Annotated in this window: 92 protein-coding genes and 3 pseudogenes (1 of these 95 running past the window's edge); 32 read left to right on the forward strand and 63 right to left on the reverse strand. The window is 36.8% G+C overall.

Annotation, left to right across the window (positions count from 1 at the left end; all coding sequences use genetic code 11):
* Nucleotides 1–235: 235 nt before the first annotated feature.
* The 9 genes and pseudogenes from BD809_RS11840 to BD809_RS11880 all read left to right on the forward strand — a co-directional run bounded on the left by BD809_RS11840 (nt 236) and on the right by BD809_RS11880 (nt 12,192).
* On the forward strand, nt 236–952 hold the full coding sequence (locus tag BD809_RS11840; RefSeq protein ID WP_148783196.1) for a membrane or secreted protein: 717 nt from the start codon (nt 236–238) through the stop codon (nt 950–952).
* Nucleotides 953–1,519: 567 nt separating this feature from the next.
* Nucleotides 1,520–2,113, forward strand: a complete 594-nt coding sequence (locus tag BD809_RS11845) for a Crp/Fnr family transcriptional regulator (protein ID WP_148783197.1) — start codon at nt 1,520–1,522, stop codon at nt 2,111–2,113.
* 66 nt (nt 2,114–2,179) lie between these two features.
* On the forward strand, nt 2,180–3,058 hold the full coding sequence (locus BD809_RS11850) for a pirin family protein (RefSeq protein ID WP_148783198.1): 879 nt from the start codon (nt 2,180–2,182) through the stop codon (nt 3,056–3,058).
* 27 nt (nt 3,059–3,085) lie between these two features.
* Nucleotides 3,086–4,015 carry a DUF5996 family protein gene (locus tag BD809_RS11855; protein ID WP_148783199.1) on the forward strand — a complete coding sequence of 310 codons (930 nt, stop codon included), beginning with the start codon at nt 3,086–3,088 and terminating at the stop codon, nt 4,013–4,015.
* Nucleotides 4,016–4,099: 84 nt separating this feature from the next.
* Nucleotides 4,100–4,465 (forward strand): TMEM175 family protein, encoded by a 366-nt coding sequence (locus BD809_RS11860; RefSeq protein ID WP_317130873.1) that lies wholly within the window; start codon nt 4,100–4,102, stop codon nt 4,463–4,465.
* Nucleotides 4,466–4,605: 140 nt separating this feature from the next.
* Nucleotides 4,606–4,806: pseudogene (locus BD809_RS11865) on the forward strand ((4Fe-4S)-binding protein); the annotation flags it as partial.
* A gap of 93 nt (nt 4,807–4,899) precedes the next feature.
* Entirely contained in the window at nt 4,900–5,073 is a 174-nt protein-coding gene (locus tag BD809_RS15875; protein WP_246131531.1) for a GNAT family N-acetyltransferase, read from the forward strand.
* Nucleotides 5,074–5,475: 402 nt separating this feature from the next.
* Nucleotides 5,476–8,760: a S41 family peptidase gene (locus tag BD809_RS11875; protein WP_148783200.1), complete on the forward strand. Its 3,285-nt coding sequence runs from the start codon at nt 5,476–5,478 to the stop codon at nt 8,758–8,760.
* 1,470 nt (nt 8,761–10,230) lie between these two features.
* Nucleotides 10,231–12,192 (forward strand): S9 family peptidase, encoded by a 1,962-nt coding sequence (locus tag BD809_RS11880; protein ID WP_148783201.1) that lies wholly within the window; start codon nt 10,231–10,233, stop codon nt 12,190–12,192.
* A 16-nt stretch (nt 12,193–12,208) separates the two neighbouring features.
* Here the strand turns inward: BD809_RS11880 and BD809_RS11885 are convergent, their stop codons facing one another.
* Complete coding sequence (locus BD809_RS11885; RefSeq protein ID WP_148783202.1) at nt 12,209–12,886, reverse strand: class I SAM-dependent methyltransferase; 678 nt, start codon at nt 12,884–12,886, stop codon at nt 12,209–12,211.
* A 237-nt stretch (nt 12,887–13,123) separates the two neighbouring features.
* A complete protein-coding gene (locus tag BD809_RS11890; RefSeq protein ID WP_148783203.1) occupies nt 13,124–13,546 on the reverse strand; it encodes a DoxX family protein in 423 nt (140 codons plus the stop codon).
* A 342-nt stretch (nt 13,547–13,888) separates the two neighbouring features.
* Here BD809_RS11890 and BD809_RS15880 point away from each other — a divergent pair.
* Nucleotides 13,889–15,349: pseudogene (locus BD809_RS15880) on the forward strand (serine hydrolase).
* A 944-nt stretch (nt 15,350–16,293) separates the two neighbouring features.
* Here the strand turns inward: BD809_RS15880 and BD809_RS11905 are convergent.
* Nucleotides 16,294–17,448, reverse strand: coding sequence for a N(5)-(carboxyethyl)ornithine synthase (locus BD809_RS11905; protein ID WP_148783206.1), 1,155 nt, complete (start codon nt 17,446–17,448; stop codon nt 16,294–16,296).
* Between the two features lie 827 nt (nt 17,449–18,275).
* Between BD809_RS11905 and BD809_RS11910 the strand changes: the two genes are divergently transcribed.
* The 4 genes from BD809_RS11910 (at nt 18,276) to BD809_RS11925 (ending at nt 21,495) form a co-directional block, all read left to right on the forward strand.
* Complete coding sequence (locus BD809_RS11910; RefSeq protein WP_148783207.1) at nt 18,276–19,001, forward strand: TlpA family protein disulfide reductase; 726 nt, start codon at nt 18,276–18,278, stop codon at nt 18,999–19,001.
* 255 nt (nt 19,002–19,256) lie between these two features.
* The gene (locus BD809_RS11915) at nt 19,257–19,808 is read left to right on the forward strand and encodes a GNAT family N-acetyltransferase (protein WP_148783208.1); all 552 of its coding nucleotides are present in this window, start codon (nt 19,257–19,259) and stop codon (nt 19,806–19,808) included.
* Between the two features lie 234 nt (nt 19,809–20,042).
* Complete coding sequence (locus BD809_RS11920; RefSeq protein WP_148783209.1) at nt 20,043–20,255, forward strand: hypothetical protein; 213 nt, start codon at nt 20,043–20,045, stop codon at nt 20,253–20,255.
* Nucleotides 20,256–20,616: 361 nt separating this feature from the next.
* On the forward strand, nt 20,617–21,495 hold the full coding sequence (locus BD809_RS11925; RefSeq protein WP_148783210.1) for an aldose 1-epimerase family protein: 879 nt from the start codon (nt 20,617–20,619) through the stop codon (nt 21,493–21,495).
* A 52-nt stretch (nt 21,496–21,547) separates the two neighbouring features.
* Here BD809_RS11925 and BD809_RS11930 read toward each other — a convergent pair whose 3' ends face one another.
* A complete protein-coding gene (locus BD809_RS11930) occupies nt 21,548–22,165 on the reverse strand; it encodes a LysE family transporter (RefSeq protein WP_148783211.1) in 618 nt (205 codons plus the stop codon).
* A gap of 277 nt (nt 22,166–22,442) precedes the next feature.
* Between BD809_RS11930 and BD809_RS11935 the strand changes: the two genes are divergently transcribed.
* Entirely contained in the window at nt 22,443–24,287 is a 1,845-nt protein-coding gene (locus BD809_RS11935; protein WP_148783212.1) for a PLP-dependent aminotransferase family protein, read from the forward strand.
* Nucleotides 24,288–25,048: 761 nt separating this feature from the next.
* Here the strand turns inward: BD809_RS11935 and BD809_RS11940 are convergent.
* Nucleotides 25,049–25,804: a hypothetical protein gene (locus BD809_RS11940; RefSeq protein WP_148783213.1), complete on the reverse strand. Its 756-nt coding sequence runs from the start codon at nt 25,802–25,804 to the stop codon at nt 25,049–25,051.
* A 334-nt stretch (nt 25,805–26,138) separates the two neighbouring features.
* On the opposite strand from BD809_RS11940, the gene BD809_RS11945 reads away from it, so the two are divergent.
* Both BD809_RS11945 and BD809_RS11950 read left to right on the forward strand, forming a co-directional pair.
* Complete coding sequence (locus BD809_RS11945; protein WP_148783214.1) at nt 26,139–26,714, forward strand: pyridoxine/pyridoxamine 5'-phosphate oxidase; 576 nt, start codon at nt 26,139–26,141, stop codon at nt 26,712–26,714.
* 9 nt (nt 26,715–26,723) lie between these two features.
* Nucleotides 26,724–27,443, forward strand: coding sequence for a metallophosphoesterase family protein (locus BD809_RS11950; protein WP_148783215.1), 720 nt, complete (start codon nt 26,724–26,726; stop codon nt 27,441–27,443).
* A 106-nt stretch (nt 27,444–27,549) separates the two neighbouring features.
* On the opposite strand, the gene BD809_RS11955 is transcribed toward BD809_RS11950, so the two are convergent.
* Nucleotides 27,550–28,095, reverse strand: coding sequence for a DUF4494 domain-containing protein (locus tag BD809_RS11955; protein ID WP_148783216.1), 546 nt, complete (start codon nt 28,093–28,095; stop codon nt 27,550–27,552).
* A 183-nt stretch (nt 28,096–28,278) separates the two neighbouring features.
* Here BD809_RS11955 and BD809_RS11960 point away from each other — a divergent pair, with 183 nt between their 5' ends.
* The 4 genes from BD809_RS11960 (at nt 28,279) to BD809_RS11975 (ending at nt 32,335) form a co-directional block, all read left to right on the forward strand.
* On the forward strand, nt 28,279–28,707 hold the full coding sequence (locus BD809_RS11960; RefSeq protein WP_148783217.1) for a DUF1801 domain-containing protein: 429 nt from the start codon (nt 28,279–28,281) through the stop codon (nt 28,705–28,707).
* Nucleotides 28,708–28,945: 238 nt separating this feature from the next.
* Complete coding sequence (locus BD809_RS11965) at nt 28,946–29,743, forward strand: alpha/beta fold hydrolase (protein ID WP_148783218.1); 798 nt, start codon at nt 28,946–28,948, stop codon at nt 29,741–29,743.
* Nucleotides 29,744–29,752: 9 nt separating this feature from the next.
* Entirely contained in the window at nt 29,753–31,738 is a 1,986-nt protein-coding gene (locus BD809_RS11970) for a PAS domain-containing hybrid sensor histidine kinase/response regulator (RefSeq protein ID WP_148783219.1), read from the forward strand.
* A 129-nt stretch (nt 31,739–31,867) separates the two neighbouring features.
* Nucleotides 31,868–32,335 (forward strand): GNAT family N-acetyltransferase, encoded by a 468-nt coding sequence (locus BD809_RS11975; protein WP_148783220.1) that lies wholly within the window; start codon nt 31,868–31,870, stop codon nt 32,333–32,335.
* Nucleotides 32,336–32,371: 36 nt separating this feature from the next.
* Here the strand turns inward: BD809_RS11975 and BD809_RS11980 are convergent, their stop codons facing one another.
* Nucleotides 32,372–32,959, reverse strand: a complete 588-nt coding sequence (locus tag BD809_RS11980; RefSeq protein WP_148783221.1) for a fasciclin domain-containing protein — start codon at nt 32,957–32,959, stop codon at nt 32,372–32,374.
* Between the two features lie 286 nt (nt 32,960–33,245).
* Between BD809_RS11980 and BD809_RS11985 the strand changes: the two genes are divergently transcribed.
* Nucleotides 33,246–34,001 carry an MBL fold metallo-hydrolase gene (locus BD809_RS11985; RefSeq protein ID WP_148783222.1) on the forward strand — a complete coding sequence of 252 codons (756 nt, stop codon included), beginning with the start codon at nt 33,246–33,248 and terminating at the stop codon, nt 33,999–34,001.
* Between the two features lie 142 nt (nt 34,002–34,143).
* Here BD809_RS11985 and BD809_RS11990 read toward each other — a convergent pair whose 3' ends face one another.
* From BD809_RS11990 to BD809_RS12005, 4 genes are all read right to left on the reverse strand, one after another.
* Complete coding sequence (locus BD809_RS11990; RefSeq protein ID WP_148783223.1) at nt 34,144–36,084, reverse strand: S9 family peptidase; 1,941 nt, start codon at nt 36,082–36,084, stop codon at nt 34,144–34,146.
* A gap of 7 nt (nt 36,085–36,091) precedes the next feature.
* A complete protein-coding gene (locus BD809_RS11995) occupies nt 36,092–39,304 on the reverse strand; it encodes a VPS10 domain-containing protein (RefSeq protein ID WP_148783224.1) in 3,213 nt (1,070 codons plus the stop codon).
* Nucleotides 39,305–39,568: 264 nt separating this feature from the next.
* A complete protein-coding gene (locus tag BD809_RS12000) occupies nt 39,569–39,919 on the reverse strand; it encodes a hypothetical protein (protein ID WP_148783225.1) in 351 nt (116 codons plus the stop codon).
* A gap of 195 nt (nt 39,920–40,114) precedes the next feature.
* Entirely contained in the window at nt 40,115–41,581 is a 1,467-nt protein-coding gene (locus BD809_RS12005; RefSeq protein ID WP_148783226.1) for a M28 family peptidase, read from the reverse strand.
* Between the two features lie 189 nt (nt 41,582–41,770).
* Here BD809_RS12005 and BD809_RS12010 point away from each other — a divergent pair, with 189 nt between their 5' ends.
* Together BD809_RS12010 and BD809_RS12015 are read left to right on the forward strand one after the other, a co-directional pair.
* A complete protein-coding gene (locus BD809_RS12010) occupies nt 41,771–42,901 on the forward strand; it encodes a vWA domain-containing protein (RefSeq protein ID WP_148783227.1) in 1,131 nt (376 codons plus the stop codon).
* A gap of 66 nt (nt 42,902–42,967) precedes the next feature.
* Entirely contained in the window at nt 42,968–44,431 is a 1,464-nt protein-coding gene (locus tag BD809_RS12015) for a magnesium chelatase (RefSeq protein ID WP_148783313.1), read from the forward strand.
* A 26-nt stretch (nt 44,432–44,457) separates the two neighbouring features.
* On the opposite strand, the gene BD809_RS12020 is transcribed toward BD809_RS12015, so the two are convergent.
* From BD809_RS12020 to BD809_RS12035, 4 genes are read right to left on the reverse strand one after another with little or no spacing between them, the layout of a single operon-like run.
* The gene (locus tag BD809_RS12020) at nt 44,458–45,285 is read right to left on the reverse strand and encodes a DUF1853 family protein (RefSeq protein ID WP_211356719.1); all 828 of its coding nucleotides are present in this window, start codon (nt 45,283–45,285) and stop codon (nt 44,458–44,460) included.
* A gap of 3 nt (nt 45,286–45,288) precedes the next feature.
* Nucleotides 45,289–46,305 carry a pirin family protein gene (locus tag BD809_RS12025; protein WP_148783229.1) on the reverse strand — a complete coding sequence of 339 codons (1,017 nt, stop codon included), beginning with the start codon at nt 46,303–46,305 and terminating at the stop codon, nt 45,289–45,291.
* Nucleotides 46,306–46,309: 4 nt separating this feature from the next.
* A complete protein-coding gene (locus BD809_RS12030) occupies nt 46,310–47,812 on the reverse strand; it encodes a S10 family peptidase (protein WP_148783230.1) in 1,503 nt (500 codons plus the stop codon).
* Between the two features lie 15 nt (nt 47,813–47,827).
* Nucleotides 47,828–48,172, reverse strand: a complete 345-nt coding sequence (locus BD809_RS12035) for a 5-carboxymethyl-2-hydroxymuconate Delta-isomerase (protein ID WP_148783231.1) — start codon at nt 48,170–48,172, stop codon at nt 47,828–47,830.
* A gap of 324 nt (nt 48,173–48,496) precedes the next feature.
* Between BD809_RS12035 and BD809_RS12040 the strand changes: the two genes are divergently transcribed.
* A complete protein-coding gene (locus tag BD809_RS12040; RefSeq protein ID WP_148783232.1) occupies nt 48,497–48,691 on the forward strand; it encodes a hypothetical protein in 195 nt (64 codons plus the stop codon).
* 36 nt (nt 48,692–48,727) lie between these two features.
* Here the strand turns inward: BD809_RS12040 and BD809_RS12045 are convergent, their stop codons facing one another.
* From BD809_RS12045 to BD809_RS12100, 12 genes are all read right to left on the reverse strand, one after another.
* On the reverse strand, nt 48,728–49,144 hold the full coding sequence (locus BD809_RS12045) for a response regulator (protein ID WP_148783233.1): 417 nt from the start codon (nt 49,142–49,144) through the stop codon (nt 48,728–48,730).
* A gap of 19 nt (nt 49,145–49,163) precedes the next feature.
* Entirely contained in the window at nt 49,164–50,591 is a 1,428-nt protein-coding gene (locus tag BD809_RS12050; protein ID WP_148783234.1) for a sensor histidine kinase, read from the reverse strand.
* On the reverse strand, nt 50,575–51,141 hold the full coding sequence (locus BD809_RS12055) for a response regulator (RefSeq protein ID WP_148783235.1): 567 nt from the start codon (nt 51,139–51,141) through the stop codon (nt 50,575–50,577). The genes BD809_RS12050 and BD809_RS12055 overlap by 17 nt, the downstream gene beginning before the upstream one ends.
* A gap of 449 nt (nt 51,142–51,590) precedes the next feature.
* Nucleotides 51,591–52,322 (reverse strand): SIMPL domain-containing protein, encoded by a 732-nt coding sequence (locus tag BD809_RS12060; protein ID WP_148783236.1) that lies wholly within the window; start codon nt 52,320–52,322, stop codon nt 51,591–51,593.
* A gap of 97 nt (nt 52,323–52,419) precedes the next feature.
* Nucleotides 52,420–53,208 (reverse strand): SDR family oxidoreductase, encoded by a 789-nt coding sequence (locus BD809_RS12065; RefSeq protein WP_317130876.1) that lies wholly within the window; start codon nt 53,206–53,208, stop codon nt 52,420–52,422.
* Nucleotides 53,209–53,383: 175 nt separating this feature from the next.
* Entirely contained in the window at nt 53,384–53,941 is a 558-nt protein-coding gene (locus BD809_RS12070) for a GNAT family N-acetyltransferase (protein WP_317130874.1), read from the reverse strand.
* Nucleotides 53,942–54,007: 66 nt separating this feature from the next.
* Nucleotides 54,008–54,421, reverse strand: a complete 414-nt coding sequence (locus BD809_RS12075) for a hypothetical protein (protein WP_148783238.1) — start codon at nt 54,419–54,421, stop codon at nt 54,008–54,010.
* An 11-nt stretch (nt 54,422–54,432) separates the two neighbouring features.
* A complete protein-coding gene (locus BD809_RS12080; protein WP_148783239.1) occupies nt 54,433–55,149 on the reverse strand; it encodes an aspartate/glutamate racemase family protein in 717 nt (238 codons plus the stop codon).
* Nucleotides 55,150–55,700: 551 nt separating this feature from the next.
* The gene (locus tag BD809_RS12085) at nt 55,701–56,159 is read right to left on the reverse strand and encodes a hypothetical protein (RefSeq protein ID WP_148783240.1); all 459 of its coding nucleotides are present in this window, start codon (nt 56,157–56,159) and stop codon (nt 55,701–55,703) included.
* A 399-nt stretch (nt 56,160–56,558) separates the two neighbouring features.
* On the reverse strand, nt 56,559–57,092 hold the full coding sequence (locus BD809_RS12090; RefSeq protein WP_148783241.1) for a hypothetical protein: 534 nt from the start codon (nt 57,090–57,092) through the stop codon (nt 56,559–56,561).
* A gap of 284 nt (nt 57,093–57,376) precedes the next feature.
* Complete coding sequence (locus tag BD809_RS12095; RefSeq protein WP_148783242.1) at nt 57,377–57,748, reverse strand: helix-turn-helix domain-containing protein; 372 nt, start codon at nt 57,746–57,748, stop codon at nt 57,377–57,379.
* Nucleotides 57,749–57,757: 9 nt separating this feature from the next.
* Nucleotides 57,758–58,054, reverse strand: a complete 297-nt coding sequence (locus BD809_RS12100) for a type II toxin-antitoxin system HigB family toxin (RefSeq protein ID WP_148783243.1) — start codon at nt 58,052–58,054, stop codon at nt 57,758–57,760.
* 577 nt (nt 58,055–58,631) lie between these two features.
* Here BD809_RS12100 and BD809_RS12105 point away from each other — a divergent pair.
* Entirely contained in the window at nt 58,632–64,898 is a 6,267-nt protein-coding gene (locus BD809_RS12105) for a polymorphic toxin-type HINT domain-containing protein (RefSeq protein ID WP_170251877.1), read from the forward strand.
* A 354-nt stretch (nt 64,899–65,252) separates the two neighbouring features.
* Here BD809_RS12105 and BD809_RS12110 read toward each other — a convergent pair whose 3' ends face one another.
* The 6 genes and pseudogenes from BD809_RS12110 to BD809_RS12130 all read right to left on the reverse strand — a co-directional run.
* Nucleotides 65,253–65,813 carry a hypothetical protein gene (locus tag BD809_RS12110; RefSeq protein WP_148783245.1) on the reverse strand — a complete coding sequence of 187 codons (561 nt, stop codon included), beginning with the start codon at nt 65,811–65,813 and terminating at the stop codon, nt 65,253–65,255.
* Nucleotides 65,814–66,192: 379 nt separating this feature from the next.
* Entirely contained in the window at nt 66,193–66,720 is a 528-nt protein-coding gene (locus tag BD809_RS12115; RefSeq protein ID WP_148783246.1) for a DUF6933 domain-containing protein, read from the reverse strand.
* A gap of 503 nt (nt 66,721–67,223) precedes the next feature.
* Nucleotides 67,224–67,361, reverse strand: a complete 138-nt coding sequence (locus BD809_RS15635; RefSeq protein ID WP_170251879.1) for a hypothetical protein — start codon at nt 67,359–67,361, stop codon at nt 67,224–67,226.
* Between the two features lie 97 nt (nt 67,362–67,458).
* Nucleotides 67,459–68,058 carry a hypothetical protein gene (locus BD809_RS12120; protein ID WP_148783247.1) on the reverse strand — a complete coding sequence of 200 codons (600 nt, stop codon included), beginning with the start codon at nt 68,056–68,058 and terminating at the stop codon, nt 67,459–67,461.
* Between the two features lie 5 nt (nt 68,059–68,063).
* Complete coding sequence (locus tag BD809_RS12125) at nt 68,064–68,549, reverse strand: RNA polymerase sigma factor (protein WP_148783248.1); 486 nt, start codon at nt 68,547–68,549, stop codon at nt 68,064–68,066.
* Nucleotides 68,550–68,734: 185 nt separating this feature from the next.
* Nucleotides 68,735–69,022 (reverse strand): annotated as a pseudogene (locus BD809_RS12130) (nitroreductase family protein); the annotation flags it as partial.
* Nucleotides 69,023–69,263: 241 nt separating this feature from the next.
* Between BD809_RS12130 and BD809_RS12135 the strand changes: the two are divergent.
* Nucleotides 69,264–70,007 (forward strand): slipin family protein, encoded by a 744-nt coding sequence (locus tag BD809_RS12135; RefSeq protein WP_148783249.1) that lies wholly within the window; start codon nt 69,264–69,266, stop codon nt 70,005–70,007.
* A 418-nt stretch (nt 70,008–70,425) separates the two neighbouring features.
* Here BD809_RS12135 and BD809_RS12140 read toward each other — a convergent pair whose 3' ends face one another.
* The 13 genes from BD809_RS12140 to BD809_RS12200 all read right to left on the reverse strand — a co-directional run bounded on the left by BD809_RS12140 (nt 70,426) and on the right by BD809_RS12200 (nt 85,571).
* The gene (locus tag BD809_RS12140) at nt 70,426–70,977 is read right to left on the reverse strand and encodes a DUF1697 domain-containing protein (protein ID WP_148783250.1); all 552 of its coding nucleotides are present in this window, start codon (nt 70,975–70,977) and stop codon (nt 70,426–70,428) included.
* 9 nt (nt 70,978–70,986) lie between these two features.
* On the reverse strand, nt 70,987–71,529 hold the full coding sequence (locus BD809_RS12145) for a DUF4287 domain-containing protein (protein ID WP_148783251.1): 543 nt from the start codon (nt 71,527–71,529) through the stop codon (nt 70,987–70,989).
* Between the two features lie 126 nt (nt 71,530–71,655).
* Nucleotides 71,656–72,090, reverse strand: a complete 435-nt coding sequence (locus BD809_RS12150; RefSeq protein WP_148783252.1) for an SRPBCC family protein — start codon at nt 72,088–72,090, stop codon at nt 71,656–71,658.
* Nucleotides 72,091–72,105: 15 nt separating this feature from the next.
* Entirely contained in the window at nt 72,106–72,738 is a 633-nt protein-coding gene (locus BD809_RS12155; RefSeq protein WP_148783253.1) for a MarC family protein, read from the reverse strand.
* 196 nt (nt 72,739–72,934) lie between these two features.
* The gene (locus BD809_RS12160; protein ID WP_148783254.1) at nt 72,935–73,360 is read right to left on the reverse strand and encodes a hypothetical protein; all 426 of its coding nucleotides are present in this window, start codon (nt 73,358–73,360) and stop codon (nt 72,935–72,937) included.
* A gap of 119 nt (nt 73,361–73,479) precedes the next feature.
* Nucleotides 73,480–75,984 (reverse strand): zinc-dependent metalloprotease, encoded by a 2,505-nt coding sequence (locus BD809_RS12165; protein ID WP_148783255.1) that lies wholly within the window; start codon nt 75,982–75,984, stop codon nt 73,480–73,482.
* Nucleotides 75,985–76,478: 494 nt separating this feature from the next.
* Nucleotides 76,479–77,462, reverse strand: coding sequence for a D-cysteine desulfhydrase family protein (locus tag BD809_RS12170; protein ID WP_148783256.1), 984 nt, complete (start codon nt 77,460–77,462; stop codon nt 76,479–76,481).
* Between the two features lie 140 nt (nt 77,463–77,602).
* The gene (locus tag BD809_RS12175; protein ID WP_148783257.1) at nt 77,603–78,082 is read right to left on the reverse strand and encodes a hypothetical protein; all 480 of its coding nucleotides are present in this window, start codon (nt 78,080–78,082) and stop codon (nt 77,603–77,605) included.
* A gap of 9 nt (nt 78,083–78,091) precedes the next feature.
* Nucleotides 78,092–79,711 carry a M1 family metallopeptidase gene (locus BD809_RS12180; RefSeq protein ID WP_148783258.1) on the reverse strand — a complete coding sequence of 540 codons (1,620 nt, stop codon included), beginning with the start codon at nt 79,709–79,711 and terminating at the stop codon, nt 78,092–78,094.
* 13 nt (nt 79,712–79,724) lie between these two features.
* Nucleotides 79,725–80,654, reverse strand: coding sequence for an alpha/beta hydrolase (locus tag BD809_RS12185; protein ID WP_148783259.1), 930 nt, complete (start codon nt 80,652–80,654; stop codon nt 79,725–79,727).
* Between the two features lie 8 nt (nt 80,655–80,662).
* Nucleotides 80,663–82,024 carry a M28 family peptidase gene (locus tag BD809_RS12190; protein ID WP_148783260.1) on the reverse strand — a complete coding sequence of 454 codons (1,362 nt, stop codon included), beginning with the start codon at nt 82,022–82,024 and terminating at the stop codon, nt 80,663–80,665.
* Nucleotides 82,025–82,187: 163 nt separating this feature from the next.
* Entirely contained in the window at nt 82,188–83,360 is a 1,173-nt protein-coding gene (locus BD809_RS12195; protein ID WP_317130877.1) for an MFS transporter, read from the reverse strand.
* Nucleotides 83,361–85,571 (reverse strand): bifunctional alpha,alpha-trehalose-phosphate synthase (UDP-forming)/trehalose-phosphatase, encoded by a 2,211-nt coding sequence (locus tag BD809_RS12200; RefSeq protein ID WP_148783262.1) that lies wholly within the window; start codon nt 85,569–85,571, stop codon nt 83,361–83,363. It abuts the gene before it with no gap.
* A 95-nt stretch (nt 85,572–85,666) separates the two neighbouring features.
* On the opposite strand from BD809_RS12200, the gene BD809_RS12205 reads away from it, so the two are divergent.
* Nucleotides 85,667–87,478 carry a glycoside hydrolase family 15 protein gene (locus BD809_RS12205; protein ID WP_148783263.1) on the forward strand — a complete coding sequence of 604 codons (1,812 nt, stop codon included), beginning with the start codon at nt 85,667–85,669 and terminating at the stop codon, nt 87,476–87,478.
* On the opposite strand, the gene BD809_RS12210 is transcribed toward BD809_RS12205, so the two are convergent.
* The 9 genes from BD809_RS12210 to BD809_RS12250 all read right to left on the reverse strand — a co-directional run bounded on the left by BD809_RS12210 (nt 87,459) and on the right by BD809_RS12250 (nt 102,488).
* Nucleotides 87,459–88,508 (reverse strand): mechanosensitive ion channel family protein, encoded by a 1,050-nt coding sequence (locus tag BD809_RS12210; RefSeq protein WP_148783264.1) that lies wholly within the window; start codon nt 88,506–88,508, stop codon nt 87,459–87,461. The genes BD809_RS12205 and BD809_RS12210 overlap by 20 nt on opposite strands.
* 194 nt (nt 88,509–88,702) lie before the next feature.
* Nucleotides 88,703–90,514: an acyl-CoA dehydrogenase family protein gene (locus tag BD809_RS12215; protein WP_148783265.1), complete on the reverse strand. Its 1,812-nt coding sequence runs from the start codon at nt 90,512–90,514 to the stop codon at nt 88,703–88,705.
* A 48-nt stretch (nt 90,515–90,562) separates the two neighbouring features.
* A complete protein-coding gene (locus BD809_RS12220; RefSeq protein ID WP_246131529.1) occupies nt 90,563–90,895 on the reverse strand; it encodes a four helix bundle protein in 333 nt (110 codons plus the stop codon).
* Between the two features lie 73 nt (nt 90,896–90,968).
* Nucleotides 90,969–92,159 (reverse strand): acetyl-CoA C-acyltransferase, encoded by a 1,191-nt coding sequence (locus tag BD809_RS12225; RefSeq protein WP_148783267.1) that lies wholly within the window; start codon nt 92,157–92,159, stop codon nt 90,969–90,971.
* Between the two features lie 77 nt (nt 92,160–92,236).
* The gene (locus BD809_RS12230) at nt 92,237–94,642 is read right to left on the reverse strand and encodes a 3-hydroxyacyl-CoA dehydrogenase/enoyl-CoA hydratase family protein (RefSeq protein ID WP_148783268.1); all 2,406 of its coding nucleotides are present in this window, start codon (nt 94,640–94,642) and stop codon (nt 92,237–92,239) included.
* A 13-nt stretch (nt 94,643–94,655) separates the two neighbouring features.
* Nucleotides 94,656–95,114: a MarR family winged helix-turn-helix transcriptional regulator gene (locus BD809_RS12235; RefSeq protein WP_148783269.1), complete on the reverse strand. Its 459-nt coding sequence runs from the start codon at nt 95,112–95,114 to the stop codon at nt 94,656–94,658.
* Nucleotides 95,115–95,307: 193 nt separating this feature from the next.
* Nucleotides 95,308–97,080, reverse strand: a complete 1,773-nt coding sequence (locus tag BD809_RS12240; RefSeq protein WP_148783270.1) for an AMP-dependent synthetase/ligase — start codon at nt 97,078–97,080, stop codon at nt 95,308–95,310.
* 377 nt (nt 97,081–97,457) lie between these two features.
* Complete coding sequence (gene purL / locus BD809_RS12245) at nt 97,458–101,123, reverse strand: phosphoribosylformylglycinamidine synthase (RefSeq protein ID WP_148783271.1); 3,666 nt, start codon at nt 101,121–101,123, stop codon at nt 97,458–97,460.
* Between the two features lie 153 nt (nt 101,124–101,276).
* A complete protein-coding gene (locus BD809_RS12250) occupies nt 101,277–102,488 on the reverse strand; it encodes an RsmB/NOP family class I SAM-dependent RNA methyltransferase (RefSeq protein WP_148783272.1) in 1,212 nt (403 codons plus the stop codon).
* A 73-nt stretch (nt 102,489–102,561) separates the two neighbouring features.
* Here BD809_RS12250 and BD809_RS12255 point away from each other — a divergent pair, with 73 nt between their 5' ends.
* On the forward strand, nt 102,562–103,632 hold the full coding sequence (locus BD809_RS12255) for a WD40/YVTN/BNR-like repeat-containing protein (protein ID WP_148783273.1): 1,071 nt from the start codon (nt 102,562–102,564) through the stop codon (nt 103,630–103,632).
* 16 nt (nt 103,633–103,648) lie between these two features.
* Here BD809_RS12255 and BD809_RS12260 read toward each other — a convergent pair whose 3' ends face one another.
* The 7 genes from BD809_RS12260 to BD809_RS12290 all read right to left on the reverse strand — a co-directional run bounded on the left by BD809_RS12260 (nt 103,649) and on the right by BD809_RS12290 (nt 111,403).
* Entirely contained in the window at nt 103,649–104,086 is a 438-nt protein-coding gene (locus BD809_RS12260; protein ID WP_148783274.1) for a hypothetical protein, read from the reverse strand.
* Nucleotides 104,087–104,091: 5 nt separating this feature from the next.
* Nucleotides 104,092–104,610 carry a hypothetical protein gene (locus tag BD809_RS12265; RefSeq protein WP_148783275.1) on the reverse strand — a complete coding sequence of 173 codons (519 nt, stop codon included), beginning with the start codon at nt 104,608–104,610 and terminating at the stop codon, nt 104,092–104,094.
* Nucleotides 104,611–104,617: 7 nt separating this feature from the next.
* On the reverse strand, nt 104,618–105,178 hold the full coding sequence (locus BD809_RS12270; protein WP_246131530.1) for an RNA polymerase sigma factor: 561 nt from the start codon (nt 105,176–105,178) through the stop codon (nt 104,618–104,620).
* Nucleotides 105,179–106,169: 991 nt separating this feature from the next.
* Entirely contained in the window at nt 106,170–107,999 is a 1,830-nt protein-coding gene (locus BD809_RS12275) for an ABC transporter ATP-binding protein (protein WP_148783276.1), read from the reverse strand.
* A 27-nt stretch (nt 108,000–108,026) separates the two neighbouring features.
* Nucleotides 108,027–109,754 carry a phospho-sugar mutase gene (locus tag BD809_RS12280; RefSeq protein ID WP_148783277.1) on the reverse strand — a complete coding sequence of 576 codons (1,728 nt, stop codon included), beginning with the start codon at nt 109,752–109,754 and terminating at the stop codon, nt 108,027–108,029.
* 60 nt (nt 109,755–109,814) lie between these two features.
* Nucleotides 109,815–110,762: a glycosyltransferase family 2 protein gene (locus BD809_RS12285; RefSeq protein ID WP_148783278.1), complete on the reverse strand. Its 948-nt coding sequence runs from the start codon at nt 110,760–110,762 to the stop codon at nt 109,815–109,817.
* Nucleotides 110,763–110,875: 113 nt separating this feature from the next.
* On the reverse strand, nt 110,876–111,403 hold the full coding sequence (locus tag BD809_RS12290) for a DUF4199 domain-containing protein (RefSeq protein ID WP_148783279.1): 528 nt from the start codon (nt 111,401–111,403) through the stop codon (nt 110,876–110,878).
* A gap of 172 nt (nt 111,404–111,575) precedes the next feature.
* Here BD809_RS12290 and BD809_RS12295 point away from each other — a divergent pair, with 172 nt between their 5' ends.
* Together BD809_RS12295 and BD809_RS12300 are read left to right on the forward strand one after the other, a co-directional pair.
* On the forward strand, nt 111,576–111,827 hold the full coding sequence (locus BD809_RS12295) for a type B 50S ribosomal protein L31 (RefSeq protein ID WP_027411739.1): 252 nt from the start codon (nt 111,576–111,578) through the stop codon (nt 111,825–111,827).
* Between the two features lie 112 nt (nt 111,828–111,939).
* Nucleotides 111,940–113,121 (forward strand): GlmU family protein, encoded by a 1,182-nt coding sequence (locus BD809_RS12300; protein ID WP_148783280.1) that lies wholly within the window; start codon nt 111,940–111,942, stop codon nt 113,119–113,121.
* A gap of 4 nt (nt 113,122–113,125) precedes the next feature.
* On the opposite strand, the gene BD809_RS12305 is transcribed toward BD809_RS12300, so the two are convergent.
* Complete coding sequence (locus tag BD809_RS12305; protein WP_394348850.1) at nt 113,126–114,754, reverse strand: ABC transporter substrate-binding protein; 1,629 nt, start codon at nt 114,752–114,754, stop codon at nt 113,126–113,128.
* Nucleotides 114,755–114,932: 178 nt separating this feature from the next.
* On the opposite strand from BD809_RS12305, the gene mtaB reads away from it, so the two are divergent.
* A protein-coding gene (gene mtaB / locus BD809_RS12310) for a tRNA (N(6)-L-threonylcarbamoyladenosine(37)-C(2))-methylthiotransferase MtaB (protein WP_148783281.1) crosses the window boundary here: on the forward strand, nt 114,933–115,343 show its 5' end (the start). Its footprint extends 912 nt past the window's final position; 411 of the gene's 1,323 nt are visible here — the first part of the coding sequence; the start codon lies at nt 114,933–114,935; the stop codon falls past the right edge of the window.

Below are 115,343 nucleotides of genomic sequence, written 5' to 3' on the forward strand. Positions count from 1 at the left end.
TTCATACAGTTTGGACACCTGCGATGTTGTATGGGATGTTTATTTTTTATTGCTGGTTTTTCTGTTAATAGACCTTTAAGTATGGGTAGCACTTTTGTCTTAAGACAACTACTGATCCTTAAACGATAACGTAATTTCCGTTTATATTCACTAAATTAGATACGTTAAACTTACAACTAGTTGCCTGTAAAATTATTAGCCTTTATTTTGGCTATTACCTATAAAATATAAAGTCATGAAAAAAATACTTGTATTGCTTATTTGCACTTGCGTGTCCTACGGAGTTACAGCGCAGGAAAAGGAAATTATTGGTGCCTGGGAAACCTTTACAACAGCTGAGAACGGAGAAAAACTTAGGAACGTAGCTATTTTTGCAGAGGATTATCAAGTGTCAACCACGTATGATGCAACTACAGGAAAATCTATACACTCTAATGGGGGTACATGGAAATTAGAAGGGGATACGATGATCAAAAAAGTAGAATTCGACTCAGATCACCCTGAGCAAGTAGGAACTGAAGTACGTTTAGGAGTGGTCATTGCTGATAATGAAATCGAAATTAAAGGCAGTGACATACAATGGAACAGAATAGATCATGGGGAGCCGGGAAAGTTACAAGGAGCCTGGTTAATGTCCGGAAGAATTAGAGAAGGAAAAACTCAAGTACGCGATACGAGTAGTCCAAGAAAAACTATGAAAATTTTATCAGGAACCCGATTTCAATGGATCGCTTACAATACGGAAACCAAGCAATTCATGGGATCTGGTGGAGGAACATATACTACTGTAAATGGTGAATACACAGAGAACATCGAATTCTTTTCAAGAGACGACTCCAAAGCAGGACTGAGCTTAAAATTTAACTATGAGCTTATTAATGGTCAATGGCACCACTCAGGATTGTCAAGTAAAGGTGATCCAATTCTTGAAATATGGAGTGTCCGAAAGTAATTAAAGCATCTTCAAAGAAAAAACGAAAAGCTAATAATACACTAATTAATATAACAGCTTGTAAAGGAGATAGCGTACTTATGCATGGTGAGCGATAAAATATTTCTTATATATGGATTCCTTCCAAAAAGAATATAAACGATATAGGATGTCTTTCTCTTGGCAGGGAACGATAATCAAGCAAATCGAGGTCGGAAAGGGTAGAAAGCGAATAAAGAATTTTGAATATCGAATGTAGAAATTAAAACTTTGAATGTAAAATTCTATAAGTATTCTGTTGCCTGCCATCCTGTTTCTTGCCTCCCTTCTATAAACTTTTATCTTCTGGCTAGTGGCTATTAATCAGTGCCTATCAAAATTCGCTTATCTAAAATAAAATATGTAGTTTAGAGACAGTAAAAACCAAATCCCCACCCCGCTTGGTAACTTTTATAGTTTCTTTGATGAGAGACATCTTAGAAATAAACAATCAACAAGGTTAGAGACTAATTTAGTGTAAAATCTAATCTTTAACTTGTGTAAACGATTTCCCTTAACGAACGTTAAAAAAAAACACCCGAACTAAAAATGAATAGTTTTAATCTGACAACATATTTGACTTCAAATCTTAATATAGATGAAAAAGAAATTTCATCAATAGTTGAAAACTGTAAAATAAAAAAGGTTAAAAAAGAGCAATTTCTCTTACGTGAAGACCAACATTGCAATCACACATTTTTTGTAGAAAAAGGGTTGTTAAGACAATTTTCGATTGATGAAAAAGGAAAAGAACATATCCTATCCTTTGCACCCGAAAATTGGTTTGTAACTGACAGGCAAAGTGCATATTTCGATAAACCATCTGCATATTATATCCAAGCGTTAGAAGACAGTCAAGTTGTTATAATAGATGAGAATTTTGTGCAATTACTTTCAAAGAAAATCCCCGCCTTCTCTGACTTTAATAATAAATTATTACATAATCATATTCGGCATTTACAGAACAGGATTAATCTGTTATTAAGTGCTGTGGCAGAAGACAGGTATTTACAATTTATTAAAATGTATCCAGACATACTTTTGAGAGTTCCACAAACAATGGTCGCTTCATATTTAGGAATCACACCAGAAAGTTTAAGTCGTGTCCGTAAGGAATTAGCACAAAAAAACTTTAAAAGTTAGGTTCTTATCATACATCAATGCAGAGGTGCGTTTGCCTATATTAATTTGGGTACAAAATCAAGAGATATGAAAACAAGAACAGTAGAATTAATAGCAAGTCCAAGAGAACCTCATTTCGTTGGCGACGGTTTTAGAGTGCATAATTTTATCCCAAGCGGTTTTAGACTTGATATGCAACGAATGACGCCATTCATCTTATTGGATTACAATTCAACCTATAATTTTCCACCTTCAGAAAAACCTAAAGGTGTCGGAGTTCATCCACACAGAGGTTTCGAAACTGTTACGATAGCCTATAAAGGTAAAGTCGCACACCACGATAGTAGTGGTGGTGGTGGAACTATTGGAGAAGGTGACATACAATGGATGACCGCAGCAAGCGGAGTTCTTCACAAAGAATACCACGAAGAAGAATGGAGTAAAAAGGGTGGCGATTTTCAAATGGTACAATTGTGGGTAAACCTCCCCAAAAAGGACAAAATGAGTACACCAAAATATCAAGCTATTAAATATAACGATATCAACCGTGTCGAATTAAAAAACAATGCAGGACACATAGAAATAATAGCAGGCGAATACAAAGAAACGAAAGGAGTGGCTTCAACCTTTACGCCAATACATATGTTGAATGCAAAACTGAACGAAGGTGGAAAAGCTAAATTTCAATTTCCCGCCAATTACAATACTGCACTACTTGTATTAGAAGGGAACATTATAATCAATGGCGAAGAGGAGGCAACAACAGATCATCTAGCACTTATGGCAAACGATGGGGAAACCTTTGAAATCGAAGCAATAGATAATGCCGTTGTTTTAATATTAAGTGGCGAACCTATTAACGAACCCATTGAGGCACACGGTCCTTTTGTAATGAACACCAAAGAAGAACTGAAAGAGGCTTTTAACGATTTCAACAATGGCAAGTTTGGTTATTTAGAAGATTAAACTAACAACATTAAAAACAATTTTCTTATGGATAATTCAATAGCATTACCACTTATACAGTATAAAGGGTATGAACAGAAAAAAATGACCTTGCATCTGTTTTTACAAATTGTGGGTAAAATTCGTTTAGAGTTGTCACCTCGAAAAAATCATTGGTGGTACGTAACGGAATATATTTCCACTAAAGGATTTACTACTGGATCTATACCCTACAAAAAAGGTATGCATACATTTGATATTACAATAAACGTACATCAGCACCAACTCGAAGTCAATACAAGTAAAGGCCAATCAGCAAAATTTTCTTTACTCAATAAATTAACGGTTGCAGAATTCTATCAGAATTTGTGGTCTATTCTCGAGCAATTTAATATTCCAATTTCTATTTTGGCAAGACCTTACGATTTAGAAATTGATAAACCTTTTAAGGAAATTACCGAGTATTATCACTACGAAAAAACTTATACAAAAGATCTTTGGCAAATCCTACTTTGGGTAGATGGAGTTTTTAAAGAGTTTAGCGGACGTTTTTATGGAAAAACCTGTCCTGTTCACCTGTATTGGCACTCTATGGATTTGGCGGTAACACGGTTCTCTGGTAAAGAAGCGCCTGCCTTGAGTGATGATGCAAGAATATCAGACAAGGATGCCTATACGCACGAGTGCATCAGTTTCGGTTTTTGGGCAGGAGATAAGAATATTCCAGAACCTGCATTCTATTCGTACACCTATCCTTCACCCGAAGGGTTAGATAGTGAAACATTGGAGCCTTCAACGGCTAAATGGATTGACAGCAATGGAAGCCCAATGGCTATTTTAACATATAACCATCTGTTAGAAGCAGATGACCCACGTTCGACACTTCTTGATTTTTTGGAATCTGCCTATACAGTGGGAGCTAAAAAAGCCAATTGGGATATTGAGAAATTAAAAGTACCAGAACTTGCTGACTTATAAAACTTTGTTATTACGGAAACAGGAAGATTAGAAGCCTTTAGTGATGGTGTATTAGCCATAATTATAACAATAATGGTATTGGAAATGAAAGTTCCAGAAGGTTCAAATTTTGAAGCATTAAAACCAGTCCTTCCAGTTTTTCTTACATATGTCTTGAGTTTTATCTATTTAGCGATTTATTGGAATAATCATCACCATTTTTTGCAAGCTGTGAATCGAGTGAACGGAAAAATTTTATGGGCAAATCTCAATTTATTGTTTTGGCTTTCACTTTTTCCTTTCGTTACTGGCTGGATGGGCGACAACCATTTTGAGATTGTCCCAATTGGCCTGTATGGTGTAATATTATTCATGGCTGCATTGGCATTTAAGATTTTAGTTTATTTTGCAATAAAAACGAGGGAAAAAATTCGAAAGTCGGCAAAGTTTACAGTATCGATAAACGATTGAACGTTTCGCTTTTGCTTTATTTAGTAGGTATTGCCATATCCTTATTTCAGCCTATAATCAGCCTTCTGGTATATTTGGGCGTTGCTATTATTTGGATCAGACCTGACCCAAGAATCGAAAAAACTTTAAAAGATTAAGCTATGTTGAAAAAAGAATATACGAACGGAGAAATAACCATTCTATGGAGGCCCGAAAAATGCATTCATTCAGGTATTTGTGTAAAAACATTGCCTAAAGTTTATAATCCAAAAGAAAGACCTTGGATAAAACCTAAAAATGCCACAACCAAAGAATTGATAAAACAAGTAGCTAAATGTCCATCGGGAGCATTACGTATTAAACAGGACAAGAAATCTATGACAAAAATTGGAAGAGAAGACAACGGGAAAAAGGGACGCTTTATAATTTATGAAAATGATAAATTTGCTGGAGAAATGACTTATACGTGGGCAGGAAAATCAAAATTCATTATCAACCATACAGGAGTCGAAGAACAGTTTAGCGGAAAAGGATTCGGAAAGAAATTGGTAATGAAATCAGTAGAATTCGCACGTAATAATGATTTGAAAATCTTACCACTTTGTCCTTTCGCAAAAAAAAGTATTTGACAAAGATGATAGTATTGAAGATGTTCGTGCATAAGCATTACTGTAAGCTTCCCTTAAAACCGAACTGTTTATAAGTAAGAATAAAATTTTTAATTTGAAACAGATATGGTATGGGACTAAGATCTCAAACGAGTAGAGAGGTTTTAAATGACAATGTATATTGGAACTCTTAATATGAAACACTTTCTATGATATTCGGATACTCTATATTTTAATGTTAACACGACAATAGGGTATTCTATCCAAAGCCTATTTTACCGTAGGTTCAAGTTGATAGGTTCTGCCTACTGGCGTATTTTAATTCCAATTTATATTCACTACATTAGATCTCTTAAAACCATTCATCTACCCCAAAGACGCACAATTACAAGAAATAGATCACACGAATAAACCTTTTACACGATGAAAAATAATTTTCGACTGCTCCCGCTGTATGTATTACTAACATTTTATATACAAGTCAACGCTCAAAACGTCACCGATACCAGACTCTTACATTCTCCTGCAGTCAGTGCAGAACATATTGCTTTTATCTATGCTGAAGATTTGTGGATCGCAGCTAAGGATGGCTCGAGTCCTCGCAGATTGACCATTGACGAAGGTATTGAGTCCAATCCGGTGTTTTCTCCAGACGGATCCCATATCGCATTTAGTGCGCAGTATGATGGGAATACAGATGTATTTGTGATTCCGTCAAGCGGAGGTATTCCTAAACGACTTACCTGGCACCCTTCACCGGATTTTGTTCGAGATTTTACACCCGATGGTTCCAAAGTACTTTTCAATTCGCGTAGGTCAAACTATACTACACGTCATGCAAAATTATATACAGTAGCCATTACAGGCGGACAACCTATGGCACTCCCGATTCCAACTGCATTTAGTGCGTCATTATCTCCGGACGGACAGTATGTAGCGTATAATCCGATCTATGAGGTATTTGGTCAGTGGAAAAATTATCGTGGAGGTACCCAAGCAAGAATTTGGATCTATGATAACAATACACAAGAAGTGGTCGAAGTACCTAAACCCAAAGCAGGCGGTAATGATGCAAGTCCACAATGGCTCCAAGACAAGGTATATTTTAGGAGTGATCGCAATGGTGAGTTCAATCTGTATGTCTACGACCCGGCTACAAAGGAGGTACGTCAATTGACCAGTTATACCGATTTTCCGGTACTCAATCTGTCTGCCAACGGTTCCAGCTTGATCTATGAACAGGCAGGATATCTTCATTTGTTCGATACCGGATCCAATAAAAGTACAAAATTAACCATTGGTATCGCCACTGATTTACTCGAAATGCGAAGTCGCTATGTCTCGGGAGCTGATTATATTCGAAGTGCCGGTATTTCACCTTCGGGAGCCAGAGCTGTTTTTGATTTTAGAGGAGAGATTATAACCGTTCCCGCCGAAAAAGGGGATGTGAATAATCTCACCAATACGCCGGGAGTCCATGAAAAATATCCAACTTGGTCTCCTGATGCAAAACATATAGCATACTTTTCGGATGCGAGTGGAGAATATGCATTGCATTTAAAATCTACAGCGAATGGAAACGTGATAAATCTTCCGCTTAGTGGAACCGGATTTTATGCTTATTTACACTGGTCTCCCGATAGTAAAAAACTGTGTTTTGTCGATAACGGACGAAATTTATACGTTACTGACGTTGCTTCCAAAAAGGTGACTAAAATAGCCACCGATGTATTGTATCAGCCAGGCGCTTTTAGAGACTTATTTGGATCCTGGTCGCATGACTCCAACTGGGTGTCGTATACGATTGTTACCGAAACCAATTTTGAGCAAGCCTTTGCATATTCGGTTGATCAAAATAAATCCTATGCTATTTCTGACGGACTTTCTAATGTATCAGAGCCTGTCTTTGACCCGAGTGGTAAATATTTGTACATGACCGCTTCAACGGATGCCGGACCGGTGGTTAACTGGTTTGATCAATCCAATCAGGACATGGAACTGAGCAATGCAATCTATGTAGTCACCTTGCAGAAAGATTTGATCTCCCCCTTGATAAAAGAAAATGATGTAGAAGAAGTAAAAGCAATTGCAGAAGAAGAAGAAGAAAAAGACGAAGCGAACAAAAAAGATAAAAAGAAAGACAAAAAGAAGACGGAAATCAAACCCTTACGTATTGATTGGGAAGGGATTCAGAATCGTATTATCAACCTTCCAATTCCGACAGGTATCTATAGCAACCTAACAAGTGTTGAAGAAGGAAAACTCATGTACTTATCTCAAAAAGCACACAGTAGTTTTAGAGATCCTCAATCTTTAATGCGCTTTGATTTTGAAGAAAGAAAAGCAGAAGAAGTAATGGAAGCAGATAGCTTCGAGATTTCGGCAGATGGAAAGAAAATGATGTTTCGCAAAGGAGATGCCTGGGGAATCACCGAAGTAGGGAAAAAACCGGAAAATGGTAATCTTGCCATTGATGCCATCAAGGTAAAAATAGATCCGGTCAAAGAGTGGAACAATATATTTGAAGAAACCTGGCGCGTCAACAGAGACTATTTTTACGATCCGGGCATGCACGGACTTGACTGGAAGGCTACCAAGGAAAAATACAAACCTTTTCTATCAGATGTTGTAAGCCGAAGTGATTTGTATCGTGTAATGCAATGGATGTGTAGTGAACTAGCAGTAGGTCACCATCGTTTTCAGGATCGGGGGGATCGAATGCGAACTCCCGAACGTGTTAGTGTCGGTTTATTAGGTGCAGATTATAAAATAGCTAATAACCGCTACCAGTTTGAGAAGATCTATGGCGGACTTAATTGGACACCGGATTTACGCTCCCCGTTGACAGAACCGGGAGTGAATGTCAAAAAAGGAGAATACCTCATTGAAGTTGATGGAAAATCGGTTACTGCGGATCAAAACTTTTTTAGCTTTTTTGAAAATAAAGCTGATAAAATAGTCACCTTGAAAGTGGGGTCGGATCCAAACGGAAAAGATGCCAGAGAGGTAAAGGTCGTTCCGGTGGATGACGAACGAGCCTTGAGAAATCGAGATTGGGTAGAAGGCAATTTAAAAAAAGTGGATAAAGCAACCAACGGACAAGTGGCATATGTATACGTGCCTAATACGGCTGATGCAGGACATGAATACTTTAAGCGATATTTCTTTCCCCAAGTAAATAAAAAAGCAGTGATCATTGATGAGCGACACAACGGCGGCGGTCAGTTGGCAGATTACTATATTGATATTTTGAAAAAACCATATCAATCCCACTGGAATTTTAGGTACGGGAAAGATCTGAAAGCACCAAGTGGCTCTATCCAAGGACCCAAGGTGATGCTAATTGATGAAACGGCCGGATCAGGAGGTGATTATTTACCTTGGATGTTCAAGAAATATGGACTCGGTAAATTAATTGGTAAAACGACCTGGGGTGGTTTGGTAGGCATACTCGGCTATCCTGAATTTATCGATGGCGGCAGTGTAACCGCCCCGAATGTGGCATTTTATAATGAAGACGGTTTTAGAATTGAAAATGAAGGGGTAGCACCGGATATCGAAGTAGAGCAGTGGCCAAAAGAAGTGATGAAAGGTCAAGATCCTCAACTACAAAAAGCAATTGATGTTGTACTCAAGGAACTTGAAGCGAATCCTGTTACCTACCCTAAGCGACCAGAATATCCGGTAAGAGTGAATAAAGCTAATTGACACTAGTAGAAGTAATATTGGACACATAGAGTGATTCAAATATTTATTGGTTATTTAGTTTACTAATACATCCGAAAATATCTTAGAACAGCTCCTTTCCCTTGACAGGGAAAGGTTGCTAAGCGAAGCGCGATTGGTGAATTTTGAGTTCAGAATTCCGAATATTGAATAAAGGAGTCAAAATTTCAAATGTTAAATACTAAAGTTAAAATTTAAAAGTGTTTTTTTTATATCCATTATTTTAAGCTCGCTGTCAAATCATTGTCACCTCGAGCGGAGTCGAGAGGTCGAGCATTACGGTGAAGATTAGGTCTCGACTTTAGTTTATCCTGAGCGCAGACGGAGGGCTCGACCTGACAGAGAGGAGCTATCAACAGAACTTTTTATAGCAGATACATCCAAATAACTACTCCTTCCCTTGACAGGGAAAGGTGGCTAAGCGAAGCGCGGTTGGTGAATTTTGAGTTCAGAATTTTGAATGTTGAATAAAGAAGTCAAAATTTCAAATGTTAAATACTAAAGTTAAAAGTATCCTACATCCTGATTCATGTTTTACCCGATATATAAATTCATCTTTTGATTTTGTTATCAGTTATTCGAACAGTATACTAAAATTAACTCCTTTCCCTTGACAGGGAAAGGTGGCTAAGCGAAGCGCGGTTGGTGAATTTTGAGTTTAGAATTCTGAATATTGAATAAAGAAGCCAAAATTTAAAAGTGTTTTTTTTATATCCATTATTTTAAGCTCGCTGTCAAATCATTGTCACCTCGAGCGGAGTCGAGAGGTCGAGCATTACGGTGAAGATTAGGTCTTGACTTTAGTTTATCCTGAGCGCAGACGAAGGGCTCGACCTGACAGAGAGGAGCTAATAACAGAACTTTTTATAGCAGATACATCCAAATAACTACTCCTTTCCCTTGGCAGGGAAAGGTGGCTAAGCGAAGCGCGGTTGGTGAATTTTGAGTTCAGAATTTTGAATGTTGAATAAAGAAGTCAAAATTTCAAATGTTAAATACTAAAGTTAAAAGTATCCTACATCCTGATTCATGTTTTACTCGATATACAAATTCATCTTTTGATTTTGTTGTCAGTTATTCGAACAGTATACTAAAATTAACTCCTTTCCCTTGACAGGGAAAGGTGGCTAAGCGAAGCACGGTCGGAAAGGGTAGAAAACGAATTTCTAATGTTGAGGCTGAAATTTTAAATGTAGAAATGTCTTGCATCCTGATTCCTATATCCTTTCTCAACTATTTTTATAAAACAATCGTTTCGTGCCATTGTCCTTACATCAAGTATCCAAAAAAATCGTCTATCTAAAATAAAATACGTAGCTTAGTAACACTTAAAACCAAATCTATCCTAACGCCCCTCTCATTTTTGTATGAACCCTCTTTCTTATGGTTTATGAAACAGTTAAAATAGTGGTTTGAGTACCACTTAAAGTGTCAAAGTCAACGTTACATCCTATGAAAAATTTTAAATTTTACATCAAGACAATTTTAATTTGCTTATTCGTAGCTGTGTTTAACAGTATCGAAGCTCAAAACCGGAAAGAAGTTGGGAACATGATTTTGGAGAATGTTCCTGAAATTCCTGAAGAAATTACGACTAGAATACAGCAATATCAAAATACCAGATCGGCATCTTTTGTAGATTGGCTACCTAATGATGAGGGTATATTGATCTCTACGCAATTTGGTAATACTTCGCAATTGCATACAGTACTCCAAGCGGGCGGAGCTAGGAATCAAATAACATTTTTTGATGAACCCGTCAGTAACGGTTCTTTTAGTCCATCAGTCACATATAACGGATTTCTTTTTACAAAAGATATCGGCGGAAATGAGTTCTCTCAGATATACTGGTATGATATGAACAATCGTACATCTACTATGATAAGTGACGGAGAGTCCAGGAATTACGGAATTAATTGGTCAAATAAGGGAGATAGGTTTGCATTTACTTCGTCGAGAAGAAATAAAAAAGATTTTGATATTTACATTTCTGATATGAAATCACCTAAATCAGCTACGCTCAAAGTTGATCGCGGTGGGGGCTATTGGATAGTATCAGATTGGTCTCCCGATGACAGCAAATTAATTATTACCCAATATTTGTCAAGTACAAAATCCAATGCTTTTATCTTCAATATTGAAACAAATAAATTGACCCAAATAAATGATGATAAAACTGAAGCGGTTTTTCTAGCCAGATTTTGGGATAAAACTGGAAAAAAAATCTATGCGACAACGAATCAAGGGAAAGAATTTAATACACTGGTGCAATACGATGTGGATACCAAAGAAATAACATATGTAACCGATAAAATTGAATGGGATGTTGAGGAAGTAGCGATAAACAAACCGAAAACAAAAGCTGCTTTTACGGTGAATGAAAACGGATTTAGCCGTTTGTATTTATTAGATCTTGAGTCTAACACCTATGAGAAAGTTTCAAATTTACCACTTGGTCAGATTTCTTCTTTTAAATTTCATCCTTCACAAGCAACTTTGGCAGTAACGTTGAATACAGCTGAAACGCCCGGTGATGTATATTCTATTGACCTTACCACAGGGGAGCACAAACGATGGACGAGCAGTGAAGTAGGTGGATTAGATACAAGCACCTTTCCAAAACCAGAGCTTATAAGCTATGAAACTTATGATGAAGTAGATGGAAAAAAGAGACAAATACCTGCATTTGTATACAAACCTCAAAACACAGCGGGTCCTTATCCTGTAATGATTTCCATACATGGGGGACCGGAAGGGCAGCATACACCTAATTTTTCTTCATTTTATGCTTTTTTGGCTAATGAAATGGGTATTGCCATTATTGCTCCTAATGTTCGCGGATCCTCAGGATACGGAAAAACATATTTAAAGTTGGATAATGGTTTTAAAAGAGAGGATTCGGTTAAGGATATTGGAATGTTAATAGAATGGATTGAGAAAACGCCTGAATTTAATAAAGACAAAATCGCTGTTTTTGGAGGATCTTATGGCGGATATATGGTATTATCATCTATGTATAATTTTGGAGATAAGCTACAATGTGGTATTGACATCGTAGGAATTAGCAATTTTGTAACCTTTCTGGAAAACACAGAAGCGTACAGGAGAGACTTAAGAAGGTTGGAATATGGAGATGAAAGAGATCCAAAGATGAGGGAATATCTGTTATCCATTTCGCCGACTAATCACATTGATAAGATTACGAAACCACTTTTCGTTATCCAGGGAGCCAATGATCCACGTGTTCCGGCAAGTGAATCTGAACAAATGGTTAAATCGATTAGAGAAAATAAAGGCGAAGTTTGGTATATGTTGGCCAAAGATGAGGGTCACGGTTTTAGAAAAAAAGTAAACAGAGATCGAATGACAGAAGCAATTGCTATGTTTTTACAAACTAATTTATTAAACGAATAAAGTGTATTTATAAGCTTTAAAAAAGTTCAAATAATGTAGTTACAATCACGCCATTGTGATTTCTTGGTTGTACAGAAAGTAATTGTCTTTCCGTTTTTATCTTTAATTGAAAGGGTGGGGCTAAAACATCAAGGCCACTTTGTTTTTTAAGCCGGGTTCCTTGTCCTGAGATGATATCCTTATTGGGCACAAAGACCCCAGCAGGGATATGTTCTGTCAAAATTATATAGTTGTACGCACGCAGTTTCTCCAAAATACTGTGTACCTCTGCATTGGATAAATGCTGTAAGACCTGTCTCACCAATGCACAATCTCCTATGGGCAAACTATCTTTAGCAATATCTGAACACCTAAACTCTAGATTTTTGGCGTGATAGGTGTTTCTGTTACGTTCGATGAGTTTTGGAACGATATCGATTCCAATATATTTTTTAGTAAACGGAACTAATTGTTTTCCGATATTAAAATCTCCACAACCTAAATCACAAACAATAAGCGGATTTTCAAATGAAGTTAGAAAAGAGGTAACCGCAGTAATATAAGGATCGACTATTTCATGATCATGAGATCCGTCGCCTGAGTAGAAATCGGATGATTCTCCGCCCCAGAGCTTCATTTCATATACTTGTTGCATAGCAGCTTGGGTAGGCCATGGTTTTTTTACCGAATTAGGTGTGCCTTCTTTCTTCTCCATAAAGTAACACTTAGGATGATATAAACGATCTTCGTATCACAAACGTACAAATATATTATAAAGTCATTGATGATGCCGGAGGACCGGCAGCAGCTTGTATGAACAGACAGTCAGGTGATCAAGTCTTCGGAATTCTATTTTCTAGCTATCTTTTAAAAATACGAAGGGGTTATGATTTGATTACTGAGATGTAAACCTTGTGGGAACGAATAAGTAACAACTACAACAAAGATTCAACTACTGCTGCATTTTTAAATATTTGTCTACCGAATGTTTTCCTGAGCCATAAAACAGAAAAAAAATACAAACTATCAAGACAAAAGAGGATAAAAAGAGGTTGGCAGGTATCATCTCCCCAATAAAATTTATTAATACAGCTCCTATAAGAATCGGTAATTGCGCTAGAATTGCCCAGCGCGTTAAGAGTCCGAAGACAATTAAAAAGCCACCGACAAAGTGTGCAGGCGCTATATAATGAACAAGTACTACGTCACCGATTACCGATCGTATAGGATCATATAGATTTATAAGCAAGCGTATATTGGACATAAAGAAAACTCCTTTATAGAATAAAAAAATACCTAAAGCAATTCGCAAAAGATCAAGAGGATAATACGTATGAGCATTAGCCCATTTGTTGAGTGATTTTATATAGCCCATGATAAAATCGGTATTGGTTGTATGACAATAAGATACAGATTTTTGAATGATAACTTAGTTAATTTTAATTTAAAAATGAGCTTAATATTGTAACCGTTCATCTGTAGTTTGTTTGAAGCTGAAGCTTTTTAACGCAATTCTTAATTCTTTGCTGGATATTTCTAACGATCTGATAGTATATGTTTTATGATTTTTGTCATTACATTGTCGCATTATTGTCAGGTGTTTTTCCATAGTATTTATTGCGTATAGTAAGATTATTGCAACGAACTATTTGCAATCAAATTCAATATGAAAAAATACACCTTAATTTTAACCCTTATCGTATGCTTTTCTATACATATGGGTTTTGCTCAAGTAAGCAAAGACTCTTCACTTTTTTTAGCCCTCAAAAAAGCCGATAGCCTTCTTTTCGAGGAAGGATTCAATCAGTGCAATTTTAAAGCCTTAAAAAAAGTGCTACATGAGGACTTGGAATTTTTTCATGATCAAAATGGTATTCAGAATTCAGAGCAGTTTTACCGATCATTTTCTCAAAGTATTTGCTCAAATAAAAATTTTAAACCTATTCGAAAATTGGTAGAGGAGACCTTACAGGTATTTGTTCTTAAAAGTAAGGGTAAGGTTTACGGAGCAATTCAAACCGGTAAACATGTATTTTATATAAAAGAACCGAACAAAGCATTGTATGCGACGGAGCAGGCACGGGTTACCAATACCTGGCTGTTAGAAAACGGAATATGGAGACTAAAAAGAATCTTGAGCTATGAACATAGACCCCCGGAAGCAGCATATGGACCTAAATTTGATGCCGAATACGTACACAAACTGTTTGACAAGGATGTTCAAATAGAAGATTTATTAAGAAAACATAAAATTCCGTCGATTGCTATTGGGTATATCAAGGACGGAGCATTACAACAACTACGAACCTTTAGTGTTCAAAAAAAAGGCGTTCCGGTTTCTTCAAAAAGTGTCTATAAAGTAGCGTCTCTGACCAAACCTATTGTGGCTATGGTAGTATTAAAGTTAATCGAAGAAGGACAATGAAATTTAGACGAGCCTGTTGCTACCTACCATGTTGATGAAGATATAGCAAAAAATCAATACCTTAACCAACTTACTACGCGGCATATCTTATCACACCAGTCTGGTTTTCCAAATTGGAGGTATTTGACAGCTGATAAAAAATTATCGTTTCAGTTTGCACCCGGAACACAATGGCAATATTCGGGTGAAGGTTTTGAATATCTTCGGAAAGCGATCGAGAAAAAATTAAAGCGTCCCTTTGAAGACATAGCACGCGAAACGTTATTTGAACCCCTTGGAATGCATAACACGTATTTTAATTGGAATGGAACTATCGATGAACAGCTATATGCGGTGGAGCACGATGAAAATGGAGATCCTATACCCTTCGAAAAATACACGCAGACCAACGCTGCGGCAAATTTGATGACTACAGCAGAGGAGTACGCTATATTTATGATACACATTCTAAATGGAGCCGGACTGTTTGAAAAATTGTACGATGAATTTTTTAGAACTCAAAGCCATGAGAAAAATGGAATTGATTGGGGCTTGGGCATGCAACTATTACCAGAATTACCTAACAATGAGGTAGCTTTTATGCACACAGGTGGCGACTACGGAACCAAAACAATCGCGATCGGTTTAAAGAACTCAAAACAAGGGTTGGTGCTCTTCTCAAATTCAGAAAATGGCATGGTGCTTTGGCAGAAGATTATTTCGGAGTATTTTGGAGAAACAGGCAAAGAAATTGTTAGACGAAATTTAGAATAAGATAAATAAATGAGAAGTTATTTTTAGCTATTCCCAAAGCTTCTGTATCACTTGCGGTAGATTTCGCAGAGTTTCAGGGAGCTTTGAATTCGTTGCTGATGGTTTCGCAGAATTTCAGAGTGCCTTGCATCAGTTGCTGATTGTCTCGCAGAATTTCAGAGTGCCTTGCTTCGGTTGCTGATGGTTTTGTTCTTTTGCGAAATGACTTTGCATCGGTTGCGGACGGTTTCGCAGAATTTCAAAGAACTTTACATCGGTTGCTGATTGTTTCGTTCTATTGCGAAATGACCTTACATCACTTGCGGATCCCGTTATCACTGGGTTTGTCGATTTTTGTTAAAATTTGGAACCTAAATTTAAACATCTTAAAAACAACTCCTTTCCCTGGCAAGGAAAGGTGGCCAAGCGCAGCACGGACAGAAAGGGTAGTTAACGAATTTTGAATGCCAAATTATGAATATCGAATATCGAAGTAAAAATTTTAATTTTAAAATGCCAAATTTAAAATTTAAAAGTGTTTTTTTAGATATCTATTATTATAAGCTTGTTATCAAATCGTTGTCACCTCGAACGGAATTGAGAGGTTGAGCATTTCGCTGAAGATTAGGTCTCGACTGTAGTTTATCCTGAGCGCAGACGAAGGGCTCGACCTGACAGATAGGAACTATCAATAGAATTTTATAAAAAAGATATATCACAAAACAACTCCTTTCCCTGGCAAGGGAAAGGTGGCCAAGCGCAGCGCGGTCGGAAAGGGTAGTTGACGAATTTTGAATGTCGAATTGCGAATATCGAATATCGAAGTAAAAATTTTAATTGTAAAAAGTAAAATTAAAAATATTAAGGTTGAAATTATAAGTTGAAAAATAAAGGGAGTCCTGCTTCCTGAATTCAAACTACTTTTATAATTGGGTTAAAAACCCAGCCAAGCTACTTCAAGATATTTAGTGCACCAGCTCATTGATTATATGAGGATAATTTGCATTACGATTTTGAAATCTAAGAATGGAATCTTTTATGATGACTCCTTGATCAACGTTGATAGCATTTTTGATCGTCATATTTTTATTCCAACCCTCGCGACCCAAGATTACTGATGGTAAATGCACAATTAATGCAGCAGAAATAGACCTGGACGCGCTCTCCCAGAAATAACTTGGGGTATGATCTACTGCGTAGTAATCAATTTTATCAATGGCTATGATAGGGTTTTTGAACGTGGTGGGTTTGGCAAAATAAAATCCCATGCCTTCATCACAACTCACATCTATTATTAGTGTACCGGGTTGAAGCATCGCCTTTTCATCGGCTGTTACGTAATCAATGGGATCATCGGTATCCTGATAAGTGCCATTGATAATAATTTCAGATTCATTTATCACATCGAGTAACGGGCGTTCTGAACCATCGTGTTCAACCACAATTAATCGAGGTTCGTTCTTATTTCCTTTTCGTAGTCGCGTATAATGTACATCTAACACTTCTTCTCTAACCTCATGATCCGGTCGTTGAATACAAATCGTAATATCTCTAAAACCATGTGCTTTTAGAGCATAAATAGCACCTCTACTCACTGCACCAAAACTAAAAATAATCACTTTGCGTTGATTGCCATAGTGACCATCAATCCCTTTTAATTGTAGGGCATGAATCACTGCACTATATCCGGCCATTTCGTTATTTTTATAAAAGGTATGTCTTCCCATTTGTCCATTGGGATTCCATACATACATATCTTCAAAAGCGATTAAGGTTAATTTTTTATTGATAGCTGTTTGTGTGATTTGCATTTGTTGCGCACAATGTGGATAGCCCCATAGGATACCGCCGTGTTTAAACGCTTCTAGATCCGATAAAACAGGTTTAGCAATAATAGCAGCACCGATTTCCGATAATATTTCATCACGTGTCGCAATTCCGCCGGTTAAGTCGCTAATTTCCTCATCTTCGATGTTGAATGGTACGCCGTAGCCTTTCTCAAAGATGAGTTGTTTGCGAATATATTCGGGAAGTCTGTTCAAATGTGCCGGATGGATAGGTACACGTCTTTCATCCTGTTTTTTTGAAGTGCCGATGACACCCATTTGTAATAAAGCCATGCTCTTTAGATTGAAACGTATTGCAGAGTAATGACGTGAGCAACGCGTTAGATTAGAATCACTATTAAATAGTTTTATGCTAGCAATCAGGCATTAAGTTGGCTACTAGAGTTTTATTAGTCAAAGTAAGAGCTTAAAAAAGCCTTAGGAATTCGCTGAAGCGTTGCGAAGAGACAATTAATATCAAATGATACATACTACTGTAACAAAGATACTTTATTAAAAATCAGTAAAAGCAAAATATCAAAGTAATTGCATCAACCCAATTCTTTTCTCAACAGAGAAAAAGTACTAAGCACAGCGCGGTCAGAAAGGGTGTTTTAAAATGTAAAATGACAAACTTTAAATATAAAATTTAAAAGTGATCCATACTTGACATCATAGTTTTCCACTTCAAATGGGCAACCTATATCATAAAAGTACATTTCCAGCCCACCTGAATGACATATCGCGTACGTACCGAAAATATGTGATCGTGCGGGATGATTCATGTCATCCCGAGCGGAGTCGAGGGTTGGGCAATGCAAAAAAGAATAAACATCAATTGAATTAAGAAGATAAAACGCAAGATACTATAAATGAAAATATCCTATTTCCTGAATCATATCTGCTTTAACTCACCTATAAAACTCATCTATTGCCTCGTGCCTAGTAACTAATGCCTCAAAAAATCGTCTATTTCAAATAAAATCTGTAGCTTAGTCTTTGTTAAAACCAAATTCCCACCCCGCTTAGTGACGTTTTGGTACTTTTTAATAATATGATTATCAAAGTATAATTACCAAACGGTGTTTATATGACAGTGTTAGTACCAATTAAACAAAATTATGAAAAAATTAATTATTATCCTGTTGTTTTTTAGTTCTTTAGCTTCTTATTCACAAATAAAATACTACACAACAAACGGTAAAAACAGGTTGACCGAAGCAGAAATAAAAGAAAAAGTTTCTGAAAGGGAAATTGAAATTGAGAAGACTTATGGACAAAAATTGTTTGCCAGTTTGACCATAGACGAAACTGAAACTAAAAAAGACTCAATCATTTCTAAAGTTATTTTTAAATTCACTAAAGAAAAGCAAAACAAATTGTTTAATTATGGACCACTATCAGAATTTAAAAACAAAGAATTTCCAAAATTTAACTTGAATACATTAACAAATGGAAAAATTGATTTAGAAAAATTAAAAGGGAAACCAACTTTGATAAATTTTTGGTATATGAATTGTGCGCCTTGCATTGAAGAAATGCCAGTTTTAAATAAAATTAAAGAAAAATACAAGAATGACTCCAATTTTATTGCTATTACATATGAGAAAAAAGAAGATGTTGCAAAGTTTCTAACAAAGTATACTTTTAACTTTAAACATCTAATCGATTCTAAAGGTTTTATAGACCATTTAGGTATTAAAGAATATCCTATGAATTTGTTTTTGGATAAAAATGGAATATTAAGATATGTGAAAGGTGGAGTTCCATATGAAAGCAAAAAAGGAGAAGAACCTAAAATGAGTGATGGTAAAGGATTTATCGAAATTATTAAAGAGCTAAAATAACTGTGACTAATTACTAAGCATCAATGCGATCGGTACGACCGAGCATAAATCCTGTGTTGACTAAATCGGGGCGATATTTGTTAGTACGTGGATTGGTATGAGTTTCTATAGATCATAGTCATGTCTATGAACTTCTTATGTTGTCTCAAGATTCATGTCGCACTTCGATAAACTTTGGCCTTTTTCTTTAGCAGTAGCTTATCTCAAATAAAAACTTTAGTTTAGACAAACACATCAACAATCACCAAATTTCGAATGATATATAAAAAAGTAACTATAGAAACAGAACGTTGTATCATACGCGATATTGAGGAGACTGATGCACAAGGAATGTTTGAACTTGATTCTGATCCCGAGGTTCATGAGTTTTTAGGGAATAAACCCATACAAACCATTGAAGAAGCCAAACAAATCATTGCTTCGATCAGAGCGCAATATGTCAAAAATGGAATTGGGCGTTGGGCGATTATTGATAAAAAAACAAACGATTTTATTGGCTGGACCGGACTAAAATTTGAGCACGGATTGAGAAAAGAATTTGACTACTATGATTTGGGCTATAGACTCATAAAAAAATATTGGGGTAAAGGTATTGCTACTGAAACAGCACTCGCATCGCTAAACTATGGGTTTGAACAACTTAAGTTAGAAGAAATTGGCGCAGCGGCTGATATTAAGCATATAGCATCCAATACAATCTTGAGAAACCTTGGTTTGCAATATGTTGATCAATTTGAATATGATGGTGTACCTCATAATTTTTATAGCCTCAAAAAAACTGAATGGATACGAATGCAAGGTTACTAACGGTAAATTGAACTATGTCTTTTGACGCTAAGTTCGCTACTTATAATTCCTCCAATCAATAACATCTCACAACAAATTTAGGAGTATTAAAACCAAAAACACATGAATAAAATCATAGTTATAGCACTATTGGCAGTAGGGTTATTATCCTGTAAAAACACCTAAAAGGACAGTGATAGGGTCGCAATTGCAAAACAATACTTTGAGGTTCTTGATAAATCGGACTATTCCAAAATGTCTAACTGGTTTGGAGATAGCTTACAAACGATAGAAGGAGAACAAAGTATTACCTATGCTATTAAGAATTATTTGGAACTTTTAAAATGGGATGCTGTATTTGATCCGAACTATGAAATCCTTGAAATTGAACAAAAAGGCGATGTAGTTATTGCAAAAATTTCGAAGATGACAAAAGAATCCTGTTTCTTCACGAAAAACCATTTATAACAAGTCAAACTGTTAGGTTTCAAAACGATAAAATAATCAGCGTATGTAAATTTTGACCATCCAACCTGGGATAAAAATAAAAATAGTCTCTTGACTTGGGTAAATGAAAATCATCCTGAATTGATTGGGTTTTTATATGATCAAACTGGAAAAGGAGGATTGAAGTTTTTAATAGCAATTGAGCTTTACAAAAACGAAAATAGAGATATCTAAAAAACGGCTGCGAAAAGGATAAAACTATATAGCTTGAACTAATTTGTAAAGACATCTAGATTTGGCTCTAAAACTTAAAAAATCAGAAGCAAAAAAAGAACGTTGTATAGACTAGACCTTAACTAAGGGACTGTTTAAATAATAAAATATGTTGTACACTATAGAAAATGAAATGCTCACTTGCACTATTGAATCAAAGGGAGCAGAAATCCGTTCTGTTAAGAATAAGGCAACAGGAGAGGAGTACATTTGGCAAATAGACGATACCATATGGGGCAGTAGCTCTCCTGTTTTGTTCCCGGCTATTGGGAAGATAAAAGAAGATAGAATTCTTTATAATGGAAAAGCGTATGCCATGCCAAAGCACGGTATTATTCGAAATAATGATCAACTTAGTTTTGAGAGACAAGGAGTGGCTAGCTGTGCTTTTACCCTGACAAGTTCGAAAGAAACCTTACATCAATATCCATTCAAATTTACATTTTCAATAGAGTATGCGCTTATAGAAAAGCGTTTACTCATGACATATAAAGTAGTAAACCGTGACACCATTCCTATGCAATTTGCTTGTGGTGGACATACAGCCTATGCGTGTCCATTAAGTGAAAACATACATTTATCCGATTATGTGATCGAATTTGCAAAGCCCTTAAACCTTGAGGCCAATGTTTTGGCTGTATCAGGATTGCTATCGGATCACAGAAGAAAGATCAATAGTAATAAAGGTATACTTCCACTTTCGGATACTTTATTCGATGATGATGCTTTGGTATTCGCCAACATCGCATGTGATTCAGTACGACTGCGTAAAAAGAGCGATACCAAAGGAATAGTCGTTAACTTTAAAGACTACCCTCATCTGGCGTTATGGTCCAAACCATCAGCTGATTTTGTATGTATAGAACCTTGGCTCGGACTTCCGGATAGAGAAGATGAAGCTATCGAATTGACAAAAAAAACTGATTACAAAACTATAGAGCCTGGTGCTGAATTTTCAATTGCTATTGAAACGGAAATTGAATACTAGTAGTAGAATAAAACATGTTTTTACAGTTTCGTTTTTTGAATATAAATTCACTTTAAAGCAAATACAACAAATTACCAATACCCACAACACCCGTTAAACAGCCCAGAATAAGATCCATTTTGGTTGCGATAAAAGTGAGTTTTTCTTCGATTTTTGGGGCCAACTTTGCATACAACGCGTATAGCGAAAAAGAACCTGCTGTAGAACCTATGGAGAAGTATAAACTATTCAGAAAAGAGTATTCAAAATATTCCAATCCTATTAAAAAAGAAATGGAGGTAAAATAAAAAGGAATGGCAAAGGTGTTGAGTAATGACATGCCTACGCCATGTAAATAGGCCTTGGACTTGTCAATTTCTTTTTTCTTTTTGAGTTTTTTGGTAGTAAAGTGTAACCTGAAAAAATTAAGAGACAAAAGGAGTAAGATTCCTGTCCCTACTTTTTGAATGCTGGTAATATATTCTGAATTTTTCATTAAGATGCTAGATAGATAAGCACCTATATTGGCTTGAAAAAAAAGAACAGTCGCAAAGCCTCCAATGAGATACAAGGCAGATTTTCTTCCGCTTTTTAGACTGAATTTGACAACAGTTAGATTCAAAAAACTTGGTACGATACTTCCGGAAGACGCAATCACAAATCCCAAAAGCACAGAGGAAAGAAATATCATAAAGTTAGTATATATGCAAATAAACGACTTAAAGCGTTAAATGGTTCTAACCATAAACTTATAATTTGGTTAAAATATGTTATACACTGCTTTGCGAGGATTTATTCTTTTGGTTTATCATGCAGCAGCACCTTTATATTGCTTCTATTACACTGCTGTACTTGGGAGCATTAATTAATGTGAAAATGTTTGATGAACGCTGACAAAATATCTTAAAAATTCTTTGAAAAAAATCCAATTATCTTATATTACCAACCTATCAAAAGTGAATACAATTATGCAAGAAAATAAGGTCTTAGATTATATAAATGAAGTTGTAAACAACATGCCGTCTGATTGGTTAGGCTTAACAACACATCGACTTGATATATACGATGAACAATTAGCTAAAACTCAGTTTATAGATGGATTTGAAACCTTATTTAATACTAACAATGCGCAGACATCAGCGCTTAGCGAGTTGCCTACAGCCTATGATTACATTCGACTGGGACACCCCTTATCATGCGTTTTGGAGTGGGGGATAGCTCGTTTGAACAATTTGCACCCCAATAATGTAATTAGTTTTTCGTCCGTAACAGTACCTATACTGGCAGTGCTTAGGACTAATTTATTAGCTAACAAAAACACTCAGATCGTTTATAAGGATAGGTTACCGAATTCTTTTGACGCTGACACGCTGCAGCGTGTATATGGCTATACCTTTAACTTAAAAAAAATAGAAAGTATCGATGCTCTCGAAGCATTTGATGGCAGCACAATTTTTGTTTCCGAACAAACAGATATCGCTGCTGTAAATCTTCAGAAAACTATCGATTTTCATGTGAGTACGCATACCAATCTGGGTAGTGTTTTGGTAGTTAATGGGGAACGAAATGAAGCGTATGTTTCAAAAGTTCAGCATGTACGAAGAAGAGAGACTATTGCTATGACACCGATTAACTGTTATGCAGCGTTACAAGCGTTGGTAGCACAATCACCTTTAGAAATTAAGAAATCTAACGTTGAAGCAAATAAAGCAGCTGTTTTAGATGCAATCACAACCATAACCGGAACAACAACAAAACCATTAGTTGGTTCGAGTGGGTTGTCAGTTCAATACGCCATTATGATGGGACTTATTGATGATGCTATAGAAAATTACAAAGGTAAGGCTATCAAGTTCGTTGTACCACCTAATTGCTACGGAGGTACGAATGATCAGGCAAGACGTGTTGCTGCGACTCTGGAGAATGTAGAAATTGTGGATTTACCTGTTGATGGTGATAATGATATGGTAAAAAGTATTGCTACCGTATTAGAGACAATTGCTAATCAAGATGCCATTCCGTATATCATAGCAGAAATTCCGACCAATCCCAGAGTAGAGGTTCCGGATCTGATCCAATTAAAAAATGTATTGAGTGAAGTTCGCAATACTGCCAGCGGTGCAGTAGCTGTGGATCCGGTTTTTATTTTGGATCAAACCTTTTGTCCTAATGTACAGTTTCTGGGTGAAGGGAATATACTCTCAGATGTTAGAGCCATTTCGTATGCCAGCGGATCAAAATTTCCGAGTGGTGGACAAAGCACGGCAGGATATTGTGTAGGGAATGATAAAACCCAAAACATGATGAAAAAAATAGAAAAGCATCTGATACTTTGTGATAATGAGGCTACACAATTACAGTATGAAATACTAGCCATGCAATTGCCGTCTATGAATCAAAGAATTGAGAAGGCATATAAAAATACCCGTGAGTTTGTAAACTTTATCGAAGAAACCTTACCGGAAGCTAAAATCAATTTTGTTTCTCATGCATTGGCTGAGCAAGGATTTACACCCTCGGTGTTTTCATTGGATCTTCCTACCAAAGGTGCTACTGCCGAGGAAAGGGAGCGTTATAAACGTGCATTAAATCATACATTGATTAATTTAATGATTACAGAAATCCCGGAACAAAGTAAGTACTGTGTAAGCTACGGACAATTAAAAGGTTGTTATTGGACGATACCGGCTACCTCTACACAAGGAACGACCAAAGAAGGAGACAAAGATTATATCGCTCGTGTAGCACTCTCTCCGAATATGGATCTAAAACGACATAAAGAAGTGTTTTTGGACTTTGTCAAAAGTATTTGATATTGAAATAAGTATAAAAGAGATTTTAATTAAAGAATAAAACTTTCGGAATAACATCTTAAAGCAGCTCCTTTCTCTTGTCAGGGAAAGGTGGCTAAGCATAGCGCAGCCGGAAAGGGTAACTATTCAATTATGAAAGCAGAATTATAAATGTAAAATATAAAACTGCAAAAGTGAAATTTTAGAGGTTTCATAATAGATTAGTGATTAAGCAAGAGATATTAGCTATTACGGTAAGTTTACCACTTACAAGTATACACTAGAGAATGTAAGATAATAGAATCTAAATGAGTAAATGTCCTTTAAAAACTTTAGTATAAAAAATGAAGTGAAAGCAGTGGCTACAGGAAATTGGTTGAAAACTAAGAGTTGTAACGTACCAAAAAACATAATAAACACTTGTGTAGCACAAGTTAGTTAGCCTGTTTAATTTCATGTAACGTATTGAACAATATTTTTAGCTAAAAATTTTTTAAGACTAGACCTTTCCCGCCCACCTGAATTGCTCTTTGGGCAGGTACCGAAAATATGCGTTCGGGCGGGTTGATTCTTTATTGGGCAATGCAAAAAAGAATAAAGAACAATTGAGCACTAAAGTCAGCATTCCAAATGTAAAATACTAGAGTTTAAAGAACTCTACTCCTTTCCCTTGACAGGGAAAGGTGGCTAAGCAGTGCGCAGCCAGAAAGGGTAGAAGGTGAATTTCAAAAAAATCATCCAAAACAAAAGAAATCTACAAAATAACAAAGGAGCGCATTTGCTCAAATTAAATCCATGGCAAATAAAAAGGACATACTAAACCCCAAAAAGTTATTCGACATATGCAAGAACAGAGTATACTGAAATCCATATGATACTCTAATATATCCGTAAATCAAGGCACTAACTAATTGAGGTAAGGTTAGAATGGGAAGTAAGAGAATATTAGTCCAGTTTATTTCGTATTTTGAATAATGCATCCAAGCGAAAATCAAACAAGAAATATAATAAATACTTTGAAAATGCTGAACCCATAATTTATTTAATATATCCGTGAAAGACTTAATATGGATGATAAGGTAAGCAATTATTGCTGCTATAATAGAGAAAATTACTCTTTTCAAAAAACTTTCATCTATTGCACTTAATTTAGTGTGAAACACAAGTTTAGTCAGAGTATAATAACAGAATACACCCGATGTCACAGTAAAATAAAAAGGTTTAAATTTAAGCGAAAGTCTAAAAAGTACTTCTTCAAGAAGAGGTAAAATTACTACACCAACTATTAATAAAGCGATTGGCGTAAAACGTTCAGACATATTTGCTTTTTGTATATTTTCTGGATCATAGACAATGGCAAAAAATAAAACGACGGGTATTAGGAGTAGTGTTTTTATTATTAGTAAGCCTATAGTGTCATATACTTTCTGCTTAGTGGTTTTTGAGACATTCCTTTCATTTTTAGGATTCCGTATAAAGTTAATAAACACTTTAAACAAAGAATAGTAATAGGTAGGCTTAATAAAGGGGTAATTCATATCTGTTATTTATACTAAAGACGATGTAAGCAATAATTTATTACTTAGAATAGAAAAGGCAGCGCTATATTGCGAATATTTAATAGTATTTGTAAAGTGCAAAATATAAGATATTTTGCACTTTGTATTCTTTTCTTGCCGTCCTATCTACAAATTTACAAGCAATCATTTTCATGAAGTTTATGAACTATCCATTTGATAGTCTCCTGTCTTTAAATTCTTACATCCTGATCACAGATGTTGTATATATTGTTTGGCTATGAATCAATGCTAAGGCTTTAAGTCTATCTATAAAAATCTTTTTATAAGTTTGTAGCACGTATAAATAGATATTATGAATCCCATTACCCTTTTTGAACAATGGTTCAGCGAAGAAAAGAGTCAAAATAATAGAAAACTATCTAATGCATGTTGTTTATCCACCGTAGGTTTAGATGGGTATCCAAATGCTCGATTTGTTTCACTCAAAGAAATTGTTGAGGATTCATTTGTTGTCACAGGCTCCTTGAGCTCAAGAAAAGGTAGGGAAATAGAAAATCATAAAAAAGCAGCCTTAACTTTTTGGTGGACATCATCCGAGAGGCAAGTTAGAATACAGGGAGATGTAACAAAGATTTCTCAAGCCCTAGCAAAAACCTATTTTGAACAACGAAATAGAGATTCTAAAATAGTGGCTGCTACATTTACTCAAGGCGAAGAAATACAAAGTATTTCGCAGCTCAAAGAACAGTTCGAAGCACAGAAAACCGAACTGGAAAATAGGGAAATTAAACTTCCTGAAAACTGGAGCGGGATTTCAATTCAACCTATTCGGATTGAATTTATGGAATTCAAGAATAGCAGACTTCATGAAAGAATACTATATCAACACGTTGAGAATCGTTGGAAATCTACACTACTACAACCTTAATCAGACAGCATGGATAAAAAGATTGCTTACATAACCGATATTCATTTGGATGAAAAGTTTCCCGTGGATTGCGGAGTTGATGCTCAAAAAAATTGGAAAACACTGCTTCAGGATATTTCCTCACGCCAAATCAATCAAATTATATTTGGCGGAGATATTGGTCTAAAATCTTCAAATAAATGGTTTTTTGACTCCCTTAAGGAATATAATCTCGCTATTACGTTAGGTAATCATGATTCTTTTGACGAAGTAATAAAGTACTATAATTTTGAAAATTCTAGAAATCAAATTGAACTGTATTACACGCAAGAGCTTGAATATTTCAAATTTATATTTTTGGACTCCAGTAAGGGGTTTATAAGCGAACAGCAATTGAACTGGCTTACAAAAGAACTTATCACCCAGAAAAAAATAGTTATTTTTATTCACCATCCGATTTTAGCTATTGAAGCTGAGGTTGACAAGCGCTTTGCATTACAGCAACGGGGGCGGATTCAAACAGCATTACTGAGTAGTGAAAATGAGATTTATATCTTTTGCGGACACTACCATTTTAATGACACGCAGCATATTGAAAATATCATCCAACAGGTAACACCTGCGAGTTCTTATCAGGTGGAGAAATTATTGGGTGTTATCAAAATTAACAATGCAGCGTTTGGATATAGGATTATTGAGCTGAAAAAGGATACCATTCAAACCAATCTAGTGACGTTTCCCAATAGTTGAAAGGATTGCTTTTTGATACGTTCTACTCAGTAAAACCTTTATTTAAAAAATCAACGAATAGCCAATTTGGCTGTATAAGAACGTTTGTGTTAGTAACAAGCGAAGATTATTCTTCTTCGCTTGCTATAAAATTAGGTGTTTCAGTTGTTTCGTGAATTTCACTGGTATTTTCAGTTTCCGTTTTCTCTATGGCATGAAACTTTTCTAACTGTTCCTCTTCGCCTGTAAAATAAGGAAATACATCCATAATCGGAGATTCTGTAATTGCTGGTATACTGTAGTCACCAGTTGTGCCTTTCATTGCCGTTAACGTATTATCATACGCTTCTTTTACATCATTTGCCTGAATCAGCATATAAAGGTTCGTTTTGCGTTCCTTTCCACTTTCTTCATCAAAAGAGATTAACGACACCTTAGATTTAAACCAACGATCCGAATTTTCAAAAGGATGAACCTCAGATAGATTAGCTACCTTGATATTAGTAATCATAAACTCTTCACTCGTATAGGCAGCCATTTCCTCATTGATTCTAGCTTCAGCTTCAGTGTATGAAATTGCGTCCAGTAAATAGGATTCGGTAGTTACCTTTTGCTCTCCTGTTTCATGCGTTTTTCTGTATTTTACTTTGCACTCGTACCACGTTACGCTCATATCAATTTTTTTTGGACGGCAAATATAGATTTTTCATAAAAGGAGAGAAGTATATTTTAAGAAGAGATATTCACAATTTGTTTCGAAAATGCATAAACTTCTTATATCATTATAGTTATAAAAAGTAGTACCTTATTCGATCAGTAAAGAATCTTTGTTAATACCGAAAAACTTCTTATAACTATGGAAAAGGTATCGATGCTGTCATCTTCCGAAGTCCAAACCGTTATTGAAAGCTATCCAGCTGCATTCAGAGAACGAATTCTTATACTTCGTAAGTTGATCATAGAAACAGCAAATGTCACCGAGCATGTCACCGTGCTAGTAGAAACATTAAAATGGGGCGAACCCAGCTATGTGACTAAAAAGGGGAGTACGCTTAGAATCGGCTGGAATCCAAAAACGCCTGATTATTACGGAATGTACTTTCACTGTGCTAGCAGATTAGTTCCTACGTTTAAAAGGGTATATAGTGATACGTTTAGTTTTGAAGGAAATCGAGCTATTATTTTCAATCTATATGATCCGATTCCTGAAGAAGAGCTCAAAGCATGTATTAGAGCGGCACTCATCTATCATATGGCGAAACACTTACCCACTTTAGGGATTTAGATATAAATTTTTGTAGGTATATTAGATATTTTATAGAGTTTGAAGAGAAGTTTATCATGTATTATTTGATAAAAAAATAAATACACCTAGGTTTTGTTAAAATGTATGCATTGCAAGTAAGACCTCTTATAAAAAATGAATTATTTTCTTTAGGATAAATAACGTAATTTGGTTTTTTCAAATTACAAGTACGAAGCATTTGTTTTAAGTACTAATACACACACAAATCAAATTTAAAATGGGAGATGTTTTAAAAAGGAATAATGTGCAAATTTCAGGTAAAGGTGAACAACCGATGTTATTTGTACATGGTTTTGGATGCGATCAAAATATGTGGCGTCTCATGGTTCCATCTTTTGATGAAGATTATAAAATAGTTTTAATAGATTTGGTAGGAGCAGGAGACTCTGATTTGTCAGCATATCATCCAGAAAAATATGCTTCGTTGCATGGCTACGCCCAAGATGTTGTTGAAGTTTGTCAAATCTTGAATTTAAAAGAGGTAATTTTTGTCGGTCATTCTGTAAGCGCTATGATTGGTGCGCTTGCTGATATACAAGCTCCCGGTCTTTTTTCTAAGCTAATTATGATCGGACCCTCTCCCTGTTACATCAACAACGCTGATTATGTGGGTGGTTTTGATCGGAACGATATAGAAGAATTATTACAAACTATGGAATCAAATTATTTAGGTTGGTCAGCTGCACTCGCTCCAAGTATCATGGGCAATTCTGATAGACCTGAATTAGGTGAAGAATTAACCGAAAGTTTCTGTAAGATGGAACCTACCATTGCTCAGTATTTTGCTCGTGTTACTTTTTTGTCAGATAATAGAAAGGATCTTAAAAATGTGAAAGCTCATAGCCTGATAATACAATGTTCTGACGATATGATTGCTCCAGAAGTAGTCGGTATGTATACACATCAGGCAATTACCAATAGCGAGTATAAAAAATTAAATGCAACAGGACATTGTCCTCATATGAGCGCCCCTACAGAAACCACAGCGGTCATTCGTCAATTTCTAAGCAAATAATAGACGAGTATGAAAGCAACTACACCAGCAAATACTCCATATCACTCCCCAAAAGATTGGATAGATTTATTTAAAGAAGCGCCTTGTGGCTATATACTCACAGCACCTAACGGGAGTATTTTAAAGGTCAATGACACACTATGTAACTGGTTGAAGTTTTTGCCAGAGGAGATGGAGAACACCATGCGTTTTCAAGAACTATTATCTATTGGAGGCAAATTGTTTTATGAAACACGACATATTGCACTGCTGAAGTTGCATGACCAAGCCAATGAAATCAATTACGACCTTATTTGCAAAGATGGAAGCAGCATATCAGTATTGCTTAATTCATCTCAACATAAAGATGCTAAGGGAAACATTGTAGCTTATCAATATATACTCCTTCCTTTTTCTGATCGAAAAAAATATGAAGTAGAGCTTTTAAACGCAAAGAAGGCTTCAGAAGAAGCAGTCCGAGCAAAATCTATTTTCTTGTCTACTATAACACACGAGATTAGAACGCCTATTCATGCTATTTTAAATGCCGGAAACATTTTGTTACAAGAGTATTCCTCACAAGAACAGCGCGAATTATTAGAAGTCATCAATTTCTCAAGTAATAATTTATTGGAGTTAGTTAATTCGGTGCTTGATCTAAGTAAGATGGAAGTTGGTAAGGTAAAAATAGATGAAGCCCCCTTTAATATTCGCAGCGTATTTGAACGTTTACTACAAGTTTACCGTCCGTTAGCCTTAGGCAAGGATGTTAATTTTGAACTAATTATTTCAGAGACGGTTCCTGAAATTATGATAGGAGATGGCGGTAAGATTCGTCAGATTTTCACCAACCTTATTGGCAATGCCATTAAATTTACACAACAGGGGACTATACGGTTGCAACTTTCATTAAAAGCAACTGTAGAAGACCGATTTATCATTCATTTTGAGTTAAAAGATGAGGGGATCGGTATGAGTGAGTCAGAGTTAGCTAAAATTTTTGATCCTTTTACGCAAGCGAACGATACTATTCATAAGAATTTTGGAGGATCAGGATTAGGACTAAGCATTGTTCAAAAGCTTTTAAATCTGTTGGATAGTCAGTTAACTGTGAGTAGTAGGTTGGGAGAAGGTTCTACCTTTAGTTTTGATTTAGGCCTACAAAGAACTTTGGAAGAAGTCAAAGAGGAAAAAACTGAAGAAATTCTAGAGCATAAAGAAGACCTGTCTCACATTAAAATTTTAGTGGTTGATGATATTTTTTCTAACATACTTGTAATTAAGCACTATTTTAAAATTTGGAACATTCCTTTTGAACATGTCACTAACGGAGAAGAGGCGCTCAAGCGAGTACAGGAAAAGGATTTTGACTTGGTTTTTATGGATCTTAATATGCCTGAAATGGACGGCTATCAGACTACCGAATGTATCCGTGCGCTACCTGAGGCAAAATATATGCAATTACCTATAATTGCATTGTCAGCTTATGACGCCAACGAAATAAAATTCAAAGTAAAACGCAGCGGGATGAACGGGTTGGTTCAAAAACCCTTTAGAGCGAATCAATTTTATCAAACTATTATTGAATATGTTCGAACTGCAGACAAGCGAGCTGTACATGCAGATCCTACTATGGAGGTAACCGGGGAGCGTACTAATCATACCGAATTCTCAACTAAAATTCTTTGTGAAATTTTTGAGAACGATTGTGAAGCTATTCAAAATTATTTTGAGATAGTACTTATAGAATTAACGCAAGTTATTGAGGATTTCATCAAAATAGAAACTAGTTTTTCCCTACCAGCTTACCGGGCTGCTGTTCATAAGAATATATCTTTACTGACTATATTTCAACTGGATGTATTACGTTCAAAGATGACTATAGCTACACAACTCTTATCTGATGATAGAAAACAGGAATTTTTACATACATCCAAAGAGATTAGAGTTGCCTTAGGGCAGTTGGCAGATTGGATACGAGAACAAAGTAACAGCAATCAGTCAATTTGTGAATAGTAAGTAACGTAGGCTTGTTTTTTAATAGATGAAACTTGATCTGATATCTTAATAAATTTACACAGTGCTGCTTTCTTAAAAAAAAAAGAGTAGTGTTATCGTATAAAGCTTAAAAAGAAGAAAACTAACATGATAAAAAGGATTGATGTTACGCAACATACACTCGCTGAAGAAATATATCGAGTATTTCAGGTATCATATCGTATAGAAGCCGATATTCTAAAAGCTGAAAATTTTCCTCCACTCCAAAGAACAGTTCTTGATCTGCAAGAGAGCACTACGGCATTTTACGGTTTTTACAAAGATGGTCAGATGGCCGCAGTAATTGAGGTGATAGAAGAAAAAAATAATACACATATTCAGAGTTTGGTCGTAGACCCTGATTATTTCCGTCAGGGAATAGGGAAACGATTAATGGATTTTGTTATGGAGCAGAATACTAATGCAATATATACCGTAGAAACAGGGGTAGACAATGGACCGGCATGTAGTCTATATAAAAGCTTAGGTTTTATTGAGGTACAGCAATGGGATACTTCTTTTGGCGTAAGAAAGATAAGATTTAAAAAAGGGAGCAATAAAAAAACGCCGGTATAGTAACCGGCGTATTTCTAATCTAACTCAAATAGTATATTACATCTTGTCATTCGGTAATAAAACGGTATTGATTACATGAATTACTCCGTTAGACTGATGTACATCTGCGATGGTTACCCAAGATGTCCCACCTTTTTCATCCATAAGCATTACTTTTTTTCCTTTTAGCATAGCAGTTAGTTTCCCGCCGTTTACTGTGGTAAATATCGCTTTACCATTTCCGGCTTTAATAGCCTTTACGATATCCATAGCTTTATAATCTCCCGCAAGTACGTGATAAGTAAGAATATGATGTAGTGTCGCTTTGTTTTCTGGCATTACCAAAGTTTCAACAGTTCCTTTAGGTAATTTATTAAAAGCTTTGTTGGTTGGTGCAAAAACCGTAAAAGGTCCTTCGCCTTGTAAGGTAGCTACCAATTCTGCTGCCTTTACAGCCGCAACAAGGGTCGTGTGGTCCTTGGAGTTTAGAGCATTCTCCACAATATTTTTACTAGGATACATCGCAGCACCGCCAACCATTACTATTTTTTCTTTTTTCATCATAGTATCTTGTGCAAATGAAGATGTTACTGCCAAAATGGTCATTGAAAAAGATACTACGGTTAAAATGTTTGATCGTTTCATTGTTATTTTTTTATGTTATTGTTTACAAGCATATAAACGAGATCTATCTCGATACGGTTTTTCCAAACAATGTTTTTTAATATTTCTTTAACATTTAGGGGCTGATTGTTTAGTATTCTGAAAACAATTTTATGGATTTAAATAACTGATAATAAGTATTGTGTATCTTTAATTAGTTAAACGGTGGAGAAAGTGATTTTAGTGAAATGGCACGAACAATTAATATTTAGGCTTATTTATTTGCAATATCTCTAGCTTGTAACAAACTACTTAAACTTGCAAATGTATGAAGATACAGCTGATACGTAATGCCACCTTAAAGATTGATTATGCAGGAACCACAATACTACTGGATCCTATGTTGTCAGCCAAAGGAGTGTTTGAATCGTTTGCCGGAATTCAAAAAAATCCTATTTCTGAATTGCCAGTGACAGTTGAAGAAATCTTGGAAGGTATTGATCTAGTCTTAGTTACTCATACCCATGAAGATCATTTAGATGAAGTGGCTAAAGAAAAATTACCCAAAGATATACCATTATTTTGTCAGCCCCCGGATCTTGCGAAAATGAAAAAATTCGGATTTACCGAAGCTGAAGAAATTGAAAGAGAGATAGTGTGGAAGGAAATTACTATCTCCCGTACCGGCGGAAAGCATGGTAGTGGAGAAATAGAAAAGCATATGGGCGCAGTTTCAGGTTTTGTATTGCAAGCAGAAGATGAACCTACTTTGTATATTATCGGAGACAGCATTTGGGTAGATGAGGTAGAGCAGATCATCACCAATTATTCCCCTCAGGTGATTGTAACCAACTCAGGTGGCGCTTTTATTCCCGGTCATGAAAAGAATTTAATTCTAATGAATGAAGCGGATACGATGCAGGTTCTGAAAAAAGCCGGAGAGGCTCAGGTTATCGCAGTGCATATGGAGGCTTTGGATCATTGTACAGTAACAAGGGCTTCGCTAAAAAAGGTTTACGCTTTAGAAAATTTAAGGCAAGGTACCTTACACCTTCCTTTAGATGGAGAAATACTTGAATTTTAATAGCTGTTAGACGTTTATCCCTATGGAATATTTGTAAATTCTTAATCATTCAATAGTACGAAGTTACATTCAGAAAATAAATAAAACCGTTTACGACACTTCGTAAACGGTTTTATTTACTTGTTTTTATTAATTCTAGATTTTATTCAGCAGTGACAGTAGTATCACTATCCGAATTATTTTCAACGGTTTCCTTTTTTAAATAGGTGTCCAAAAACTTCAAAATTCTGCTGTAGGCTTCAATTTGATTTTCTTTTTTGACAAATCCGTGACCTTCATCTTCAAACAATACATATTCTACCGGAACTCCGTTCTTTTTGACTCCTTCAACAATCTCGTCAGACTCGACTTTGAGTACTCTAGGGTCTTGAGCTCCTTGTAAAACGATAAGAGGTTTCTTCACTTTATCAGTATGAAAAAGTGGCGAAATTTTCTTTAAGCGAACAGAATCTGCGGTGTGCGGATTTCCAAGTTCCAGATACAAGGCTTCTTTGAAAGATTCCCACCAAGAAGGGATACTTTTTAAGGTACGCATCCAATTAGTCACTCCAAAAATATTGACACCCACTTCAAATTCATCCGGAGCATAGGTCAATGCGGCCATAGTCATATAGCCACCATAGGACCCACCAATAATTCCGATCTTTGAACCGTCGATAGCCTCTTGTTGTGCTAACCAATCTTTACCTGCAATACAATCTTTTAAATCCTTATCCCCGTGATTGAGATCGTCCATTTTATAGAATGACTTACCATAACCACTACTACCTCGGTTATTTACAGCCAAAACAGCATATCCATGATTTACCAGATATTGAATAACAGAGCTATAACCCTGTCTTGATTGTCCGCCGGGACCTCCATGAACCCAAACTAAGGCTGGTACTTTATTGGTGGCACTAGCTTGCTTAGGTTGATAGTATATTGCCGGAATTTCTAATCCGTCAAAAGATTTATAACGCACTACTTCTGATGGCACTAAATCTTCTGCGCTAATGTCTTTGTTTAACACATCAGTTAATTGAGTATATTCCTTTGTCTCCAAATCATAAGAATATACGTTAGAAGGTAAGTGGGTGCCGGAAACACTTAAGAGTACCATGGATTCATCATCAGAGAAATCCACTCCCGTAACATTTTTATCTTTGAATGTAGGTAAGGTAAGTTCATTTCCCGAAGCTACATCGGTAATAGATAAAACGGTCTGTGCGTCTTCGTTGGTGTACATTATAGTATACTTGCCGTTATCAGTGAAATAGAAAGAGCGAATATCCCATTCCTTCTCTTTTACTTTTTCCTTTTCATTCGTCTCAAGGTTATAACGCATTAATACACTATACTCTCCTTCAGCATCTGTGGTGTAATATAAATATTTACTGTCTTTTGAGAAGTCTTGAGGGGTGTTAGCACTTAAAGAGTCATTAACCTTCACTTTTTTGTTAGTCGCTGTATTCAAAATAATCAAATCGCTATCATTAGTGTTGATAGTTTTTGTCAATGCAATAAATTTACGATCATCAGACATTCCGCCAAAATCCATACCTTCTTTATTTTCATAAATCCGTTTGGAGCTAAAGTCTTCAATTTTCATTTCGTAATGATCCATATATTTAGGATCCCGTTCATTACTGGCGTAGAAAAAGCTAGCACCATCCTTTGCCCATCCTCTAAAAAGTGCACGTACATTTTTAAGTGGCGTCAGTGCTTTGATAGAAGTACTGTCTTTTACATACAATTTATAGATTTCATCCCCATTACCGTCCATGCGGAAAAGGATTCGCTCATCTTTGGGAAAATAAGATATACCATATACTGAAGCACTATCCGACTGTGTGATCGGACGCAACTCACCTCCTGATGAAGGTATCGTATACATATTATAAATTCCTGAACGATTACTCGTCATTAAGACTTTAGTCTTATCCGGAGAATAACTGCTAGCATAAGCGTTTTCATTATCCATAAATTGCTCTATGGTATACTCTTTAATTTCTGGAGGAGTTTCTGCCAGGTCGCTTTTCTTCTGTTCTTTACAAGAAAATAAGAGAAGCAAGCAGACTCCAAGAATGTGCCATGTTTTCATATACTAATTATTTAATGGTTAAAACTTTTATCTCTTTAAAGGGAGAAAGTGAGATACTTTCCATGCGTTTTTGATAGGTTTTCCATTCGGTATTGAAAAAAGCATTTGTTTTTTGTAAAGCGTCTTCAACCGCTACTTTCGCATGATTTAAAAGTGTCTGCTCTGTTGAGGTTAGACCGTTTTGTCGACTGCTTACGTACCACTCAGCCGTTCCTAAACGTTGCATAACATTAACATCAGGATTTCGTGTGATACCTTGTCTTTTATCTTCTTTACCAATGAAAACAGCTATAATACTGTCAACTTTTTTAATGATTCCTTTGCTTGCTTCGATGTCCTTCTTGTAAGTTTTTTTATCCTCTTTCTGAAGTTTATTCTTATACTCGTTTGCAATTTTTTTGTTTTCAACCAATTGTTTCACTGCTTCGTAAGCGGCTTGACTATATTTCTCTAACGCTTTTGATGCATTGTACACCTCGTCAATATTAGTCGTAGAAACTTCTAAACGAGGATCGCTTTTAACTTTGATTTCACTTTTGCTAATTAGATCGCCATAATGAAGTTCTGCTCGATACGTACCGGGCTTAACGCGTACACCTCCGGGTTCGTTTTTTTGTTTTTCTATCGTTCTAGAAGGACGTGCTACCCCTTTTTCATCCATCCTCCATCGCATTTTGTAAAAACCTGTAGAGTCAGGAGTTTTTTGCTTCAAGGTTCTGATTAAACGATCTCCGTCATAAATTTTTAAGCTGATCGAATCCCATTTCACAGTAGTTTCATCTTGCTCATCGGCTGCCTCATTATCATCAGTTTCTTCAATAACCTTATCTGTTTCGGTTTCAGGTTTTTCTTCAACCTGAATAAAATAAGTAAAAGCGGCTCCATACTCTTTATTCTCACCATGATATACAGCATCTGCACCAAAACGACTCCCGCTAGGTTGTTGGTAGGCTGCCTGATAGGCAACTGAAGGTTCAAAAAGATTCACTTTTTGATTAAGAAGAGAAGCATCCTTGGCTAAAGCTCTCAAAGGCTTGATATCATCTAATACCCAAGCTGCGCGACCAAACGTTCCAATAACCAAATCGTGCTCTCTGGGATGAATTACCAAATCCTTAACAGGAACTGTCGGAAATCCATTAGTCCATTTAGTCCATGATTGTCCGGCATTAAGAGAGTAATATAATCCATCATCTGTTCCCAAAAATAACAGGTTTTTTTCTATAGGATCTTCAACAACACTTAGTGCATAGCTTGCTACATCATTTTGATCAACCAGACGATTCCACGTTTTTCCGTAGTTGGTAGTTTTGTATACATATGGTGTATAGTTGAATCTACGATAGTCATTTGCGACTAATAAAGCTTCACCTTTAGCCTTGTTTGAGGCTTTGATCTGTACGATCCAACTTCCTTGGGGTAACTCTTTTAAATTTTTGCTAACATCTACCCAATTTTGGCCGCCATCCATGGTGGTATGCACACGTCCATCATCGGTACCTACCCAAAGCATATCTTGTTCCAGCGGAGAAGGTTCGATAACGAGAATGGTAGTATGGTTTTCTGCTCCGGTAGCATCCAGAGTAAGTCCGCCACTTTCAGATTGTTTTTGTTTTTCAGGATCGTTGGTTGTAAGGTCTGGTGATATCACCTTCCATGTCAATCCTTTATCAGTACTTTTATGAACAAACTGACTTCCAAAATAAAGAGTTTTGCTGTCAAAGGGATCACTGTTGATAGCTGCGTTCCAGTTAAAACGAAGTTTCGTATCTGCATCTGGATGGGTTGGACGCACGGTATAATTATTTCCGGTCATCCAGTCGTATCGACTTACAAACCCTTGCTGACTCATGGACCAGCCATAGCGGCTATCATCACGATCCGGTACTACATCAAATCCATCACCAAAGGATATTTCCTGCCAATAGGAATTTCGAATTCCTTGAGACTTCCACACATATGCAGGACCTCTCCAACTTCCGTTATCCTGCATACCACCGTATACATTATAAGGAAATTCATTGTCTACATTGATATGATAAAACTGGGCTACCGGTAAATTACCGATAAAGCGCCAGGATGCTCCGCCGTCACGTGTGATATTAAGTCCACCATCGTTACCGTCAATCATATAGGAACCATCGGTAGGATGTATCCACCAAGCATGATGATCTGGATGAACCCCGTTATCCACTCCGTAAGCCGGCATTAACTGTGTGAAGTTTTTACCACCGTCTTCAGAAACATTCACATACGTAAAGACAGAATAGACTCTGTTTTCATTTTGAGGATCTACGAAAATATCTGAGTAATAAAAAGGACGATTCCCTATATCTTTTTTATCATTGATCATCTTCCAAGTGAATCCCCCGTCAAATGATTTATATAAAGCGTTTTTCTTAGCTTCTACCAAGGCGTAAACAATATTCGGCTTACTAGGTGCTATAGCAAGTCCAATTCTACCCAAATTACCTTTAGGCAGTCCGTCTTTTTCGGTACGTTCACTCCATGTTTTACCACCATCATGGGTAATAAAGATTCCCGAACCTTCTCCACCGGAATTAAAAAACCATGGGTCTCTCTTATGTTCCCATAATGCTGCGATTAGTTTATTTGAATTTTTTGGATCCATAACTAAATCAGCCGCACCTGTTTTATTATTTGCGTACAATATTTTATTCCAAGTTTCACCACCATCGGTAGTTTTAAAAACTCCGCGTTCAGGATGTTCACCCCAAGGAGAACCTATGGCCGCAGCATATACAACATTTGGATTTGTAGGATCTATAATGATACGGTGGATATGTCTAGTCTTTTGAAGCCCCATAGCTTTCCAACTTTTTCCGCCATCCAGCGATCGATAGATACCGTATCCACCGTTCAAACTATTTCTCGGATTTCCTTCACCCGTCCCTACCCAGATTACAGAGGGATTCGATTGTTGTACCGCAACTGCACCTATAGATGCCGTTATCTCGTTATCAAAGATTGGCTCCCATTTAATACCGCCTGAAGTAGATTTCCATAAACCACCAGAGGCAGTTCCTGCATAAATGATATTTGGATCAGAGGTCACTACATCAATAGTTGTTACTCGTCCACTCATACCACCTGGACCGATATTACGAGGTTTGATTTCGTTTAAAATTTCATTTGTAAGAGTTTGTGAATAGGTCAGAAATGAAATACTCACTAAAAAAAGAAAAAATGTTTTTTTCATGTTGAGATACATACTTTAAAATGCTGTTGAAAAATTTTTTTGAAGTGTAGTTGAAGCTGATGCGCTATTTTTATAGATAGGACTATACATGTATATATATCTAAGAATATTGAGATATACTTTAGTCGTTGGATTTTATAAAAAACAGCCATCATGCTTACGCTAAATAAGCTTATAAAGTTAAGAAAATCTTAATGTAGTATTCTTAAAGCTATGTTAAGAAGCGCGGTGCTGTTACAACTTTACTGCGACCTACAAATTCTACTATTTTATAACATCGAGCAGTTTAAAATCTTTATTTACTTTTATAGCGATCATCTTTCCGGTTTGAAGATTGAACATTTTCCATCGAAAACCGTAGGTAGTTTCAAAAATATCTGATCTGGCCATAGCCTTGAAGTCAATTCCATCGATATTGGCCATAACTTGGTTCACCATCATGTCAATGCCACGCTGTTGTACTTCTTCATCACTCAGCTTACGATCTCTCGGATTTTGAATGTGGTGAGTTAAAGGATAATCGCAGACACTATTGGATGCCGTATAGGCATCGGCATTTGTAAAAATGCTTGTTAATACAAGGAATAGGGTTGAGAGTAGTAGGCAATGTTTCATAACTAGTGTTAAATGTAATTGCTTACTAAGTTGCAAACAATTACGGTTGTAAATTTATAACCATGTGTTGTAAGTGTTTAGTGCTTCAATTAAATCCCCAAAAGCACTGAGTTTTTTATAATAACGCTACTAAAATTAAAATGTTATATTTTTAAGTTACATTTTTAAATTGGACTAGTCAAATATTAGATCTATTTACTTATTATACAACGTAGTACCTGCTGAAAAATATTTGTCTCCCTCAACCCAAAAAGGAGTAGTAGGGTTGTTAGCTATTTTACGAGATGCCAGTACATAGGATTGGAAAAATTTAAACAAATATTCGTAATCCAAAGTGTCAGGATTATCGGTTACCTGATGATAATACTTAGTTATTTCTTCGTCAAATGCAGTGAAACCCATACTAAATGTTGGAGCAGGGATACCTTTGGCAGCGAAATGTACATTGTCAGAGCGATCAAACAAGCCTTGTTCAGGCGCCGGATCATCAATCGCTTTTAATCCAAATGCAGTTGCAGCATCTTTAATATCTTGTGCTGCAGTAGTACGTTCCAGTCCGATAATAGTTGCCAGCGTAGTATCATTGTACCCTCCATTGTCGCTATTGAAACAATATACCATTTGTTTTAGAGGCAGCACAGGGTGCTCCACATACCATTGACTCCCTAACAATCCTTTTTCTTCACCCGTAAATAAGATGAATAGAGCAGATCGTTTCGTCGGAAATTTTGCTATATTTTTTGCAGCAGCCAATACAGTCACACTACCTACTGCATTATCACGGGCACCGTTATAAATAGAGTCATTATCAACAGCTTTGCCTATTCCCACATGATCATAATGTGCAGAGTAAATAATGTATTCATTTTTAAGTCTTGGATCGGTTCCTTCAACTATACCGACTACGTTTTGAGATTGAACAGTACTCTTGGTTATTCCTTCTATGGTAAATGTACCTTCTAAATTTTTAGTATCTTTAAAAAGTGTGTTTATTGTATCCGTAGCTATGCGCACCCAACTGTGTGCAAAGGGTTCTTCTTCATCGCCATCAATGGTTAATTTATCTGTGTTTAAGTAGTGAGACAGATTGTCCCAAACATTTTGATCGGCATCCATAATCTCGATCAAACCTTTGGCTCCCTTGGATTTGGCTAATGTTCTTTTCTTTTTAAGTAGGGCAAAAGCACTTCTTGGATCTGTTTTATCCGGACTGCCCGCAATGGCAATAATAATTTTTCCATTAACATCCTTTTTATCGTAATCTGTTTCTAAGCCATGGTTTACAAAAACCATTTCGCCGGTATAGGCAATATTCTTTTTGGTTACAGGCAATAAATTAGACGAACTTACAGTGCCAATAGCAAAAGTTGTATTTGTCGGTGTGGATATTTTTGTCAATACTACCGGTTGCATATAACTATTGTTTAATTTCGGAGCTGTTGCAACACCATATCCTCTGAACATAGTAGCTAAATATTGAGCGGCAATTTTATTTTCTGCTGATCCTGTAGCACGACCCTTTAACTCATCAGAAGCTAAGAAATAAATATGACCTTCGATTTCACTTTGTGTAATAGTCTCTTTGACCGTTTCGATGTCAGATTGGGCATAAGAGGAAAGTGCTGAGAGAAAGAGAACAAGTAACAAAGAGATATACTTCATGGTGTGTAATTTTTTTGTAATAATTACGTCAAATAGCTCAAGCTATCGACTCGATCTTCCAAATATAAAAAATCTTTTAACAAATCTGGGTGATAGGAGTTTCGGGTTGTAGGAGTCAACAAATGTTAATTGACTATTAAGGTATCACTATACGATACGATTGTTTTTAAATTGTAGTAAATTTATGTAATGAAGAAGACACAAGAAATATATAAAAAGGGCTTTTCTTTTCAACCTTATCAGGCACCGGATCAATCTCCTTTTGAAAAGCTTTTTGAAATTTTTCAAGAACTGATTACACATACTTCCGGAGATCTTGATGAGGCTCTGGATTGGCTTAAGGAACTGGATAAAGAATATAATCTTACCACAGACGACTATACCTTGGATGATTTTGTAGAAGACCTGAAAAAGAAAGGGTATATACGAGAAGAAATTAAACCTGATGGTAAAGGAGGTATGGCTATTACTGCCAAAACTGAGCAAGCAATACGTAAAAGAGCATTAGATCAGATTTTCGGTAAGATAAAAAGAAGCGGATCAGGGAATCATGCTACAAAATATACAGGTAGAGGAGATGAGCACGCGGGAGAATTTAGAAACTATCAATATGGAGATGCGTTAGAACAGATATCAATCACTGAAAGTCTTAAAAACGCACAGATTAACCATGGGATGGACGAACTAAAGTTGACTGAGGATGATCTTATCGTAGAAGAAACGCAATATAAAGCACAGATGAGTACTGTGCTAATGATTGATATTAGCCACAGTATGATTTTATATGGCGAAGATCGAATCACGCCGGCAAAGAAGGTGGCTATGGCACTTGCAGAATTAATTACCACGCGATATCCAAAAGACACCTTGGATATTCTTGTGTTTGGGAATGATGCCTGGCCTATTGCTATTAAGGACTTACCCTATTTGCAAGTAGGACCTTACCATACCAATACAGTTGCAGGGTTGGAATTGGCAATGGATATGCTACGTCGTAAGCGTAATACCAATAAACAAATATTTATGATTACCGATGGGAAACCAAGTTGCTTGAGATTACCTGATGGACACTACTATAAAAATAGTAACGGATTGGATCGTCACATTGTAAACAAGTGTTATATGATGGCCCAGCAAGCGCGAAAGCTGCATATCCCTATAACCACCTTTATGATTGCTCAAGATCCGTATTTGATGCAATTTATCAGAGAGTTTACCTATGCAAATCAAGGAAAAGCATTCTTTACTGGATTGCAAGGCTTAGGCGAAATGATATTTGAAGATTACGAAAATAACCGAAAGAAAAGAATCCGCAGATAGTCTGCTAATTACGAAAAACAAGAATAAGAAACTGATAATTTAAAGCATTACTACACTACATATATGATGAACATAGCGAACTTAACTACTTTAGGAGCTTTAAAAGCTGAAGGATATCAAAGTTTATCTATAAAAGATGAATTGCGAAAAAATTTAATCAAAAAATTACAAAACAAAGAAGAGACGTTTGAAGGTATCCACGGATATGAAAATACAGTAATCCCTGAATTGGAACGTGCAATTCTTTCGCGACATAATATTAATCTCTTGGGACTTAGAGGACAGGCCAAAACCAGATTAGCGCGTCAAATGATCAATCTTTTGGACGAGTATATACCAGTGGTGGCGGGATCAGAGATTAACGATGATCCTTTCAATCCCATTTCGCGTTTTGCCACGACTTTAATCGAGGAGAAAGGGGATGAGACTCCGATTACCTGGCTACACAGAACTGATCGCTTTGCGGAAAAACTTGCAACGCCCGATGTGACGGTAGCCGACATAATTGGCGATGTGGACCCAATAAAGGCAGCAAATTTAAAACTGAGTTATGCAGATGATCGGGTAATACACTTTGGTATGATCCCGAGAGCGAATCGCTGTATTTTTGTGATTAATGAGTTGCCTGACTTACAGGCGCGAATACAAGTGGCCTTATTTAATATTTTACAAGAAGGAGATATCCAAATACGAGGGTTCAAATTACGATTACCATTGGATATGCAATTTGTATTTACCGCGAACCCGGAAGATTATACCAACAGAGGTAGTATTGTTACGCCATTAAAAGACAGGATAGGATCCCAAATACTTACGCATTATCCTGAAACGATTGCGATCGCAAAGACTATTACACAGCAAGAAGCAGGGTCAGACAAGAGACAAAAAGAATTAGTACATGTTCCTGAGTTGGCAAAAGATTTATTAGAACAGATAGGTTTTGAAGCGCGTGAAAGCGAATATATTGACCCAAAAAGCGGAGTGAGTGCACGTATGAGTATCACAGCCTACGAAAATTTATTAAGTACGGCAGAGTATCGTGCCTTAGGATCAGGTGATGAGCGCACCTTGTTACGAGTAAGTGATTTTATGGGAATTGTACCGGCTATTACAGGAAAAGTTGAGTTGGTTTATGAAGGAGAGCAGGAAGGAGCCGATGCCGTTGCGCAGACGTTAATATCTAATGCTATAAAAACGCTTTTTCCTGATTACTTTCCAAAAATTGAAAAATTAGAGAAAGAGGGTGAAGAGAGTCCTTATCAACAGCTGATAGATTGGTTTTTTGAAGAAAGTGGTTTTGAATTATTGGACGATGTATCTGATCAAGAGTACAAAGCTAAACTCGATGCTGTTATACCTTTAAAACAGTTGTTACAAAAATATCATCCTGATGTAGCTCAAAATGATAGTTATTTTCTGAAAGAATTTCTATTGTGGGGGCTGGTTGAATATAAAAAGTTAAGTAAATATCGTCTTTCTGAAGGGTTTAGATTCAAAGATGTATACGGCGGTTATATCAGTGGATTATAAAGAATCAAGAAGTCTTTCTTATATAATTACCACCAGGTTATAAAAATTTTCTGATACTGATCCTCTTTGGTTTTTATCCAAACCATAGGGGATTTTTTTTGCTCACAAGCCTGCTCAATTTGAGATAAAATTTCTACGAAAGAAATCCAGGTGGTTCCATGAGCGGGATTGATGATCCACTCTTTTTTCAGCGGAAGATAATACGCTGCATCTTGATCAAACTGGTTTTTAAAATCATGAAACGAGGTCCAAAATCCTGCAATTGGCGGTTTTCTTTCTTCAAATATGGCTGAAGCTGTCATATGCAGCGGTAGATATAGTTGTGTAAGAAAACATACACGCTGTTCAAAGTTCTGCGAACTCAAATTTAGTGAAGCCAAAATTTTTTCAGTTTCTTCGTTATATAGAAGAGGCAATTGCTTTTTGAGTAATTTATTAGACTTTAGATCGTAACTATCTTTACGATTTGGACCGATCCACCCGGTTTCATGTGATGCTGCGATCGTAGGATCATAAATGTAAAATTTATAGACCAGTTCGATATGCAAAAAGGATTGAGTTGCTTTATTTTTAACTAAGAAATCTAATTCGCCAATGGTTTGTTTTTCTTTAAATACCTGAATACCACTTCGCAGTAACTCAAAGGCTGAATGCGTTTTGATGTAGTATTCAAAAAAGTGTTCAACACGTTTGCCCAGTACTTCATTTGGATGTATATGAATATGTTTTTTTAATTCTTCTTCAGAGGGTATTTTATCTTGCTGTACAAGGAATGGATCAAATGTATTGGGTATATACTCCAACAAACTTGGGGTGTTCAAAAAGCCTGAATACTGTGATTGTAAGTCTGTCAACACCTAGGATTCTTTTTCAATTAAATTTCCGTCAGGATACAGCGCAAAGCGTCCTTTTTCAGCTGCGTGTACATGATCATATTTTGGCCAGGGCCAACCACCAAACTCAGTTTTTTGATAGGTTGTGATGGCTTCAGAAATTTCAGCACGGGTATTCATCACAAAAGGTCCTTGTTGCACGACCGGCTCGTTGATTGGATTGCCTGGCAGAAGTAAGAAATGACTTTCGGTAGCTCCGTTAACCAAGGTGAGCGGAACGGAAGGATTGGTTATAATACGATGTCCTGCCGGAATGGTGAATCCCTCCGTCAGTAGTTCACCTCCTTTAAAGAAATACAAAGATCGCGAAGTTGACTGACTTGTGGTGGGTAAGGTAAGCGTTGCACTGGGTTCCATGACTACCGTCCAAATCGCAACGTTATTGTTGGGGTCTGAAGCCCAGGAATCAGGGGCGCTATCAGGTGCTGTTACACCGTCCAATGTTCCTGCTATTAAAGTTACCATAGTATTAAGTCCGTTGGTATCTTGTTTGGTAACTATCGGAATATCTTCATGCCATAACATTTTAAAATGTGGCGCAACAAATTTGGATTTTTTCGGAAGGTTCAACCAAATCTGAAAAAGTAAAAAAGGATTTTTATCGTTTTTATTAAGAAGAGGAAACATTTCTGAATGCTGTACACCACTCCCGGCAGTCATCCACTGCACATCCCCATTACCGAACCTGCCCGCAGCACCTAATGAATCTGAATGATCAACTAAACCCTTTTGCGCGATGGTCACCGTCTCAAAACCCCGATGTGGATGCGCAGGAAAACCCGGTACGGTAGTACCATGATACATTCTGAATCCGTCCTTTTCTATAAAATCCTGTCCAAGATTTCGTCCCTGCAAGGATGCAGCCGGACCTAATTGATCGTCACCTTCAGGATATAAATCTTCGTGATAAGCACAAAAGAGAAAGGGATCACTCGTTTCCCAAGGGAATCCAAGGGGTTTTATTTTTTGAATGGCATCCATATATTTAATATTTTGAACCGGACTGTATCTTCTTTGAAGACTTTACAATAAAGTCTCGTATGTCTTGATTTGCCTGAATGAGATCTTCGTTACGTAAATACATCATATGACCGCTGCGATACCCTTTGAAATCTAAGCGTTCGCCAAGCTTGCGGTTAGCATTGAGCTGCCACATCACATATTTTGCATTAAAATAAGTGGTAGCACCATCAAAATATCCCGATTGAATCATGGTGTGCAAATTTGGATTCATAGTCATAGCACTTCGTAGGGCTTCGCCGGAATTATTATTACTACGATCCCAAGGATGAACCGGTCCAAACATATTATATTTCAAGTCTGTTTTAAATTTCAGTTCTTCTCCGATATAATAGTTAATGGCAGGGGTAAAGGCATGTAGCCAGGCCGTGAGCTCACTATTGTAATCAGGTCGCTCTCCAGCTTCTTTTACATCCATACCTTTATAACGCGAATCCAGTCGACCCACGGTGTATCCCTGATCGCTACGCAATAATTCTTTCCAGAAAAAAGCCTTGGGTACTTCGAGATTATGTTGGTCGATCACAGTTTTGGATATTCCTGAGTAATACGCCATAGAGGCAATGATGAGCTTGCGATCTTTCTCAGCTAAAGTACCTCCTTTTACGAGGGCAGGGATTAATGTATGGATAGTATATTGTTCGGCCTTAGGCAGCACTTCTAAGAGATCCTTTTGTTGCAAGGCAGGTGGTAGTTTTTTATGATACCAAGCTGCTGCTGTATAATAAGGTAAGCGGTTGGCTACTTCTATCGGGCCATCAAATTCGAAACCAATTTCGGTAGGGGAAACCAGAATGACTCCATTGAGGTACATCCATTGTTTTTGTTGTAGCGCCAATGCTAATCCGGATACTCTCGTCGTTCCGTAACTTTCACCAATCAAATATTTTGGAGAACGCCATCTGTTGTTTCTGGTTACAAAGGTATTTACCCACTCTGAGAGGTATTCGATATCTGCATTTACCCCAAAAAAGACTTTTTTCTCCGGCATCTTGCCATCTTTGTCCGGAATCATTCGGGAGTAGCCTGTATTCACCGGGTTTACGAACACAATATCGGCAACATCCAATACCGAATTCGGATTGTCCTTGATTCCATAGGGTTGAATGGGAAATCCTTCAGAATCAATTTTTAAAATTCTGGGACCGGTATAAGCAATGTGCATCCATACCGAGGCTGATCCCGGACCACCGTTAAACGAAATTAATAAAGGTCTGTTCTCATCGTTCTTTAAATCACTACGTTTATAATAGGTGTAGAAAAGGGAAGCAATAGGATTTCCTTGATCATTCCACACGGGTTGAAAACCTGTGGTTGCGGTATAAGGAATAGATTTTCCTTTAATTTGAACCGTATGACTGGTGTTAATTAAGGTATCTAGGGGTACGCTCACCTGCTGACTATGAGCAAAAGCGATACTACACAATATACTGAGGTGTATACAAAAATGGCGTAATGTAAAATTCATGATGAAAACGATGCTTTATAATTGAGATTTATTAAAATAGGTAGCTTTTTCAAAGTCCATAATATTTATAGACAGTATAGGAACCTCGGGAAATATTGACTGTAAAGTTTGCACTACACTCTTGGATAATTTTTTCTTTTGTTCTTGGGTTCTACCTTCCATTATATAAGCAAAAACATGGATAAAATCATCGGTTGTGTTGCCAACGGTAAAATCATCAAAGCTTCGTATACGCACTTTTATATCACCCGGAGTAAAAAGTTGCGTCGCTTCTGCAGTGTCATATACAGCTTGAATGATCTGTTGAGGTTCTTTGAGTTTTACGATGTTCGAGGAACATTCCATTACAAAGTGTGGCATGATGGGATCGTATATTTATAGTAAGTGTTCATTTAAATGATCAGTTAAAAATACGAAGTATCTATCGAATAGCATGCGTAAATTATGGTTTGCTGTACGAAAGGTTTGGATGAAATACGTGTGAAGAAGTATGTAAAGTGTTTACCTCCTTGATTCTATTAAAATCATGTGAAAGCATCTTAACTGTGCCGTTTAAAATATCTTGGTATGTTACTGAGGAGGTAGTTAATATCAAGGTTGCATCTAAGCTGTACGTGAAGAGGCTGATTTGTATGAAGTTAAGATATTTAAGTATCTTGTGGGTTCAACCAACACAAAGTAGATATGATAAAAACAATCTTACTTATCGCAGGCGTTATCTTATTAGGCTACGGAATATACACTGTAATTGCTCCCGAAGCATCCGTATCTATAGGAGGTTTTAGCATAGAGGCACAGGACAATACCAATGCGTATATCAGTATTGGTTTAGGGATTGTAGCGTTGATTGCCGGTGTGATCGTAAGTAAAAAGGCGTAAATAACGCCTTTTTACTATTTGATTGGTTACTTTGTATTAAAAGCTTTCTGGGAAATGTTTCTCTAACACTTTCATCAACACTTCGGATGTTAAGGGTTTGTTTTCAAAATGGTCGATAATACCGTTTTCTTGAGCACGTGCGCGATCATCCGGACTGGAAGAGGTAGTAAGCATGGTAACCACGATTCCTGCTTTAAATTCTTCGTCAAGGTTGTCGTATTCTTTCAGAAACTCCCATCCGTTCATTCCCGGCATGTTAATATCCAAGAATATTAAATCCGGATTAGGATATTGATCCTCTTCTAAGGTGGTTAAATATTCTAAAGCACTTTCGCCGGAAAGCTTAGCGACAATAGATTTAGTAACATTACATTTTTTAATCACGCGTGTATGTACAAAGTTGTCTGCTTCAGAATCGTCTATAAGTAATATTTTATTTAACTGTTCTTTCATGTCTTGGAGGTTGTTTAATTTAGGGTTGTAAATCTTTTTTGAAAGTAAATTTAAAAATGGAGCCTACTCCCAGCTCAGACTCGGCTTTGATTGTACCTTCGTGGAGTTCAACTATCTTTTTACAAAAAGAGAGTCCGATACCCTTACCTTCATATTGTGAGGTACTGTGGAGGCGGGTAAACATTTCGAATATTTTATTGATATGTGCCGGTTTGATGCCGATACCGTTATCATGTATTTCGAAGATATGATACATTTGATCTTCGGTATACTTAATTTCAATAGTTGGTTGTCTATCCTCGGGAATAAACTTGATTGCATTGGAGATTAAATTAGAAAATAATTGTTTAATTTCTATTTCATACCCATTTACGGTTGGAAGTTTTGGTAGTTTGAGCTGAGCATCACTAGCTTCCAGCAAACTAGTATAATCAATGATGATATCGTTGAGAATTATATTGAGATCCACCGCCTCTATTTTGCCGGACCGACCGATTCTACTATAGTTTAACAGCCCTGTAATTAAGTTTTTCATACGCTCTGTAGCGCCGTAGATGAAGTTAAAGTATGCAGAAGCTTCTTCATCCAGTTTGTCCCCATAGTCTTCTTCAAAAATCGTAATAAAATTATCTACGGTTCGTAAGGGCTCTTGCAAATCATGAGATGCGATATAGGCGAATTGATTGAGTTCCTTATTTTTATCTTGCAGACGATCGATCAGTGTTTTGTTAATTGCCTCCTGTATTTCGCGTAGTCGTATTTCTTCATTTTTAGCATCGACACTCTGCTGCAAGGATTCGTTATTGTTTTTTAATTTTTCAATCAACGGACGTAGTTGATTGCGAATACGTAGCAGGTTTAAAATCATGTAGCCCAAACATGCAATAAGCAAGGCGATAGCTAAATAATAGGTGTACAGTTGTGTTTGTTTACGTTCTTCAAAGAGAGTGTCCTGATCTTTTAGGATGTTTTGAATCACAGTATTGATCTCTCGCATCAAATATTGACCACGGTCTGTATTTACGATATTGAGCGCGGTATCATCATTACCTGCCTTTTGGGCATCGATGGTCCGCTCCAGAATATCCAGTTTTAGATACAGCAGCGAGTCTAATTTCTTAATGTTGGCTTGTTGTGCCGGATTGTAAGCAGTTTCGGCTTTGAGTTCTTCAATTTGGTCATCCAGTTGATCCGTAGCTTTATTATACGGCTTATTGTAGGAGGTTTCGTTGGTTAATAAGTATCCCCGTTGTCCTCTTTCAGCATCTTTAATAAAGGAATGTAAGCGCTCTGTTTTATGTTTTACGTCTACAGTGTGTACTAACCATTTTTGAGAATTTTTAATAGCAGCTACGAGAAAAAATATTCCTGCTACTATTAGAATTAGAATGAATAAACTTACATAGATTGATTTAAGAATAGAAACACCATCATTGTTTTGATCCATAGTTTGGGAATAGTCTTAAAATTGATTTTTGCATGGTTTGTAATATGGTATCCTCGTCTGCATCTTCACGACTACTATCGAACTCTCTCAAAAAAGACGCGACTTCATCCAAGGCAGCATCTTTCTTACGTTGATGATCTAATTTTTCTAGTTGTTCTTGCTTTTCTATATATAGCTTTTCTAATACCGGACGTAGCTTCTCGGGGAGTTCATTGATAGGGTCTTTTAGAAAAAAACCAGAGGCACCTTCCATTAACAATTGCGCAACCTTTTCATCATTGTTCAAACTGCCTGAAATGATCAAAATGATAAGGTTTGGATCATGATCCTTGACCATTCGTATGACATCAAAACCATCAAAACCACTAAGGCTAAAATCACTGATGATAAAGTCGGGCATATATTTCTTTAATGCGTTGGTTAATGCCAATTGACTATCGGCAAATCTTATTTCTGCATTATCACATAGCTTGTTAAGTTGTCTCTGAATTAAAAAAGAATCAGAAACCAAATCTTCTACTACCAAAAATTTTAATGAACTAGGTAACATAGTTAAATGGATAAGTGAGTAACAAAAGTAGAAAAAATACTATAGAAAGACTCCCTGAAAACCTTTGTGTAAGAACAGGTTTAGCTTAGGTACACTGAGAGTCAATGTAAAAGGGTGTATTAAACATTTGTTAAAGTGCATTATGCTATCAAATACAGCGTATTCAATTGTATCGAATGTTAAAATATAAGACCAAAAATAGCCAGCATTATACATAACAGCGCAACCACAATTGTAGCGTAGAGTAGCTTAGAATGAGTTCTTGATTTAAGCATGATATTAAGAGTTATTTGTGTGTAGTACAAATTTACTCTTAAAAACTAAGGTATTGTGTTAAAGCTCTTAACGTTATTACGTAATTCTTTAGCAGTTAGCACTTATTTACGTTAGATAAATAACTGCATACGTGTTATTTACTAGGATAATCTTTTGATTATAGCTGATTTATATTAGTCAACATCATATACAAGCTTCATCGTAATGGATGCAGTTTTTTCCTTGTCAGCCGTATTAAAAGTACCTCCCCATGAATACGCTTCGGTGGAGTTTTGACCGGTAATCTGAAAAACTCCCATTCGTGCTGATTTTAACTGACCTAAACTGCTACCGGAGTTCTCTGCTATTTTTTCTGCACGTAGTCGCGCATCTTCTGTTGCTTTTGAGATCATTTCAATTTTAAGATCTGCGAGTTGTGTGTAGTAGTATCTGGGAGCTTCAGAATATAACTGAACCCCTTGATTAAGTAATTCGGTTACTTCACGCGAAACGAGTTCTATTTTAGCAACCTCCTTGGATTTGATTTCGATAGCTTGTGAAAGGTGATATCCGTCAAATTCTTCCCCGATATAATTTCCGTTTGAGGCGTATTTTGTACGTGTTTTGCGTGTTGTTTTCACAGCACTAAAGACTAAGTCATCTTTACTTACTCCTTTTGATATTAAATACTTCTGAATGGTTTCTTTGTCCGAATCCAGCGTCAGGTAGGCTTGTTTCAAATCAATGTTTTGCGCTTCAAACCGTCCTTCCCAAACAATAAGATCGGAGCTAAAATTAGCTTTTCCTAATCCGGTTACTAACACTTCTCCATCTTTATTATTTCTGTCGACATACGCTTTTCCCAAAACCAATGCTGCAACGACGATGGCAGCGGCAAAAATAATAGCGGTAACTTGCTTTTTCATTTACTCCTGTTTTATAACAAATTACAAGATACTTATATTTTTGCTCGTATCTACCAGGGTACTCACATTATAAGGTGTGCAATGCGCTCCATGAACTTTAAGATTTTCCTGTAGGCTTCAGTAAGAGTTCGTTTACATTTACGCTTTCGGGTTGTTGTACTGCATACACAACCGCTTCGGCAATGGCAGTGGCATCCATTTTTGGCTCATCTCCGCCGTAATCCTTATCTTCTAATAGCTCTTGATCGGTGATGTCCTCTCGCAGGTCTGTATCTACCGTTCCCGGTTCGATCGCGGTAATCCGGATATTAAATTCTGGCGACAACTCCATGCGTAAGGCTTTTGATAAGGCAATCAATGCTGCTTTTGACGCCCCATACACAGCGCCTCCTTCATACAATTCTTTTCCATCGACTGAGGCAATATTGATAATATGCCCTTTGTTTTGCTTTTTCATGGCCGGCAGCACTTCATAGATACATCGCAGCACGCCTTTGACATTAACATCGATCGTATCAAGCCACTCGTCCAAATGTCTGTTCTTAATATACGTTAAGGGCATGATACCTGCAGAATTGACTAAGATGTCAATATGGTCGTAGGTAGTGTAAATTTCTTTAAAAGCTTGAGAAACGCTATCGGTACTGCTTACGTCCATCGTAACGACACTACTTTTATGGGGTAAGCTTTGGCTTATCTCTTTTAGCGTTTCGGTACTTCGGCTGGCTAAAACGACAGTACATTCTTGTTGTGATAATGCTTGGGCAATTGCTTTGCCAATACCACTACTGGCACCTGTGACTACGGCAATTTTATTCTTAAGATTCATGTTGTTTTTACTTAAAAATACAACTATTACAGAGGTCCATAATACGAATGTTTTCAGTTTATCATTAGATTAACGTAGTGGTGCTGAATTTTAAGAGTTGCTAACATACGAACCACCATCATGGGCTATGGTTTAGGATGCTTACAGGTATGGAACGGGAAGTTATCACGAAGCCTAATAGTATACACAGTCCGCCCGGTTTATTTGAGTTTAGTTCGTAGAAGCTGATTAGTTATTGGATATCCTTGATGAGGCTATAAAGCATGATCTCTTCGGTCTCATCAGGCAAGGTGATATATCTATTAAAACGAAGTCCTAATTTCTCTATAAGCCGTTGCGAGCCTGTATTATCCTTATCGGTGATGGCATGCAGTTCGGGTAGCTGAAAGCGATTGAAGGCTTGCTCTTTTAATTCATTAGCGGCTTCAAACGCATAGCCTTTGCCCTCGTATTGCGGCAAAAAGGCAAATCCGATATCAATACCATCTACTCCCTCCCGATCATATAAGCCACAATTACCCAATTTAACCTGATCTTCTTTTCGAATCACAGTATAATTGGAAAAGTCATGGTGCGCTAACTGCGCACGCATACGCTCGGCAATATATTTTTCGGCTTGCTCGATGGTGCGAAGGTTACGATCCCCAATAAACTGAATCCATTTGGGTGAATTAAATAATTCTAAGATAAAGGGAGCATCCTCCAGTTCGGTAAGCCGTAAGATGAGGCGTTCGGTTTCAAAAGTTGGGTACTGTGACATGGTTGTTTCTAATATTCCTGCTGGTCTCAAATATCGTGAATTCTACGATACGGCTAAACGAAGGGTTGTGATTTTTACGTTTTCAGTAAGAGCAGACTATTCAAAAGGGAGGAGGTCAGGCGTCAAAAAGGTTCTTCTGGCTGCATCATTGGTGTAGATATCAAAACTATAATGGCAGCTCATTAACGCTTTAAAATTTGTTTTTAATCTCGGAAATTCATGTAGCAAACCCTCAAAAGTATCGGTAGTTGATTTTTGAATAAAGTGATGTACTGCTTTGATGGCAGCTTGTGTAAGGGTAGCGTTATATTTATCGGAGGCTCCAAGCTGTTGCACATATCGTTGTAACTGTTGAGAAACTATACTTTCGGCTTGTGTTACCCCGTCTCGTTGAATGTACAGGTATGCCAGACGCAGATGTGCCTCATGAGTAAAAAGTGTCGGGTCCAGTTCACAGCTGCGAAATTGTTGCAGAAATTGTGCGTCGGAGAGTTCTGTATGTCTTTTCATCGTTTTGCTAATTACGTATCCTTAATACTCAATTCATCCTGCAGTGCAAAGTCAACTGCACTTTCTGCGTGAATTCTGGTGGTATCAAAAACGGGAATGCTTACATCTTGTTCGCTTATTAATAACGGAATTTCTGTACAGCCCAAAATTACCCCTTCTGCTCCCTTATCGGCCGCCTCCTCAATGATTCGTTGATATGCTTTTCTTGAGTTGGTTGTTATGGTACCATGTACAAGTTCCCGGTATATGATCTCATGTACACTATTTCTGTCTGCTTCATTCGGAATGCTAACTTCGATACCAAAATTCTGCGTAAGGATAGTTTTATAAAAGTCCTTTTCCATCGTAAATTTAGTCCCTAGTAACAGCACCTTTGTAAGCTTCTTTTTTTTGATTTTTTTACCTGTGGCTTCGGCTATATGTAGCAAGGGAATGTTGGTGTTTTTACTAATTGCTGAACTGCACAAGTGCATGGTATTAGTGCATAGCACGATGATATCGGCTTTGGCTATTTCTAAATTGACGGCGCTCTCTACCATCAAAGCATTGAGGGCACTCCAATCGTTGGCATGTTGCAAGGCTTCGATCTCGGCAAAATTCACCGAATCCATGATGCATCTGGCGGAGTGGAATCCACCTAATAGCTCACGCACTCTTTGATTGATAATTTCGTAGTATACCTGTGAGGACTCCCAGCTCATCCCGCCAATTAGACCAATCTTTTTCATCGCTTATGCATTTTAGAGTGTTGAATTCTTGCCTGCCTAAGCTACGATTTTTTTATGATAATTTAGACAAGAGTAAGGTTGGCGAGGGAAGATTATTGAGAGGAACGAAAGGCAATCACATTATAGTCGCTTAAATAACATGGCTTATGCGTGGATCGTACGTACTATTTCTGAAGACTAAGCAGAGATTTCCAGGCCCCAAGAACCTATTTCTGTACATCAAACTGAAATTTCGGCAGGTGAAGACGCTATTTCTATACCTAAAGATGACATTGCGTCACCTCAAGAAGACATTTCCGTCCTGTGAGACGATATTTCCGTACCCAAAAACGACATTGCGGCAGGTGAAGATGATATTGCTGCACTTAAAGATGACATTGCGGCAGGTGAAGAGACTATTGCTGTACTTAAAGATGGCATTGCTACACCTCAAGTACGAATTGTTATACTTGAAGAGGGTGTTGTTATGGTTGAAGATGTTGTTGTTGGGTTGGGAGTATAGGTAGATATGTAGGAAGGGGAGTGTTTTTTGAGTTAAAGAGGTTTTTTCTTTAATACTTTATTTTTTCTAGGTTTACTTTTTTATCATATTCATATAGAATTCGATCAGATTCAGAAAATGGAATTTGAAATAAATTACATACTTCTCTTAAACGATTTAAATAGTCCAAGTATTGAACAATATTGTGATTCATATTAGTTTTTAATTTAAGAGCCGATCCGTAAATAACTCTATAAACTCTTTGGTCAATAATTTGATAAATATTGGGATTTCTGAATCGTAATATTGTTGAAGCCATTGGTAAACGAATCCCTTTCTTCCCGAGTAGATGTATCAGGATTTCTTCAGTCACTGTAGGATCTATAAATTCAGCTTTTCGGTCGATTTTATTGATTAAGTTGAATATTTCATCATTTAATTTAGCATAACGGTTAATTTTCCACAATACTATTTCGTTTATCAACTCTTGGTTAAACTCTGATTTTACATTGTTCAATTTCTTGGTCAAATCCGGTTAAAAATTATATCCCAATGTAGGCTTCCCCTTTTTATAAATATTAAACAAGAAATAATTATCATAATCAAAATACTGATTGCATCAAAAATTATCAGATTTAGCCATATCACAACATCGTGAAAACCCGGAGTCAATACTTTCAATAAAGATTCTGCCGAAAAGAATAAAATTATGGTTAGAGTAATAAATAATGTTAGATGAATCAGTGTGATATTTCTTTTCTTTATTGAGTTTTGATATTTTGGTAACGGTTTTGTGGAAGCGTCAGTTACGGGGTAACGCGCAAGTGTTTTTCGTTGACGTAATTAAGTTAATCAGAGGCGAGGAGATAATTTTCGGTAGATAATTCCGCCGTGGATGCGTTTATAGAGATGTTATTATAAATTCTCATCAGAACCAATTTCCGATAAAATATGTGTAAGTTGTTGTAATTCCGGCTAATATATAAATATTAAATGACAATAAAGAAGCAAGTAAATTTTGAAAAAACAGAATAATTTTGTCAATTAAAGTTGCTTCTCCAGAAATAATTTTTAATTCCTTTTCAGAAAATTTTGTAGGATTTCCGTTATAGAAAAAGTCAGATGTTATAGAAACAAAAGCATAGGCGATTGACCAAAAAACAAATGAGGAGATAAATAGAAAAATTAATTTAGTTTTCAAATTGTCAGCTTGAAAGTTGATTAAAAAATAAATTGTAGAGACAAAGAAAATTGTTGCTAAAGAGTCTAAAATGAGTCGTTTATTTAAAGTCAAAAATTTCAAAGAACTAATAATGTTTCTAATAAATACCATCATTAATATTTTCGGTGAAGAATATAAATAAAACTTTTTCTTCGTAATATTCCGGGTTCCTTGTATTAAGTCGTAAATAATTCCAATAATATTAGTAAAAATTAGAGCGAAAAGTAATTTTAAAATCATTGGCTTTTAATTTCAGATGTTGCTCTCAAATGTGATTAAACAATTATATGTAGTCACCTCTAGCAACTATATTTCTCATATATACTAACCAAACAGCAACGTAATCAATTATAGTAGGTGTGTTGGTTATACTTGTGACCAAACTACATAATTATTTTTAAATGCGGGAAATTTTGTTGGATTGATTGTATACGGTGAATTTGAGAGGGGGTGTTGATGGGGTATTGTATGTTTGGGTTATGAGTTAAAGAAAGGGTTTATATAGGAGGTCATGTTGCCCTTTATTATTTCTTTGAAAGTTGGTAATTAGTAACTAACACTGATGCCGAAATTTGGAGTATTCTTTCCAACTCTCTAACCATATCAATAGTCAATCTTTTCTTTCTATTCAAAATTTCAGAGACTCGGCTTTTCCCACCGATTATTCCGACTAAATCCTTTTGGCGCATATTTAATTCCTCCATTCGAATTTTTATTGCTTCTATTGGGTCTGGTGCTTCAATGGGATAATGTTCGTTTTCGTAATTTTCGATAAGCATTGAAAGTATTTCCGCTTCGTCGCCTTCTATAGTGTCAATTGGCGCATCGAAAATCACTTCCAAACGCTTAAGCGCGTTTCGGTAATCTTTATCGGATTTAATAGGCTTTACGTTCATAGTATTATTTTAAATTGTGTCTGCATCTATTTTATCATATTCAGCATGTGTGCCAATAAAACGGATAAATGCCCATTGCTTTTCATAATTAAACTTTACTATCAGTCTATAAGAATTTCCTTTTATATTGAAAACTACTCGACTATCTTTTAGAATACTTGAGTTGATATAAGTTTGTTTTACATCGTTTGGTGAATACCATTTAGCACTCTTTGCTGTATCATACCAAGTTTTCAAATACTGTTCAGAATCAGCATGCTTTTCCCAATAATCCCGAAGTGTACTTTTTGCAATTATTCGTTTCATTCGATCAATTAGAAAACAAATATAAGAAAAGTTCTCGGATAAAGAACTGTAAGTTTTTGCTATAATAACGGGGTAGACTCAATTATGGTCAAACTTAGAAACTTTTTTCTCTTAATGTTTATATTTAAAAGTGCCACAGGCTACAAAATAGAGTGGCTACAGGGATTATACTTATAGCTGAAAACCAAACTACATAATTAATTTTAAATGCGGGAAATTTTGATGGATTGATTGTATAGTGGTAGGGTTGGGAGGGGTGTGGAGATGGTGTATTATATGTTTAGGTTTTGAGTAAAAGAAAGGATTTTTATAGGGTATGATGTCACCAAACGTTTTTTTTATTCTGTCGGAATTTTTTATAGTCTATCTACCTATTTCAAATCATTTTTAAAAGTTGTATATTTAGGTAAACGGGCCAATAACATATCAGTTGACTTGGGACAATTAAGGGCTAGCTTCAAGCCCTTGCTCTTTATTTTTAATAAATACGTTTTTTTTCAATAGAATGTAACAAACGTATGACAAAATGGGCATTTTTTCCAATACCATATAGGGGCTGAACCTAAAAAAAATGACCATGAAAAAAGAAGAACCTAAACCGACCGACCCCAATTCGCTACTTCAAGTATATCAACCCCTAAAAGAATTGAGGTTTCAATTGACAACTACAGGAAAGATACCACATAAAGAGGGCATAAGAGTGATGGCGAACCTTAAGAATAAAGAGGTAGCACATGATGAACTGATTTTAAACCAGGTAAGAATCGTCGCAGATGACATCATAGAAGTACATATTGGTTTTAAAAATCTTTATTTGGGACCCGATCATATTACTGGCGATTTAAGGGTTGAGATTTTTACAGAAGCTAAATTACTGGCAACCTTCGAGCCGCCAATTTCAAATGTCTTCCATCCCGAAGGCGTGACACCCGAATTGCCTTCAAGGGGCGGCGAACCCGAAATTTCATCGGGCATTGGAAGAACCCGTGAGCGAGGTACTCCTAATGATCTGACAACTATTACCACCGTACCTGTACCCCAAATTACTGAAGAACCGGGTGACGACGGGGGTGACGATCCGAGAGATACACCACCTCCTGAGATCTATGGCGAAGAGCTTTCACCTCCTGCTATACCACCCTTTATGGGCGCATGTGAAGACCCCATGGTTGTTGAAGAGGTGGAAACAACAACCTCTGAAACCAGTTTTGCAGTCGGTGATCCTGTATATGTTCACAACGGTGAATTTGTCCGAAATGAACAGGATTTTTATGTGGGCGGCATCGGACCCGCCATTCGTTTGGTGCGAACCTATCGCTCGCGTGTACAAGGGCAATCAATAATTGGCCATGGATGGTCTATCAACTGGGAAAAAACCCTGATCGATCTCAGCGCCTTTGGCGGCTCAGGATATTTATATAAAAACGGTTTTGGACGAACCGATTCATTTAATGCAAACGGTCAACCCAATACCCCTGGATACTACGCTGAAGTATCTCAAAACTCAGCAGGGAGCAATGAGTTATTACAAGCCGATGGGGGCAAGTTAGTATTCGATTCAGCTGGTCAGTACCGTGAAATCAAAGATCGAATGGGTAATGGTTTGGACTTTAATTATAATAATAACGGTCAACTTATTTCTGTACAAGATGGGGCCTACAAAGTGGTGAAATTATCTTATAATTCGGATGGTTTATTATCGAACTTAGTGGATTGGACGGGGCGCGAGATCATTTATGGCTATTACGATGGTAATGAAATGGGTGGTTCTCGATACGACTTAAAATCAGTAACTGCCACTTCGAGAAATTTGACAAATTACCCGGCGGGTATAACCACGGTTTATACTTATGATTACAATTCCATAGATCCGAATCAAATCCACAATTTGATCTCAATTACAAGACCGCTTGCCCTAAATTCTTTGGCTATTGATCCCATGCAACCCTTTAGCCTGAATCATGTCAATGACCTACGTGATAAAGCAGATGTTTTCAATCAATACGATCAGAAGAATCGGGTTTTAAAACAGCGTTTTGGAAAAGGCATGTACTATTTTGAGTATTTAGCTAACGGAACAGAGACCATCGTAACCGATCGGGCTATAGAGACGGGTATGAGTGAGGGTCAGAAAACCTACTTTAAATATTTGGGTAACCAACCCCTTGCCTTGGAACAAATTAACGGCCTGGGGCATGCTATCCTTAAACTTGAACATAACGATACAGCCTTCTCAGAATCGACGGCTTATGTCATGCCATCGGGCAAAAGGGTCGAATTTACCTATGATCGATTGAATCCGAATCCAAAACGGCGAGGTGACCTCCTCACTATCGAGTGGTTTGGCTCTCAACCAGACCAATGGATCAAAAGTAGTCAAACGCTCAACGAGCAGGGGCAAGTACTCAGTATAGTAGAACCCAGAGGATATGAACCTGGAGCCGACCCCAATCGCTATACTACCAGCATTTTTTACGATACTAAGGGCAATCCTACGCTGATAGTCTTTCCACCTATCTCCCATTATGATGGTAGGGGGCAGATCATAAACAGCTCGCCCAGACCGAGACAATACGCCAATTATAATACAAAGGGTCAGCTTACTAAGATGATCGAAGTTGATGGTGTGGTTAAAGAATACATCTACTATCCAGCTGGAGATAGTAGGGAGGGGTTGTTAAAAATGACCAAATTAACCGCTGTGGATGGGAGCAAATCTCTAGAGGTTTTATTTGAACTTGATGATTTAGGGAGGCCTGTTCAGGTAACTCAGACCAATGGTGCCGTGACAACGGCTACTTACGATGTTTTTAATCAGATTGTTAGTACTAAAGATCCGATTGGAGCCGATCGAAACTATGCCTACGATCAAAACGGAAATCTTCTTGAGGTTAAACTTCAAAACCTGGAGCCAGACGGTCAAGGTGCATACAGACAAGGTAGTCCAGAATGGTTTGTTGAATCGGCCGTTTATGATGACTATGATCGTATCATCACGATCATACGTGGTTCCTCCGATCTGCTGGATGCTACCAATACCAACAAATTTACCTATGATGGGGCCGACAGATTGGTAACCTTGAGCTCAGATGCCGGTACAGTGACTCGCCATGATTACGGTCCACGCTCTTTAGTTTCGAGAACTATTTTTGCTGAAGGAACAGTAGATGAGTCTGAAGTACGGGTCATTAATAATATGAATGGACAAATATCAAAGATCATTGATGCCGAGGGCCATATAGCTACACATCACTACGATTGGTTAGGTCGTTTAATTGCAATTGATGATCCCTTGGCAGCAGGTGCGAGTCAAGGTCCATCTACTTATTTAGAATACGACGCAAGCAGCCATGTAATCAGGACCTATAGGCTAGATCGGAACGGTATAGTTATTAAAGACATAAGAAGAACTTATGATGAGCGTGGACACCTAGCCTTCGAGGAAGACCAACTTGCCGGAACCCTAGCGCTAATAACATATAATGATATCAGTAAAAACATTCGGACAGCCGTATACGATCAGACTTCTTATACGGTATTAAAAGAGATTAGAAGGGTCTTTAATTTGAATCATTTTGGTGAAGCCATATGGGCGGTTGATGGTGAAGGGAACAAAATTGAATATTTCTACGATCAATTTTTACGCCTTGCTTCCGTAGAAAGAATAGGCTCCAACGGACAATTTAAAATTTCAACGGAATACACCTATGATATCAAGAACCGGGTGCTCGGAGTTGAAGTAGTTTCAGGCGATGGTCAAATCAGGCGTAGCTCAAGTATCTTACTAGATTCCCGTAATCTGATGACTGCCTCTGTCGATGCCAAAGGTCAGGTCGTTGAAATGAGATACAATGGCCTAGGACAATTGGTGGCCCTAGATCGTTTTGTACATCCTTCAGCCATACAGCATGAAACCTTTACTTATACTAAAGATGGATATTTAGAAAAATTAACCGACGGTGGTGGTAACTTCACCCTTTTTGAGTATAACAGAAAAGGCGCGCGTACAAAAGCCACGGCCTATGACGGTTCGGTAGCGCATTTTATACACAAGACAGATTTTGATAAGCGTGGACTTCCGATATCTGTTTTGGATGGTAGAGGAAATCAGGTAACCAATCAGTTTGACGAAATGGGGCGATTAATTCAACGTGATATTCTTCTGGCTCCAGGTGTTGGTGGACCCACCTTTGAACGCTTTACTTATGACGATATGAATCAACTGCTGAGAGCTGAGAATGATTTTTCAAGCTTCAGTCAAAGCTTTAATGTACAGGGACTAATCGAAAGTGAATTACAGGCATTTCAAATTGGCTCTCAAAGCGGCACTAAATCGATTAGGCGTGAGTTCAATCTGGCAGGTGATCAAACCGAAATCGAATATCCGGGAGGCCGCATTCTAAAGTATGATTATGACATGGTTGGCCATCCAACAAGCGTACGGGAAGGATCTTTTCAAATAGCAAAATTTAATTACCTGGCCCCCAATATGTTTTTTAGAAAGGTTTATGGCAATGGCACCCAGACCACTTGTATCTATGACGGTCTTGCCAATATGAAAACTGTACATTCTGATGGTCCGGGAGGACAAATGCATCCTGCATATAACTATCAATATGATTCATTGGGGAACGTTTTGTCGGAAATTGAGACCAGCAAGAATCTGGAAGATGCCTATCATTACGATGCTCTAAATCAACTAACTTCGGTAGAATTGTCCAAAAATTTGATTAGCGGAACAAGTGGCACGCTCATTCATTATGAATACGACTGGGCTGGTAACTTTTTTAAGGTTGAACGAGCGAGTCAGGCCACTTTATACTCATCTAACGGCATCAATCAATACACGGCTGTTGGTCCTCAAGGGCAACAAAAACCATTTATCTGGGATAAGGATTTTAATCTGACCGAGAGTCCCGGACGAAAACTCTATTATGATTATGGCAGGTGTTTAATAAAAGCAGAAGTTGGGCAAAGGGTATTTGAGTTTACCTACGATGCGGTAAGAAGATTGATCCATAAAAGTATTTCAGAACCAGGTCAGGTCACAAAGGAAACCCATTATTATTACGATGATGATCGGGTAATTGAAACCGAAGGAGACAATGCTGCTACTTATGTTTACGGGGAAGGGCTCGATGAGCTAATTTCCTATAAATACGGAGGAAGTGATTATTATATCCACCAAAAAAGGCTTTGGCATGTTTCACACATCACTGACGATCAAGGGAACGTGGTAGAATTTTACAAATACGACCCCCATGGAAAAAGAACGGTATTCGACGGTCAAGGTAATCAGATAAGGGAAACAGCAGTAGGCAACTTGATTGGTTTCACTGGGCGATGGCTCGAACATGAATTGCGACTTTATTATTTTAGGGCTCGCTGGTATGATGTTGAACTGGGTAGGTTTACCACGCCCGATCCGGATGGATGGGTGGATGGATTGAATGTATATCGATATGCTAGGAACAACCCTTCCACCTTTTTTGACCCATATGGTACAACAGCAGCTGAATTTTTATCGGGGATCAAAGATGGTTTTAAAGAAAAATTTCTGGGAGGATTTTGGGATACGCTCGAAACGATGGCCGATATTGTGATGAATATCGGAGATTATGTTAACACCTTTAAGACCATGTTAAAGGCCCTTACCGATCCAAATGCCATGAAAAATGTATGGGGTGCGGTTAAGGAAGCCGTAGAGAGCGAGCTTTCAGATGCTTGGAGTATGGTTGAAGGGGCTATCAATGCCCTAAAAGGTGAAGCCAGTCACTTTGCAGGGAAACAGCTTGGTAAGGCCCTAGGTTTTTTGGCATCTAAACTTATAAGGGGCGGGGGATCGATTGCCTTGTTCTTTGCAAAGATCGGAAAAAAGGTAAAAAATCTGTTAAAGAAAGCTAAATGTAAAGTCAGCAGAGCCACAGGTATGGGGCCAGGATGCTTTCTTGATGGAACCCTTGTAGTCTTAAGAGATGAATTAAAGAGAATTGAAGACATAAAAATAGGCGATGAGGTGCTATCTTGTAATGAGGAAACCGGAGAAGAGGGCTACAAAAAAGTGGTTCGTTTGTATCGAGGTCATACTTCGAAGGTGGTCAATCTAGAAATTATCCCGCATTTGACGGAACAGTTGAATAAGGAACAGGGAGCAGCATATAATGAACAAGTCGCAGTTCGGGACAAACAAATCATTCGTTGTACAGAAGGTCATCCTTACTGGGTGGCCGATCGTGGTTGGGAAAAGGCTCTCAACCTTTCTGAGGGTGATATCCTTGTGAATCCTAATGGAAATGAGTCGATTGTTCTCAATGTGAATCTTTGCGAGGAAAAGGCCTATCACTACAATTTTGAGGTAGCAGATTGGCATACTTATTTTGTGTCAGACAAATATGTCGAAAACAGTCTATGGGTACATAACCAACAGACTTGTAGTGTTGGAGGTTCTTCAGCCTCTGGCGGATCTTTAAGTCCGGATAGCCCACCTGCACCTATAACAACTAAAAGGGGTAATGTAAATACATCTACACGAAAAGCTATTGGTGGTAAGAAGGGTGATGGAGATGATGCCAGACATATGATATCCGATAGGTCAATTAGAACTATGCAGGAGACTGCACTGGGATCTCAGCCTACCCGCGGTGGTCAGGCATATTTATTGGCTATGGTCGGTCATCCTCCAAAATCCTTGTCTGATAAAGACATCAATCGAGCAACACGCAAATGGCAGCAACAAATGACTAATAATCAAGAGAATCTTTGGATGGGTGATAGAAGTAAGAATAGAAGTATTGGCGCTGACCGTGATTTTCCTCCTGGCACAACACCGGGTAACAGGAAGTAGTTTGAAGTATTTTAAATAAGCATGTTGCACTTATAACTTGAACTTAGATATTATTTTCTGGTTTGAATTAAAAGGTTTAATATGCAATACATTTTTATAACTCTTTAAATGATGTACAACTTTAAGTGTAAGATGAGCTTTAGCGTCGTTAATTAAATCGTTTTACGCAGCGATAGCAAAGACAAACTATTTAATCAATGCGATCTTACATAGGGTTTGTTCTTTATGCTTTTTAATTTAGCTTTTTTCAAAATCAAGAAATAAAGAGACTGTAGTTCAGCTTCGGTAACATTTTTAAATGTGATAAATCTTAATCTATCAATTCTATATCGAGGAGTTGGGAAGGGGGGGACACTAATCGATCTCTCTAAAAACCTCCATACTTTCTGACCCCAATGGTGGAGGGACTAGGTGAGCATGCATCACATTCGATAGGTTTCCTGATATTTTTTCTATGGTATAGGAGGATTCCTGAACTTCTGAAACTATCTCTATAGCATAGTGGTTTTTATATTCGCGAATAATCATGGTGTCCTCAAAATCAGTTATATCGATAGATCCAACTTCAGTACTTTTATTGATTGCTTTCAAAACAAATTGAGTATTCAATTTTGTTTCGTTTGTTTCTTTGTAAAATGGAATGTTCTTATTGTTAGTATCATCAATTCCGTTAGAAATAGGACTATACACAGTTGTTTTTCCGAAAATACTTACTATCACATCAGTGTAAAAAATGGTCTCGATTGGAAGATATGTTATTGGATTGCTAAAATAAACATACACCTCATTACCATTGGTCGTTACTTTAATCTTGGCAAAATTTTGAATACTTGCGCTGTCATCAACTATATCTAGTGCCAGTTGCACCACAGCATCTTTTCCGAGGCGTATGATTGCTTCAGTTTCTTTATTCATTTTAATGTCTTGAGAATAGCAATAGGTATTATCTAACAGTAATAATAGCAGAAGTAGTATTTTTAATATCTTAATCATTGATCTATTATGAACGTTAACAATTGCACATACGAATCATAGGAACTATACATCTTTTGCATACATACTCTAAGTAACACACCTTACCAAGGGACGGTGAATACATTAGTTATACTTGTGACTAAGCTACACAATTATTTTTAACAAACACATTTTAAAGCGTCCATTTTCAACGGCGTAGTCCTTAAATTTTCAGGAATGAGGCTTATTAATACAAACAATTACCGATCTGGTTTAGTCAACAAAGTATTGTTGTTTTGTAGCATCGGCCGTGTGAATGTTTAGTTGTCCTACAGTGTTTTCAATCTGCTAAAATTTTTCTCATTTCTTTAATTGAATTAGTATAATCGGATATTTTTCGCCCTTTGCCTATTCGAATAGGACTTGTGTTAATTCTGTTAGTTAGCTCTTTGATTGGCATATTCTCCAAGCTTCCAAAATCATATTTCCACCAATCCAATTCATAAAGTCTTTGATTTTGAAATGCCGTAGTACTTCGATCATTATCCGTAGGCAAGAAATCTAGTCCACCAATAATTGACTGTAGCTGTTTAAAGTCCGTCATTATTCCATCATAAATTAATTGAGTATATACCGAGTTTAGAAATATAGAATCAATATTTTTTAGATCAGCAGCTTTTATATCTGTCAAGATTACATTATACTTTGTAATTCCGTTAGTGAGTAACCAGCATTTTTTTCGATCTACATAGAAAACCGTTGCGTTCCACTTCCCAAGTTTTCCATATTCAGCATTTTGGTCAGTTGAAATCAGTTTTTTAATTAACTTTTCAAGTTTTTTAGTAGTATGTATTTTAGTTCGTATCAATGGTGTAAGACTTTATATAGTAGGTTTGTATCAGAGTAAAAAGTTACACAGTAATTATTTACGTGATTTTATTTCTTAATAAACTTATGAAAATTTAACAACATTGGAAAAGAATGCTCACAAGATAATTTTTTGACCCTCTGGTAGTTTTAGCGTTAGTTAGTATGTTGTATAGTAAATTCTTTTACTGCCTTGCTATTGTAACCCCCTCATTCTATGCGCTAGCAATTTCTTTTGTATCCCGTGTCAGGATGCTTTCGTTCACTGTAAATTTAACGATGCCATTTTCATTTACTCTTCCTAACAAAATAGTATGTTCCTAATTAAGAAATACGGCTAGTTTTTTTAGATTGATCTTTGTTGCTAGATGTAAGTGGTAAATGTTCCTTTCGTTTTTTTAATTTAGTGATCGTTATACCTTCTAACTTATTTATTTCAGAAATCAAGTATTTAGCAGTGGACACTACTTTCTTCCACCGTTCGTCTATAACTTCCAAATATTGCTAGGCAATTGCCGTATTGTTCCAGTTTTGAAAAACGGTGCCTACGTGAATTTTAATTTGATGCCCAATATTATCAATGAGTCCTGCATCACCACATGGGATAGCACCTCCGGAAGCGTTCAGATATTTATATAACATAATATAAACGTTATAAAAATTAGAGGCCTACTCTGTAATAGAAACCTTATCCTCTTGACGTAACTTAGAGGATAAGGTAATTGAATTATCAGTAGTTTTATTCTTCCTCTAAACTGCGTAGAATAGCTTCTGCAGCAGTGGTGGTGCTTTGATACTTTTCATATACCCATTTGGCAAAAAAATAAAACAAAGGTACTGCTGCAGGAGCGATCCAGATCCAGTCTTTGTCTTCTGTAATAATATCAACGCCACTTAGTAACTTTCCCATCACTGGCAGTATGACCAATATCAAAAAGAAACTTAGATAGTAAGTGATTCTCTGCAACTTCATGAATCGATGTTTACTTTTGAGGTAAGAAACTATCGCTTCTTTATAGGTAGCTTTACTAATTTGAATATTACGTAATTGTTGCAAGGAGCGTAGGGATAAGATTGGGAGAATCAAACATGCCAGTGCAGTAAGCCCGCCCGAGAGTTGCAAATACCAGGTGTCGAGCTTGCTGAAATTACTTGTTATAAAAAGAACAGTAGCAAAACAAAGTACGGCTCCGATAATTTCGGGGATGGATATGGCTTGCAATTTTGAGGTATAGCGTTGTTGTGTCATTTGTACGATCATTTTGTCTGTTAATACTTTTTGGGCTTCCAGCTGTTGCGACATATCGGTCCATAAGGTTTTCATTTCGTCAAGTTCCATAGCGATTATTTTTTGAATGATTTTTTTAATTGTTGTTTGATTCTCATGATCCTGGTACCGATATTGGTCACACTAAATCCTGTAATTTCTGCAATTTCTTTATGGCTTTTATCTTCAAGAAATAAGAGTATAATCCCACGATCGACTACATTGAGCATCTTTATATGTGTATACAAAGCTGCTACACGTTCTTCGATAATAGTATCTGCATGTTCCATTCGATTTGCTAATTGCTGATCCATGGCAATACGCATAGGTTTCCAGTTATCTTTTTTAAGATGGGTGATTGCGGTATTCAACGCAATGCGATACATCCAGGTACTAATTTTGGAATCTCCTTTAAATGAAGGATATGATTTCCAGAGTTGGTATACTATTTCCTGAAATAAATCCTTTTGGTCTTCGGTCGTATTGGAGTACAATCTGGCGATCTTATAGATCAGTCCTTCGTTCTGTTGTACGTCTGTTACAAATTGTTGTTTTTCTTTCATGTAAAATCTATTACACTCTATAAGTATAAACCTACATCAAAAAATCACAGAAAAGACAGCATTTTTTTTCAGAAGGAAAAAAAGATAGAGTTTCTGAACAATATATTTATTATATAAAACAACAAAAACCGTTACAATGAAGAGGCCCCAAAAAGTTAGACACTATTTGGGGGTATTTTATGAGTAGAAAAATCAAACATTTTATTGATACGATTCTCGATATAGGTATCCCATGCAGCAACAACTAATAAATGTGAGCAATCTGTAATTACTGACTGGTTCCATGCTACCGGTCTGATCTTTTCTTTGATTTCCTGATTCGTGATTACCAAAATTTCGAAGGGTAGTAATCCACTAGAAGTAGGAGCAAGCGAAGCGGCTTCTATAATATTATCAATTTTATCCTGAGGTACTTTCTCGCCATTCATGGCTTTGGCAGCATAGCGCCATTGTAATTTATCTAATAATTCCAGAAGAGTCTTTTGCTTCAAAGATACCATGTCGTATACAGAACTAAAATTGATGTATGCTAAGAAAACACAAGGTAATTCGTCTATATTGATGTGATTACTGATTTAAATCATTGATAATGAGCTGCTTTTTTTGTATCTTCAATACCCTCTGCATTTTATAGATAGCTACCTATTATAAGGTATCGTAGATTTCAACGCTGAAGTTTTTATAATAATTGTGCCGTGTTAATATTTTGAAGGTATGAATCCTGTTGTCATTTTTATAGTATTGATCATTGTGTTTCTGTTATCAGGAATACGTATAATTTTTGAATATAAGCGTGCGCTAAAATTTCGTTTCGGTAAGTACATCAGTACACTGCAACCTGGATTGCGCTGGATTATTCCTATTGTTGAGACCATTCAAGTTGTGGATATTCGGGTAATTACTATTAATGTGGACTCTCAAGAAGTGATGACAGAAGATAATGTACCGTGTAGTATTGATGGCGTAGTATTTTATAAAGTATCCAATCCCGAAAAAGCGGTATTAGAAGTAGAACAATATAATTATGCGATTATGCAACTCGCTCAGGCAGCATTACGTGATGTCTGCGGAAAGGTAGAGTTAGATACTATCTTATCCAAGCGTGAGGAAATGGGCAAAAATATCAAAGCAATTGTGGAACAGGAGACCATGGAATGGGGGATCCAAATCATTGACGTAAAGATTAAAGATATCCAGTTACCAGAAAATATGCGTCGTATGATGGCTAATCAGGCAGAGGCAGAGCGTTCCAGACGTGCACGTATTATTTTGGCACAGGCCGAAGAGCAGGCTGCACAAAATTTATTAGCAGCAGGTAAAATCATCGATCAATCGCCATCGGCCATAAAACTGCGCTTATATCAGACGCTAGCTAATATAGCTTCAGAAAAGAATTCAACAATTTTATTTCCGTTTCCGGAAGAAGTCCTACCTAAAATCCCAAAAGAGAAGAACTGAAATTTTCCTTCTTTATGATCGCAGTACAAGAGATTAAAATCGAATACTGAATGTCGAATAACGAATTTTGAAGGCAGAATTTTGAATTATTTACTGTATTATTTTTAGGGAAGCTTACGATGAACATACACTAGTGATTATAAAATTATAGGAGGAAGTTAAGGTTTATGAATGTAGAATTATTAACTGTCCTATTTGTAGGGAAGTCTACAAATAGAATATCCTACGAACTACTCCTTTCCCTTGTCAGGGAAAGGTGGCCAAGCAGCGCGCGGTCGGAAAGGGTAGGAGATAAATACTGAATTTTGAATATCGAATGTGGAAGTTAGGATTTCAAATACACAACGTAAAAGTGTCCTGACTGCTGACTTCTGTGCTCCCTGCGTAAAAATGTCTACACCTTATAAAATGGACTGATCTACACCTGATTTATACACAATTCATATAATTTCAGCACAGTTTTCCAATTACGTGTAGTTGCGGGAGCTGCTAATTTTTTCTCAAAAAAAGTATTGGTGAATTTTGATTTGTGATACGAATCCGTACAATGAAGATAAATATTCGAATTGTCAATAGTAAAAGAATCGGTGGGCTGATCCATCTTTTGTAAGGCTTCAACCGCTTCTTTACTCGGAAGGTGTCGTAAAAAGGTTACGTGGCAATCCTTAATTTCAATAGCAGGATCTTCCAAAAAAGGATTGTTCAGTGCAACTTGTTCGAGTTCGCTGATGGTTTTTACTACCACAGGCACCTCGAAACCAAATTGATTTAGAATCGCATCATGAATTAGTAAGGAAAGTTCAATTGTTGTTTGTTTCTTTAGAGAAGTGAAAATAACGTTCCCGCTTTGGATATAGGTTTGAACGTTCGTGAAATTTAGTCTTGCGAATAGTTGCTTCAGATCGCTCATCAAAATCTTTCGTTTTCCACCAACATTGATCCCTCTAAGCAATGCAATATATGTTGTCATATAATTGTTTTAAGTGGCTTTTGTATAGGCTTCGGTTAGCCAGGATTGCAATTCGCTATCCAGATCTTCTGTCGAAGTTAATTGAACACGGTGCGTGCACATGGCTCCAAAAGGTCCGGAGTTCAAAAGACGATCGGTGGTTGGTACATCTTTTAACTTTAAACCCAAATCGATCCGTGTTTTAGTAGCAGGTTTAATTAATACAAATTGCTTATTTCGTATCACACTGACACTAGTCTTTTTTGGAGTAATGGTCACATCATCTCCTAGCGTTTTTACAAAATCTACTAGTTTATCATGAATAGGTAGTAAACTCTCTTTGCCCTGATATTGATTTTTTACTAAGTCATCAGGAGTAGTATTTTCCTCTTTTGATAAGGTAACAATAGTATTTGCAAACCCATGAGTTACCTTATGCTCTTTTTTCAGATAGTTGACACCTTCAGAATGTTTAGAGAACTGTTTTTTTTGAAGTAACTTTTTCCATTCCTGTAATGATTTCCCGGTTTTTTCGGGCATATTGTCAATCATAGTTTGTAAAGCCTTATCCATTATATTATAAGTGTTTTATATTATTTTTGGTATAGTGGGACAATTGGACATAGCGGTGCTTATCTATAAAAATACAAATTTTGTAAAACCAGGGTGCCTGTAAATTAAGCAATTTTTTAAAATATGTTATTGTTTCAGGTAAGCAGGTAAACGTTCCTGAATAAAATATTGCCAGCCCCCGATGCAACTTTCTCTTGTAAACTCTGATACGGTATCCGGGAAATCTGCCACAACTTTTGTAGTAAGCCGTAAGATAAGGTTTACTTCATGTTCGATAATCTCAAAAGTAACAAAAGAATCACCGGGATATTCTTGATACCGCCAGTTGTAGGTAATTTTATGCTGAGGTACTACTTCAATGATTTCCCATAGATGTGTAAAAATACGATCCTCTACCTGTACCCTAAACTGTGTTTTAAAACCAACTTGAGGTTCGAATGCCTCTATATTTTCAAAAAACCATTGTGTCAATTGAGTTACCTGTGTAATGGCTTCCCAAAGGCGATTCCGCGATACTTTAAAAGGTTGTGTTACTACGATTGGTACATCTGTATGTTTCATAAAGTAGTTAATTTTTTAGTTCATCATGTCTAAAACGATCGGTTTGAGTCCGCTAAAAAAGAATTCGACCGCGATCACCATTACAATTAACCCCATGAGTCGCATCATGACATTGACGCCTGTTTGTCCTAAAAATTTCATGATTTGGGAAGAACTATACAAAATAATATAGGTCAAAATTATAACCAAAAATACTGCAAAAATCAAAACTCCTTTTAGTTCAGCTGTATCAGCATCTTCCATCATCACAATGGCATTAGTCATAGCACCCGGACCACATATCATTGGAATAGCCAAGGGTGTTACCGAAATATCATCTACATACGTTTTAACTTCAGCAGTGTTTACCTTTACCTTACCTAATCGTGCTTGTAACATATCCATTCCCATAAGGAAGAAAATAACGCCACCAACTACTCGAAAACTATTGACCGAAATACCGAAAAAATTAAATAATAATTGACCAGAAAATGCAAACAGAATGATGGTTATAAATGATACGATGGAAGCTTTTTTTGCAGTTTTGGTACGATGCGCTTGATCTAGATCGGCGGTCATCGTCATAAAGATAGGCATGGTGCCAAACGGGTTTAAAAGGGTAAAGAAAGAGGTGAACGTTAAAATTCCGAAAGATAAAATATCATTCATGTAGCTGGTAGACTTTTAATTAGTGAATTGGTTCAAATAAGACTGATCATAGAAGTACATAACACAAGTTTAAAACTACATATTTTATTTGTTTATAGAAGGATTTTATTATCTAAATCAAAAACATTGAATACCGATAAACTGATAACTGTTTTTTTGTGAAATAATGCTGTTTTTATAGGGTTTTCGGGAACTCTCATCTTTTTTCATAGAACAAAGCAGGTCCGTCGCATGCTTGCCAGTTGCTAATCATCGTAGTTGCAGATGTGATGTAAAGTTGTTCTTGAGGAGTACCGGAGCAAGATCCGATAATTTCGTTATCCTCCGGGTAGCTTAGAAACAAGACTGCTTCTCCCTGTACTACCGAATCCTTATACACGCCGAATATTTCAATAGTTTTATTGTCTCGGGTTCTGGATTTTATAAAAGTATTATCATCAGAGAAATCGTAAAATTCCTGCCATTCCATTGCATCCCCTGTGGTTTCTGAATTCGGTTGGGTTCCGGACATTTTCACAAGTACCCATAGATTTTCATATACTCGAGGATTGGTGTCGTCATCGGAATTACAAGAATAGCTTACCAAAATTAATATGATAATAAATAAAACGATTTTCTTCATGAAGCTTTCAGTTTCTTATTAGATACATAGATAATTAAATAGTTGCTTTCTGGTACTAAAAAATCCTGTTTGACTCGTCAAACAGGATTTTAGTAATGTTACTGTTTAGCTTTGAAGTACTAGGCCTTAGGATCTAATATCAAAGAAACACGCTCTACAATGTCTTGCAAATGGTATTTAGTCATTCTATCCAACGTTCTCGCAATTGCATTGCGCGCGTCACGACGAAGTGTATTAAGCTCAGCACGAACCACGGCACGAATATCACTTTGCGATGCATTTACATCGGTGCGAACTACCCAGCGTCTCATATTTTCAGGAATTTTAGGTTGTTCCTTAGTCATTAGAAACTCCATACGATCGATGTAAGCCCTTTGTAAATTACGACGATAAACATCTGTTTTCTTGCCTGACCTCAATTCTGACCAGAGCCCTTTGCGTAAGGCGCCCATCATGTCAAGTAATGTGTAGGCTTCCTTAGTATTCAGTGCTTCGTTTTCAATTAAACGTGCCATTCTGCCATGATCTAAAAGATTATCCAAGGTACGCACTTGAAACTTGCGAATACGTTCTATTGTACCGGCAGATTCGATTTTGTCAAAAATATTCTTTTCTAATAACCATTCAGGCGTATCAAAAAGTTGTTCCTGTAAGAATGCCATGGCACGTTCTTGATTTGCTTTTGTAACATGAGTATACACGGCACCTTCTTGATCATAAGTTTTATAGTACTCGTATACCCCACCAATATTAGAAGTTACGTGGCCCATATAACGATTATACTGTCCCAATACCTGTTCGTACATCGTTTTGAGATCTTCATAGTTTTTACCATCCTCTGCAGTCCATGTGATTAGATTAGGTACGATACGCTGTAAATTTTTGATTCCGTACATACTTGCTTTTACGGCATCATCTCCTAAGTCTTCAGTTTGTGAGCTCGGATCGATTACACCACGTTGTTGCTTACCAAAACGATACATAGGATCATCCTGATGTTTTAGTATCCAACTATCCAAGGTTTTCTTTTCACCTTCGGCAGTAGCGTCCAATATAGGTTTGTACCCCCACATAATGGCATATTTGTCATATATTCCGATGTTAGGCATCAGCGCAACATCACCATCGCCTGGTTGCGCCACATAATTAAAGCGAGCATAATCCATTATTGAGGGAGCTGTTCCGTACTTTTTTGTAAACTCCGGATCTCTTAATGAATCCACAGGATATGCAACACTGCTTCCCATATTATGTGGTAATCCTAAAGTATGACCTACCTCATGTGAAGAAACAAAGCGAATTAAACGTCCCATAACTTCATCCTTAAACGCCAGACCTTGTGCATTCGGGTTGATGGCTGCAGTCTGTACAAAAAACCAGTTGCGTAGTAAAGACATTACATTATGATACCAGTTGATATCACTTTCTAATATTTCACCGGATCTTGGATCACTAACATGGGGTCCATTAGCATTGGGAATTGGAGAAGCCAAATAGCGAACTACAGAATATCGAACATCTTCCGGACTCCAGTCAGGATCTTCTTCGACACTAGGTGGGTCTTTAGCAATGATCGCATCTTTAAAGCCGGCAGCTTCAAAAGCAACCTGCCAATCCTCTATACCTTCTTTTATGTATTTTCTCCATTTTTGTGGTGTTGCACGATCTATGTAATAAACGATCTGCTTTTTAGGGATCACAAGCTTCCCTCTTTTAAACTTTTCCTGGTCTTCCTCACGCACCTCAAGTCTCCATCGATCAAGATAACGTACGGTTTCACTTTTTTGCGCTTCTAATCCGTAATCAACCTGCCCTCTGGCAAACCATCCCACACGTTGATCAAAATAACGTCGTTTCATTGGATTCTTAGGAAGTAAGATCATTGAGTTACTCATTTCTATCGAAATGGATCCCGTACTTGCATTAGAAGGAGGTTCGGCTGCGATATAGGTTTTTACGTGACGCGCTTCAATGTTTAACGGATAACTTCGTATGGTATCAATATAAGAGCGACTGTCGTCGAGCTTGGATATTTTATATTGTTTTCTACGATTTTGAGGAAGTCCTAAAGCTTTGACATCTTTTTTAAACAGATTTGTTACTTCAATAACCGTAGCATTGTTACCATTTACTGAGTCTTTATTGAAAGCTTTAATGGGAAAAGCATAAAGTACAGGCTCAAAATTAGAGTTTTCTACGGCTTCGTGAATGGGTAGCGAATCTGATGCAACAACTTGGTGAGACACCACACGTAACAAAACTTGTTTGTTTTTACGTTGCCAACGGAGAACTTGCGTATTTTGTTTACCACCACCAAAGCCTATACCGTTAGCAGTTTTAGCGATTCGGGTTACCATTAACATTTCACGATTCAGCAACGAATCCGGAATTTCATAATAATACTTACTGTCAATATTGTGGACAGTAAATAAGCCTGAATCGCTCACCGCTTTATCGGTAATAACCTTATTATAAGGTTTGATTGCATCTTTATCAGTTGATTTTGATTTGTTTGTTTCTGTGGTTGTTGCAGTCTTTCCTTTCTTAAACGGAAGCACAGAACATCCACTAATGGATAAGGCGACTGCGGTAGATAAGAGCAGTCGGTATGTGTTTTTAATCATGTAAGGGAATTTTTAATCATTTTGAAGCTACTAAAGTACCAAAAAACGTGGGTTTTGTAAGTATTGAAGTCTTAAATTTATCAGTTATCTGTTCCTAATTAATCTTGCTATGTTAAAGTACTTACTTTGTGCACTTGTAGTATGCTGAATGTAAAAGAGAATTAGGGTTGAAGTGGATTGAATTATTATTGAAATCTAAAATAGCTTTAAAGCCGTTGAATAAAGCACTTTTTTTAAATAATCAGTTGTGTTATATACTTTCTATATCAGCGTTAATTTTTGAGATATAAATTTGGTAGACGCTCAATTTCCCGATTCTAAATTAAGGAATTATATATTCACCTGATTTTCTCGGATTCCTATTAGTAATTAATAGAATACTATATAAATAATCAGTTTGTGTGGAATTGCTTTGCATATGTAGAGAAGGTTAGAATATGTATGTTTCGTTCAGTTTATTAAAGAATATAATAGAAAGAAAGATCGTAAAACTTTTATCTTAATTGAATTTGATCAGCGTACTCAAAAATAGCAGGAAAACCTCCGCTGTGCCAAAATAGAACATTCGCACCCTTTTTTATTTTATGTTGTTTCAAGTGATCGAGCATAGCATAGAAGGCTCTTGCCGTATACACAGGATCTAAAAGGATGCCCTCCTGTTGAGCTAGTTCATGTAAAACTGATTTTTCATCTTCAGATATTTGTCCGTATCCGGCTTCGTCGTACCCGGTGATTAAGGGAATGTCGGATAGGGTGAAATCACGGTCGATATTAAGCAGCTCAGCGCCAGACCGAACAATAGACAAGACAGATTCCTGAATTGAGCGTCCATTATTTCTTTCTTTATCGATACGTATGGGAACGAGGGTGGTTGTCAGGTTATACTTGGCAACACCTAAGGTCAATCCGGCTTGCATGCCTCCCGAACTGGATGCAAAAAAAATATAGTCTATTGTGGTATGAGTCTGCTTAAGCTGATTTTTTAATTCTTTTACAGCAGTGACAAAGCCCAAAGCACCCGTGAAGTTTGATCCTCCATAAGGTATCACGTAACTTTTTTTCCCAGAAGCTTTTAATCTCTTCTCTACAACATCAATATCTTCCCCTTTGCGATTTTTTCCTGTAAAATGGATGTGAGCCCCAAGTATATGTGATAGCAATAAGTTTCCGTCATACTTTTCAGGTTCTTTTCCGCCGAGCAGCAAATGACATTCTAAGCCGGCTTTAGCACACGCTGCGACTGTTTGCCGACAGTGATTAGATTGTTGAGCTCCTGCAGTGATAACGGTATCGCAACCATTTTGTAAAGCCGCTTGAATCAAATATTCCAATTTTCGGGTTTTATTTCCGCCAGAGGCTAAACCGGTTATATCATCTCTTTTAATAAAAATGCTATAATCAGAATAATTTGCAGATAGATTTTTGAGACTTTGTAAGGGTGTAGGGAAGAAGCCTAAGTTGTATCGATTAGTTAGCATAGAATATTGGTTATCTGTTGTATTAAATTCAATCCTTATCACAATGGAATAAAATATCTATTATCATGGTATTAAAAATACAATAAACCAAGAATCTTTTTTTGATATTGTACTCCTACTAACTTGTCTTAAACTTTAAATCAAAAATTAGTCAATTCATCCAATTCTTGCTTATAATCATATTGAAGGTCTTCATGCAATGCCTGTATCTTCTTTTCAATCGAGGCTAGCTCACGACGGTATAGATTGAGCAAGGTATTGTTACGTTTAATGGAAGGTGAAAACTCCGAGAGTTGTTCGCAGAAAAAGAGGAGAAGCTCTACTTCAGTTTCTTTATTTTTGGAATAGCGAATATACTTTTTGACCATCCGCAGAATTTTACGCACACTTTTCTTTATAAAGTAAAATGTTTTGGTATTGATTTCTGAAAATTGATCGGTTATTTCTTCCTTCACACTCTCGATAAAACCAGCTTCGTTTTGCGCTTCTAATAACAGATAGGTAAGCAATTCCTTGTTTTCTTTTTTAAACTTAGATAAACGTAGACACAGCTCTACCAGTTCATGATGAGAACGCTCGTTTAATTCAATCTTTAGTGTTTTAACGGTAACTGCTTTCATGCTGTGATACTACCTTTTTTCTTTTTTATTCACATTAAAATTCGGATCTATCGACCACTCTTTGTCAATAACTGCAAGGGTCTGCCATGTTGCATTAGGCTGTATCCATTGCAACGTATCATTTACACGAATACGAATAGGCATATCAAAATCTTTTACAATATTACTATATCGATAACGTAACTTATTTTTGTCAACCATTTCATATTCCAAGACTGGAATTCGGGTATCTCTTAAATATTGATTAAAAAAAGCAGAAAGATCGATGCCGGTACTATCACTTAGAAAGGATTCAATTTGTTTTGTTGTAACTGTTTGATGATAGAATTTCTTATTTAGACCTCTTAAAATAGTACGCCATTTATCATCATTATCCACCAGTTGCCTTAGCGTATGTAGCATGTTGGCACCTTTATAATACATGTCTCCGGAACCTTCTTGATTCACATTGTACGTACCAATGATGGGAGTATCATTACGTATTGATCTTCGTGTACCAATTACATACGCTGCTGACGCCTCTTTACCGTAATAGTAATCCAAAAACAAATTTTCTGAATAAGCCGTAAAACTCTCATGAATCCACATATCAGCCGCATCTTTGTAGGTGATATTGTTAGCAAACCATTCATGCCCGGATTCATGTATGATGATAAAATCAAACTTAAGACCCCAACCGGTACCAGAGAGATCCTTGCCAAGATAACCGTTCTTATATTGGTTACCATAGGTCACAGAGCTCTGATGCTCCATCCCCAGATAAGGAACTTCTACTAGTTTGAAACTGTCTTCATAAAAGGGATAGGGGCCAAACCAATGCTCAAAAGCTTTCATCATTTTGGGAGCATCTTTAAATTGTTTTTTAGCTTTCTCCAGATGATTGCGCAAAACGTAATAATCCATATCTAGCGGACCTTTTTCACCTTCGTAAGATTCGCCAAAATGTACATAGTCACCAATATTTATATTGACTCCGTAATTGTTGATTGGATTACTTACAAACCAATGGTATGTTTTGGTGATTTGGTCAGAAGTTACCTTCCGTAAACGTCCGTTAGAAACATTCATAAGATCTTTGGGCACCGTGACACTGATAAGCATACTGTCCACCTCGTCATACATGTGATCTTTGTTAGGCCACCATACACTGGCACCCAACCCCTGACATGATGATGCGATAAAAGGTTTTCCATTAGCATCTGTTTTCCACGAAATTCCTCCGTCCCAAGGCGCATTCACGGCTTCTCGGGGATGACCACTATAATATACATGTAATGAATCGGTAGCACCCGGTTGTTGTTTCTTTTCTAACGATACAAAATGTGCATTCTTCTCACTGCGTACTTTTAAGGTTTTACCATGCTGAATAACACTGTCTATTTGCAAGGGTTCTTGTAGATCTACCTGAAGCACATCCTTAGCTTCCAGAACCGTATACTGAATGGTAGTGGATCCTGAAATATATTTGGTTTCAGGCTTTACTTCGATATCCAGGTGGTAATACGTCAAATCCCACCAAGCACGCTCAGGGGTGATACTACCTCTTAAAGTATCTTGACGCGTATATGATTTTTGAGCAGTCAGTGAAGAAATGCAAACCAATGCTAGTATGGATAAATATTTATTCATCAATTTTATTTAATTATTTTTTTAAAATGAATTCTATAGGAATGTGTATTCTGGCATTCCAGCTCTGGATGTTATGTGAGGCGCCTTCAAATTTTTTAGAAATAAAATCTACACCTTCTTTATACCCGTTAATCTTCAAAATTTCATTCACGCGTAACTGGTACGGTTCATATTGAGCGTCCAAAGATAAGGTGCCATAGTCAAAATATAACGTATGAGTTGTTGGATCCGGTAAGGTGTTGGTGAGCGTATTAATATAGGCATTTCCCAAAAAAGGAACCGGCCAATGTGTCGATAAACAAGCGGCAGCACCAAAGATATGAGGATAGGTTGTTAACGCATGTAGCGAAATAAGCCCTCCCATAGATGCTCCCATAATAGCAGTATGCTTAGGTGCTGTTGCGGTATTATAAGTGCTGTCAATAAACGGTTTCAATTCTGTAATGATAAATTTTAAATACTCATCAGAATATAATTTGTCATAGCCCGTTTTTTGCAGTAGCGCTTTTCTAGCTTCTGGATTCTCGGTTGCTACCACTGGTGCCTTCGGCATATATTCAGAAAACCGTTTAGCTCCATTATTCCAGATTGCGACAACCAGCGTATTTTTAATCACATTTGCTTGTAACAAACTATCGAGTACTTCATCTAATCCCCAATCCAACCTTACATCAGCAGTTTTTGCATTAAAAACATTCTGTCCGTCGTGCACGTATAAAACTCCGTAAGGTGTTGAGGTATCAGAATATCCTGTGGGCAAAAAAACTTCGATTGTACGGGCATCTATATATTGCGAAGAAAGATTAGGGTGCTTAATCAAAGTCCCGTGATTGGTTTTAGTAACAAGAGCTTCCGAAGACGATACTTCGTTAGATTGCGAAAAACCAAGTGTGGTAATTAACAGTACTAAGATCCAACCGATACTATGAGACTTTGATAGCATTTTATTTTTTAATGGTCACTAGTTCTAAAAATTTCTGAAGGAAATACAACTGGACTTTCATGTCCGTCCTTACCTACGGTGGCAACACCAAAGAAATAATTATCAATAACAATGCCTTTTAATAAAAAATGATCTACATCACCCACAAATCGACTGTGATCCCATGTTGGTGATGTTGTAGCTCTCCAATAAATCTTGTATCCTTTAACTTCTGAATGATTTGCTTTTTGCCATTTTAGCTGAACTGATGGCTCTACAATTCCGCCGATGGCAACCTTAGTTGGTGCGGGCGGTGCCGATGCAATACTAGCCATGGTGATAGCGTTTACCGCAGTAAGCTTAGCCGCATAGTCAAAATTGACATGCTCAACCACGTCGCCATATTTGATACCATTCTCTTCTCTCAGATCCTGATGTTGTTGTGTGTAATTTTCATGAGCTTCCATAATACGAATACCGGCAAATCCGGCATCATTAAAAGGGCGGTGATGACCACCACGTCCAAATCGATCTAATCGATAGACCATCATTGGATTCATTTCGGGCATATACGTTTGTACCGTTTTATGGATATAACGCGCTAATTGTCGTGAGATTCCGTCTACTTCGCCGCCATAAAAACGTCTGGCGTTACGCTCTTTTTCAGTTTCAGTTGGAGGAACAGGTTCAGAAAATATTCTAAAGGTTCTATTATCGATTACTCCATCTACCCCTTTTATGTTTCCGATCATATCATTGTTTAAAACTCCAACTAGATCCCAATTTTTTTCCTTTGCATATTCGGCAAGCCCTTTGCCTCCAAAAAGACCTTGTTCTTCACCCGACAACCCGGCATAGATAATACTGCTGTCAAATTTGTACTTTGATAAAACGCGTGCAGCTTCAATCGCACCTGCCATACCGCTGGCATTGTCATTGGCACCCGGAGAATCTGAGGTGAAATCCGTAGGATCAGTTACACGAGAATCAATATCTCCGCTCATCATAACAAAGCGATTTGGATGCTGTGTCCCACGCTGAATTGCAATAACATTCACTACCCAAACGTCTTTTACTATTCGTGGATTTGTTCCTTTTTTGACTAAATTCTTCTGGTAAAAAACTTCAAGACAGTTCCCGCAAGCTTGAGAAATTTTTTCAAACTCAGATTTTATCCAGCGCCGCGCGGCTCCTATTCCACGTGTTTCTGAAACCGTATCACTTAGTGTATGTCTTGTGCCAAAGTCTGCTAAAATATTGATGTTCTTTTCAATACGATCTGCAGATATATCATCGACGATTTGATAGATTTTGGTATCTGTTTGTGCACTTATTATTTTACTATTGATAATAAGCAATACCAGCATCGTACTTAATAGCTTAAATTTCATTTTTATTTATTTAATACATTAATCAATTTGTGTTCTCTAGCTACGAACTATGAAGTAAATTATTTGCAAAGTCATGTATCGTACCGTTTTCAAAGTTAAAAATTATATTACCAATCACCATGGTTTTCTCTGGTTTTGAAATTCATGTTGAAAGGTTTGCTATTTACTTTCTCAAAAAATACAATCCGATTAACGGTCCAATACTGAGTAAAACAAATAGGAAGGTGATGGGTATCGTATCGGTTAAAGCATTTAATAGTTGAATACTAATGATGGTTATCGCAAAGCCAATACAATTAACGATGGTCAATCCTGTACCTTTTAACTCGGGAGGAGCAGCATCGGCTATCATCGTCGAAAATTGAGGAGAGTCAGCGATCACAAACATTCCCCATAAACAAAGTATAATCAGAAATAAGTAAGGGGATACTGTAAAAAATAGCGGGGACGCCAAGCAAAAGAGGGCGGAGCACATTAACATGAAGCGTGCTACTTTTTTGCTGCCTATTTTTAGGGAAATAAAGCCTCCGACAACACAGGAGATAGATCCAATGGCAATAATAATAAAAGACCATAGCGCAATGGGAATAGATATGCCCTGAAGTTGAGAATATGTCTTTAAAATTAAGGGAACAAATCCCCAAAATGCATATAGCTCCCACATATGGCCAAAATATCCAATTGCAGCTTTTCTAAAGGAAGTTATACTGAATAACTGGGTGATTACACCCAACTGAATGCGAAGTGCCGGGGATCGATACGGACCATCGGGAACAAAAATGAAAATTAAAAATCCGCCCAATGTAGACAGAAAAGAGGTGCTTAGAAGCACTGTATTAAAAGCATTATCGCTATTGAACTCAAAAAGTAAATGAGGTAATGCAGTACCCAAAACTAAAGCGCCGACCAAGAATCCAAGTGCAGTACCTAATCCTTCTTTATAATAATCTGAAGCAATTTTCATTCCTACCGGGTAAATACCTGCAAGAAAAAAGCCTGTAGCAAAACGGGCAGTGAGTAAATTAAAAATACTTATCTCAGGAAGTAACAAAGGGAGATTGGATAAGGCTCCAAGTAAAGCACACGTAAAAAAGACTTTAGAAGGTGAAAATCTATCTGCCAACGTAAGCAGTGCAAAGCTTAAGGTTCCAATAATAAAGCCAAGTTGTACCGAAGAAAGTACATAACCCTCTATGTTAAAACCTACCGTGAATTTGTTGGTGAGGTCATCAATCACCGCATTCCCTGCAAACCACAAAGAAGTGCAAAAAAATTGCGCAATGATAATAATGGGAAGTATGTGAAATTTTGATTTCAGGCGATTCTTTTTAATCAGCTACAAGTATACGAATTCTTTTAAAAGCGCATGCACCTGCTCGGTATCATCCACATAATATTGAGCAACTGTTTTTTTTAAGCCAACTTTTACCGTATGAGCAGTTTCTGGTAATTCTTTAAACATGTATTCATCGGTCCAGTCATCACCAATCGCAAATATGAAATCATAGGAGTCATCTACTAACATTTTTGACGCAGATTTCCCTTTGTTCACTCCGCTCACTTTTATTTCAAGAACTTTATCCCCTTCTAAGATTTCAAGATTATGATTTGCAATTAATTGTTGAATTGTAATTTTGAGTTCATTAGATCTATTCTTGCCCAGTTCGGGGTCTACATTTCTAAAATGCCAGGCCAACGAATAATTTTTTCTCTCGATTAACGAGCCAGGTGTGCGATCAGTAAAGGATTCCAAAATAGGAGCGATGGCATCAAACCATTTGTTATCTACACGCTCAAGAAGTTCCCAATCCTTTTTAGGCTGCTTTAACCAGACACCATGTTCGGTAATCAAAGTGTAGTCCTTATAACCAAACCATTCATCAAAAGTCATTTTATCTCGTCCTGTTATAATGACGAGTTTTGTGTTTTCTTGCTGATTCAGGGTATCAAGTACATCAAATATTTTTGATGTTGGTTTTGCATTTTCCGGAAGTTTTTCAAAGGGTGCGAGTGTTCCATCATAGTCCACAAAAAGAATTTTGTTTTCCGCTTTCTTAAACTGTTCTACTAAATTAGTTCTCGACTGATTCTCCAGTCGTTGCAAGGTGTATCGCTTGTCATGATGGGTGGAGCTTTTCAAGGCCTCCATAAAATCAGTAGCCCATTTATCTACGTTGTAACGTTTTAATCGTTTTTGCAAAGCTGAATTTCGTTTAATTTGTTCCTTTTCGGGCATTTCCAAAGCTAACTTTAGGGTGTCGGCAATTTCTTCAAAGTTATTAGGGTTGATAAGTAATGCTTCACTCATTTCATTAGCTGCCCCGGTCATTTCGCTTAAAATCAACACTCCTTTTTTGTCAACTTTTGAAGCGATATATTCTTTGGCAACCAAATTCATCCCGTCTCTAATAGGTGTCAATAAAGCAACTTCACTTGATGTATAGAGATCAATTAGATTCTCAAAAGGGAGGGAACGATAAAAATACCAGATAGGTGTCCAACTAATTTCGGCAAATTTTCCATTGATTCTTCCAACCAACTGATCGATTTCTTTTTTTAATCGTTGATATTGGGGCACTTTTGCTCGGGAAGGAACTGCAAGCATCACCAATCGAACTTTACCTTTAAACTCAGGGTATTTCTCCAGAAAATACTCAAAAGCTCTTAGGCGTTTATCAATTCCTTTGGTATAATCCAATCGATCAATGGATAAAATCAGTTTGGCTTGATCATTATCAAGCTGATGTTTGTCTAAGCCTTGTTGAATTATACTTTTATCTCTTTTCTCTTTTGCATTGTGAAGTTTTGCACTTTCATGAAAATTATCATAATCTATACCCATCGGAAAAGAATCGACTTTTACACTGCGATTATCTAGGGTGATGGTATTAAAGCTACTGTCGTATCCTAGTATGCGTTGTACAGAACTTAAAAAATGGCGTTCGTAATCGTAGGTGTGAAACCCCAACAAATCAGCACCCAGCATACCTTGTAATAATGCTTCTCTACAAGGGATAGTTCTAAATACTTCGTAGGAGGGAAACGGAATATGCAGAAAAAAACCGATGGAAACATCGGATCTCTTTTTGCGTATAAGATTAGGGACCAATAATAATTGATAATCATGTATCCAAATCCTGTCTCCGCTTTCGACCGTATCTAGGATTACATTGGCAAATTTTTGGTTAACGACTTGGTAGGTTTCCCAGGTATGTTTTTCAAATTCAGTATATTCTAAGAAGTAATGAAACAGAGGCCATAGCGTAGTATTGCTAAAACCATAATAATACTCATCAACCTCTTTTTTTGTTAAAGAAACACCTAAGCACTTATGGGCTAGTAATGTACTGTCTATTTTTGCTTTTATGCTATCGTCAATTTCTTCTTCATTTACACCATTCCACCCAATCCATATACTATCATTAGCTGCATGCACCGGCTTCATTCCAGTGGCTAATCCACCAACGCTAGGAGTACTGGTTACTATTTTATTATCGATATGTAATTGCAGTGGTAGTCTGTTTGATATAATGATAGTTTTACTCATAAAATGTGGTTAAAGGAGGTCAATTGTTTTTTTTATTTTTTAAATTTCGTGAATCGAGACTTAATAAAAGACTTTTTAAAAGAATTTTAGTATTTATGAATAACTTGGACTACGGAATTATTGGAAACTGTAAGAGTGCAGCCCTCATTTCAAAATATGGCTCTTTAGATTGGTGTTGCTTGCCTAATTTTGATTCTTATTCAGTATTTGCCAAGATTTTGGATGAGAAAATAGGAGGGAGCTTTAGTATAGAAGTGGGAGATGATTATACTATTTCTCAAAAGTATATTCATAAAACAAATATTCTGGTTACCGAGTTTAGTAATGGCACCGATGTCTTCGAATGTATTGATTTTATGCCACGATACAAAAATGAAGATGGCTCTTTTTATGCTCCGCCAGATGTCATACGATATATTAAACTTATCTCGGGAACTCCCAAATTTACTCCGCATTACCATCCCAAACTAGAATATGCGCTGGGTGTTACCGAGTTTGAGGTAGCAGATGAGTATATTAAGAGTATTAATAATGAAGATAAATATGACACCCTATATCTTTACTCTAACTTCAATCTTCAGGGAGTTCATGATTCTCAAGAAATTGAATTGAGAGAGCATGGCTATTTTGTAATTAGTTATCACGAGAAAATCTTAACGCAATCCTTGGAGCGTTGCTATTTGAAATTACAACGTACACGTGTTTACTGGCTCAACTGGAGCGAAAATACAACGGAATATAAATATTACAACGATCAAATTTTACGAAGTGCTTTAGTCCTCAAATTATTAAGTTATGATAAATCCGGAGCGGTATTGGCAGCAGCAACTACCTCGTTACCCGAAACTATCGGGGAGGTTCGTAATTGGGATTATCGTTTTTGCTGGATTCGTGATGCTTCTATGGTAATAAAAGTAGTCTCCAATTTAGGACATAAGCGATTAGCACAACGTTTTCTTCAGTTTATTATTGATATCATACCCGATAAGGATGAAAAGATACAAATCATGTATGGGATCAATGGAGAAAAAGATCTTACCGAAAAGACATTGGATCATTTAAGCGGCTATCAAAATTCAAAACCTGTTCGTATTGGGAATGCTGCGTATCATCAAAAACAAAATGATATTTATGGTATTCTGATGGATGTTATTTACCAGCAATTTGCCGAGTTTGAATGTGATCTAGATAACAGTGAGGGCTTGTGGACAATATGTAAAAGTATTGTACACATCGTTAACGTGAATTGGGAAAAAGCAGATAAAGGGATATGGGAATTTAGGACCGAAGAGCGGCATTTTACTTTTTCTAAATTATTATGCTGGGTAGCGATAGATCGTGCTATAAAAATCGGTAAGTTAATTAATAAGCCAAAAACAAATCCACGTTGGGTAGCACTAAGAGATCGTATTTATGAGGACATTTATGAAAATGCGTGGAACGAGGATATTCAGGCGTATACGCAATCATATGGTACTAGTGACCTGGATGCTTCAACGCTGTTAATGGAATCTTATGGGTTCATAACTGCAAATGATCCTCGATTTATAAGTACCGTCAAGGCTACAGAACGTGAATTATGTAATAACGGGCTCATGTATCGCTATAAGAATAAGGATGATTTTGGGTTGCCTTCTTCTTCTTTTACGATCTGTAGCTTTTGGTTCATCAATAGTTTATATAAAATTGGAGAAAAAGAAAAATCGAAGCGGTTGTTTGATCAATTGTTATCGTATAGCAATCATCTAGGCTTGTTCAGTGAGGATATAGATTTTGACAGTAAACGTCTGTTGGGCAACTTTCCTCAAGCGTATTCACACCTGGCACTTATAGAAACCGCCGCTAACTTTTCCGGAGGTCTAACCAAGGAGGAGGAAGTAATGGATATTATTCATCACGATCAGTAGTACCATGTGGCTTATCCAAATAAATACGTGTATGAGGGATGCTTTCTGTATGATGTTTTTGAATAAACATAAGTAACTTTTCTCGAACGAGTACCCGTAGATCCCATGCGTCAGACGAGTTTCTGGCGCTCATAAGTGCTCTTATTTCAATAGCGTCTTTAGTTGCGTTCGTCACCTGAATATTTTGAACATTATTATCCCACAAAGGGGTGTTATCCAAAATATTTTTTAGTTCGGTACGTAAGGCTTCAATTTGAATCTGATAATCGGTGTAAATATATACAGTACCTAAAAGATCCGAAGAGCTTCGCGTCCAATTTTGAAAGGGTTTTTCAATAAAATAGGTTGTCGGTACAACCAGTCTTCTTTTGTCCCATATTTTTATAACGACGTATGTCAAAGTTATTTCTTCAATGGTACCCCATTCTCCCTCTACAATGACTACATCATCCATTCGTATTGGTTGTGTAAAAGCAATTTGAATCCCGGCCAATAAAGTTCCTAATGCCTTTTGTGCGGAAAAGCCTATGATGATACCTGCTACTCCGGCCGAAGTAAGCATACTCACACCTACACTGCGTATACTATCAAAGCTCATAAGTGCAACACCAATGGCAAAGAGGATGATAATAAAAATAACAATCCGTTCCAATATATTAAATTGGGTATAAATTTTACGAGCTTGCAGGTTATCAGATACGCTGAGATCATAATGTCGTATTACGCGATGCTTGATAATTTTGATCGTTACGATCAATCCCCAAGTGATGGATATAATATAAAGGACTGTGCTTATTGATTTGATATATTCAAAGTAGTGTTCGGGAATATATTGACTTACCAGACCCAAACGTACCCCGGTGGCTAACAAGAATAGAAATAAAGGAATCTTGATACGTTTGGCAAAACGAACCGGTAAAATGGAATTAGAATTCTTACCGATTTTTTGTAATAAAAACTGCAGTAAGAAAAAAGTAACAAGTAAAACTAGTATCCCGATTGCAATTTGTTTAGCGAACTGTAAATCCATGAGGTAGCCTATTTTAAGCAAAAATACAGGTGTTATTAATAAATTGTAAGGAAATAGTTTTAAAACTATGCTAATATTCAAATTTTAGTGGATAATGAAACTTCACTAACTAAAGAAGCCATCTATTATTTGTAGACGGCTTCTTTTGAACAATTCACATTTTAAAAATTATATCTAAGGAATGCTATTTTTAATTAAGCAATGAAATATCCGTTTTCTGCAGCTATTTTATCTGCTATTTTTGTACGTAATGCGACAACATTAGGTTGATTTGCATATTTTGTAAAACGTTTAAGTCCCATAAGCATCATACGTTGTTCGTCACCTTCAGCGAAAGAGACAATAGCTTCCTTACCTTGTTTGATAACAATGTCTACGGCGTTGTAAAGATAAAGTTGAGACATCGCGATTTGAGTTTCTTGTGACTCTTCTCCAAAACGCTTTGCGTTTTTCTCTGTACGTAGAATAGTAGATTCTGCCATATAGATTTCGATGAGAATATCAGATGCAGCTAACAATAATTGTTGGTGCTTATCTAATTCTGGACCGAATTTCTGCACTGCAGCTCCAGCTACCATAAGAAATACCTTCTTTAGCTTCCCTAAAATTTCTTTTTCTTCAGCGAATAATTCTGAATAATCAGGCGTATCAAATGAAGGTATTCCGGTAAGCTCATCAGCAACTTTCATCGCAGGCCCTAAAAGATCTACATGACCTTTCATCGCTTTTTTGACTAACATACCTACAGCGAGCATTCTGTTAATTTCATTCGTTCCTTCATAGATTCGAGAGATACGTGCATCTCTCCACGCAGATTCCATTGGAGTATCTGCAGAGAATCCCATGCCTCCAAAAATTTGAATACCTTCATCAGTTGTATTCTGAACATCTTCAGAAACAGCTACTTTAAGGATAGAACATTCAATTGCATATTCTTCAACCCCTTTAAGTTCTGCTTCCTGATGTGAATTCCCTTCCGCTTGACGTAAAGCAATTCGATCTTCAATATTTTTAGCAGCACGGTAGCTAGCAGATTCATCTGCGTACGTATTGGTTGCCATTTCTGCTAATTTGGCTTTAATTGCACCAAAATTTACGATGGGTGTTTTAAACTGAATACGTTCGTTAGCATACTTTGTAGCTTCTCCAATTACACGACGTTGTGCATCCAGACACGCTGCAGCTAATTTGATACGACCCACATTCAAGGCATTCATAGCAATTTTGAATCCATTACCACGCTCAGATAACATATTTTCTACCGGTACTTTGGTATCATTAAAGAATACCTGACGGGTAGAAGAGGAGTGAATACCTAACTTCTTCTCTTCATCTCCCATGGAAATACCATTTGATGCATCATTTTCAACAATGAATCCGGTAATGTTTTTATCGTCTCCAATTCTGGCAAATACGATAAACACATTGCAAAACCCAGCATTCGAAATCCACATCTTTTGACCAGAAATCAAATAATGTTTACCGTCATCAGATAAAACTGCTTTTGTTTTTCCTGAGTTTGCATCAGATCCAGCTCCCGGTTCTGTAAGGCAATAGGCGCCAAACCACTCACCAGTAGCTAATTTTGGAACGTATTTTTTCTTTTGCTCCTCATTGCCGTATAAGGTGATAGGCATTGTACCGATACCCGTATGTGCACCAAATGCTGTACTAAACGAACCTGTAGCGCCAGAAATATAATCACAAACTAACATTGTAGATACGAATCCCATACCTAAGCCATCATAAGCTTCTGGTACAGCTACACCCAGTAAACCAAGTTCACCTGCTTTACGCATGCACTCTTCTGTAAAAGCATAGTCTTTTTGTTCAAAGCGCTCCCAATTTGCCCATAATTCACGATCAACGAATTCTTTGGCACTATCGCGCATCATTTTTTGTTCCTCAGAGAAATCTTCCATGGTGAAAATATCTTCTGCTTTTGTTTCTTTTACAAGGAATTGCCCTCCTCTAAGTAGATCTTTATTTATAGCTTCTGTACTCATTGTTTTTAGATTTTATTTGTTAAGAAAAAAGAAGAGAGAAAAAAGACTTTAAGAATTCAAACTATTTTGGAAACCCATAGTCATTTTTTGCCATTCTTCAATTTTATATTCAAGTTTTTGTAAAGTGTTAATATCAATATATCCTCTATGATTTGCTACTAAAAGTTGTGTTCCTAATTCGAAAGAAGAACTCAAAGAATAATCAATGAAATTATTAAATGATTTATTCGATCTTCCTGACCCTTCAGCTATGTTACTAGGTAAAGAAACAGAGCATCTACTAATTTGTGAGCTTAAATCATATCTTTCATGTTTAGGAAAAGACAGTAAAATATCAGATATATCATTAGCGATTTCTAATCCTAACTTCCATATTTTCAAATTTTTATAATTATGTCTTTTCTTCAAAATTAATTTTCTCTGTTCCTTGCTCTTTGCTCTCTGCTCTCTATTCTTATTTTAGGAACTCATAGATTCCTGCAGCACCTTGTCCGGTTCCTACACACATGGTTACCATTCCGTATTTTCCTGTCATATCACGCTTACGCATCTCATCGAATAATTGAACGGATAACTTAGCTCCCGTACATCCTAGTGGATGACCTAAAGCAATAGCACCACCATTAACATTCACGATGTCCTGATTAAGATCAAGTTCTCTCATCACGGCAAGTGATTGCGAAGCAAAAGCCTCATTCAATTCGATTAACTCAACATCTTGTTGTTTTAATCCTGCTTGTTTTAGAGCTTTTGGAATCGCTTTTACAGGTCCGATTCCCATAATTCTCGGTTCAACACCCGCTGCAGCGTAGTTAACGAGTCGGGCGATTGGTTCCAGATTGAGCTCTTTCACCATTTCTTCGCTCATTACTAATACAAATGCTGCGCCATCACTCATTTGAGAAGAGTTACCGGCAGTTACACTTCCGCCAGCTTCAAAAACCGGACGCAACTTACCGAGTACTTCTTTTGAGGTTCCGGCACGGGGGCCTTCATCTTTATTTACTGTGTAGTTTTTGGTTACCTTTTTACTGTTTTCATCGACATAAGTATGCTCAACATTGATAGGAACAATCTGGTCATCAAATTTGCCTTCTGCTTGTGCTTTTAACGCTTTCATATGCGAATTGTAGGCAAATTCATCTTGATCTTCACGAGAAACATTGAATTGATGGGCTACTGCTTCTGCGGTAAGTCCCATTCCCCAATAGTAATCTTCGTGACCATTGGCAGCTAGTTTATAATCCGGAGTAGGTTTATAACCACCCATCGGAATGTAAGACATGCTTTCTGCACCACCTGCAATAATACAATCTGCCATACCTGACTGGATTTTAGCCGTCGCCATACCAATCGTTTCGATACCTGATGCACAGTATCTATTCACGGTTACTCCAGGGACATCTTCTATCTTTAAACCCATAAGAGAAATGAGACGCGCTACGTTAAGTCCCTGCTCAGCTTCTGGCATGGCATTACCTACAATAACATCATCGATTCGGGTCTTATCAAAATTAGGCAGTTCACTCATCATATGTTCGATGGTTTCTGCAGCCAATTCATCGGGTCTTTTAAATCTGAACACTCCGCGAGGTGCCTTACCTACGGCAGTTCGATATGCTTTTACTATATATGCTGTTTTCATTTTTTTTATGTTATAAAATTGATTCAAGAATCAAGGGACAGGAACCAAGACGTAAATTAGTCTAAACTGTCAATTTTCTAATTTCTAAGAGGTTTTCCTTTTTTAAGCATATGTTCTATACGCTCCAACGTTTTACGTTCGGTTGTAAGCGACAAGAATGCTTCTCTTTCTAGATCTAGTAGATATTGCTCAGACACGTAAGAAGCTTCCGATAAATCACCACCAGCCATTACATAGGCTAGTTTGTTGGCGATCTTTCTATCATGTTCAGAAATGTATTTACCGGCTTCCATCGAGTCTGTTCCAACAAGGAACATACCCAAGGCTTGTTTACCCAATACCTTCACATCTTTACGACGAATCGGTTGCGTGTAACCTTGCTCGGCCATTAATTTGGCATGTGCTTTTGCTGTAGCGATCTGTCGATCTTTGTTCACTACTACAATATCTTTACCTTTTTGAAGGATGTTGGTGTCGTATGCTTCAGAAGCAGAGGTAGATACTTTTGCCATTCCAATAGTTAAGAAATGTTCTTGTAATACGTTCAGTTCTACATCATTTTTTTGGAATAAGTCCGACGCTCTAAGTGCCATCTCTTTGGAACCACCACCACCGGGTATCACTCCAACACCAAATTCTACAAGTCCGATATAACTTTCTGCGGCAGCCACTACTTTATCAGCGTGTAGCGTCATCTCACAGCCACCACCCAGTGTCATACCGTGCGGCGCAACAACCGTTGGAATAGAGGAGTAGCGCAATCGCATACATGAGTCCTGAAAATACTTAATAGCCATATTCAACTCATCATATTCCTGCTCTACAGCCATCATGAAAATCATACCGATATTAGCTCCTACCGAGAAGTTAGGTCCCTGATTTCCTACAACCAGTCCTTGAAAATCTTTTTCTGCTATATCAATAGCCTTGTTTAGTCCGGCAAGTACATCACCGCCAATACTATTCATTTTACTTTGAAACTCTACATTTAGGATACCGTCACCGAGATCTTCGACAACAACACCACTATTTTTAAAGACTTCGGAAGATTTTCTAATATTATCTAAAATGATAAAAGCATCTTGACCAGGCTTTTTAATCAATTCCTTTTTAGGAATATCATAAAAGTAGGTAGCTCCATTTTTAACAGAATAAAACGAAGTGTTTCCTGAAGCAATCATTTCATTTACCCATGCTGCAGGTTCCTCACCTTCAGCTTTCATCATTTCAATTCCTTTTTCAAGTCCGATAGCATCCCAAATTTGGAAAGGACCATGTTCCCATCCAAAACCGGCTTTCATTGCATCATCGATTTTGTAAAGCTCATCGGTAATTTCAGGAATACGATTCGAAACATAGGCGAAAAGCGCGGAGAAATTTTTACGATAAAACTCACCTGCTTTATCTTTTCCTTTTACCAATACTTTAAAACGATCAGCTACCTTATCAATAGTCTTAGTCATTTCTAAGGTTGGAAAAGAAGCTCTTTTATTTGCTCTGTAATCTAATGTATTAAGGTCTAAAGAAAGAATTTGTTTAGCTCCGTCTTTAGCAACTTCTTTTTTGTAGAATCCTTGTCCGGTCTTACTTCCTAACCATTTTTTCTCCATCATTGTGTCGATGAAACCTGGAAGTTTGAAGAGGTCATGTTTTTCGTCATTCGGACAGTTTTCTGCAATTCCGTTTGCTACATGAACCAAGGTGTCTAACCCAACAACATCAACCGTACGGAAAGTTGCCGATTTAGGTCGACCAATTACCGGTCCGGTAAGTTTGTCAACTTCTTCGATGGTCAGATCCATGTCTTTGACCATGTGAAATAAACTCATGATGCTAAAAATACCAACACGGTTACCGATAAACGCCGGAGTATCTTTAGCTACCACCGATGTTTTACCTAAATATTGCTCTCCATAACTGTTTAAGAAATCAAGTACTTCTGGAGCAGTGTTAGGTCCCGGAATAATTTCAAATAACTTTAAATAGCGAGGAGGGTTAAAAAAGTGTGTCCCACAGAAATGCTTCTGAAAATCTTCACTACGTCCTTCATTCATGAATTTTATTGGAATACCAGAAGTATTCGAAGTAATTAAAGTACCCGGAGTTCTATGTTTTTCAAGGTTTTCAAAAACCATTTTCTTAATATCAAGGCGTTCTACAACGACCTCGATGATCCAATCCACCTCACTTACTTTTGCGATATCATCTTCTAAGTTACCGGTAGTAATTCTATTGGCAAATTTTTGATGATAAATAGGAGAAGGTTTTGATTTTAATGAAGCGGTAAGCGCATCATTTACCAATCGGTTACGAACAACCTTATCTTCTAAGGTTAGTCCTTTTGCTTTTTCTTTATCATTAAGCTCTCTTGGCACAATGTCTAATAGTAATACTTCGACACCAATGTTTGCGAAATGACATGCAATACCGGATCCCATTATTCCTGATCCAACAACTGCAACTTTTTTTATACGTCTCTTCATTGTAAACTTCTGGTTATTTAGCTATTATAGATTCTTGATTAATATATATTTTTTTTGTTGCTATCAAATCGTTGATAATTTGAAAAACTTCTAAAAACGTGTCCAGTTTTTCTTTGGGCACATGTTTCTTCACAGCAGTATCAAAAGCAAAAACAACTCCTTTTGAGAAATTTCTCATTTCTACACCAAAAGGCGTAAGGTAAATAAGTACACCACGACCATCTTGGGGATTTTTCTTTCTATAAATCAATCCCTTTTCTTCCATGGTTTTCAACGTTCTCGAAAGACTTGTTGCTTCCATTCCCATCTTAGGACCAAGTGACGTTGATGGCGTTCCGTTTTCAGGATCAATACTTAGTAGTGCAAATCCTGTTGCCATGGTACTACCTTTTTTACTAGCTTCTTCGTTATACATTTTTGTGACAGCCATCCAGGTAGCTCTAAGTGCATAATCAATTGTTTTTTCTCTCATTCAAAAAATGTATTACAATTGTAAAAATACTAAAATTTATTATGCGTGCATAATAAATTTGATAAAAAATAATGATAAAACGATTCTATTTGTAATTAGCTATCAATTTAACAAAAAAACTCCTCAATTAATGAGGAGTTTGTTGATTTAAAGTTAAGGTGTTCTCAACTTTAAAATTCAATGAAACATTGAACTAGCCATAAATTTTTGCGTATAAATCGCTGTATCGTTGTTTGATAATTCTTCTTTTTAGCTTTAAAGTAGGAGTGAGGTGCCCTGCTTCTATGCTCCATTCATCCGGAGTAAGTTCAAAACGTTTGACCTGTTCCCACTTACCAAAACGAGCATTATGTTCTGTTACTTCTTCTTGAAAACGCTCAATTACTTTTTCGTTTGTGATCAGATCTTCATTGGAACTCCCTACTTTTAAATGTTTGCGTTCTGCCCATTCTCTCAAAAATTCAAAATTTGGTTGAATAAAAGCTGCTGGCATTTTCTCTCCCTCACCAATCACCATTATTTGTTCAATAAAACGCGATTGCTTCATCGCATTTTCGATTAATTGTGGGGCTACATATTTACCGCCCGAAGTTTTGAACATTTCTTTTTTACGATCGGTGATACGTAAAAAGCCTTCACTATCTATTTCACCTATATCTCCGGTATGAAAATATCCATCTTTTAAAACTTCTTTGGTTTTAACATCATCCTTGTAGTAGCCCATCATAACTTGTGGACCTTGCACTAATATCTCACCATCATCAGCTATCTTGACAACAGTTTCAGGAATAAGTTTCCCTACACTTCCAATTTTGAAACCGTGGTTTCTTTCATCATTAACAGAAATTACAGGTGAAGTTTCTGTTAATCCATACCCTTCCATAACCGGAATACCTGCAGCATTGTATACTCTGGCTAACCTTGGCTGAAGCGCAGCACTCCCTGAAGCTACTACCTTGATATTACCTCCCAGAGCTTCTTGCCACTTACTGAAGATTAATTTACGGGCAACACCTAATTTTTTCTCATACCACCAACCATTAGCTCCGTAAGGTTGATATTCTAACCCCAATTCTACAGCCCAAAAGAATAATTTTTTCTTTATACCTGTTAGATCAGTGCCCTTTGCAATAATCTTGTCATATACTTTTTCAAGCAAACGTGGAACTGCAGTCATGACATCAGGAGAAACTTCTTTTAGATTGTCAGAAATTGTGTCAATCGATTCGGCAAAATGAATGCTGACACCTCTATATTGATATAAATACATTAACATACGTTCGTAAATATGACAGACAGGTAGGAAACTTAAAGCCTTAGCCTCACCATCCTGAATTGGAAAACGCGTAGAGCTGTTTAATGCATTACTCACTACGTTTTTATGACTTAACATAACACCTTTAGGTCTTCCTGTGGTTCCTGAGGTGTAAATTAGTGTTGCGAGATCATCCTCTTTAACACCTGCCATTATAGCTTCTACTTCATTTTGATTGCTTACATCGATACCCAATTCAAGGACCTCATTCCAACTTTTGCACCCTGGTACATCATTAAAGCAATATACTTCTTTTAAGGTAGGTACATTATCCTTAATATTTTTTACTTTTTGATAAACTTCTGCATCCGAAACAAAACAATACGATGCACCCGAATGATTCAATACATATTCGTAATCTTCTTGAGATATCGTTGGATAGATAGGAACATCCTGAGCACCGGTTTGTAAAACACCAATGTCAACAATATTCCATTCTGTTCGATTATTGGAAGATATAATAGCAATTTTATCATTTGGTTGTACACCCAATCGTAACAATCCTCGACTGATTTTATTAGCCTGATCTATGTACTCTTGAGTAGAAGTAGCAATCCACTTGCCATCATACTTAGTAACTAATGCTTTTTTTAAATTGAAACGCTCTAATTGATAGTGAGGGAAATCAAATAATCTAGTAATTTTATTCATAAGTTGTTTTGGGTATTATTGATGCTATGGGCATAATCAACTGTCAGAACATGTTACAAAATTTATTGCTTTGTTAACAGTGGTATTGACTCAAAATTATTATGCGCGCATAGTTTCGCAAATTATAAAAAATCTAATAATCTGCAACCCTAATATATAAAAAAACGTTTAAACCTTTATTAATCTGATAACATAATATGTGTTCGACTATCAAAATGATGGAGATACCACCATAATATTCTTTATTCTTGAATAAAAACAGTGTTAAATTGCTGAATTAAAACTCTAATCTTCAGTTGTAAGAGGAGAACTAATTATTATTATAGAACAAAAATGCCGGTAAACTACCGGCATTTTTATTTAACATATGTGATTTTTTATGCATTCTTAGCGTCAATCCATTCTTTTGCATTTACAAAAGCTTCTAACCATGGTGATACTTCATCGGTGCGTCCTTCTGGATAATGTGCCCAATTCCACTGAAAAATAGAACGCTCTATATGAGGCATCATAACTAAATGTCGACCCGTAGTGTCTGTCATCATAGCAGTATTATAATCCGATCCATTGGGATTGGCAGGATACTGATCGTAGCCATACTTGGCAACTATTTCATATTCCTTCTCAGCTAAGGGTAGCTCAAAGCGTCCCTCTCCGTGAGATATCCATACACCAAGGGTGCTACCTTTGAGGCTAGACAACATTACTGAATTATTTTCTTGGATAGTTACAGAGGTAAAGCCGCTTTCGTGTTTATTAGATGTATTGTGAAGCATCTTCGGTTTTGTATCATGCTCAGGATTAATTTTACCCAACTCAATAAATAGCTGACATCCATTACATATTCCTACAGAAAGTGTGTCTTCTCTGTTAAAGAAATTGGTCAATGCGGTGTTTGCTTTTTCGTTATATAAAAATGCTCCGGCCCAACCTTTGGCTGACCCTAAAACATCACTGTTCGAAAACCCTCCAACGGCACCTATAAACTGAATGTCCTCAAGCGTTTCGCGTCCTGAAATCAAATCAGTCATATGAACATCTTTGACATCAAAGCCAGCTAAAAACATGGCATTTGCCATTTCACGTTCAGAGTTACTACCTTTTTCTCTAATAATAGCTGCTTTTGGTCTATCGGTTTTGGAAGTGTTTTTTGGTAATTTACCGGTAAACTGTTTCGGAAATGTAAACTGAAGCGGTTGCTTTGAGTAATTATGGTAGCGATCAGTAGCTAAGTTATTAGCTGTTTGTTGTTGATCTAATAAATAAGAAGTTTCGAACCAAGTATCACGTAGAGCTATAATATCCAATGTGATCGCATCATCTCCGTTTTTGATGACTAAATCAGCACTTTCAGTTACGGTACCTATTTCAAAAAATTCGATCTCATTTTCAGTAAAAAAGTTTTCAATTTCTTTTTCTGCTTGTAAAACAATACCGGCATTTTCAGCAAATAAAAGCTTTATAAGATCAGTTTCACCTAATGCTGTCAAATCTAAATCTGCTCCCAAATTTTGATCAGCAAAACATAATTCAAGTAAAGTTGTTATCAACCCACCCGAGGCAACATCGTGACCCGCATGTAGTAGATTTGATTTAATGGCTTGTTGAATTGTATTAAAAACCTTCTTAAAGTTATCAGGATTGTTAATAGTTGGTGCATCGTTACCAATCTTATTTAGCGTTTGTGCAAAGGACGATCCTCCTAATTTGTAAGTGTCCTGAGACAAATTAATATAGTAAATTTTAGCAGTATTCTTCTTTAGTACAGGCTCAACTACATTTGTTATATCATTACAATTTCCGGCGGCCGAAATAATTACCGTACCGGGAGCAATAACTTCTTCGTTAGCGTATTTCTGCTTCATGGATAAAGAATCCTTTCCTGTAGGAACATTAATGCCAAGTGCTATGGCAAAATCAGAAATTGCTTTTACGGCTTCGTATAAGCGCGCATCTTCTCCTTCATTTTTACATGGCCACATCCAGTTGGCAGATAAAGAAACAGAGGTTAAGCCATCTTTTAACGGAGCCCAGATAATATTAGATAAGGCCTCGGCTATAGAGTTTCGTGACCCGGCTTTAGGATCAACTAAACCAGAAATAGGAGAGTGACCTATACTGGTTGCTATCCCTTCTTTTCCTTTGTAATCCAACGCCATAACGCCGCAGTTGTTTAAAGGAAGTTGTAAAGGACCCGCACATTGTTGTTTTGCCACTTTACCACCAACACAACGGTCAACTTTATTCGTTAACCAGTCTTTGCAAGCCACAGCTTCCAATTGAAGTACTTGGTGTAGGTATTCATGAATATTATCTGAACTATACTGTAAAGATTCATAATTACGTGTGATAGTTGAATCTTTTAATTCTGTTTTGGGTGAACTCCCAAACATGTCAGTAAGATCCATGTCCATTGGTTTTTCGCCCGTTGTTTTTGATTCAAAGGTAAAACGATGATCACCCGTTACATCACCTACGGTATACATAGGGGAGCGTTCACGATCTGCAATACGTTTTAAAGTACTGACATCTTTTTCTCCAATGACCAATCCCATGCGTTCCTGAGATTCGTTACCGATAATTTCTTTAGCAGACAATGTAGGATCTCCTACAGGAAGCGCGTCAAGATCTATTTTACCACCAGTTTCTTCTACTAACTCTGATAGACAGTTAAGGTGCCCGCCGGCTCCATGATCATGAATGGAAACAATAGGATTGGTTTCACTCTCCACCATACCCCGTATCGCATTAGCAGCACGTTTTTGCATTTCCGGATTAGAACGTTGTATAGCGTTGAGTTCGATACCACTGCTCAACTCTCCCGTATCTGCTGATGAGACTGCAGCGCCTCCCATTCCTATTCGGTAGTTCTCACCACCAAGTATTACAATCTTGTCTCCGGTTTTCGGAGTATCTTTTAGTGCCTGGTCTGCCTTACCATAACCAATTCCGCCAGCCTGCATAATTACTTTATCAAAGCCAAGCTTGCGTGCACTTTCTTCATGTTCAAAGGTTAAAACGGATCCGGTAATAAGCGGTTGTCCGAATTTGTTACCAAAGTCTGAAGCTCCGTTAGAGGCTTTTATCAGGATGTCCATCGGCGTTTGGTATAACCAATCTCTCTCCTTCATGGCTTTTTCCCATGGACGGTTTTCTTCTAGCCTTGAGTAGGAGGTCATATACACTGCACTTCCTGCTAAGGGCAGGGAACCTTTACCACCGGCAAGACGATCACGAATTTCTCCACCAGAACCGGTCGCAGCTCCATTAAAAGGCTCTACGGTAGTTGGAAAATTATGGGTTTCTGCTTTCAAAGAGATGACACTATCAAAATCAGTTTCTTGATAAAAATCGGGGCGATCTGCCGTTTTTGGAGCAAATTGTGTGACTTTTGGTCCTTTAATAAAAGCAACATTGTCCTTATATGCCGACACTATATCATTAGGATGTGTTTCTGAAGTTTTTCTAATTAACTTAAACAAGGAAGTTGGCATCTCTTTACCATCAATTGTAAAGGTTCCATTAAAAATTTTATGACGACAATGTTCGGAGTTTACCTGAGAGAAACCAAATACCTCTGAGTCGGTTAATGATCGTCCTATTTTCTTTGCTATTTGCTCAAGATATAGTATTTCTTCTTCGTTGAGTGCTAAGCCTTCTTTAGCATTATATGCGGCAATATCATCAATTTCAAGAACGGTTTCTGGGGCTATGTCGATAGTAAAGATGGCTTGATCTAATCTAGGATACTTTTGAGAGAGCATAGGATCGAATTGATCAAAAGCATCAGACACGGCCTTAAATTCTTCAATTCTAATGATACCATCTACACCCATGTTTTGAGTAATCTCAACAGCGTTGGTACTCCAAGGGGTAATCATCGCGGCACGGGGACCAACAAAAAAAGCGTCAATAGACGCCATGGATAGTTGAGGTTGGTTGCCAAATAACCAGATAAGTTTCTTACTGTTTTCGGTCGAAATTTCTTTTTCAGTCTGAACTGCAAATACTTTTTCCTTTGGGTTTCCGAAGAAATTAATCATGCTTCGCTTATTTATGTTGTGCGTTAGTAAGCTGCAAATTTACTCTTTTATCTGTAATAATTTGCATGAAAAAAACCAGTAAATAAACAGAGTTATTCACTGGTTTTTAAAAGTTTTTTAGTCTTAAAAATACGTAAGAAATTGTATGTCGTTCTACGCTTTCTTTTCTAACAAGGCCATATAAAATCCATCATATCCTGAAACATGAGACAAAACCTTTTTATCTTTTATAAAATTAAATTCCTGCCCGGCCTCACTAGCCAAAAAGTTTTTTACTTGTTGTTCGTTCTCTGATGGCAATATGGAACAGGTCGCATACACTAATTTACCGCCTGCTTTTACTATTTTTGAGTAATCATTAAGGATGGTACGTTGTGTTTCTCTAATTTGATCCAAAAATTCGGGTTGTAACTTCCATTTTGCATCCGGATTTCTGCGCAGTACACCAAGTCCGCTACACGGAGCGTCTATTAATACACGATCAGCTTTACCGTGCAGTTTTTTAATATCTTTTGTACTTTCAATGACTCTGGTCTCAATATTATGAGCTCCCGCACGACGAGTACGTCTTTTAAGTTCTTTTAATTTATTTTCATAAATATCCATGGCTATGATTTGCCCTTTATTTTCCATCAAAGCAGCAATATGCAAAGATTTTCCACCAGCACCCGCACAGGTATCAACTACGCGTTGACCAGGTTTTACATCGAGAAACTGAGCGACCAACTGGGATGAGGCATCTTGTACTTCAAAGAAACCATCGGTAAATGCTTTGGATGAGAACACATTCATTCGCTCTGTTAGTTGTAAAGCATCTGGGTATCCTTTAATAAATTCAGTATCTACTTCCTGATCTTCAAGAACACTACGCAACTTATCACGTGTAATCTTCAAGGTATTGGCACGAAGTACAACCGGAGCCTGGATATTTAGTGCAGCAATCTCTTTGTCCCATTTTGCACCCAATTCCTTTTCTCCTAAGGCATCCAACCAATCAGGAATGGACTCTCTGTATTTTCTTATTTTTATTAATTCGTCAAACTTACCTTTGATACGACGTGTAGGGGTAGGTTCAATTTGTTTCCAATCAGGTAGTGTGATACCCCTCAATGTTGCCCATACTGCAAAGAGACGAAAGGCGTTCTCTCTGGAATAAGGCGCACCAACTTCTGCGATTTCAGAATATAATCTTTTCCATCGTACGATTTCGTATAAGGTTTCTGCTACAAAACTACGGTCTCTGGAGCCCCAACGCTTATCTCTTTTTAATAGATTACGCACGACTTTGTCGGCATATTTACCTTCGTTGAAGATTTCTCGTAATCCGTCAACGACGGCAAAGACTAAATTTCTATGTAAACGCATTGTATTTTTTTAAGGGTTGCAAAGGTAATTGTTTGATTTAGAATAGTGTTATATTTAGCCCTAAAATATTACTATGCGATTCTCAATTTACCTAGTAAGTAGTGTTATCTTTTTTGCTTGCGGAGAACAACAGAAGGCTGTCGTTCAACGAGATTTCAATCAAGTAACAGTTCAAATGCTTTCTACGGATACGATGAGTATCCGTTCTTTGACTCAAATTAATGATTCTATTATTGGATTTGGCTATGATAAAGGGTATGGTTTTCTAAATTTGATAACGACCGATAAAACGTTGTTTCCTGTTGATAATTCAAATTTTATCTCACAAGATGCGCAGTCAGCAACTGCTGAGCAGAGGGCAACAGCTTTTTCGGGATCACATTTCTTTTCTCTGGGAGTAGGATCTCCTGCAGTTTTAAGAAAGCACGATGTCAATACTGGTCAGAGTCGTATCGTATATGTCCAACAGCACGAAGCAGTTTTTTATGACGCTATGGCTTTTTGGAACAAAAACGAGGGGATTGCTATGGGAGATCCAACCGATGATTGTATGTCGATCCTAATAACGAGAGATGGTGGCGAACAGTGGAAAAAAATAAACTGTGAGCGTTTACCAGAGATTGTAAAGGGAGAAGCTGCCTTTGCTGCAAGTAATAGTAATATTGTACTACATGAGGAAAATGTCTGGATAGTTTCAGGAGGTGTGGTAAGCCGCGTGTATCATTCTTCGGATAAAGGGAATAGCTGGAGTGTGGTGAGTACTCCGATGATCTCTGGTGCATCAACGACAGGTGCTTATGCTATGGATTTTTACGACACCCAACATGGGATGATTGTAGGAGGAGATTATACTAAACCCGCAAGTAATAACGCAAATAAAGCTGTAACTAAGGATGCGGGTAGATCCTGGAATCTGGTAGCTGATAATAACGGACCGGGATATAAAAGTTGTATACGTTACGTGCCTCATAGTGGAGGTGATAAAGTAGTAGCCATTGGAGTCACGGGCGTTTCTTACTCTCCTGATAACGGAAACACCTGGAAAAATTTAAGTGAAGAAGGCTTTTATACCATGCAATTTCTCAATGACACGACAGCCATAGCCGCAGGTAAAAATAAAATCGCCACATTACATTTTCAATAGGGTAGAAGACGTACAGTTATTCTTTTGATTTTTGTCGTAATCGTTGCATTAATTTTTTATGAAACTCATATTCTGCTCTAAAAAGTAATAAAATCTTGTGACTTGAAATAACTTTTTTGAGATCTGTGATCATTGCAAGTTTTGTAGAGAGTTGTTTCTGTTCAGTCTCGCGATACTCATTTAAAAGTTCTTTGGCAGTTGTTTCCGATTGTTCCTGTTCTGATTGTGATTTGAAGGTTCTAAAAATTTGACGTTCCTTTCGTTTTAAGTCATGCATTTGCGTGTCATATTTATTATAAACAGGCCAAAATTTTGTTGCCTCGTCTGAGGATAGCTGGAGCTGTTCTGTAAAAAATGCAATTTTATACGCTTTAATTTTTTCTCTTGAATTCTTTTGTGCTGTACCAAACTGGACAGCAAAAAGGATGCTTAAAATTAGACTAATCTTTTTCATAGGTTTTATTCTTGTATAAGTAAATCTACTTGTATGTCTTCTGATAATAAATAATTTTCAATATTCTTTTCTTCAATCGACGAGAAACTCATTGTATTCGTCAATTCTTCTGTCGTACTATATAAATAGCTTTGATAGTTTTCATAGTCAATAGGTTCTTCACCCAAATAATTTTCTATATCCGCTATAGTAAGGTCATTAATTGTAAACGTTTTTGAAGGAGCATTAACAATAGTGAGTATTAGGATAAACACAGCAGCTATGGATGCCATGACCGTTAGCTGGGTTTTTGTAAGATAAAAAATAGGACTGTGCTGTTTCTGCTTAGAATGATTAAAAACACCTTCGGATAAGGTTTTAAAATAACCTTCTGGCACGATAAAACCAGTTTTAGCAGGTTTTGAAACTACGGGAACCTTCGTGGTACTATTCACAGCATTATACAATGACTCATTTAATGTTTCAAAGTAATTTTCTGGAGTTGTGAATCCTGATTCAGGTATGTTGTTATGAGATGATTTCACCTTTTTTTTAATTATCTTGATGGTTCTTGATGTAACTTTCTATTTTTTTTGATGCCAGATGATAAGTAGCCTTAAGTGCTCCTTCACTAATTTCTAAAATTTGTGCAATTTCCTTATACTTTAGATCCTCAAAATATTTCATATTAAAAACTTGTTGTTGCCTTTGAGGTAGGGTAGCTATTGCTTTCTGTAACTTAAGTTGTAAGGCGTCTCCCTCAAAATAAACATCCGCTTCAAGATTTGCTGTCAATTGTAAATATAATTCTGCATTTGAAATATTATTCTTTTTTGCTTTAGAGTTTAAAAATGTTAAGGATTCATTAGTAGCTATACGATATAACCATGTAAAAAGCTTACTGTCTCCTTTGAAACTATCGATATATGTATGTACTTTAATAAATACATTCTGAAGGATGTCGTTGGCATCATCATGATCTTTCACCATATTCCTAATATGCCAGTATAAGGGTTTGCCATAGTGCTCAATTAGCATTTTAAAAGCGTAATCCTTATCACTACCATTAACCAGAAGCTCCGCGATATGTTGGTCTTTATTTGATGTTGCCAAGGATTCGATCGATAATAAATTTAATAGTTAATATAAGTAAGACTTTAATTTAATCAAAAGGTTTAATGCATATATAATTTTAATTGTAAGAATAAGACTACAAATAGACAGGTTGTTTAAACTTGATAGTGTTAAAAATGCTAAATTTATCGATTAAGAGCATTGTTGGTTTGGTGGATTGAATTTTCTATGGTATGTTTGTCATGTAACAATGAAATACTACTTTCATTTTCCCCAAGATGAAAGTTTTATATAAGAGTGAGTTTTAATTTTAGAATAAGCCCTAAAAATTAAGATGATTTGTGTGAAAGGAAAAAAGCGCTACTAGCGCTTTTTTTCATTTATATAGGTTTCTCAAAGGAAAACTTTGATCGCTACTTAATGCGTTCATCATATTTGTAAGAAAAAGATTACTAACACTAGTGTTTTTAGATTAACTATATGTTAAAAACACTAAATTTATCGATTAAGAACATTTTTTGTTTGGTAAATTAAATTATGAATGGTATGTTTGTCATGTAACAATGAGATACTACTTTCATTTTCCCCAAGATGAAAGTTTTATATAAGAGTGAGTTTTAATTTTAGAATAAGCCCTAAAAATTAAGATGATTTGTGTGAAAGGAAAAAAGCGCTACTAGCGCTTTTTTTCATTTATATAGGTTTCTCAAAATAAAACTTTGATCGCTACTTAATGCGCCTACCGAATTTGTAAGAAAAAGATTACGGATACAAGTATTTTTACATTAATAATATGTTAAAAATGCTAAATTTATCGATTAAAAGCATTTTTGGTTTGGTAAATTGAATTTTGTATGGTATGTTTGTCATGTAACAATGAGATACTGCTTTCATTTTCCCCAAAATGAAAGTTTTATATAAGAGTGAGTTTTAATTTTAGAATAAGCCCTAAAAATTAAGATGATTTGTGTGAAAGGAAAAGAGCGCCTACGGCGCTCTTTTCTATTTATAAATAATAAATATGTAGATGTTATTCAAAAGATTGCATGGTCACCAGTTTTTGATAGGCGCCATTTTTTGATAACAACGTTTCGTGAGTACCTTGTTCTACAATACGTCCTTTTTGCATAACCACGATTACGTCAGAATTTTGTATCGTTGATAAACGATGAGCGATAACAATACTTGTTCTGTTCTTCATCATATTTTCTAAAGCAGATTGAACCAAGCGTTCACTCTCTGTATCTAAAGCAGAGGTAGCTTCATCTAAAATCATAATGGGTGGGTTTTTAAGAACCGCACGTGCAATGGATATGCGTTGTTTTTGTCCTCCACTCAACTTGTTTCCGCTATCACCGATATTCGTATGAATGCCTTTTGGTAATTCTTTGACGAATTCCCATGCATTAGCAATTTTAAGAGCTTCTATGATTTCTTCTTCTGTAGCGTTCTCTGATCCAATTAGAAGATTATTTTGGATGGTGTCATTAAATAGAATTGAATCTTGTGTTACTAAGCCCATCAAACCGCGAAGCGACTCTTTTTTTAAGTCTTTTATTTCAATACCATCTATTGTAATTTCTCCTTCATTCACATCATAAAATCGAGTAACGAGATTTGCGATGGTGGATTTACCACTACCGGACTGCCCAACCAATGCTACCGAACTTCCTTTGGGCACAGTAAGATTAAAATCTTTGAGCACATATTCGTCTTCATACTTAAAGGAAATATTTTGAAGGCTGATATTAGTAGTAAAATCATTTTTTACAATAGCATCGGATTTATCTTGAAGAGGGGATTCTGTGTTCAAAATCTCTAAGACACGCTCTGCCGCAGCATTTCCTTTTTTAACTCCGTAATTTGCTTTCGAAATAGCTTTTGCAGGTGTCAGAATATTATACGCCAATCCAATATAGGCCAAAAACATTTCAGCTTGTAACGATTCATCAATAAACACCAATCTACCTCCGTATAATAATAGGACCGAGATTACACAGATTCCTAAAAACTCACTTGTAGGGGAGGCAAGATTTTGTCGATTGAGTAGTGTGTTTGAGTAATCGAAAAAACGATTCGTAGAAGCTTTAAATTTGTTACTGAAGGCTTTTTCAGCATTAAAACCCTTGATAACTTTCAGTCCGCCTAGAGTTTCTTCGACTATAGATAAAAATATTCCTTGTTCTTTCTGAACCTTATCAGAATGTTTTTTTAAAGATTTACCAATTAGTGATATAATAAATCCTGATACCGGAATAAAAATAAAAACAAATAGTGTCAACTTCGTACTTAAAAACAGCATAGCACCCAGTGTGAAAAGAATGGTTAGAGGTTCCCTTACAATAAGCTCCAAAATTGATAAAAAAGAATGTTGAATCTCAAGAACATCAGATGATATGCGTGCCATGGTATCTCCTTTTCTCTTTTCTGAAAAGAAAGATAAGGGAAGGCTTACTGTTTTGTCGTACAGCTCATTCCTAATATCTTTGAGTACACCATTACGCAAAAAGGTGATAAAAAACATGGCCAGATAATTGAACAGGTTTTTCAACATAAAAATAGTAATGATCCCGATAATCATATACGAAAGGACATACATTTTTCCTTCACTTTCTACAGTTTCTACAATAAAACAATTTAGTGTATCGGTCAGATAAGCTTTGGCATTTGAAATACCATTCCATACCGGTTCGTAATACTCTACATCCTTTTCTGAACTAAAAAGCACCTTCAATACAGGGATTAAAGCAATAAATGAGAGGGTGCTAAATATTGCGTAGAATATATTACATATAATATTAAGTATACCATATGTTCGATAGGGTATTGCAAAACGCAGAATTTGTTTGAAATAGGTCATGTATAATGTATCTGTAAATAGCTACAATTAATCCAACTTTAAGTCCGATTTGATAGCGTGTATTTTTTGATCTAGTTTAGTTTCAACAGCTTTGTAATCACTTTCCTCTTTTAGCGGAGCCTGCACACTGATATAGAATTTAATTTTAGGTTCTGTTCCGCTTGGGCGAGCTGCGATTTTACTTCCTTCTTCGGTATAAAAAATCAGAACATTAGACTTTGGGACATCGAGTGTTGTGACCGTGTGATCTTGTGTGTTTTCTGAAGTACTTTCTTGATAATCTTCAATGAGTACTACTTTTTCGCCACCGATTTCTTTTGGAGCTTTAGTCCTCAAATCAATCATAGTTTGCTGAATCTCCTTGGCACCATCTCTTCCTTTTTTAACGAGGGAAATTAAACTCTCTTTATAACAACCATGTTTAGTATATAAATCCAATAACATGTTATAGAAAGAACTTCCTTTATCTTTGGCATACGCAACAATTTCACAAGCGAGTAGGGTAGCGGTAACCGCATCTTTATCACGTACAAAATCCCCAACCATAAAACCGAAGCTTTCTTCTCCTCCACCAATAAAATGCTTATCAGGAAAGTCCTTGATCAATTTTGCAATCCATTTAAATCCGGTAAGTACTTCTTTATAGTCAACGTTATACGCTTCAGCGAGATTGCGCATCATGGGTGTCGATACGATAGTAGATGCTATAAACTCATTACCTTTTAAACCTTGCATTTTGTAGTGTTCTAACAGAAACCAGGTCATGGTCACCATAGTTTGATTACCATTAAGCAGCTGTAAGTTACCTTCATTATTCTTCACGGCAATACCCAGTCGGTCACAATCCGGATCTGTACCAATAACGATATCTGCATCGATCTCACGCGCCAGTTTCATCGCCATTTCTAAAGCTTCAGGCTCCTCCGGGTTTGGAGATACTACTGTTGGGAAATTCCCATCAGGACTTGCTTGTTCTGCAACAATATGAACATCGGTGTAACCCGCCTGCTTTAATGTTTCGGGAACTAGTGTTATAGAAGTACCATGTAAGGAAGTAAAAACAATTTTTGTTTGTTTTTTGGCCTCACTGGTAGCAACAAAACTTCCGTTTTTTACACTTCGCTCAATAAAGACCTGATCTATTTTATCGTCGATTAATTCAATTAACTCTGGCGTTGCATCAAATTTGATATCAGCATACGTCAGAGAGTCAATTTCCTGTATAATTTCGGCATCTTGTGGAGGAACTAATTGCCCTCCATCTTCCCAATACACTTTGTAACCATTGTATTCGGGAGGATTGTGACTAGCAGTTAATACAATACCGCATTGACAACCTAATTCTTTAACGGCAAAGGATAATTCTGGTGTGGGACGAAGTTCAGAAAATAAAAATACTTTAATGCCGTTGGCAGAAAACACATCAGCTACAAGCTTTGCCAGGGTATCACTTTGGTTTCTGCAATCATAAGCGATTACCGCTTTTGGTTGTATTTCAGGGAAGGTGCGTTTCAAATAATTACTTAGTCCCTGTGTGTTTTTTCCTAACGTATATTTATTAATTCTATTGGTCCCCACACCCATAATACCTCGCATACCACCGGTACCAAATTCAAGATTTTTGTAGAAACTCTCTTCTAGTTCTTTGGGATCAGTATTTTGTAAGTTATGGATCTCTTGTTGTGTCGTGGTGTCAAATATTGGAGTTAACCATTCGTCGATTCGTGCTTGTATATTAGAATCCTTATGCTGCATGTTCTCAAGATTTATGTGCAAAAATACTATTTTATAGCGAACTCAGGATAGAACTATCCTTTACACTTTAATCTGATCGGCAATTTTATAACGCTCTTTGTTGCGCTTACTGGTTAGGATGATTTCTCCCAGAAATCCGGCTAGAAAAAATTGCGTTCCTAACAGCATTGCTGTCAGTGCAATATAAAACTCAGGGCGCTGTGCTATCATTCTGCCCTCTGTCTCAATAAACAATTTATCGATACCCAGATATAAAGAGAAACATAGCCCGACAAAAAAGACGATGGTACCGATTAATCCAAAAAAGTGCATGGGTCTGCGCCCAAAACGTGACATAAACCAAATAGTAACCAAGTCTAAAAAGCCATTAATAAATCGATTCATGCCAAATTTTGTAGTTCCGTATTTTCTGGCTTGATGAAGGACTATCTTTTCTCCGATTTTATTGTAGCCGGCATTTTTTGCTAGCACAGGAATATAACGATGCATTTCACCATGCACATCTATATTTTTTATGACCTGACTTTTATACGCTTTCAGACCGCAGTTGAAGTCATTTAATTTAACTCCCGAAGTCTTTCTTGCTGCGGCATTAAACAGTTTTGAAGGTAAATTTTTTGCAACTACCGAGTCGTAACGTTTCTTTTTCCATCCGGATACCAGATCATAATTTTCTGCTATGATCATTTGGTATAGTTCTGGTATTTCTTCGGGGTTGTCTTGTAGATCTGCATCCATGGTAATAACCACCGTTCCTTTCGCGGCAGCAAACCCTGCATGCAAAGCTTGAGATTTACCAAAATTTCTTAAAAACCGGATGCCTTTTACAAACTCATCTTCTTGTGATAATTGTTGTATCGTTTCCCATGAACCATCGGTACTTCCGTCATCTATAAATAGAATTTCATAAGAAAAAGAATTGGATTGCATGACTTTTGCAATCCAATTATGTAATTCGGTAAGTGATTCTTGCTCATTAAGCAAAGGTATGACCACAGATATATCCACGTTTCAGATTTTTGTTACAAATACAAATTTATAAGTATTTAAGTAAAAAGTTAGATAAACTGATTAAAGTTATAAACGTTAGTGAGCAAGAAATCAAATAGCAATGTCTTTAATTAATTAAAGGTTTGTTTTTTCTGCATAACTAAACTCGCTATCAATGCGAAGATGAATCCAAAAAACAAATTGAATAGTAAGCTAAAAGCAGAAATAATGAAAGGTGATGAGAATTTTTCAGCCATTGCAGCGCTTTGATCCAACTGCTCTTGTGTAAAATCAGGGTATTGTTCCTGCATTTTTTCACGAGAAACTTCGGCCATTCTTTCCATCATATCAGGTTCGATAACTTGCATCAGTAATAAGGTCCAAACGACACTTATTAATCCGCCTACCAAGGCAATACCTATTCCTACTTTAATACCTTCTCCTAAGGTAAGAAAACCTCCATTAGCGGTTTTGTAGGCTTTAATACCATAAACAATTGCACCGATAAGGATTAAAAAACCAATAAGCGAATGCATCCAGTTTTGATCCATGTAGCTATCGGTAACATAGAGAATAACGCCAAAGACTACGGAAACAATACCTAGTAGAAGACCATAATTAATAATAATTTTTTTTGCAGAAACTTGTGTATTTTCCATTTTTGAAAGGTTTGGTTGATTATATTTGATCAGTATACAAATATAGGAAAACGTTACACGTACTACCCAAAAATCATTTTTTGCATCAAAAACATAAAAAAAGTTGCTTTGGTCTTGTAGATTCGCATAATATATTTAAATTTGCACCTCGAAAAAAGAAAAGATTATAACCATGAGAAAAGATATTCATCCTGAAAATTATAGATTAGTAGCGTTTAAAGACATGTCTAACGAAGAAGTTTTTTTAACGAAATCTACAGCGAATACTAAAGAAACTCTTGAAGTTGACGGAGTTGAATATCCGTTGGTAAAATTAGAGATCTCTAGAACGTCTCACCCTTTCTATACAGGAAAATCAAAACTTATCGATACCGCTGGTCGTATTGATAAATTCAAAAATAAATACGCTAAATTTAAAAAGTAATTTAGTTTTAAGATTTTTTTATAAGCCTTTCCAGATGGAAAGGCTTTTTTGTTGCCTAGAGTTGATGTATTTTTGACCGACAATTAAATGCAACATTATACAACTGTTTTTTATGAACTATATTCTGTTTGACGGGAGTGCTCGTAATGCCCTTTTACCCTTTACCTTTACAAGACCAATCGCTGAGATTCGTATTGGTATATTAACTATTAGAGAGAAGTGGGAAAGTTATTTGGGAAGTACTACGTCAACGGTAACCGAGGAGTATCTTAGTGAAAAATTCCCGATGGTTGAATTAGCTGAGAATGTAATGATTAATGCGTCCTATCTACCCACACCAACCCTGGTAGAGGCAATAAAAAGCTTACAGCCAAATCAAGGGGTTTTTATAGAAGGTGAACCTGTCGCTTTTTATGTATTAGAGGGTCAAGAAGTGGCATTAGAAAATTATGAGGCGATCAGTTTTGATCAAAAAGTGGAAACTGTGAAAACTACTTGGGATATTTTTGCAAAAAATGGAACTGCATTACAAGCTGATTTCGATTTGTTAACCGAAGGTCGCACCAGTGCACCCTTAGATGAAACAAACACTTGCATACATCCTGAGAATATCTTTGTCGAAGAAGGAGCTTCTATATCGTGTGCGATTATAAATGCAACTGATGGCCCCGTTTACATAGCTAAGGATGCCCATATTATGGAGGGTAGTATAATCCGCGGACCTTTTGCTTTGTGTGAAGGTGCAACGGTTAAAATGGGAGCAAAAATATATGGACCAACCACCATCGGACCGTTTTCAAAAGTCGGAGGCGAGGTTAATAACTCCGTGCTCTTCGGGTATTCTAATAAAGGTCATGATGGTTTTTTAGGGAATTCAGTAATTGGTGAATGGTGCAACCTGGGAGCAGATACAAACACTTCTAACTTAAAGAATAATTACGCACCGGTGCGGCTGTGGAGTTACGAAACTGAGAATTTTGCAAAAACCGGATTACAGTTTTGTGGCTTGATGATGGGAGATCATTCAAAATGTGGGATTAATACCATGTTTAACACCGGGACGATGATCGGGGTTAACGCCAATATTTTTGGTAGTGGTTTTCCACGAAATTTTATTCCCAGCTATAGTTGGGGAGGCAGTAATGGCTTCACTACGTATTTGACAAAAAAAGCCTTTGAAGTGGCTAAAGTAGTTATGTCAAGACGTAGCGTTGAATTTACCGAAATGGATGAAAAAATTCTGGAACATGTCTTCGAAATTACGCAGCAGTGGCGAACGTCCTACGATAAATAAACAGCTATATTTTTTCTTTCCAAACACGTTTTAGCACTAAAAAATTTTGAGGATTGGTTGTCAATCCGCGGACATTTTTTTGAGTAAATCTAACTACTTCATCATAATACAGGGGTACTATAGGGGCTTTGGCTATGATGATAGAATCCATTTTTGCATATAGCTTAGCGCGCACCTTATCATCTGTAATAAGGAAGCTTTGCTCATACAAGGCATCAAATGTTTTATTTTTAAAGTGTGTGTAATTTGGGCCGTTAGGCGTAAAGTTTTTGCTATAAAATGGCGATAAAAAATTCTCAGCATCCGGGTAATCAGCAATCCAACTAGCTCTAAAGGTTTGTAGTTTACCACTCCATTTTTGTTCTCGAATAGTTGACGGCGGTAAGACATCTACATTGACGTTAATCCCTATTTTTTCTAATTCTCTTTGTATAAATTCACAAATACTCAGGTAATTAGAATCCGTAGCAATGGTAATACTTGGCTCGGTGTCTCCCGTAGCCTCTGTATACTGCGCAACAAGGGAACGTGCTTTATTAATGTCATAGTTGTATCCTTCTTGCGCTGTATATCCCTGTATGCCTTTGGGAATAAAACCACTAAGTGCGGGTGTGCCGATACCGTTTTTGAGATAGGTAATCATTTTTTTTCGGTCAAAGCCATGATTTATAGCTCTCCGAAGTACCTCAGATTGTATTTCGGGCACCTCTATATCCAGATAAAAGCCCAGATATTCGGAATTTAAGTAAGGTCCTTTGTCCAGCGTAATTCTATTACGATACCGATCTCTTAGTTTTCCTGAAGGAGTTAATAGCTCATCTTTATACGACGCATCTAAACTATTAAGCAAGTCAATATTTCCTTTTGCAAATTGTAGAAACTCACTTTGTTTATCCGGTAAGAAAGTTACCGCTACCGCTTCGAGGTAAGGCAATGATTTGCCTTCAAGATCCTTTTCATAATATAAATGATTCTTGCGAAGTACCAATTTTATGTTTTCTTCCCAGAGTTTAAATTGAAATGGTCCTGTTCCTATTGGGTGAGATCTAAACGCATTACCATAATGAGTTACAATTTCTTTAGGTACCACAGAACAATACCGCATACTGAGTAATCCTAAAAAAGCAGGAAATGGTTTTTTTAGCTCTATTTTAAAAATTGTATCATTTACAGCTGAATACTCTTTTACGTTTTTAAGCACCCAATTGCCGGGAGAAGCAACAGAGGGATTAATTAGTCTGTCAAAACTATAGACAAAATCATTGGCGGTAACCTGCCGAGTGCTATCGGGAGTGTTGAATTTAGGATGTTTGTGAAAATATACGTCATCGCGAAGCGCAAAAGTGTAAACTAAACCGTTTTCACTTTGGTTCCATTGCTTTGCAATATCCGGTATTATTTTTAGGGAATCATCTAGTTGAACTAAGCCATTAAAAATTTGATTTGTAGCCCATATATTTCCAATATTTCTTGCAAATGCAGGGTCAAGCGAGCTGATATTGTCATATTGATTGTATCTAAACACCAGATGCTCATGAGCCTTATTTACATCACTGGAACAAGATGTAAGGAATATAAACAGATAAACTACTAAGGTTAAGTTTCTTATAATTTTGATTGTATATGTTTTCAATTTTAGTAAACGAATTTTTGTTGGTATCTTTGCGCCTTCAAAATAAGAAAGTTTCTTTATCTTATCGTAACAAGCCAAGCTTTTATGTGTTGAAACTATAAATTAATTAATTCTAAGATTATTTTTATTCATTTTTTAAATAGAATAGAAATCGAAGGAGTTGAGAGAAGCAAAGTACATGGTCCAAAAAAAAGTAGCATTTTATACCTTAGGTTGTAAATTGAATTTTTCTGAAACTTCTACCATAGCACGAAGTTTTACTCAGGAGAATTTTGAGCGAGTTGAGTTTAATGAAATGGCAGATATTTATGTCATTAATACTTGTTCTGTTACCGATAATGCAGATAAACGGTTTAAAACAATTGTAAAACAGGCACAAAAAGTAAATCCGGATGCTTTTGTAGCAGCGGTAGGTTGTTATGCACAACTTAAACCAAATGAACTGGCAGCGGTTGATGGTGTTGATTTGGTACTTGGAGCTACCGAAAAATTTAAGATAACCGATTATATAAATGATTTGTCCAAAAATGATTTTGGAGAAGTGCATTCTTGTGAGATTGAAGAAGCCGATTTTTATGTGGGTAGTTAT

The sequence above is a fragment of the Aquimarina intermedia genome (genome assembly GCF_008124785.1).
GTDB lineage: Bacteria > Bacteroidota > Bacteroidia > Flavobacteriales > Flavobacteriaceae > Aquimarina > Aquimarina intermedia.

Bases quoted from the DNA above. Each gene is read 5' to 3' on its own strand.
- BD809_RS12105 (WP_170251877.1), top strand. From the start codon at position 58,632: ATGAAAAAAGAAGAACCTAAACCGACCGACCCCAATTCGCTACTTCAA.
- BD809_RS11970 (WP_148783219.1), top strand. From the start codon at position 29,753: ATGAAAGCAACTACACCAGCAAATACTCCATATCACTCCCCAAAAGAT.
- BD809_RS12180 (WP_148783258.1), bottom strand. From the start codon at position 79,711: ATGAATAAATATTTATCCATACTAGCATTGGTTTGCATTTCTTCACTG.
- BD809_RS11890 (WP_148783203.1), bottom strand. From the start codon at position 13,546: ATGGGCTATATAAAATCACTCAACAAATGGGCTAATGCTCATACGTAT.
- BD809_RS11980 (WP_148783221.1), bottom strand. From the start codon at position 32,959: ATGAAACGATCAAACATTTTAACCGTAGTATCTTTTTCAATGACCATT.
- BD809_RS12290 (WP_148783279.1), bottom strand. From the start codon at position 111,403: ATGGAAAATACACAAGTTTCTGCAAAAAAAATTATTATTAATTATGGT.
- BD809_RS12260 (WP_148783274.1), bottom strand. From the start codon at position 104,086: ATGAAAAAGATTAGTCTAATTTTAAGCATCCTTTTTGCTGTCCAGTTT.
- BD809_RS11915 (WP_148783208.1), top strand. From the start codon at position 19,257: ATGATATATAAAAAAGTAACTATAGAAACAGAACGTTGTATCATACGC.
- BD809_RS11845 (WP_148783197.1), top strand. From the start codon at position 1,520: ATGAATAGTTTTAATCTGACAACATATTTGACTTCAAATCTTAATATA.
- BD809_RS11955 (WP_148783216.1), bottom strand. From the start codon at position 28,095: ATGAGCGTAACGTGGTACGAGTGCAAAGTAAAATACAGAAAAACGCAT.
- BD809_RS12275 (WP_148783276.1), bottom strand. From the start codon at position 107,999: ATGACCTATTTCAAACAAATTCTGCGTTTTGCAATACCCTATCGAACA.
- BD809_RS12300 (WP_148783280.1), top strand. From the start codon at position 111,940: ATGAACTATATTCTGTTTGACGGGAGTGCTCGTAATGCCCTTTTACCC.
- BD809_RS11985 (WP_148783222.1), top strand. From the start codon at position 33,246: ATGAAGATACAGCTGATACGTAATGCCACCTTAAAGATTGATTATGCA.
- BD809_RS12185 (WP_148783259.1), bottom strand. From the start codon at position 80,654: ATGCTATCAAAGTCTCATAGTATCGGTTGGATCTTAGTACTGTTAATT.
- BD809_RS11950 (WP_148783215.1), top strand. From the start codon at position 26,724: ATGGATAAAAAGATTGCTTACATAACCGATATTCATTTGGATGAAAAG.
- BD809_RS12240 (WP_148783270.1), bottom strand. From the start codon at position 97,080: ATGAATAAAATTACTAGATTATTTGATTTCCCTCACTATCAATTAGAG.
- purL (WP_148783271.1), bottom strand. From the start codon at position 101,123: ATGATTAATTTCTTCGGAAACCCAAAGGAAAAAGTATTTGCAGTTCAG.
- BD809_RS12120 (WP_148783247.1), bottom strand. From the start codon at position 68,058: ATGGAACTTGACGAAATGAAAACCTTATGGACCGATATGTCGCAACAG.
- BD809_RS11880 (WP_148783201.1), top strand. From the start codon at position 10,231: ATGAAAAATTTTAAATTTTACATCAAGACAATTTTAATTTGCTTATTC.
- BD809_RS12010 (WP_148783227.1), top strand. From the start codon at position 41,771: ATGAAGAAGACACAAGAAATATATAAAAAGGGCTTTTCTTTTCAACCT.
- BD809_RS12250 (WP_148783272.1), bottom strand. From the start codon at position 102,488: ATGCGTTTACATAGAAATTTAGTCTTTGCCGTCGTTGACGGATTACGA.
- BD809_RS11990 (WP_148783223.1), bottom strand. From the start codon at position 36,084: ATGAAAACATGGCACATTCTTGGAGTCTGCTTGCTTCTCTTATTTTCT.
- BD809_RS12110 (WP_148783245.1), bottom strand. From the start codon at position 65,813: ATGAATAAAGAAACTGAAGCAATCATACGCCTCGGAAAAGATGCTGTG.
- BD809_RS11860 (WP_317130873.1), top strand. From the start codon at position 4,100: ATGAAAGTTCCAGAAGGTTCAAATTTTGAAGCATTAAAACCAGTCCTT.
- BD809_RS11920 (WP_148783209.1), top strand. From the start codon at position 20,043: ATGTCTAACTGGTTTGGAGATAGCTTACAAACGATAGAAGGAGAACAA.
- BD809_RS11965 (WP_148783218.1), top strand. From the start codon at position 28,946: ATGGGAGATGTTTTAAAAAGGAATAATGTGCAAATTTCAGGTAAAGGT.
- BD809_RS11855 (WP_148783199.1), top strand. From the start codon at position 3,086: ATGGATAATTCAATAGCATTACCACTTATACAGTATAAAGGGTATGAA.
- BD809_RS12015 (WP_148783313.1), top strand. From the start codon at position 42,968: ATGAACATAGCGAACTTAACTACTTTAGGAGCTTTAAAAGCTGAAGGA.
- BD809_RS12005 (WP_148783226.1), bottom strand. From the start codon at position 41,581: ATGAAGTATATCTCTTTGTTACTTGTTCTCTTTCTCTCAGCACTTTCC.
- BD809_RS12165 (WP_148783255.1), bottom strand. From the start codon at position 75,984: ATGATTAAAAACACATACCGACTGCTCTTATCTACCGCAGTCGCCTTA.
- BD809_RS11885 (WP_148783202.1), bottom strand. From the start codon at position 12,886: ATGGAGAAGAAAGAAGGCACACCTAATTCGGTAAAAAAACCATGGCCT.
- BD809_RS11940 (WP_148783213.1), bottom strand. From the start codon at position 25,804: ATGAATTACCCCTTTATTAAGCCTACCTATTACTATTCTTTGTTTAAA.
- BD809_RS12055 (WP_148783235.1), bottom strand. From the start codon at position 51,141: ATGTTACCTAGTTCATTAAAATTTTTGGTAGTAGAAGATTTGGTTTCT.
- BD809_RS12280 (WP_148783277.1), bottom strand. From the start codon at position 109,754: ATGCAGCATAAGGATTCTAATATACAAGCACGAATCGACGAATGGTTA.
- BD809_RS12175 (WP_148783257.1), bottom strand. From the start codon at position 78,082: ATGAAAGCAGTTACCGTTAAAACACTAAAGATTGAATTAAACGAGCGT.
- BD809_RS15635 (WP_170251879.1), bottom strand. From the start codon at position 67,361: ATGTTATATAAATATCTGAACGCTTCCGGAGGTGCTATCCCATGTGGT.
- BD809_RS12040 (WP_148783232.1), top strand. From the start codon at position 48,497: ATGATAAAAACAATCTTACTTATCGCAGGCGTTATCTTATTAGGCTAC.
- BD809_RS12155 (WP_148783253.1), bottom strand. From the start codon at position 72,738: ATGAATGATATTTTATCTTTCGGAATTTTAACGTTCACCTCTTTCTTT.
- BD809_RS12205 (WP_148783263.1), top strand. From the start codon at position 85,667: ATGAATAACTTGGACTACGGAATTATTGGAAACTGTAAGAGTGCAGCC.
- BD809_RS12160 (WP_148783254.1), bottom strand. From the start codon at position 73,360: ATGAAGAAAATCGTTTTATTTATTATCATATTAATTTTGGTAAGCTAT.
- BD809_RS11995 (WP_148783224.1), bottom strand. From the start codon at position 39,304: ATGAAAAAAACATTTTTTCTTTTTTTAGTGAGTATTTCATTTCTGACC.
- BD809_RS12090 (WP_148783241.1), bottom strand. From the start codon at position 57,092: ATGATTTTAAAATTACTTTTCGCTCTAATTTTTACTAATATTATTGGA.
- BD809_RS12125 (WP_148783248.1), bottom strand. From the start codon at position 68,549: ATGAAAGAAAAACAACAATTTGTAACAGACGTACAACAGAACGAAGGA.
- BD809_RS12030 (WP_148783230.1), bottom strand. From the start codon at position 47,812: ATGAATTTTACATTACGCCATTTTTGTATACACCTCAGTATATTGTGT.
- BD809_RS11975 (WP_148783220.1), top strand. From the start codon at position 31,868: ATGATAAAAAGGATTGATGTTACGCAACATACACTCGCTGAAGAAATA.
- BD809_RS11905 (WP_148783206.1), bottom strand. From the start codon at position 17,448: ATGGCTTTATTACAAATGGGTGTCATCGGCACTTCAAAAAAACAGGAT.
- BD809_RS12190 (WP_148783260.1), bottom strand. From the start codon at position 82,024: ATGAAATTTAAGCTATTAAGTACGATGCTGGTATTGCTTATTATCAAT.
- BD809_RS11925 (WP_148783210.1), top strand. From the start codon at position 20,617: ATGTTGTACACTATAGAAAATGAAATGCTCACTTGCACTATTGAATCA.
- BD809_RS11945 (WP_148783214.1), top strand. From the start codon at position 26,139: ATGAATCCCATTACCCTTTTTGAACAATGGTTCAGCGAAGAAAAGAGT.
- BD809_RS12025 (WP_148783229.1), bottom strand. From the start codon at position 46,305: ATGGATGCCATTCAAAAAATAAAACCCCTTGGATTCCCTTGGGAAACG.
- BD809_RS11910 (WP_148783207.1), top strand. From the start codon at position 18,276: ATGAAAAAATTAATTATTATCCTGTTGTTTTTTAGTTCTTTAGCTTCT.
- BD809_RS12235 (WP_148783269.1), bottom strand. From the start codon at position 95,114: ATGAGAGAAAAAACAATTGATTATGCACTTAGAGCTACCTGGATGGCT.
- BD809_RS12095 (WP_148783242.1), bottom strand. From the start codon at position 57,748: ATGAACGTAAAGCCTATTAAATCCGATAAAGATTACCGAAACGCGCTT.
- BD809_RS12140 (WP_148783250.1), bottom strand. From the start codon at position 70,977: ATGACAACATATATTGCATTGCTTAGAGGGATCAATGTTGGTGGAAAA.
- BD809_RS12215 (WP_148783265.1), bottom strand. From the start codon at position 90,514: ATGAGTACAGAAGCTATAAATAAAGATCTACTTAGAGGAGGGCAATTC.
- BD809_RS12135 (WP_148783249.1), top strand. From the start codon at position 69,264: ATGAATCCTGTTGTCATTTTTATAGTATTGATCATTGTGTTTCTGTTA.
- BD809_RS12225 (WP_148783267.1), bottom strand. From the start codon at position 92,159: ATGAAAACAGCATATATAGTAAAAGCATATCGAACTGCCGTAGGTAAG.
- BD809_RS12150 (WP_148783252.1), bottom strand. From the start codon at position 72,090: ATGAAACATACAGATGTACCAATCGTAGTAACACAACCTTTTAAAGTA.
- BD809_RS12035 (WP_148783231.1), bottom strand. From the start codon at position 48,172: ATGCCACACTTTGTAATGGAATGTTCCTCGAACATCGTAAAACTCAAA.
- BD809_RS12050 (WP_148783234.1), bottom strand. From the start codon at position 50,591: ATGGATCAAAACAATGATGGTGTTTCTATTCTTAAATCAATCTATGTA.
- BD809_RS11875 (WP_148783200.1), top strand. From the start codon at position 5,476: ATGAAAAATAATTTTCGACTGCTCCCGCTGTATGTATTACTAACATTT.
- BD809_RS11935 (WP_148783212.1), top strand. From the start codon at position 22,443: ATGCAAGAAAATAAGGTCTTAGATTATATAAATGAAGTTGTAAACAAC.
- BD809_RS12145 (WP_148783251.1), bottom strand. From the start codon at position 71,529: ATGGATAAGGCTTTACAAACTATGATTGACAATATGCCCGAAAAAACC.
- BD809_RS12230 (WP_148783268.1), bottom strand. From the start codon at position 94,642: ATGAAGAGACGTATAAAAAAAGTTGCAGTTGTTGGATCAGGAATAATG.
- BD809_RS12100 (WP_148783243.1), bottom strand. From the start codon at position 58,054: ATGAAACGAATAATTGCAAAAAGTACACTTCGGGATTATTGGGAAAAG.
- BD809_RS12045 (WP_148783233.1), bottom strand. From the start codon at position 49,144: ATGAAAGAACAGTTAAATAAAATATTACTTATAGACGATTCTGAAGCA.
- BD809_RS12000 (WP_148783225.1), bottom strand. From the start codon at position 39,919: ATGAAACATTGCCTACTACTCTCAACCCTATTCCTTGTATTAACAAGC.
- BD809_RS12075 (WP_148783238.1), bottom strand. From the start codon at position 54,421: ATGAAAAGACATACAGAACTCTCCGACGCACAATTTCTGCAACAATTT.
- BD809_RS12200 (WP_148783262.1), bottom strand. From the start codon at position 85,571: ATGAGTAAAACTATCATTATATCAAACAGACTACCACTGCAATTACAT.
- BD809_RS12060 (WP_148783236.1), bottom strand. From the start codon at position 52,322: ATGAAAAAGCAAGTTACCGCTATTATTTTTGCCGCTGCCATCGTCGTT.
- BD809_RS11840 (WP_148783196.1), top strand. From the start codon at position 236: ATGAAAAAAATACTTGTATTGCTTATTTGCACTTGCGTGTCCTACGGA.
- BD809_RS12295 (WP_027411739.1), top strand. From the start codon at position 111,576: ATGAGAAAAGATATTCATCCTGAAAATTATAGATTAGTAGCGTTTAAA.
- BD809_RS12255 (WP_148783273.1), top strand. From the start codon at position 102,562: ATGCGATTCTCAATTTACCTAGTAAGTAGTGTTATCTTTTTTGCTTGC.
- BD809_RS12210 (WP_148783264.1), bottom strand. From the start codon at position 88,508: ATGGATTTACAGTTCGCTAAACAAATTGCAATCGGGATACTAGTTTTA.
- BD809_RS12080 (WP_148783239.1), bottom strand. From the start codon at position 55,149: ATGAAAAAGATTGGTCTAATTGGCGGGATGAGCTGGGAGTCCTCACAG.
- BD809_RS11960 (WP_148783217.1), top strand. From the start codon at position 28,279: ATGGAAAAGGTATCGATGCTGTCATCTTCCGAAGTCCAAACCGTTATT.
- BD809_RS11850 (WP_148783198.1), top strand. From the start codon at position 2,180: ATGAAAACAAGAACAGTAGAATTAATAGCAAGTCCAAGAGAACCTCAT.
- BD809_RS15875 (WP_246131531.1), top strand. From the start codon at position 4,900: ATGACTTATACGTGGGCAGGAAAATCAAAATTCATTATCAACCATACA.
- BD809_RS11930 (WP_148783211.1), bottom strand. From the start codon at position 22,165: ATGATATTTCTTTCCTCTGTGCTTTTGGGATTTGTGATTGCGTCTTCC.
- BD809_RS12170 (WP_148783256.1), bottom strand. From the start codon at position 77,462: ATGCTAACTAATCGATACAACTTAGGCTTCTTCCCTACACCCTTACAA.